110 protein-coding genes, 1 tRNA gene and 1 other RNA gene (2 of these 112 only partly in view) are annotated in these 113,076 nt (G+C 59.0%); 63 read left to right on the top strand and 49 right to left on the bottom strand.

Going from position 1 to position 113,076, the window contains the following annotated elements:
- From QE435_RS11670 to QE435_RS11620, 11 genes are all read left to right on the top strand, one after another.
- Positions 1–1,022: the end of a hypothetical protein gene (locus tag QE435_RS11670; RefSeq protein ID WP_349041473.1), read on the top strand. 1,441 nt of this gene lie to the left of the window's left edge; only the last 1,022 of its 2,463 coding nucleotides appear in the window; the start codon falls outside the window, past its left edge; it ends in the stop codon at positions 1,020–1,022.
- 17 nt (positions 1,023–1,039) lie between these two features.
- Positions 1,040–2,521, top strand: a complete 1,482-nt coding sequence (locus tag QE435_RS11665; protein WP_349041472.1) for a hypothetical protein — start codon at positions 1,040–1,042, stop codon at positions 2,519–2,521.
- Positions 2,511–4,712, top strand: a complete 2,202-nt coding sequence (locus tag QE435_RS11660; RefSeq protein WP_349041471.1) for a hypothetical protein — start codon at positions 2,511–2,513, stop codon at positions 4,710–4,712. Before QE435_RS11665 ends, QE435_RS11660 begins: the two co-directional genes overlap by 11 nt.
- 278 nt (positions 4,713–4,990) lie before the next feature.
- Positions 4,991–6,283, top strand: a complete 1,293-nt coding sequence (locus QE435_RS11655; protein ID WP_349041470.1) for a hypothetical protein — start codon at positions 4,991–4,993, stop codon at positions 6,281–6,283.
- Positions 6,284–6,293: 10 nt separating this feature from the next.
- Positions 6,294–6,719 (top strand): hypothetical protein, encoded by a 426-nt coding sequence (locus QE435_RS11650; RefSeq protein WP_349041469.1) that lies wholly within the window; start codon positions 6,294–6,296, stop codon positions 6,717–6,719.
- A 1,304-nt stretch (positions 6,720–8,023) separates the two neighbouring features.
- The gene (locus QE435_RS11645) at positions 8,024–8,176 is read left to right on the top strand and encodes a hypothetical protein (RefSeq protein ID WP_349041468.1); all 153 of its coding nucleotides are present in this window, start codon (positions 8,024–8,026) and stop codon (positions 8,174–8,176) included.
- 42 nt (positions 8,177–8,218) lie between these two features.
- Positions 8,219–8,464: a hypothetical protein gene (locus QE435_RS11640; protein WP_349041467.1), complete on the top strand. Its 246-nt coding sequence runs from the start codon at positions 8,219–8,221 to the stop codon at positions 8,462–8,464.
- The gene (locus QE435_RS11635; RefSeq protein WP_349041466.1) at positions 8,427–9,014 is read left to right on the top strand and encodes a lysozyme; all 588 of its coding nucleotides are present in this window, start codon (positions 8,427–8,429) and stop codon (positions 9,012–9,014) included. The genes QE435_RS11640 and QE435_RS11635 overlap by 38 nt, the downstream gene beginning before the upstream one ends.
- Positions 9,011–9,394 carry a hypothetical protein gene (locus tag QE435_RS11630; RefSeq protein ID WP_349041465.1) on the top strand — a complete coding sequence of 128 codons (384 nt, stop codon included), beginning with the start codon at positions 9,011–9,013 and terminating at the stop codon, positions 9,392–9,394. The genes QE435_RS11635 and QE435_RS11630 overlap by 4 nt, the downstream gene beginning before the upstream one ends.
- Positions 9,339–9,638, top strand: coding sequence for a hypothetical protein (locus QE435_RS11625; protein ID WP_349041464.1), 300 nt, complete (start codon positions 9,339–9,341; stop codon positions 9,636–9,638). Before QE435_RS11630 ends, QE435_RS11625 begins: the two co-directional genes overlap by 56 nt.
- A gap of 14 nt (positions 9,639–9,652) precedes the next feature.
- A complete protein-coding gene (locus QE435_RS11620) occupies positions 9,653–10,279 on the top strand; it encodes a hypothetical protein (RefSeq protein ID WP_349041463.1) in 627 nt (208 codons plus the stop codon).
- Between the two features lie 43 nt (positions 10,280–10,322).
- On the opposite strand, the gene QE435_RS11615 is transcribed toward QE435_RS11620, so the two are convergent.
- Positions 10,323–10,895: a DedA family protein gene (locus tag QE435_RS11615; protein ID WP_349041462.1), complete on the bottom strand. Its 573-nt coding sequence runs from the start codon at positions 10,893–10,895 to the stop codon at positions 10,323–10,325.
- A 166-nt stretch (positions 10,896–11,061) separates the two neighbouring features.
- Between QE435_RS11615 and QE435_RS11610 the strand changes: the two genes are divergently transcribed.
- From QE435_RS11610 to QE435_RS11595, 4 genes are all read left to right on the top strand, one after another.
- Entirely contained in the window at positions 11,062–11,202 is a 141-nt protein-coding gene (locus QE435_RS11610) for a DUF2256 domain-containing protein (RefSeq protein ID WP_111849432.1), read from the top strand.
- 141 nt (positions 11,203–11,343) lie between these two features.
- Positions 11,344–12,105, top strand: a complete 762-nt coding sequence (locus QE435_RS11605; RefSeq protein WP_349041461.1) for a TIGR04255 family protein — start codon at positions 11,344–11,346, stop codon at positions 12,103–12,105.
- Positions 12,080–12,787 (top strand): hypothetical protein, encoded by a 708-nt coding sequence (locus tag QE435_RS11600; RefSeq protein ID WP_349041460.1) that lies wholly within the window; start codon positions 12,080–12,082, stop codon positions 12,785–12,787. Before QE435_RS11605 ends, QE435_RS11600 begins: the two co-directional genes overlap by 26 nt.
- Positions 12,788–12,840: 53 nt before the next feature.
- Entirely contained in the window at positions 12,841–13,440 is a 600-nt protein-coding gene (locus tag QE435_RS11595; RefSeq protein ID WP_349041459.1) for a hypothetical protein, read from the top strand.
- A 27-nt stretch (positions 13,441–13,467) separates the two neighbouring features.
- Here the strand turns inward: QE435_RS11595 and QE435_RS11590 are convergent, their stop codons facing one another.
- The 9 genes from QE435_RS11590 to QE435_RS11550 all read right to left on the bottom strand — a co-directional run bounded on the left by QE435_RS11590 (position 13,468) and on the right by QE435_RS11550 (position 22,692).
- Entirely contained in the window at positions 13,468–14,775 is a 1,308-nt protein-coding gene (locus QE435_RS11590; protein ID WP_349041458.1) for an acetylglutamate kinase, read from the bottom strand.
- Between the two features lie 195 nt (positions 14,776–14,970).
- Entirely contained in the window at positions 14,971–16,290 is a 1,320-nt protein-coding gene (locus QE435_RS11585; RefSeq protein WP_349041457.1) for an extracellular solute-binding protein, read from the bottom strand.
- Between the two features lie 95 nt (positions 16,291–16,385).
- Entirely contained in the window at positions 16,386–17,234 is an 849-nt protein-coding gene (locus QE435_RS11580) for a carbohydrate ABC transporter permease (protein WP_349041456.1), read from the bottom strand.
- Positions 17,234–18,175 (bottom strand): sugar ABC transporter permease, encoded by a 942-nt coding sequence (locus QE435_RS11575; RefSeq protein WP_349041455.1) that lies wholly within the window; start codon positions 18,173–18,175, stop codon positions 17,234–17,236. Before QE435_RS11575 ends, QE435_RS11580 begins: the two co-directional genes overlap by 1 nt.
- A complete protein-coding gene (ugpC, locus tag QE435_RS11570; RefSeq protein ID WP_349041454.1) occupies positions 18,168–19,268 on the bottom strand; it encodes a sn-glycerol-3-phosphate ABC transporter ATP-binding protein UgpC in 1,101 nt (366 codons plus the stop codon). Before ugpC ends, QE435_RS11575 begins: the two co-directional genes overlap by 8 nt.
- Before the next feature lie 44 nt (positions 19,269–19,312).
- Positions 19,313–20,824: an alpha-N-arabinofuranosidase gene (locus tag QE435_RS11565; protein ID WP_349041453.1), complete on the bottom strand. Its 1,512-nt coding sequence runs from the start codon at positions 20,822–20,824 to the stop codon at positions 19,313–19,315.
- A 172-nt stretch (positions 20,825–20,996) separates the two neighbouring features.
- Positions 20,997–21,923 carry a metalloregulator ArsR/SmtB family transcription factor gene (locus QE435_RS11560; RefSeq protein ID WP_349041452.1) on the bottom strand — a complete coding sequence of 309 codons (927 nt, stop codon included), beginning with the start codon at positions 21,921–21,923 and terminating at the stop codon, positions 20,997–20,999.
- A gap of 249 nt (positions 21,924–22,172) precedes the next feature.
- Positions 22,173–22,247 (bottom strand) — tRNA-Val (locus QE435_RS11555).
- A gap of 82 nt (positions 22,248–22,329) precedes the next feature.
- Positions 22,330–22,692, bottom strand: coding sequence for a response regulator (locus QE435_RS11550; protein WP_027675545.1), 363 nt, complete (start codon positions 22,690–22,692; stop codon positions 22,330–22,332).
- Positions 22,693–22,872: 180 nt separating this feature from the next.
- Between QE435_RS11550 and QE435_RS11545 the strand changes: the two genes are divergently transcribed.
- Both QE435_RS11545 and hisN read left to right on the top strand, forming a co-directional pair.
- The gene (locus tag QE435_RS11545; RefSeq protein WP_349041451.1) at positions 22,873–23,757 is read left to right on the top strand and encodes an N-formylglutamate amidohydrolase; all 885 of its coding nucleotides are present in this window, start codon (positions 22,873–22,875) and stop codon (positions 23,755–23,757) included.
- A 343-nt stretch (positions 23,758–24,100) separates the two neighbouring features.
- Positions 24,101–24,871, top strand: coding sequence for a histidinol-phosphatase (hisN, locus tag QE435_RS11540; protein WP_349041450.1), 771 nt, complete (start codon positions 24,101–24,103; stop codon positions 24,869–24,871).
- 649 nt (positions 24,872–25,520) lie between these two features.
- Here hisN and QE435_RS11535 read toward each other — a convergent pair.
- Entirely contained in the window at positions 25,521–26,462 is a 942-nt protein-coding gene (locus QE435_RS11535) for an alpha/beta hydrolase (protein WP_349041449.1), read from the bottom strand.
- A gap of 523 nt (positions 26,463–26,985) precedes the next feature.
- On the opposite strand from QE435_RS11535, the gene QE435_RS11530 reads away from it, so the two are divergent.
- Entirely contained in the window at positions 26,986–27,468 is a 483-nt protein-coding gene (locus QE435_RS11530; protein WP_306934250.1) for an Hsp20 family protein, read from the top strand.
- Positions 27,469–27,611: 143 nt separating this feature from the next.
- Here the strand turns inward: QE435_RS11530 and QE435_RS11525 are convergent, their stop codons facing one another.
- Entirely contained in the window at positions 27,612–28,652 is a 1,041-nt protein-coding gene (locus tag QE435_RS11525; RefSeq protein WP_309771684.1) for a bile acid:sodium symporter family protein, read from the bottom strand.
- Between the two features lie 199 nt (positions 28,653–28,851).
- On the opposite strand from QE435_RS11525, the gene QE435_RS11520 reads away from it, so the two are divergent.
- On the top strand, positions 28,852–29,712 hold the full coding sequence (locus QE435_RS11520) for a LysR substrate-binding domain-containing protein (protein ID WP_349041448.1): 861 nt from the start codon (positions 28,852–28,854) through the stop codon (positions 29,710–29,712).
- A 12-nt stretch (positions 29,713–29,724) separates the two neighbouring features.
- Here QE435_RS11520 and QE435_RS11515 read toward each other — a convergent pair whose 3' ends face one another.
- Complete coding sequence (locus tag QE435_RS11515; protein WP_349041447.1) at positions 29,725–30,780, bottom strand: low specificity L-threonine aldolase; 1,056 nt, start codon at positions 30,778–30,780, stop codon at positions 29,725–29,727.
- A gap of 374 nt (positions 30,781–31,154) precedes the next feature.
- On the opposite strand from QE435_RS11515, the gene gltB reads away from it, so the two are divergent.
- From gltB to QE435_RS11500, 3 genes are read left to right on the top strand one after another with little or no spacing between them, the layout of a single operon-like run.
- Positions 31,155–35,894 carry a glutamate synthase large subunit gene (gltB, locus tag QE435_RS11510; protein ID WP_349041446.1) on the top strand — a complete coding sequence of 1,580 codons (4,740 nt, stop codon included), beginning with the start codon at positions 31,155–31,157 and terminating at the stop codon, positions 35,892–35,894.
- A gap of 9 nt (positions 35,895–35,903) precedes the next feature.
- The gene (locus tag QE435_RS11505; RefSeq protein ID WP_349041445.1) at positions 35,904–36,062 is read left to right on the top strand and encodes a hypothetical protein; all 159 of its coding nucleotides are present in this window, start codon (positions 35,904–35,906) and stop codon (positions 36,060–36,062) included.
- 15 nt (positions 36,063–36,077) lie between these two features.
- Entirely contained in the window at positions 36,078–37,535 is a 1,458-nt protein-coding gene (locus QE435_RS11500; protein WP_306934239.1) for a glutamate synthase subunit beta, read from the top strand.
- A gap of 57 nt (positions 37,536–37,592) precedes the next feature.
- On the opposite strand, the gene QE435_RS11495 is transcribed toward QE435_RS11500, so the two are convergent.
- Positions 37,593–38,555 (bottom strand): GlxA family transcriptional regulator, encoded by a 963-nt coding sequence (locus QE435_RS11495; protein WP_349041444.1) that lies wholly within the window; start codon positions 38,553–38,555, stop codon positions 37,593–37,595.
- Between the two features lie 80 nt (positions 38,556–38,635).
- Between QE435_RS11495 and QE435_RS11490 the strand changes: the two genes are divergently transcribed.
- Positions 38,636–39,307: a DJ-1/PfpI family protein gene (locus tag QE435_RS11490; RefSeq protein WP_349041443.1), complete on the top strand. Its 672-nt coding sequence runs from the start codon at positions 38,636–38,638 to the stop codon at positions 39,305–39,307.
- Between the two features lie 80 nt (positions 39,308–39,387).
- Here the strand turns inward: QE435_RS11490 and QE435_RS11485 are convergent, their stop codons facing one another.
- The 3 genes from QE435_RS11485 to QE435_RS11475 form a co-directional block, all read right to left on the bottom strand.
- Positions 39,388–39,579 carry a hypothetical protein gene (locus QE435_RS11485; protein ID WP_306934235.1) on the bottom strand — a complete coding sequence of 64 codons (192 nt, stop codon included), beginning with the start codon at positions 39,577–39,579 and terminating at the stop codon, positions 39,388–39,390.
- A 154-nt stretch (positions 39,580–39,733) separates the two neighbouring features.
- Positions 39,734–40,972, bottom strand: coding sequence for a DUF459 domain-containing protein (locus tag QE435_RS11480; RefSeq protein ID WP_349041442.1), 1,239 nt, complete (start codon positions 40,970–40,972; stop codon positions 39,734–39,736).
- 77 nt (positions 40,973–41,049) lie between these two features.
- Positions 41,050–42,273: a lytic murein transglycosylase gene (locus QE435_RS11475; protein ID WP_309771677.1), complete on the bottom strand. Its 1,224-nt coding sequence runs from the start codon at positions 42,271–42,273 to the stop codon at positions 41,050–41,052.
- A gap of 200 nt (positions 42,274–42,473) precedes the next feature.
- On the opposite strand from QE435_RS11475, the gene galU reads away from it, so the two are divergent.
- Positions 42,474–43,364, top strand: a complete 891-nt coding sequence (gene galU, locus QE435_RS11470; RefSeq protein WP_309771676.1) for a UTP--glucose-1-phosphate uridylyltransferase GalU — start codon at positions 42,474–42,476, stop codon at positions 43,362–43,364.
- Between the two features lie 386 nt (positions 43,365–43,750).
- Here the strand turns inward: galU and QE435_RS11465 are convergent, their stop codons facing one another.
- Entirely contained in the window at positions 43,751–45,295 is a 1,545-nt protein-coding gene (locus QE435_RS11465; RefSeq protein WP_349041441.1) for an outer membrane beta-barrel protein, read from the bottom strand.
- Positions 45,296–45,448: 153 nt separating this feature from the next.
- Here QE435_RS11465 and QE435_RS11460 point away from each other — a divergent pair, with 153 nt between their 5' ends.
- A complete protein-coding gene (locus QE435_RS11460) occupies positions 45,449–46,444 on the top strand; it encodes a KpsF/GutQ family sugar-phosphate isomerase (RefSeq protein WP_349041440.1) in 996 nt (331 codons plus the stop codon).
- Here QE435_RS11460 and QE435_RS11455 read toward each other — a convergent pair.
- The gene (locus tag QE435_RS11455) at positions 46,441–47,412 is read right to left on the bottom strand and encodes a DMT family transporter (protein WP_349041439.1); all 972 of its coding nucleotides are present in this window, start codon (positions 47,410–47,412) and stop codon (positions 46,441–46,443) included. The genes QE435_RS11460 and QE435_RS11455 overlap by 4 nt on opposite strands.
- 62 nt (positions 47,413–47,474) lie before the next feature.
- Here QE435_RS11455 and QE435_RS11450 point away from each other — a divergent pair, with 62 nt between their 5' ends.
- Positions 47,475–48,077 carry a TetR family transcriptional regulator C-terminal domain-containing protein gene (locus QE435_RS11450; protein WP_349041438.1) on the top strand — a complete coding sequence of 201 codons (603 nt, stop codon included), beginning with the start codon at positions 47,475–47,477 and terminating at the stop codon, positions 48,075–48,077.
- A gap of 188 nt (positions 48,078–48,265) precedes the next feature.
- Here the strand turns inward: QE435_RS11450 and QE435_RS11445 are convergent, their stop codons facing one another.
- From QE435_RS11445 to QE435_RS11420, 6 genes are all read right to left on the bottom strand, one after another.
- Complete coding sequence (locus QE435_RS11445) at positions 48,266–48,724, bottom strand: NfeD family protein (protein WP_349041437.1); 459 nt, start codon at positions 48,722–48,724, stop codon at positions 48,266–48,268.
- Position 48,725: 1 nt separating this feature from the next.
- Complete coding sequence (locus QE435_RS11440; RefSeq protein ID WP_349041436.1) at positions 48,726–49,781, bottom strand: SPFH domain-containing protein; 1,056 nt, start codon at positions 49,779–49,781, stop codon at positions 48,726–48,728.
- A gap of 46 nt (positions 49,782–49,827) precedes the next feature.
- A complete protein-coding gene (gene hemH / locus QE435_RS11435) occupies positions 49,828–50,877 on the bottom strand; it encodes a ferrochelatase (RefSeq protein WP_349041435.1) in 1,050 nt (349 codons plus the stop codon).
- A gap of 499 nt (positions 50,878–51,376) precedes the next feature.
- A complete protein-coding gene (locus QE435_RS11430) occupies positions 51,377–53,389 on the bottom strand; it encodes a 5'-nucleotidase C-terminal domain-containing protein (RefSeq protein WP_349041434.1) in 2,013 nt (670 codons plus the stop codon).
- 210 nt (positions 53,390–53,599) lie between these two features.
- Complete coding sequence (omp10, locus tag QE435_RS11425) at positions 53,600–53,968, bottom strand: outer membrane lipoprotein Omp10 (RefSeq protein WP_306934217.1); 369 nt, start codon at positions 53,966–53,968, stop codon at positions 53,600–53,602.
- Positions 53,969–54,170: 202 nt separating this feature from the next.
- Complete coding sequence (locus QE435_RS11420) at positions 54,171–55,613, bottom strand: homospermidine synthase (protein ID WP_349041433.1); 1,443 nt, start codon at positions 55,611–55,613, stop codon at positions 54,171–54,173.
- 241 nt (positions 55,614–55,854) lie between these two features.
- Between QE435_RS11420 and QE435_RS11415 the strand changes: the two genes are divergently transcribed.
- A complete protein-coding gene (locus QE435_RS11415) occupies positions 55,855–56,763 on the top strand; it encodes a diguanylate cyclase (protein ID WP_349042845.1) in 909 nt (302 codons plus the stop codon).
- Between the two features lie 109 nt (positions 56,764–56,872).
- Positions 56,873–57,130: a DUF333 domain-containing protein gene (locus QE435_RS11410; protein ID WP_349041432.1), complete on the top strand. Its 258-nt coding sequence runs from the start codon at positions 56,873–56,875 to the stop codon at positions 57,128–57,130.
- Positions 57,131–57,193: 63 nt separating this feature from the next.
- Here QE435_RS11410 and QE435_RS11405 read toward each other — a convergent pair whose 3' ends face one another.
- Both QE435_RS11405 and QE435_RS11400 read right to left on the bottom strand, forming a co-directional pair.
- Complete coding sequence (locus QE435_RS11405; RefSeq protein ID WP_349042844.1) at positions 57,194–57,829, bottom strand: aminotransferase class IV family protein; 636 nt, start codon at positions 57,827–57,829, stop codon at positions 57,194–57,196.
- A 96-nt stretch (positions 57,830–57,925) separates the two neighbouring features.
- Positions 57,926–59,776 carry a M3 family oligoendopeptidase gene (locus QE435_RS11400; RefSeq protein ID WP_349041431.1) on the bottom strand — a complete coding sequence of 617 codons (1,851 nt, stop codon included), beginning with the start codon at positions 59,774–59,776 and terminating at the stop codon, positions 57,926–57,928.
- A gap of 170 nt (positions 59,777–59,946) precedes the next feature.
- Here QE435_RS11400 and QE435_RS11395 point away from each other — a divergent pair, with 170 nt between their 5' ends.
- The 3 genes from QE435_RS11395 (at position 59,947) to QE435_RS11385 (ending at position 66,452) form a co-directional block, all read left to right on the top strand.
- Positions 59,947–61,494, top strand: a complete 1,548-nt coding sequence (locus QE435_RS11395) for a sigma-54 dependent transcriptional regulator (protein WP_349041430.1) — start codon at positions 59,947–59,949, stop codon at positions 61,492–61,494.
- A gap of 327 nt (positions 61,495–61,821) precedes the next feature.
- Positions 61,822–63,585 (top strand): DUF882 domain-containing protein, encoded by a 1,764-nt coding sequence (locus QE435_RS11390; RefSeq protein ID WP_349041429.1) that lies wholly within the window; start codon positions 61,822–61,824, stop codon positions 63,583–63,585.
- A gap of 662 nt (positions 63,586–64,247) precedes the next feature.
- On the top strand, positions 64,248–66,452 hold the full coding sequence (locus QE435_RS11385; RefSeq protein WP_349041428.1) for an ice nucleation-like protein: 2,205 nt from the start codon (positions 64,248–64,250) through the stop codon (positions 66,450–66,452).
- Positions 66,453–66,750: 298 nt separating this feature from the next.
- Here the strand turns inward: QE435_RS11385 and pyk are convergent, their stop codons facing one another.
- A complete protein-coding gene (gene pyk, locus QE435_RS11380; protein ID WP_306934201.1) occupies positions 66,751–68,190 on the bottom strand; it encodes a pyruvate kinase in 1,440 nt (479 codons plus the stop codon).
- Positions 68,190–68,672: a DUF1036 domain-containing protein gene (locus tag QE435_RS11375; protein WP_306934199.1), complete on the bottom strand. Its 483-nt coding sequence runs from the start codon at positions 68,670–68,672 to the stop codon at positions 68,190–68,192. Before QE435_RS11375 ends, pyk begins: the two co-directional genes overlap by 1 nt.
- A 194-nt stretch (positions 68,673–68,866) precedes the next feature.
- Between QE435_RS11375 and QE435_RS11370 the strand changes: the two genes are divergently transcribed.
- The 3 genes from QE435_RS11370 (at position 68,867) to QE435_RS11360 (ending at position 70,380) form a co-directional block, all read left to right on the top strand.
- A complete protein-coding gene (locus QE435_RS11370; RefSeq protein ID WP_349041427.1) occupies positions 68,867–69,655 on the top strand; it encodes an N-formylglutamate amidohydrolase in 789 nt (262 codons plus the stop codon).
- A 14-nt stretch (positions 69,656–69,669) separates the two neighbouring features.
- Positions 69,670–69,975, top strand: coding sequence for a DUF1244 domain-containing protein (locus tag QE435_RS11365; RefSeq protein ID WP_306934195.1), 306 nt, complete (start codon positions 69,670–69,672; stop codon positions 69,973–69,975).
- 150 nt (positions 69,976–70,125) lie between these two features.
- Complete coding sequence (locus QE435_RS11360; protein ID WP_062427909.1) at positions 70,126–70,380, top strand: DUF2312 domain-containing protein; 255 nt, start codon at positions 70,126–70,128, stop codon at positions 70,378–70,380.
- Between the two features lie 353 nt (positions 70,381–70,733).
- Here QE435_RS11360 and QE435_RS11355 read toward each other — a convergent pair whose 3' ends face one another.
- The 5 genes from QE435_RS11355 to QE435_RS11335 form a co-directional block, all read right to left on the bottom strand.
- On the bottom strand, positions 70,734–71,339 hold the full coding sequence (locus QE435_RS11355; protein WP_349041426.1) for a hypothetical protein: 606 nt from the start codon (positions 71,337–71,339) through the stop codon (positions 70,734–70,736).
- 100 nt (positions 71,340–71,439) lie between these two features.
- Positions 71,440–71,565, bottom strand: a complete 126-nt coding sequence (ykgO, locus tag QE435_RS11350) for a type B 50S ribosomal protein L36 (protein WP_003497670.1) — start codon at positions 71,563–71,565, stop codon at positions 71,440–71,442.
- A 122-nt stretch (positions 71,566–71,687) separates the two neighbouring features.
- The gene (locus tag QE435_RS11345; protein ID WP_349041425.1) at positions 71,688–72,779 is read right to left on the bottom strand and encodes a 5-(carboxyamino)imidazole ribonucleotide synthase; all 1,092 of its coding nucleotides are present in this window, start codon (positions 72,777–72,779) and stop codon (positions 71,688–71,690) included.
- Complete coding sequence (gene purE, locus QE435_RS11340; protein ID WP_062439755.1) at positions 72,776–73,276, bottom strand: 5-(carboxyamino)imidazole ribonucleotide mutase; 501 nt, start codon at positions 73,274–73,276, stop codon at positions 72,776–72,778. Before purE ends, QE435_RS11345 begins: the two co-directional genes overlap by 4 nt.
- A gap of 42 nt (positions 73,277–73,318) precedes the next feature.
- Positions 73,319–73,522 carry a DUF465 domain-containing protein gene (locus QE435_RS11335; RefSeq protein ID WP_306934186.1) on the bottom strand — a complete coding sequence of 68 codons (204 nt, stop codon included), beginning with the start codon at positions 73,520–73,522 and terminating at the stop codon, positions 73,319–73,321.
- Positions 73,523–73,757: 235 nt separating this feature from the next.
- Here QE435_RS11335 and QE435_RS11330 point away from each other — a divergent pair, with 235 nt between their 5' ends.
- Positions 73,758–73,934 (top strand): DUF465 domain-containing protein, encoded by a 177-nt coding sequence (locus QE435_RS11330; RefSeq protein WP_082447303.1) that lies wholly within the window; start codon positions 73,758–73,760, stop codon positions 73,932–73,934.
- A 143-nt stretch (positions 73,935–74,077) separates the two neighbouring features.
- Here QE435_RS11330 and QE435_RS11325 read toward each other — a convergent pair whose 3' ends face one another.
- Positions 74,078–74,842 (bottom strand): sulfite exporter TauE/SafE family protein, encoded by a 765-nt coding sequence (locus QE435_RS11325; protein WP_309771660.1) that lies wholly within the window; start codon positions 74,840–74,842, stop codon positions 74,078–74,080.
- A gap of 180 nt (positions 74,843–75,022) precedes the next feature.
- Between QE435_RS11325 and QE435_RS11320 the strand changes: the two genes are divergently transcribed.
- From QE435_RS11320 to QE435_RS11300, 5 genes are all read left to right on the top strand, one after another.
- The gene (locus QE435_RS11320; RefSeq protein ID WP_306934183.1) at positions 75,023–75,676 is read left to right on the top strand and encodes a thiamine phosphate synthase; all 654 of its coding nucleotides are present in this window, start codon (positions 75,023–75,025) and stop codon (positions 75,674–75,676) included.
- Between the two features lie 8 nt (positions 75,677–75,684).
- A complete protein-coding gene (locus tag QE435_RS11315; protein ID WP_349041424.1) occupies positions 75,685–76,920 on the top strand; it encodes a tetratricopeptide repeat protein in 1,236 nt (411 codons plus the stop codon).
- 212 nt (positions 76,921–77,132) lie between these two features.
- A complete protein-coding gene (locus QE435_RS11310) occupies positions 77,133–77,933 on the top strand; it encodes an inositol monophosphatase family protein (RefSeq protein ID WP_296016524.1) in 801 nt (266 codons plus the stop codon).
- 282 nt (positions 77,934–78,215) lie between these two features.
- Positions 78,216–79,241, top strand: a complete 1,026-nt coding sequence (locus QE435_RS11305) for a flagellar motor protein MotA (RefSeq protein ID WP_349041423.1) — start codon at positions 78,216–78,218, stop codon at positions 79,239–79,241.
- Positions 79,242–79,243: 2 nt separating this feature from the next.
- Positions 79,244–80,275 (top strand): peptidoglycan -binding protein, encoded by a 1,032-nt coding sequence (locus QE435_RS11300; protein WP_306934176.1) that lies wholly within the window; start codon positions 79,244–79,246, stop codon positions 80,273–80,275.
- 49 nt (positions 80,276–80,324) lie between these two features.
- Here QE435_RS11300 and QE435_RS11295 read toward each other — a convergent pair whose 3' ends face one another.
- Positions 80,325–82,115, bottom strand: coding sequence for an ABC transporter transmembrane domain-containing protein (locus QE435_RS11295; protein ID WP_349041422.1), 1,791 nt, complete (start codon positions 82,113–82,115; stop codon positions 80,325–80,327).
- Between the two features lie 239 nt (positions 82,116–82,354).
- On the opposite strand from QE435_RS11295, the gene rpmE reads away from it, so the two are divergent.
- The gene (gene rpmE, locus QE435_RS11290; protein ID WP_062427919.1) at positions 82,355–82,576 is read left to right on the top strand and encodes a 50S ribosomal protein L31; all 222 of its coding nucleotides are present in this window, start codon (positions 82,355–82,357) and stop codon (positions 82,574–82,576) included.
- 242 nt (positions 82,577–82,818) lie between these two features.
- Here the strand turns inward: rpmE and QE435_RS11285 are convergent, their stop codons facing one another.
- From QE435_RS11285 to QE435_RS11275, 3 genes are all read right to left on the bottom strand, one after another.
- Positions 82,819–83,331, bottom strand: coding sequence for a DUF1465 family protein (locus QE435_RS11285; RefSeq protein WP_306934171.1), 513 nt, complete (start codon positions 83,329–83,331; stop codon positions 82,819–82,821).
- 353 nt (positions 83,332–83,684) lie between these two features.
- Entirely contained in the window at positions 83,685–83,882 is a 198-nt protein-coding gene (locus QE435_RS11280) for a DUF1192 domain-containing protein (protein ID WP_349041421.1), read from the bottom strand.
- On the bottom strand, positions 83,879–85,162 hold the full coding sequence (locus QE435_RS11275; protein ID WP_306934167.1) for an MFS transporter: 1,284 nt from the start codon (positions 85,160–85,162) through the stop codon (positions 83,879–83,881). Before QE435_RS11275 ends, QE435_RS11280 begins: the two co-directional genes overlap by 4 nt.
- Before the next feature lie 249 nt (positions 85,163–85,411).
- Here QE435_RS11275 and QE435_RS11270 point away from each other — a divergent pair, with 249 nt between their 5' ends.
- A complete protein-coding gene (locus QE435_RS11270) occupies positions 85,412–85,567 on the top strand; it encodes a hypothetical protein (protein WP_165457088.1) in 156 nt (51 codons plus the stop codon).
- A 142-nt stretch (positions 85,568–85,709) separates the two neighbouring features.
- Here the strand turns inward: QE435_RS11270 and QE435_RS11265 are convergent, their stop codons facing one another.
- The 8 genes from QE435_RS11265 to tkt form a co-directional block, all read right to left on the bottom strand.
- Positions 85,710–86,189, bottom strand: a complete 480-nt coding sequence (locus tag QE435_RS11265; protein ID WP_349041420.1) for a 2TM domain-containing protein — start codon at positions 86,187–86,189, stop codon at positions 85,710–85,712.
- A 235-nt stretch (positions 86,190–86,424) separates the two neighbouring features.
- Positions 86,425–87,450, bottom strand: coding sequence for a class I fructose-bisphosphate aldolase (locus QE435_RS11260; RefSeq protein WP_349041419.1), 1,026 nt, complete (start codon positions 87,448–87,450; stop codon positions 86,425–86,427).
- A gap of 265 nt (positions 87,451–87,715) precedes the next feature.
- Positions 87,716–88,918 carry a phosphoglycerate kinase gene (locus QE435_RS11255; protein WP_349041418.1) on the bottom strand — a complete coding sequence of 401 codons (1,203 nt, stop codon included), beginning with the start codon at positions 88,916–88,918 and terminating at the stop codon, positions 87,716–87,718.
- Positions 88,919–89,033: 115 nt separating this feature from the next.
- Complete coding sequence (locus tag QE435_RS11250) at positions 89,034–90,851, bottom strand: potassium/proton antiporter (protein WP_306934159.1); 1,818 nt, start codon at positions 90,849–90,851, stop codon at positions 89,034–89,036.
- A 475-nt stretch (positions 90,852–91,326) separates the two neighbouring features.
- Complete coding sequence (locus QE435_RS11245; protein ID WP_349041417.1) at positions 91,327–92,511, bottom strand: YeeE/YedE family protein; 1,185 nt, start codon at positions 92,509–92,511, stop codon at positions 91,327–91,329.
- A 72-nt stretch (positions 92,512–92,583) separates the two neighbouring features.
- Positions 92,584–93,513: a sulfurtransferase gene (locus QE435_RS11240; protein WP_349041416.1), complete on the bottom strand. Its 930-nt coding sequence runs from the start codon at positions 93,511–93,513 to the stop codon at positions 92,584–92,586.
- A 293-nt stretch (positions 93,514–93,806) separates the two neighbouring features.
- On the bottom strand, positions 93,807–94,817 hold the full coding sequence (gene gap, locus QE435_RS11235; protein WP_306934154.1) for a type I glyceraldehyde-3-phosphate dehydrogenase: 1,011 nt from the start codon (positions 94,815–94,817) through the stop codon (positions 93,807–93,809).
- A gap of 140 nt (positions 94,818–94,957) precedes the next feature.
- Positions 94,958–96,940 carry a transketolase gene (tkt, locus tag QE435_RS11230; RefSeq protein WP_349041415.1) on the bottom strand — a complete coding sequence of 661 codons (1,983 nt, stop codon included), beginning with the start codon at positions 96,938–96,940 and terminating at the stop codon, positions 94,958–94,960.
- Positions 96,941–97,304: 364 nt separating this feature from the next.
- Between tkt and QE435_RS11225 the strand changes: the two genes are divergently transcribed.
- From QE435_RS11225 to QE435_RS11195, 7 genes are all read left to right on the top strand, one after another.
- A complete protein-coding gene (locus QE435_RS11225) occupies positions 97,305–97,577 on the top strand; it encodes a DUF4164 domain-containing protein (protein WP_062427932.1) in 273 nt (90 codons plus the stop codon).
- 12 nt (positions 97,578–97,589) lie between these two features.
- The gene (locus QE435_RS11220; RefSeq protein ID WP_062427933.1) at positions 97,590–97,967 is read left to right on the top strand and encodes a cell division protein ZapA; all 378 of its coding nucleotides are present in this window, start codon (positions 97,590–97,592) and stop codon (positions 97,965–97,967) included.
- A gap of 83 nt (positions 97,968–98,050) precedes the next feature.
- A non-coding RNA gene (gene ssrS, locus QE435_RS11215) (6S RNA) lies at positions 98,051–98,208 on the top strand.
- Positions 98,209–98,486: 278 nt separating this feature from the next.
- On the top strand, positions 98,487–99,749 hold the full coding sequence (locus tag QE435_RS11210) for a hemolysin family protein (RefSeq protein ID WP_349042843.1): 1,263 nt from the start codon (positions 98,487–98,489) through the stop codon (positions 99,747–99,749).
- Positions 99,749–100,345 (top strand): 5-formyltetrahydrofolate cyclo-ligase, encoded by a 597-nt coding sequence (locus tag QE435_RS11205; RefSeq protein ID WP_349041414.1) that lies wholly within the window; start codon positions 99,749–99,751, stop codon positions 100,343–100,345. Before QE435_RS11210 ends, QE435_RS11205 begins: the two co-directional genes overlap by 1 nt.
- On the top strand, positions 100,342–101,166 hold the full coding sequence (locus QE435_RS11200; RefSeq protein ID WP_306934145.1) for a TIGR00282 family metallophosphoesterase: 825 nt from the start codon (positions 100,342–100,344) through the stop codon (positions 101,164–101,166). The genes QE435_RS11205 and QE435_RS11200 overlap by 4 nt, the downstream gene beginning before the upstream one ends.
- Before the next feature lie 338 nt (positions 101,167–101,504).
- Positions 101,505–102,311 (top strand): MBL fold metallo-hydrolase, encoded by an 807-nt coding sequence (locus tag QE435_RS11195; RefSeq protein ID WP_349042842.1) that lies wholly within the window; start codon positions 101,505–101,507, stop codon positions 102,309–102,311.
- Between the two features lie 100 nt (positions 102,312–102,411).
- Here QE435_RS11195 and QE435_RS11190 read toward each other — a convergent pair whose 3' ends face one another.
- Entirely contained in the window at positions 102,412–102,915 is a 504-nt protein-coding gene (locus tag QE435_RS11190; RefSeq protein WP_306934141.1) for a pyridoxamine 5'-phosphate oxidase family protein, read from the bottom strand.
- Positions 102,916–103,223: 308 nt separating this feature from the next.
- Between QE435_RS11190 and QE435_RS11185 the strand changes: the two genes are divergently transcribed.
- Entirely contained in the window at positions 103,224–103,970 is a 747-nt protein-coding gene (locus QE435_RS11185; RefSeq protein WP_306934139.1) for a YebC/PmpR family DNA-binding transcriptional regulator, read from the top strand.
- A 204-nt stretch (positions 103,971–104,174) separates the two neighbouring features.
- On the opposite strand, the gene QE435_RS11180 is transcribed toward QE435_RS11185, so the two are convergent.
- Positions 104,175–105,176, bottom strand: a complete 1,002-nt coding sequence (locus QE435_RS11180) for an LLM class flavin-dependent oxidoreductase (protein WP_349041413.1) — start codon at positions 105,174–105,176, stop codon at positions 104,175–104,177.
- A 213-nt stretch (positions 105,177–105,389) separates the two neighbouring features.
- On the opposite strand from QE435_RS11180, the gene ruvC reads away from it, so the two are divergent.
- The 13 genes from ruvC to tolR all read left to right on the top strand — a co-directional run.
- On the top strand, positions 105,390–105,902 hold the full coding sequence (gene ruvC, locus QE435_RS11175) for a crossover junction endodeoxyribonuclease RuvC (protein ID WP_306934135.1): 513 nt from the start codon (positions 105,390–105,392) through the stop codon (positions 105,900–105,902).
- A gap of 51 nt (positions 105,903–105,953) precedes the next feature.
- Positions 105,954–106,571 (top strand): Holliday junction branch migration protein RuvA, encoded by a 618-nt coding sequence (ruvA, locus tag QE435_RS11170; protein ID WP_349041412.1) that lies wholly within the window; start codon positions 105,954–105,956, stop codon positions 106,569–106,571.
- 53 nt (positions 106,572–106,624) lie between these two features.
- The gene (locus QE435_RS11165) at positions 106,625–106,885 is read left to right on the top strand and encodes an AbrB/MazE/SpoVT family DNA-binding domain-containing protein (RefSeq protein ID WP_112358519.1); all 261 of its coding nucleotides are present in this window, start codon (positions 106,625–106,627) and stop codon (positions 106,883–106,885) included.
- Positions 106,882–107,280, top strand: coding sequence for a type II toxin-antitoxin system VapC family toxin (locus QE435_RS11160; RefSeq protein ID WP_349041411.1), 399 nt, complete (start codon positions 106,882–106,884; stop codon positions 107,278–107,280). Before QE435_RS11165 ends, QE435_RS11160 begins: the two co-directional genes overlap by 4 nt.
- Complete coding sequence (gene ruvB / locus QE435_RS11155; RefSeq protein WP_349041410.1) at positions 107,277–108,317, top strand: Holliday junction branch migration DNA helicase RuvB; 1,041 nt, start codon at positions 107,277–107,279, stop codon at positions 108,315–108,317. The genes QE435_RS11160 and ruvB overlap by 4 nt, the downstream gene beginning before the upstream one ends.
- Positions 108,318–108,319: 2 nt before the next feature.
- Positions 108,320–109,213, top strand: coding sequence for a metallophosphoesterase (locus tag QE435_RS11150; RefSeq protein WP_349041409.1), 894 nt, complete (start codon positions 108,320–108,322; stop codon positions 109,211–109,213).
- Between the two features lie 54 nt (positions 109,214–109,267).
- Positions 109,268–109,486, top strand: coding sequence for a DUF2945 domain-containing protein (locus QE435_RS11145; protein WP_306934124.1), 219 nt, complete (start codon positions 109,268–109,270; stop codon positions 109,484–109,486).
- Between the two features lie 88 nt (positions 109,487–109,574).
- Entirely contained in the window at positions 109,575–110,141 is a 567-nt protein-coding gene (locus tag QE435_RS11140; protein WP_349041408.1) for a DinB family protein, read from the top strand.
- Between the two features lie 15 nt (positions 110,142–110,156).
- A complete protein-coding gene (locus QE435_RS11135) occupies positions 110,157–110,669 on the top strand; it encodes an NUDIX hydrolase (protein WP_349041407.1) in 513 nt (170 codons plus the stop codon).
- The gene (locus QE435_RS11130; RefSeq protein WP_349041406.1) at positions 110,666–111,169 is read left to right on the top strand and encodes an NUDIX domain-containing protein; all 504 of its coding nucleotides are present in this window, start codon (positions 110,666–110,668) and stop codon (positions 111,167–111,169) included. The genes QE435_RS11135 and QE435_RS11130 overlap by 4 nt, the downstream gene beginning before the upstream one ends.
- Positions 111,170–111,180: 11 nt before the next feature.
- Positions 111,181–111,621, top strand: a complete 441-nt coding sequence (gene ybgC, locus QE435_RS11125; protein WP_349041405.1) for a tol-pal system-associated acyl-CoA thioesterase — start codon at positions 111,181–111,183, stop codon at positions 111,619–111,621.
- A 265-nt stretch (positions 111,622–111,886) separates the two neighbouring features.
- Entirely contained in the window at positions 111,887–112,606 is a 720-nt protein-coding gene (gene tolQ / locus QE435_RS11120; RefSeq protein WP_306934117.1) for a protein TolQ, read from the top strand.
- A gap of 34 nt (positions 112,607–112,640) precedes the next feature.
- Positions 112,641–113,076, top strand: partial view of a protein TolR gene (gene tolR / locus QE435_RS11115; RefSeq protein ID WP_062427953.1) — the 5' portion only. 26 nt of this gene lie beyond the right edge of the window; only the first 436 of its 462 coding nucleotides appear in the window; it begins with the start codon at positions 112,641–112,643; its stop codon lies off the right edge, out of view.

Here is a 113,076-nt window from a genome sequence, read left to right as displayed (position 1 = left end):
ACGCTATGGATCAGATGAGCGATGCTGCGGCAAACTCCGGCCTGCGCACGCAACACCCCGAAGCGTTTAGGGAGTTTGTTGCTAAGATGACGAAAGGGACGAACGTCCGACAGGTTTATATCCCGGTCGATAAGATCGACGAGATTGTTCAACGCCGTGGTGGAAACCCGGCAAAAGTTCTTGAAGCATGGCATGTCGACAAAGCCGATTGGGAGACAGCACATCAGACCCGCGGATCCGTAAAATTTTCAATCGAGGATTATGAAACCTACGTAGCAGGAGGCGAGTATGACTTAGACCTTCGTCCGCACATAAGCCTCGACCCAAGTGCCAAGACGCATGCCGAAGGGTTAGAGTTTAAGGGCAGGGAGTCTGATCTTATCGCTCAAGCGGAGAAGGACGCGAAGGCTGCGCTAGTAACACAAGAACAGAACAGGGCTGTTTCGCAAGCAGAATATCAGCGAGACGTTGAGAGTCGGCAGGCTTCTGGCGCTTCTCCGGAGCAGGCGCATTCTGGCGCTTTGGCCGTCACTACGATGCGAACCGTGAGAATTGGCAAGAGTGGTCGAACCCCCGATGACTTTGTGCGGGACAATACATCGTCAGCTGATGCGTCTTCAACGAACCAGGGTCAATCGCGTGCAGTGAGTGAAGGTGCAGGGCCAGCACAGCAGCCGCCTTCCCGTGTTGAGGATGGCGCTAACGGCAACATCGCTCCTGTTCGCGCCCCCGGCGATAAAGGTGCTAGTGTTTTCCCCGCGACAGGTGCTGCATCTAATGCCCGGGTACCTGGAGCGACTCTGGGCCAGAAGGGACCACGATTGGGCTCAGTTCCCGAGAGTATTGGTGGCAGCATGCCGACGGAACAGCTCAAGAGGATGCTACAGTCATCCACCGCGCCTGCTTCCCGGCTGGAACCGCCCGGCCCGTCACCCAAGATCCTCGATCAGCAAGGCCCCGCAGTTCCGACGGACACGCCCTGGTCTGCGCGCCGGGACAAGCTGGAACGTAACGGACGATAAATCCAAGGAGGGATTCGATGGACGCCGTTGAACCCGATGAAAACCTATCCCTCATTCGGCTTTTTGAAAGTGTTGAGCTTTCCGCCTTTCTTCGCGGAACGAGCCGGTATTTTCTGGAAACGCTTCCTGAAATTGGCCGGGCGGATGCCGATGTGCGGGAGATGGGTGAGACCCTGCGCGACTGGGGACGGAAGGTTTCTGGTGCTGACGAAAGCGCGATCCACGCGCATTTTGCCCAGGCCTTCGAGGTGTATCTGCTGGAGGGTGAGGCGCCTTCGGTGGCTCTTCGCACTGTTTTCGAGCATTTCGCCGAGTGGCTTCTGCATGTCTATGGAGCATTGCGCGGTCTTGACCTTTCGCTTTCGCCCGACATTCGCGATGTGCTTTTGCGCATGCTGGCAACCCATGCGGCAATTGAAGAGGCGCGCGACGACATGTCTGCGGGCATGTTGTTTACGGGTGGGAAGACGGCGGGGCTTTCCGCTGATGAGCACCGGCGCCTGCGTCGGCTTCATGAAGAGGCAGACGACGAGGCGCATCAAAAACTGCGGCGTCAGGTGATGAAGCCGATCTTTCTCGCGCGCCAGGACTGGTATCGCAAGGAGCGCGAGACGGTGAAGGAGATCTCGACGCGGACCTTGCAGGCTGTGCCGATTTACCAGGCCATTCAGGCATTGCGCTTCGGCATGGATTTTGAGGGCAAGCCGGTGGGGCGGATCAAGCTCGACAGGGGCATTCTGGAACGGGACTTTGGCTTGAGGCCTCTTTCTTCCAAGGCGGAGGGAGGTGAGGACGATCTGGACCACGCCAATGCCTTTGCCGGACGTGACGGTATTCACCCCGATATTGCAGCCGGCATGTATGGGTTTGACAGTGGTCGGGCGTTTCTGCAGGCGCTGGTGCGGGCGCGTCCTATCGAACTTGCCATCGAGCTTCTGACCGAGAGGACGATGGTTGAGCGTCATGGCGATCTTTTGCTTGACGGCCAGTTGGAAGAAGAGGCGCTGAAGGCGCTGCATGGGGACAAACGCCGGGCGTTTCTGCTGGCGGAGCTGAATGTGCTGAGCAAGCTTTCGGGCGGTGAGGCGACGACGCATCAGGAGGTGGAGGGGAATGTCCACCGGCTGTTCAGCGCGCTGAAAGTGTCCAGTGCGACGGATTCCGATCGCCACCTTGCGGCAGAGCGCAAGACGGCCGGTGAGGCGGCCAGCGCCTTTGCCAAGGACGATCTCAAAGAAGCGATGGAGGCGAAGCGGCGACAGCTGATGGCCTGCCATTTCTATATGGCGGCCTCTGCCAAGGCTGACGAACTTGAGGCCCTGATTGACCGCATGGCGACGCTGGATGCGACGGATGATGAGTGGGCAATGGATGCAGAGGCGGAAAACCGCGGGGCGGTGCGTGCGCTGGCCGCTGAATTTGGTTTGGCGAGCAAGCCTGCCCGTTTTGATATGGGCGGCTGGCTTGAGCAAATGAAGGAGGACGATCTTGTCCTATAATGTGCTTTCACAGGCAGCTGAGGTTTATACCCGCGCCGATTCAAAGGTATTTGGCGATCTGACGGTTGCGGAATTCGATGCCGTTCACGATGCGATTGACAATGTGACGGAAGTTGGCCGGAGCGCGAGGGGCATCCAGATCGATGGCGAGTGGCAGGATCTGGACGCTGTTCTTGGCTTGGTTCTGGCGGCTGTGGAGCAGCGTAGCGAGAGCCAGAACGCGGACTTGCGACGCCGGCTGACGGCGCTTGGCGCGGGGGCCGTTATGCCGCTTTCTCTTGAGGCGGCGCAGCGGCCGGTTGAGCTTTGGGCACAGGATATGGATGGGGGCGAGGCAGGGATTTGTTCTCGCCTTATCGTCGCGCCGGTGCGGCAGGCATTTGAGCATTATGAAGAAGAAAAGGCCGCTTATCTTCGTTCGCTTCACGCCATTATCGAGCCGCGCACTGCGGAACTGCTGGGGCCGGCGATCGGCGCTCCGGAGCTTGGATTTACATTCGAGAACAAGGGGCAGCTGTTCCATGCGCTTTTGCACACCGGCAATGACAGCAATCAACGCAAGCTTCTGGCCGGGCGCGGGTGGCAGGCCGGATGGGAGCGTTTTATCGCGCGGATGTGGCGCGAAGGCATTTTGACCAAAGCCGATTATGATGCGGCGCAGGCCATCTGGGATGTGATGGAGGGGTTGAAGCGAAGAGGGCAGGAGGCACACCGCAAGATCTGCGGCTTCTCCTTCAGAGAGATGATGCCTGCCGCCCTCAAGACGCCGTTTGGCACTTATGCCGGCGGCTTCGTGCCCGCTGTGTTTGAACGGGGCTTCGGCATTGCTAATCAGGAAGGGAGGAACCCGGCGGAGATGTTTCCGACGGTTGCCCCTGCCTTCACAGCGCAGGGGAAAGAGAATGACGCGCGGCCGCTGGTGCTGGAGTGTTCAATGCTTGCTGCGCATATGGATCAGCTTTTGCGGTTTATCCATATCGAGCCTGTCGTGCAGCAGATAGGGCGGATCGTGAACAGGCCGGAATTTTCGGTGGCGCTGGACGATGTCTCGCCCGCCATGATGGACACGGTGATTGTGCCTTGGCTGCGAATGGTGCGGCAACCGGTGGCTGAGGTGCAGCCGACGACGGCGGAGGGGCGGGCGCTGTCTTATGTCACGCGGGCGATCCGTGGACGTGCGGGCGTTCGCAATATGATGCTCGACATCGTTAGCGCTACGGCATCGACGTGGGAGACATCCTCTGTCTCGGCCCAGATTTCGACGGGGCGGTTGGAGGCCGCGTTGGTTCGTTTTGCCAATCAGGGCGAAGGGGCGGCCATGCGCGAGGATGTGGCAAGGCTATCCCTCGTGATGAACTCGCGGATGAAGCGGAGCAGCCGGGATATGGAGGCGTGTATTCGGCGCGCGATCGCCAAGCCGGGTGATCGTGGATTGATCGCTGAGAAAAGCGTTCTCTATGGGGAGATTTTGCTGAAGGGGACCGGGAATATCCTTGATCTGGTTATCTGGCACGCGGCGTATGACCAGGCAATCGCTGAGGGCATCCTGCATAGAGAGGCTGTGGCGAAGGCGGACGCTCTTCTTGTCATGCGCGATGATAAGCAGAACCACTGGGGAGAGAACGGCTCTACCTTTTCCCGCCTGTTCACGTTGCTCTACAGTTACTTCAACAGCCAGGCCCGTCTCTCGGGCGGAAATCTTCAGCCGATCATGCAGAGCTACGGTTATGGGGGCGCGCCGCGCCTGTTTGCCGTCTATCTGGCAGGGGTTGCTATTCCTGCGGTGGTCGCGAAGGTGATCACTACCGCTCCCGATCAGTTCTCGGATGGAAGCTCTATCGGCGAATTGGCAGGACTTTTCTTCGGCACGCACAGCGAACGAGGCGCCGGGATAGAGCCGATAGCCGAGCAGAATTTCAATGCCTTCACGGCGACGTGGAACGAGACGTCCGCAGCCCCCAGACGATCGGCTCGTGCAGATGGACCGGCAGGAGATGGATTGGCTGCCCTTGCCATGGTGCTGGGGATTTCTCTCGAAGGGTTGGTCCAGGCTGCGGGCCTTGGCGACGTCGACGTCGAGGCTGATCCGAACAGTGCTTTGGATACAGTTCCGACAGTTTCATCTGCTGCGGCATTCGGTGGGGCGGCACAAAGCCAGCCTGATCGACCTGAAGTGCCTCTTCGAGATTGATTTCGTAGAGCCGCTCGCTTGGTTTAGAATGCCAAGCGACGTTTAACTCATCGGATTTCCGAAAACCGATTCTGATTTTCTAGCCGATGCTGTCGCGGAGCGGCCGCCACGACTGGTTGCCCTGGCCTTGCCAGAACCACCAATCCCGACGTCCGAAACGATGGCGGAGATCCGGTACTCCCTACGCCGCAGCGATATTGGGCGAATCTATCCAATTTTATGCCCCACAAAACCCACACCGACAAGCGCCTTCAGGGCGCTTTTTTATGGAGTGAACAATGACGGTTTCAAGCGAAGTCAGCGTAGCCGGGCCGTTCTACGGCAACGGCACGACGAAGACTTTTCCTTATAGTTTCAAAATTCTCGATGCCAGGCATATCCGCGCCGTGCTGATTTCAGCATCGGGCGACGTATCCGATCTCTCTCTCGACAATGGCGACTACAGCGTGACGGGCGTCGGCAGCGAGACCGGCGGCGACGTCGTCAAGGCAACACCTCTTCTCACGGGCCAGACCCTGACGTTGGTCCGCCGGCTGCCGTTGACGCAGGAGACCTCGCTGGAAAACCAGGGAGCCTATTATCCCGAAGTGGTGGAGCGCCGTCTGGACCAGATGGTGATGCAGATCCAGTCGGTGAAGGAGGCGACGGAACGATCGCTGACTGTCGAACCCGGCCAGGAAAAGCCTTCGATGACGCAGATTGCGGCGGCGCAAGGGTTTGCGCAGGGCGCGAAACAGAGCCGCGATGAGTCTGCCGGGTTCGCTACCGCGGCGGCCAGTAGCGCATCGAATGCATCGGGATCGGCGGCGCTGGCAAGTCGCTGGGCAAGCGAGGCCGAAAACGTCCCTGTGGCGGGCGGGCTTTTCTCAGCGTTTCACTGGTACCGTAAAGCCTATGGGATTTATCAAACGGTCTCGCAGGGCTTTCTTGAAAAGGTCGGCGGCATACTCACGGGTGATGTGCTGTTTGGGCCAGGCACCGGTGGGAAATATTCCAAGATCCAAGCGAATGGGGACGTTCAGCTTAATCGCGGCGACAACACCGGGTACAACACATGGAATGCCCCAAATGCCTACTTCGGATGGGACGGTGCGCGTTATGTATTCGGCCCAGCGGGACCCACTCTCATTACACATTATTTGCAGTTGGAAAAGGATGGGGTGTGGTCGAGATACTACGAGACTGGCGACATCTCTTTTGGCGGGTCCATGGGTACTGAGTTCGGTGCTGGCCTTTCTGTCGCACTGCGAGCTGCAAAAGGCAGTTTGGGTATAGGTCAAAGTTGGCAAAATGTGTTGGCAAATCGATCTGCTGGGACTGTATACCAGAACACCTCTGGGAAGCCGATCATGGTCGCTCCTCAAGGATGGGCGCGCTACTCCTTTTGCGAAGGGCAGGTTTCTACGGATAACAGCAATTGGATCACCCCGCCACGACCGGAGAAGATCGTGAACTCGGACACGACTTACTACTTTGCCTATCCGATGTTTGTGGTTCCGCCAGGCCATTACTATCGTCTGACGCAAGGCAACAATTTCCTTGGCACACAGGCGTGGCTCGAACTGAGATAGGAAATCATCAATGAGCGAAGAACATGGATTTTACCATCCAAGTGTCGGTTACTGGCAAACTACGTCAGAGCCATCCGAGGCCATTCAAGACCTATATCCAGAGGGCACAATTCCATACCCGTTAAAGCCAAGCGACAATTACATTCCTAAGGATGGCGGCTGGGAATATGCAGAGCCGCCTGTAGAGCCGTTGCCGGAAATGGTCTCCGTCCTTCATCCCGTTCATCTTTGGGAGCGGATGACAAAGCCGGAAGCAGATGCTGTCGGCGCGGTGATGGAGCAGCAGGATTTCCGGACGCGACAGATATTCGCAACCGCTTCCTCGTACCGCTCGGATCATGAGCTTTGGCCGCTTCTTCAGCAGATCGCCACGCAGCTTTTCGGTGCAGAGCGCGCCGCGCAGATACTCGCACCCTCCGAGATGATCCCTGCTTGAGGCGACGATGCAAGTCTTAAAAAACCATGGCGACTATGATCTGTGTGTGCTCTGCGTGCGTGGCAACGGGATGCGGATCGATACCTGCGAGCAATTGAGCGGATTTCAGAACAATAACCATAGCCCCGGCAGAAACGGTGGGACGGTGGCGCTGATCGCCGCCGTCATCGGAAACGACGGCAACGGAGAGCGGCAAGAATGTTAGGGGTGAAATATGCCTACAAAGACTTTAACGCAAAACGGACAGAGGACATGGGCATCTAGGTGAAGAGTGATGCGGGCTATCGCGTCATGCCATACTCGGGCGATCTTGGCGGCGACATCTTGTTGGATCCACATGCAATGCGTGTATGTTGCGGCGATGGTGCCGGTACCAGACGCAAAACTTTCTGCGCTTAATGTGGGCGAAATGGTGATGCTATTCAGCTGGTTGTGTTTGCCAGCGCTGGCAATGTGTTCGTTTCGCTTTCTAATGTGACCGCTCCTAACCTGAAGGTCTCTTTCGAATGAGCACATCACTTACGCATCTGGCCAGTACTTCGCCTAAACCCCGGTAACTAAAAGATGCTGTAGCGCTGACAGTGCCGACCGTCGCCAACGGCAGATTTGAAGGCTTTTCAGTCAACTCCACACGGCTCAATTCCGCAACCGGGATTGGATTTATTTGCCGGGACGCGACGACCGGGGCGTCAGTCAGGGTGAGCCAGAATAACGCCGACTTCTTCGGACATGTGTCGGGTGTCTAACTACCGCAGCCTAAATGCCGTCGTTTCGACGGGTGCCGTTATAAGCGGCGGTAATGTCCAGCTTCACCCTATCATCGTAACAGAGCGCGTGACACTTTCGGAACTGGTGCTCGTGTAACCACGTCTGAGATCGGCAAGAGCTTCCAGCTGGGTGCATATGCAGCCGATCCCGCGAACAAGCTTCCCACCGCCAACCTTCTCGGCGCCACTGCCTGCTTGTCTGCCGTGACGACCGGCGTCATGACTGCGGTCTTTTCAGGCGGAAGCATTATACTTAATCCCGGGATGTATTTGGGGCTTTTAAGACCGATACATCGGACCGCTGTGTTTCAAGCTTATGGCGCAAATTCGACCGTCGGCCCCTCATTGCTCGGCGGCACTGCCGCCCCAATGTCATCTGGAACCTTGTATTCGGTTACATATCTGACCATCGCTCAAGCCTTCGGCACGTGTCCCGACTTGACCGGACAGAGCTTTAACCGATGAATTGCATCTTCCGCATATGCTGGCATCTTTTTCAGGGCAGCTTGATCGTGGAAAACGAAATCGATCTCTAGTTTGCGGTATGACGCTGCCGGAAACCTCACCGTGTTCGTCATCCTGGATGACGGCAACACGCTTTCCATTCCTGCCAGCATGCCGCCAGCCGAGCGCGACGATCTTATCACTGCCTTCAAGGCAGATCAGCAGGCATTGGCAAACGCCTCGTAGACCTTCGCCGGTAACGGCATCATCTAACAGTCAGGAAATCCCATGCTCATCACGAACTGGTGGCAGGTGCTGAAGCGCGCCTGGTCCATTCGATGGATCGTGCTCGCCGGTATGCTGTCCGGGCTTGAAGTCCTTCTCCCCATTATCGACGGCTATCTCGATATCCCTCGCGGCCTGTTCGCCGCCCTCTCCGGAGCCGCGACCTGCGCGGCCTTTATTTCCCGAATACTCGTCCAGAAAGGTATAATCGATGCCGATAAACAAGATCGTGCCGACGAGGCGCGGTAAGGCGGCCGTAGCTGGTGTCTTGGCCACGATCGCAGCCGGTGGATATGCCGCTTATGACCGTTACGCTGTTGCCGGGAGGATGGACCCTGCCGTCATTTTGGCCGTGGAGAAGGCCATCATTCCCTGGGAGGGGCTTGTGCTGACGTCCCATTGGGATCCCTTCGCGAAGATCTGGGATATTTGTTATGGCGAGACGCAGGGCATTGGCCCGGGCATGACGAAGACGAAGGCGCAGTGTCGCGATATGCTCTTGCGCCGCGTGCATGATGATTATTATCAGCCGATCATGCAGTGTTCGCCGAAGCTTGCGGCTGCACCTGTCAGCGTTCGCGCGTCGATGATTTCGGGATCCTATAATTTTGGTGTCGGGGCCTGGTGCCGGTCGACGGCGAAGGCTCGGATTGAGGCTGGGCAGTGGCGGGCGGCGTGTGAGGCGCAGACGGCGTTTAATCGGGCGGGTGGGCGGATTGTGCGCGGGCTCGTCAATCGCCGTGAGATGGGGGATGCGCGGCGTGTCGGTGAAGCCGAGCTTTGTGTGAGCGGCCTATGAGTATGCTTTTCCCGACTTCGCTTTTGGGGCGTATCGCAATGCTCATCATCGCCGTCTTGCTTGTCTTCGGCGGCTTTCGGCTTTGGCTTTCCTCGCATGATGCGGCACTGCTGAAAGGGTATGTGCTGCTTTCGGAAAAGACTGCTGCCGAAGCCAGGGCGGCGGAGCTTGAGCGGCAGCGCAATGCAGCGGCACAGGCGCTGGAGGATTACCGGAGGCGCGCGGTGGCCGATGCTCTCACGCAACAGAAACGCCAGGCTGAACTCGAAGAGGCAATCCGCAATGACAATAAGACAATGGATGATGGCGATTACCGCTGGAGCGATGCTGACCGTCTCTGGCTGTGCCAGCAAAGAGGCGCGGCTGATTGCCGCCGCTGATGCGAAGGGCAGTATGGCTGCCGGTGTGCACCTGCCGGATCTGCCTGAGGAATGCCGCCAGCCGATGGAGCGGGTGATCCCGAAATACGGGGTCGAGAAGCCGCGCAATACGCAGTTGCGTTGGGAGGTTGCCGCCGATCTCACCGACAGGCGCACAGGGCGCTGCGCTTCCTTTTATGACGGTGTGAAGACGCGCTTCGACGCGACGAAGCCGCAAGCTGCGCAACGAAGCATCAGGCAATGACAGGACTTGAAGAGATGAATGACCACGAAGCCCACCGCGCCTATAGCGATGCTGCCACGGCGCAGCTCGGCGAGCGCGTGACCAATCTCGGGCGCCGGCAAAGCGATCTTGAAACCGAGATGCGCTCCGGTTTCAAGCAGGTGGAAAACACCATGTCGGCGATCGCCAATGAGATGCGCACGTCGATCTCGGGCCTGTCCGCCAGCCTTGCGGAGCGCAGCCGCACGCAATGGCCGGTCGTCTGGTCGGCGGTCGGCGTATCCTTCACGATCTTGGCGGCGCTGAGCGCCTTCGTCTATGGCACGCTGAGCAAGGATCAGAGCCGACTCGATTCCGCGATTTTGAAGAACTCCGAGCTGGCGCAGACAGCAGTCGCGAAGCTGGCGGACACCACACAGCAGAGCATCATTGCGATGACGGAGCGGATGGTGACGCGGCAGGAGATGGAGTGGCGTCAGCAGCGAAGCTCTGAAGACAGGATCCGTATGGAAGCCGAGGTCAAGGACTTGCGCGATGCGCAGGTTCCCCGGCCCGAACTCGACCGCGCCTTTGCCGGATATGATCAACGCTTCCAAGACCAGCAGCGGCAGATTGACGACCAGCGTCGACAAATTGGCACTCTCGAGGCGCCTGTGCGCTGATGGTCCTTCACGCTGTTGCGATTCTTGCGCCGACGCGCGCCGCTTATGTCTTCTCCGAGGACCGCAAGTAATGATGGGCACCGAATGCGATGGCGGCGATGATGGCAAGGGCAGGAATGATGGCGACGGCCATGTGGTGGCCAAGCCCGAGCCTTCCGATCAGTGTCTCGATTGCCTGCCCCAGTCCATAGCCAACGGCGGTGATGAGGGCGCCCCAGGTGGCAGCGGAGACCAGGTTGATGGCAAAGAAGCGAAGAGGCGAAATGGAAGAGAGGCCGATCGCGACCGGGCTGATCGTGCGAATGCCGTAGACGAAGCGGAAAAAGAAGATGAAGGCGTTTGGGTGCTCTTCGAGCCATGACGTGACCCGCGTCATGGCGGGTTTTGCGGTCAGGCGTTTGACGGCGTTGACGCCGCTGGCATAGCGCCCGAGATAAAAAAGAATTTGGTCCGCCAGGAATGAGCCCAGCGCGGCGGCAACGGCCACCTGCCAGTATGGAAACATGCCTTTGTGGGCAAGCACGCCGCCCAGGAATGCCACGGTCTCTCCTTCGACCCCGGAGCCAATCAATACGGCCGCGATGCCGTAATCGGTGACGAATTGTTCAAAAGCCATGATGTCTTCCAGATGATCGACCGGTTGTAAGACTGTCATGAGGCATAATTGGTTGCCGTCAAGTATTGATCATACCGAAATTCTTATGTGGCCCGTGTGATTTGGTCGTCGCAAGATCTGGAACGCGGTCGTTGCCGTAAGCTGGAGAAAGATCAGAGGCGATTCAATGCCGAAACAACGCAAGAAATCCGAACTGCCGTCCAAGATATGCCCCGTCTGCGGGCGTCCCTTCGTCTGGCGGAAGAAATGGGCGAAAGACTGGGAGAATGTGAAATTCTGCTCCCAGCGGTGCCGCGAAGCGAAATGAGATAGGCGAGACAGTAGGATTTCCTCAAAACTGTCGTCGGACATCTTGTGTTAGCCATACAATGCACTTATCCCTAAGTTATCCGTTTTTCCCGGGGCGGCAACGACCGGTCCAAAAGATAAATTTTCACAGGGGCTTAGTGTGAAACTTCTCGAGAACTATGAGCGGGTGATCTATAAAAAAAACCCTCTAGTGGAAGTTGTGGCGCAACTGAAGTTTCCAACTTACCTGCTCATTGCATCCAATGCCCCGTCCGCATTTCAAGAAGAGTTAGTTGAATTGTATCCTGTGCTTGAGCCGCAGGGTGCGCTTCATTTTGATCTTGATGGATCAAGTCCTAACGCCGTTATGAGCAATCAATATCTGTTCAAATCAGCTGATGATCGCTGGAGCGTTACGCTTGGACCCGACTCTGTCGCCCTTTCAACGTTTGATTATATTCGTTGGGAGGAATTCTCCGAAAGATGGCGACCTATTTTAGCTGCGCTTTTAAAGTGTTACAAGATTAGTAATTTTTCTCGAATTGGTCTGAGATATCGAGATATAATAGACCCACAAGAGATAAACCTCGGAGAGTTTGCTTGGGGCGAACTCATAAAGCCAGTACTACTCGGAATCTATGACGACCCTGCACTTAGTGACACGGTTGTGGATCACACGGCGTCCGCCGCAACTTTTGCGGTCGATGATTTCCGGATTAACTTACAGACAAGCTTCTTAGTCAACCAAAACAAGCAAAAAGCGTTTCTTATAGATTCTGACTTCTATCAAACGGTCAGCAGCCCAGCAGGAGTTGATAATGCACTCGGCGTCCTCAGTCGCCTACACCAGTACTCGGGACCAGTCTTCAGGTTCTGTATCACTGAAAAACTACACCATGCCCTCGGGCCAGAGCCTGTCTGATAATCAGCGCGAAACTTGCATCGGTTGGCTGGTAGGTACTAGTGATCTTGCCGCAACGAATCCGTTTGAAAGTTTGCTTGAGCATCTGCTCGTAGGAGTACGTGGAACACAGCGAATTAGAAAGCACAATTTCGTCTACTCGTATAATCACCTGCTTGATCAGCGTTCATCGAGGGATTATGATTCTGCTTCTTTGAGGATGTTTCTAGAAAAGCTAGAAGATCAATTGGCAGGATTTGTTGTTCCCTTAACCATGTCAGCTAATGTTGCTACTAACCAACGAAAGAAAATAGCAATTTATTGTGGAGACGCCCCGCAATTCATTCTCGAAGTTGGTGATGCAGCTGAAGAAGATTCTTCCTCACAAGAAAGCGCTTGGGTTCGATCTACTCGGTCAAAATTGGAGATAGGCAATAATATAAAACGAGTGGAAGATATTGCTGATATCATAAGCTCAGTTGAATCTCAACTCATAGTTAGTAAGCATGACGAAGTAAGCGTCCTTTTCGCTAGTATAAACACGCAAAATATTCCCGTCGTTTACCTGATTGGCTTGCTCCGAATTACATTCCCATGTCGTGACTTGATAACATCTTGGTCGAAGCTTCTGATGGCTGCCAAAGGCATTATCGAACTGGAAGGCCGCGACAGTGAGAAAGTCCTGCGGGGGCTCTTTGATTAATGCTTTCGCACGGGGAACTGGTAAACCCTAATACAATGACTGGGTTTATAGGTGTGGCAATCAAGGCTATTACCTCTGACCAGAACCATGTCGGCCTTTTGTACAGAGATTCCATCGGTGTCCAATTTTGTCATTTGGCCTTCCACCATGATCTCAGATTCGAAGCAGCTAGGACTGACTACTATTGGGCCTCATCAAAGGTTTTTAACGAAGATGATGAAAACGAAATGGTTCTAGCCGCTAGGCTAATTGCCCTCCAGAAGCAGGGGGGAATGATAGCTTACGGATTTTGCTCTGGTGATAAGCCTTCATTTAGCTCGCAGGGGGAGTTCATAGGTTTTCCCTGCTCCGGCATGGGCCTAACTTGCGCGACATTTGTTCTGGAGATATTTCATTCAATGGGATTCTTTATTGCGGATATTGCATCTTGGGAAAACCGCGACAGCGATGCGGCTTGGAAAGATAGCATTCTATCTCATGTGCGCTTGATCGATGAAGAGCACTCTATAAGCGCTGAGACCTACAAGACCTCAGTGAGGATCAGACCTGAGGAAGCTGCTGCGTGCGTCCTGTCGCATGAACCGCCTACGCGATACAAGGAAGCAATCGAAATGGCGAAAGAAATTCTAGCCGACATGCATCAAGACATTTGATAACGGCGCCATTAGGCAATACCAAACTTAGTTGTTCCTACTATCAGTTTTCGTCTCAGTGTCGATCAAGGTCGTCGGGCGAACTGCGCAATGGGCGACGCATTTTTCGATCTGCGAGAAATCCGTCAGGCCGCACCAGAACACCTTCCACCGTTCCTGTTTGAAGCAGCCATCGGACTGGGCGTAGTAGAAGATGTTGACCTGATTGTTGTGGCGGGAGCGCCAGAAGAGTTGCGGTGTCTCCTCACGCATCACCTTCCAGACCGCACGGCCGAGGCCTTCTCCTTGCGCTTCGTCCAGCACGGCGAACTTGTCGAGATAGGGCACGCCGTCTTCTTCCGTCATGATGATGGCGGCGCGGTAGTGCTCGCTGATGTAAGCACGCAGCAGCCGGGTGCGCTCAAAATAATCATCGACGATGCGGCGTCCGAAGCTTGATTCAATCAATGCTCTGAGCCGGGTGAGGTCGAGCTCCTCCCAGGATGTGGCGCGCATCACGCGTTCGCCGCGACGGATCAGCGTGCCCGAGCCCTTATGGGTGAAAAGCTCTTGCGCCAGGTTGGCCGGGTTGGTGATCGAGATCGAGGATTCCATCGGCAGACCATCCAGCAACTCTTTCATCTGCTCGATTTTGAAGCTGAAGCCGCCATCCGCGTAAGCCTTGCCGACGAACTGGTCGTACTCGGTGGAGAGGTTGATCGAGTCGACCCGGCGGCCATTGTCATGGCGCAAGCCGCCCTGGCTTGTGAGGAATATGACTTTGAAAGGTTGTAGCGCCCGGACCATTTCGCTGGTCGCGTCATCGCTGCCGATTTCGACGATCTGGCCGGATGTCGTTTCGCCGACGCTGCTGATGACAGGGATCGATCCAGCTTCCAGGCTGGCTTCGATCGGAGTCAGTCTGACTGCGCCGACCGCTGCGAGGCCATTGGTGGCATCACCCTTTGAAGCTTCGGTCGCAAATACGCCTGCCGTAATCGAGGTGGCACGCGTGCCCTGTTGCTGAAGCAATTCGACAAGCTTCAGGTTCAGATCCCGGAACGCCGCGCTTGCCGCGTTTTCGTGCCGCTCGCTTGCGGCCTTGCCTCCCATCCCGGACGCAGCGCTGCTTCCCAACAGAACAATCGGCGTGAGACCGACTTGCTGTAGAAATGACAGCGATGAGGCGGTCGCCTCAGCCTCGTGGGTGTCGCGCAGAATAGCGCCGTCGATATTGACGATCGCGAAGCGCTTGGCGTCGAGTTGGGAGAAGCGTTTCAGATACTGGTCGATCTCCTTGGCGCTTGCCATGGTGGAGAGAAGACGCACGATGGTCTGGCGGGTATCGCTTTGCATTCTAGGCACGGTCGTTGACAGTCTCGGACGATGAAGTGGGCTTCACCCATAGGACCAAGATTGGTCTTTTCCAAATCATATCGACCACAAGGGTGAAAAAGAGGCCGCGCTTCCCCCAAACAAAATCTCGCGCCTCGCCCCCGGGAGGGCAGGCGAGACGCGAGAGGCCGCAGAAAAGGGGCTGCTGTCGACCGATTAGAGGTTGGCGAGAAGCTCGTTGACGCGGCTTTCCATGTCGGCAAGCGCGGAATCGACGTCCTTCTGGCCGGTGATGGCCGCGCTCATTTCCTCGCCGACAATGTCCTGAATGGCGAATTGACGCTGGACGGCAGAGGGCAGCGGCTTGCCAAGCGTGGCAATCGGCGCAATCGTGTCGCGATGCGGCAGCGCCTTGAACTCGGCGGAGTCGATGACCGCCTTGTAAGCCGGCAGGTGACCGGTGCGCGACCATTCGAAATCATTATCGGCAAAGAATTTCAGGAACTTGGCGATGGCCGCGTCCTGCTCCGGCGTGCGATCCTTCTTGGAAACCGCCCAGCTGTGGCCATCGGCATATTGCGCCTTGGCGCCAGGGAAGAGCTGCGGATAGGGATAGACCGCATAGCCGCCCTTGTTGAGCGCAGTGCCCGGCTTTTCGGATTGGGCATTGTAGTCGCCGACCATCCACGTGCCGTTCAGGTGTACGCCGCCTTCACCGCCGAGAAACGCGTTAATGGAGCCGCCGTAATCGAGGTCCTTCGTCGTGTCGTCCTTTTCGAAGATGGTCTTGTACATCTCCACGATCTTGCGTGCTTCCGGCGTGTTGAACTTCACCTTCTTCGGATCGGCGAAGAAATCGGAATTCTGCTGGAAGAGGTAGGTGTAGAGATTGCGGGCATAGAGCGCCGTCTCGTTGGCAAGGTTCTGGACGAAATAGGGCTTGCCGGTCTTCTGCTTGAACTGCTCGGCCTGGGCCAGCAACTCTTCCGGTGATTTCGGCAGGATCGGCGTGCCATCGGCATTGACGAGGCCTGCGGTTTTGAAGAGGTCCATGTTGATGTGGTAGAGCATGGTCCAGTTGTCTATCGGCAGGCCGTAGATCTTGCCGTTCTTGGTCACGCCTTCCTTGGCCGCGTCGGTGAATTTGTCCGGCGTCACGCCGACGGTCTTCAACATGTCGTCGAGCGGGACCAGCAGGTCCTTGGACTGATAGTCGGACAGGACCGATTCATGGATCGTGACGATGTCCGGTGCATCGCCCGAGGCGAACTGCGCCGTCAGCTGGTCGTAGCCCGGCCATTCCACCGTCGTGACATTGATCTTGATATCGGGATTGTCGGCCGCGAACTTGTTGATCATCGATGTGATGATGCCGCATTCGCCTACCGCCTTGCTGATATCGGTGTTCTTGCCGAAATCTGCGTCGCAGGCGCCGAAGAAGCGCTGCACCTGCAATTCGGTCTTGGCGAGGCTTGGTGATGCGACCAGCACCGCTGCTGCGGATATGGTGGCGAGAAACAGTGTCCTCAAAGTCATGATAGTCTCCTCCTCCTCAGGTTTCGCCGTCGCAATGCGAGCGGCGTCTTTTCCTCATTCGCGCGGGCCTTTCATCTTGGCCCGAATGCCATGCATCAGCGCACCGCCGCCCCAGATACGGCAGTGACGATATATTTCTGGAAAAACAGATAGATGATCAGGATCGGTGCACCGGCGAACACCGCCTGCGCCATCAGGAAGCCGATGCCCTGCGACTGGGCAAAATTCATCTGCGTCGAGGCGATGCCGACGGTGAGCGTGAACATCTCCTTCTTCGTGGCGGAGATCAGCGGCCAGAAGTAATCGTTCCAGGCGCCGAGAAAGGTGAAGATGCCAAGCGTCGCCTGGGCCGGGACGGTGAGTGGCAGAAGCACCTTCCAGAAGACGCGGAAGCGGCTGGCATTGTCGAGGATCGCGGCTTCATCCAGCTCCTTCGGAATGGCGCGGAAGTATTGCGTCATCAGGAACACGCCGAAGGCGGACGACAGACCGGGCAGGATCAGGCCCGGATAGGAATTGTGCAGGCCAAGCCAGCTGAAAATCTGATGGCGGGCAATCAGCACCGCCTGTTCCGGCACGGCAAGACCCAGAAGCACGAGGACGAAGAGGACGTCGCGACCGGGAAAGTTCAGCCGGGCGAAGCCATAACCCGCAAGTGATGACAGGATCAGCGTCATGATCGTCATGCCGCCCGCCACCACGATGCTGTTGAACACCCAGAGAAACACATTCGATGTGCCGATCGTGTCGATATAGTTCTTGATCGTATAGGGCAGCTGGAAGACCGAATGCGGATCGACCATCAGTGCGTTGTTGTCCTTCAAAGACAGCGCGATGACGTAAAGGACGGGGGCTGCCATGACGATCGCCAGAAGGATGACGAGGCCATAGAGCACGCGGTCGCCGAAGGATCTGCCGATGATGTTGGAGTTCTGCGAAGCCATCACACATCTGCCTTTCTGCGGGACACCAGGAATTGCACCATGGCCGCGACCAGGATCAGCACGAACAGGATTTCGGATGCGGCGGCACCGAGGCCGAGATCCCAGCGGCGGAAGGCCGTTTCGTAAATGTAGAAGACGATCGGCTTGGTGAGGTTGTTCGGCCCACCGCGCGTCATCAGCAATGCCTGGCCGAAAAGCTGGAACTGAAAGACGATCTGGATGATGACGACCAGCACGAAGGTGCGCTTGATCGAGGGCAGGGTGATGGACCGCAGCGTCTGCCAGCGATTGGCATTGTCGAGTGCGGCGGCCTCATAAATATCCTGCGGGATCTGTTGAAGTGCGGAGAGAAACAGCATCATCGGCAGGCCGATGCACCACCAGACGGTGGCGATCGCAATGCCGATCATCGCAAGGCTCGGGTCCGACAGGAAGGCCGGGGCGCGAGCACCGAAAAGGCCGAAGATCATCGACAGGAGGCCGATATCGGGAATGTAGACGATGCGCCAGATCAGCGTGACGATGGTCACTGACAAGACCGACGAGGAGAAGAACAGGCCACGAAGGGCGGCGGCGCTGCGTGTGCGCCGGTTGAGGCAAAGTGCCAGAAACAGGCCAAGCAGGGCGAGCGACGGAACCGTCAGCAGAACGAAGTAGAAGGTGTTCCAGATCGACTGCAGAAAGATCTTGTCATTGAACAGACGGACGTAATTGCCGAAGCCGATGAAGCGGCCTGAGGAGAAGGTATCCGCCTTGTGGAAGGACAGCCAGATACCCCAGAACAGCGGCACGACAAGCAGCGTGATGAAGAAGACGAGATAGGGCGCGACGAAGAGAAAGTTTCGCCATTGCGGCGCATAGATATCGACGCTCTTCGCATGCTTGACCGAGGCTGTGCCTGGACCTTGATGGGCGGTGGCGGCGGTCAGTGGTTCAGCCATGACCCACCTCCCGCGCGTGCCAGGCGCGGCCCGACGCATCGAAAAGATGCGCCTTGGTGCTGTCGAAGGACAGGCCGACGCGGTCCCTGACCGAGACACGGCTATCGCCGCTATCGGAGCCGACAAGCTGCTGACCATCGGCAAGGCGCACATAGACCAACGTGCGTTCACCCAGCCGCTCCACCACATCCACCACGCCTTCCGCGTTGCCGCTGCCGGGCGATGTGATGCGCAGGTCCTCCGAGCGCAGGCCAAGTTCGAATGCGCCGGGCGCGATGCCGGTGGCTGGAATGGCGGTGGCCATCTCGATGCCCGAAGCCGTCTCGACCGTGACAAGGCTGGCAGCCGTGCCGAGCGTGACGGGAAGGAAATTCATCGCCGGTGCACCGACGAAGCCCGCGACGAAGCGGCTTGCCGGGCGGTTATAGATCTCCATCGGCGTGCCGATCTGCTCGATCTGCCGATTGTTCATGACGACGATGCGATCGGCGAGCGTCATCGCCTCGATCTGGTCATGGGTGACGAAGATCATGGTGGACTTCAGCCGCTGATGCAGCTGTGCCAGTTCGATGCGCGTACGGGTCCGCAGCGCGGCATCGAGGTTGGACAACGGCTCGTCAAAGAGAAAGGCCTTCGGTTCCTTTACAACGGCGCGACCGATGGCGACACGCTGGCGTTGGCCGCCGGACAATTGCCCGGGCTTGCGCTCCAGCAGATGGCCGATTTCCAGCATGCGTGCGGCTTCGGCGATGCGCGCATCGATGACGGAGCGCTCGACGGCGATGTTCTTCAGCCCGAAGGCCATGTTGTCGCGCACCGTCATATGCGGATAGAGCGCATAGGACTGGAAGACCATGGCGACGCCGCGCTTGCCGGGTGGCTGGTCGTCGATGCGCTCGCCATTGATGCGGATTTCTCCGTCATCGACACTTTCGAGGCCCGCAATCATGCGCAGAAGCGTGGTCTTGCCGCAGCCCGAGGGGCCGAGGAACACGACGAATTCATGCGCCGGTATGGAGAGCGACAGTCCTTCAAAAACCGTCAGCCCGCCGAAGTGCTTGCTCACATTGTTGATATCGATACTTGCCGTCATAGTGTCTCCTCCCGTGACCCTTATGGCGATGTCGCAAGGCCTTGTCAGACCTTGATGCGCACCATCTGGTAGGAGTAGGGGGCGAATGTCGCCGACAGGCGACCGTTTGAAAGTGTGGCGCTCTCCACCTTTTTCGGCACGACATTGTCCATATGCGCTTGCGTGTTGACCGCCTTCAGATCGGCATGGGTCATGACCTGGTGATCGGCGATGTTGCTGGCGCTGCCGAAGGCTGCGACATCGAAATCGGCTTCGATCTCCTTGTCGGAGCGATTGACGACAAAGAAGCTGACGAAGCCGCCTTCCTCATCATGGACCGCGGACACGTCGAGGCAGGAGACGTCACCTGCCGTATCGCTCTTGTAGGTGGGGCTGTTGACCTTCAGGTCCAGCGCTTTGCCGCGGCCATAGCGCGAGGCAAAGAGGAAGGGATAGAAGATCGTCTGGCGCCAGGCTGGGCCATTCGGCGCGGTCATGATTGGCGCAATGACGTTGACGAGCTGCGCCAGGCAGGCAATGCGCACCACATGCGAGCGACGGATGAAGGTGTTGAGGATCAGGCCGACCTGCAGCACATCCTCGAAGTTGTAGATGTCTTCCAGAAGCGGTGGGGCGAAGGGCCAGCCATCGGCACCGGCAAGCGTCTTCTTGTCCTGTTCCTTCGAATGATACCAGACGTTCCATTCGTCGAACGATATATAGACCTGACGCGACGAGCGCTTCTTGGCCTTGATGTAATCAATGACGCCTGCGACCGACATGATGTAGTCGTCGAGCTTCTGGTTCATCGCCAGATAGTTTCCGACATCATTGGCGTGATTGTCGAAATACATATGCAGCGAGATGTAATCGACCTCGTTATAGGTGTGGTCGAGAACGGTTGCTTCCCACTCCGGATAGGTCGGCATCTTGGCATTGGAAGAGCCGCAGACGACGAGTTCGAGCGAGCTGTCGAAGGCGCGCATGGCCTTTGCGGTTTCGTGCGCCAAGCGGCCATATTCATCCGCCGTCTTGTGGCCGATCTGCCAGGGGCCGTCCATCTCGTTGCCAAGGCACCAGAGCTTGACGTCGAAGGGCTCCTTGCGGCCATTGGCGATGCGCTTGTCGCTCCACTCGCTGCCGCCGGGGTGGTTGGCATATTCCAGCAGATTGCGCGCTTCATCCAGTCCGCGCGAGCCGAGATTAACCGCCAGCATCATTTCGGTGTTGGCAGAGACGCACCAATCGGCAAATTCATGCAGGCCGACCTCGTTGCTTTCTGAGGTGTGCCACGCCAGATCGAGACGAACAGGCCGCTCTTCCTTCGGCCCCACGCCATCTTCCCAATTGTAGGCGGAGACGAAGTTGCCGCCGGGATAGCGCACGATCGGAACGTCCAGTTCCTTGACGAGATCAATGACGTCCTGACGCATGCCGCTCTGATCGGCTGTGCTGTGATCCGGCTCGTAGATACCGGTATAGACGGCGCGGCCGAGATGTTCGATGAAGGACCCGTAGAGCCTGGGATCAATATCCGCCACGACAAATTGCGGATGCGCCACAACCGATACCTTCATGCATTCCTCCCATTAGTATCATGAAAAGCGATATATATCGCTATTACGGATACTAAATCGGAAAATCCGGTAAGGGTCAACTGGAAGAGCTGTAACGTTGCGTGAAGAAGCTATCGGTAATTTCTAACAGCTTGATGTCACGCGCTTATTTTAAATATCGGAATTATTGATACTATTCGATTTTCAGGCGCAGCACGATGTCCTGATCGTAATTGCCGAAGCCCTTGCCGAAGATATTGATGCCGCCTGGATGCTTGGCGTCGTCTTCGATGCCGATGCGCACACGGATGGAGTGATGGCTGGCAAGATCGAGATCGGCCAGCGTGACATTCGAAATCTGCACGCCATCGACGAATGTGCCGTCAGGCCCTACGCGCCAGTTCTTCAGCTTGCCATATTGCGAGCCCTTCAGCTTCCACCAGTCCGGCGTATAGACGCCGCGCTTGTCGCCGAAGTCTCCAGGGGAGGTCCAGACGCCGACCTTCTTGCCGTTGATGGTCAAGGTAATGTCCGACGGCCAGTCGGCACTTGTGCCAGGCACTTCGGAGCTGAGCTCCACCGCCACTTCCAGCTCGCGGATGGCCGCGTTGGAGAGCTTGGCATTGTTGGGAAACTGATATTCCACATAGCCGCGGGTAAACCAGATCAATCCCGCCTTCATTCTATCAGGGTCGAGCAGCGCATTCGGCACATCGAGAAGCCCGATAATGCCGTCTGGCGAACAGAGACCGCAGGGGGCTGTGACATCGAAACCGGTGTAGAGGCCGACCGGCATAGACACCTCGATGACGTCCTTGCGCGGCTCACGCACCTCGCTCTTGAAGACGATAACGACCTCTTCCACCGTGGCGCGACAGATCTTCTGATTGCCCTTGCGCGCTTTCTGCGTCTCGCTTTGCAGCAGGCCGGCATCTTCGAGAATCTGGATATGGGTGGAGACCGTCGATTGCGGCAGTTCCAAAGCCGCCGCCATGTCGTTGACATTCATCGGTCCGCGATCATGCAGCATTTTCAGCATGGTCGCCCGCGTTGGCGAGGCAATTCCCTTCAACACGGCATGGTCGGTCTCAGGATCGATAATGAGGAATTTTTTCGTCATGGCGCTTTTACATTACAGAATTTCGGATTTGTATCGCGCTTTCTGATATTTGAAAAGGATGTTCGCGGCGCCGGTTTTCTGCGTCGGAAACCAACCCATCACGTCTCGCTGTCTGGAAAGATCTCACCTCAAGACATCGCCTTCGATAGGCGCGAGACTATGCCTCGACGTCTCCCTTCAGTCAGGGTATGGCCCAAAAGAAAAAGGCCTCGCGATATTTCGCAAGGCCTTGATTTCTTTGAATTCGGATGGTGGGCGTGACAGGGATTGAACCTGTGACCCCTACGATGTCAACGTAGTGCTCTCCCGCTGAGCTACACGCCCTCCGTTGCGGCGCATAAATCACATAACCGAATGAAGCGTCAACTGCCTTTTTCGATTTTGTGACAGGTTTTTTTTGAAACCCTTACGCCACAAGGAGTTTGTTGACTTCGTCGACGAGGTCGCGAAGGTGGAAAGGCTTGGAAAGCACCTTGGCATCCTTCGGCGCCTTCGAATCAGCGTTGAGCGCGACCGCTGCAAAACCGGTGATGAACATGACCTTGAGGTCCGGATCGAGTTCCGTCGCGCGGCGCGCCAGTTCGATGCCATCCATTTCCGGCATGACGATATCGGTCAAAAGCAGCGAGAAAGGCTCTTCGCGAAGTCGATCGTAAGCGCTGGCACCATTGTCGAAGGACGAGACCTTATATCCGGCCTTTTCGAGCGCCTTCACGAGGAAGCGGCGCATATCGTTGTCGTCTTCGGCGAGAAGAATTTTCTGAACCATATAAGTGACCGTAACTACAGAATTATTGGGATACCCTATCGCGATTGTACCATTGTCGGAGTAAATATCATGTGAATGGTAGAATCACGAGAGGGTGACTGCCTGCCAGTATGGACTTGCACTGGCGCAACTGGCAACATGATGCGTCTGGCAGAATTATGACATGGTAAACGGGACGGCATGGACTGGGTGACGGGCGAATATGAATTGTTCGAGGTGCGCGAACCCGCGGTGCACAGCATTCCCTTCGTCTATAATTCCCCCCATAGCGGGCGCTGTTACCCGATCTCTTTCCTCGAAGCCTCGCGGCTTGATTCCTATGAAATTCGCCGTTCCGAAGATTGCTTCGTCGATGAGCTCTTTGCAGGCGCTCCGGATATCGGCGCGCCGCTGCTGAAGGCGAATTTTCCGCGCGCCTATCTCGATGTCAATCGTGAGCCCTATGAGCTCGATCCGCGCATGTTCGATGGTGCGCTGCCCTCCTATGCCAATATCGGCTCCATGCGCGTTGCTGGCGGTCTCGGCACCGTGCCGCGCATCGTGGCGGAGAATATGGATATCTACGCCCACCGGCTTTCGGTGGACGAGGGGCTGTCGCGGATCGAAGGTATCTACAAGCCCTATCATGCGTGTCTGCGGCGGCTGGTCTCGCGCACCCATGCCAATCACGGGATGGCGGTGCTGATAGATTGCCATTCGATGCCCGGCAATATCCGTCTCGCGGGCTCGAATATCCGCCCCGATATCATTATCGGCGATCGTTACGGCACCAGCGCGTCGGCGGAGATTTCCCGTGCCGCGCTGCATTTCCTCGAAGAGCTTGGCTTCACCGCCGTTTGCAACAAGCCCTATGCTGGCGGTTTCATCACCGAGCATTATGGTCGGCCGATCCGCTCGCTGCATGCTTTGCAGATCGAGGTCAATCGCGCGCTCTATGTGGATGAGAAGACCTTTTTGAAAGCGGCGGGTTTTCCGGCGATGCAATCGGCCCTGGACATCTTCATGCGCCAGTTGGCGGCTTTCGTTTCCGAATATGCGATCGACATGGCGCTTGCCGCCGAATAACGCGCTCCCCACCCTCTGAACGTTCCACTGGTCCTTCCCTGCGGCTGTCGCATGGGCAAAAAAAACCGCGCCTGCGCGCGGTTAAGTCTAGGGAGGAAACACCCAAGGAGGGTATTTACAGTCAAAGACTGTGACCATCAGAGTAGAGAAATCTGCTTAATTGTCAATCATTTTTATTTTTGACTAAAAAATGCACAGTAAAGAGGCGTTTGCTTTTCTGCTGTGCCAATTCTTGGAAAATATGCCCGGCACGGGGCAATTTCTCCTTCTGTACGGGAGTGGACGAGACACGGGTCAGCGCGCTATGTCATCTTCTCCTCTACAAAAGATGCCGGGGTCGACCATGCTGCCAGATCGCAATTTCTTCTTCCGCCTTGCCGATGCCGCCAAGGCTGAGACGCTGCCCCGGTTTCGCACCGGCATCGCTGTCGATAACAAGCAGGCGGGCGGCTACGATCCGGTGACGGAAGGTGACCAGGCGGCGGAAGCGGCGATCCGCGCGCTGATCACCGAGCATTTTCCCGAGCACGGCATTCTTGGCGAAGAGCATGGCAGCATCGGCCTTGACCGTGAGCATGTCTGGGTGATCGACCCGATCGATGGCACCCGCGCCTTCATTTCCGGCGTGCCGGTTTGGGGAACGCTGATCGGCTTTCAGTCGGGCGGGCGCGCCAAGATGGGCCTGATGGATCAGCCCTTTACCGGCGAGCGCTATTTCGCCGATGGGAACAAGGCCTGGTACAAGGGGCCGGAGGGTGAGAAGCAGATCAAGACACGGGCGTGCCAGTCGCTATCCGACGCCGTGCTCTTCACCACTTCCCCGCATATCTTCACGGCTGAAGAGGCGAAGCTTTACGGCCAGATTCAGGACAAGGTGCGGCTCTTCCGATATGGTGTGGATTGCTATGCCTACGCGCTGCTGGCCGCTGGCCATGTGGATCTCGTCATCGAATCCGGCCTAAAGCCCTATGATGTCGGTGCGCTGATCCCGATCATCGAGCAGGCAGGCGGCATCATCACCACCTGGGATGGTGGGCGACCGGAAGGGGCGGGCAGGATCGTCGCTGCCGGCAGCAAGGCCGTGCATGAGGAGGCGCTGGCGCTGCTCTCTTAGGACGGCGCTTTGCGAGATTGAGTGAAAGCCGACGATAAGATTCTTTTGCGACGAATGCGGCGGCCGAATAGCTCCGGCGCCCTCTAATCGAATGCACCACGGCAGAGGCCAGATGACGATTTCAGTGGCGTAGCGGGGTTTCGAAAAAATACAGAAATGGAGTTGCGATGCCGAAGTTTGTGCTGGGTGAACGATACGCTCATTCGCTTGTCACTCTGGACTCAATATTCATTTACTCGGTGTTTTTTTATGTAATGAACACGGTCGCTTACTTCGCAGTCTTCAGCTTGCTATCATTTCTCTTTCGAGCATCCGATATCATCCAACTGCCTCTTGCCGCGTCCAATGCCGTCAGCTTGATATTGCTGAGTATCAAAATGCCAAAGTGGCGCTTTGGAGCAGAGATCGAAAATCTCTGTTTCAATGCGCGGGCAGCAAGAACGAGATGGTGTATAATCATTACGCTCCCAGCCGCGTTTGTGGTCACATCCGTATCATTTGCTGAATTGAGCTCTGGGTGCAGCTAATGATGTACTTGTTAATTCGTATCACCTTGATTGCATGTTAGTGTTTGCCAAGACCTCGAGAAAAAGCAATTAGTCTCGCGGTAGCTTGCGAGTTTGCTCAACAAAGCAAGCAAGCGAGCGCGTCATTCAGTTGGGGCAAAGAAGGCATCCAGCGCCGCAAGCGCCTGGGCGCGGTAGATATCGCGCTCCTGGAACAATTCATGGCGCGCGCCGATGACCGGGATCAGCTGCGCGGCCCGGAAATTGCGCGACAATTCCTCCTGCACCGCATAGGGCGTGATGGTGTCGAGAACCGGGGCCAGCAACAGGGTGGGAATGGTGATGCGGGTCAAATGATCCTGTCGCGTCACCTTGGGCATCAGCTTCATCACCTCGTAGAGCCAGCGCGCAGTCGGCCTGCCGATGAACAGCTCCGGATGGCTGTTGGCGATCGTCATGTTGCGGGCGAAGCGCTCAGGGTCGGAGGTCAGTGGGTTGCCGTCGAAATCCCGTTCGCGATTGTCCCTGCCCAGTTGCTTGCCGCCCAAACCCGTCCAGGTCAGGGTGGTGGCAACGGTCTTGATCCAGCGAGGCGAAACGGATTGGCCCCCAAGCCCGACGAAGGGCGAGCAGAGCGCCATGCGCTCGATGCGGTTGGAGAGTTCCGGCGCCATGGAGAGCGCGATCAGCCCACCAGTGGAGTGTGCGACCATGAAGAACGGCAGGCGCGTGTCGGGCAGCACCACCTGTTCCAGGAACAGCGATACATCCTTCTGGTAATCGGAAAAGCGGCGCACATAGCCGGCCTCCGCCTTCTTCAACAGCCGCGCCGAGCCGCCTTGGCCGCGCGTGTCGAAAGTGGCGACCCAGAAGCCTTTGGCCGTCAGATCGCGGATCGTCTCGAAGTATTTCTCGATCGTTTCATTGCGGCCGTGCAGCAGCACGATGGTGCCGCGTGCAACCGGTCTTTCGGAACGGAAGATTGCATAGCGCAGGCTCTTCTTGCCGTGGCCCTCAAAGGTTCCGACATGGTGGTTGTCGGGCACGGGGTTGCCTTTGGTCTCATGGAGAATGGCTTCGGTCATCGATATCCTGCTCGGCAAACAGTGTGTCTATACGACAGTCTAAAGCGTGTCGCGATCTTTCAGATTCGCTCATGCGCTTTAGGTCCTTGCTTTATCCGCATGTCGTTATCGCAAAACCGCTACACAGTTTTGCTTAGACCATGCTTCAGAAGGGGATAGGTTGAGCGACTGTGTGCGTCAAAGGAAAACATGCACAAACGGACGGGACGGGAAAAATTGCCGGAACCGTCGGTGTTAGCAGTCGCGGTTCCGGCTAATCGGCAAGGAAGAAGGGACGATGCTTCCTTGCCCCGGAGTTGCCTCCGATAGAGCCGTTTTAGCGGGGGCGAAATGAACGCATCCGGAACTTGTTATTCAGAAATCGTTCAGGTGAATCGAATGCATTTTTCCCTCTTGAACTGCCAAAACACCATTCCCACCTATTGCTCACGGTCGCCAGAACGGGGCCGTATCAAGGTTTCTTTCATCGCCAGAACGGGATGGAGAGCCGCACTCGCAAACAGTCGCTTCTAAGGAGGACACCATGCGTCACGTTGATTTTTCCCCCCTTTATCGCTCCACGGTCGGCTTCGACCGTCTGTTCTCGATGCTCGATAGCATCGGCCAGCCGGAGCAGGCCCAGGCTTATCCGCCCTATAATATCGAGCGCACCGGCGAGAACGCCTATCGCATCACCATGGCGGTTGCCGGCTTCGATGAGAATGAACTCAGCATCGAATCCCGCGCCAATGTGCTGACTGTCAAGGCCGAGAAGGCTGAAGACACCAAGGCATCCGAGGGCGACTTCCTCTATCGCGGCATTGCCACGCGCGCCTTCGAGCGCCGCTTCCAGCTTGCCGACCATGTGGAAGTACAGAATGCTTCGCTGAAGAACGGTCTTCTCCATATCGACCTTCTTCGCAACATTCCCGAAGCCATGAAGCCCCGCCGCATCGCGATTGCGACCGACGTATCGGACGCACCGAAGCAGATCGAGGCACAGGTAACGCCAACCCAGGTGAACTAAACCTCGAGGTTAGCGCGTGAATAAGAAGACGGCTCCCGCAAGGGGGCCGTCTTTTTTTTGCGTTTATAGTGGGGGAGGTCACTCTCATAGGATCCTCGTGATTGACCTGAGGACCCATTGTCTTGAGCGGACGATAAAGAGGCTTACGATGCCGTCTTGGCAGCGATCGCGGTAGCCTCCGGTGCATCGACCGCAGGAGCTGCGATCTTTGCGGCTTCCGCTTCCTTTGCCTTCTTCGCGTAGCGTTGTGCAATCACCGCACAGGCCATCAACTGGATCTGGTGGAAGAGCATGATGGGCAACACGATGGCGCCGATGCTTTGGCCGGCGAAGATGGCGCCTGCCATCGGCACGCCGCTGGCAAGGCTCTTCTTCGATCCGCAGAAGGTGATGGTGATCTCATCCTCCTTCTTGAAGCCGAGCAGACGGCTGCCAAACATGGTGAGACACAGGACGAGCGTCAGCAGAAGCATGTTGATGCCGATCACCACGGCGATATCGCGCAGCGTGAATTGATGCCAGATGCCTTCCACCACCGCATCGCTGAAGGCGAGATAGACGACCATCAGGATCGAGCCGCGATCGACAGGGGCCAGCAGCGTTTTGCGGGCGCGTATCCAGTGGCCGATCCAGGGCTGCAAGGCCTGGCCGGCGATGAAGGGCAGCAGAAGTTGGAGGAAAATCTGGCCGAACGCATCGAGCGAGAAACCGCCGCCATGGCCGCCAACGGTAAAAAGGAAGCCGACGAGGAGCGGCGTCAGGAACATGCCGAAAATGTTGGAGGCGGATGCGGCGCAGATCGCGGCGGGTACGTTGCCGCCGGCCATCGAAGTAAATGCAATGGACGACTGCACGGTGGAGGGAAGGACACAGAGAAAAAGCACGCCCATATAGAGCGGCTGCGGCAATATGCTGTCTGGAATATAGCCCGCCGCAAGTCCGAGAAGCGGGAAGATGCCAAAGGTGACGAGAAGGATGACAATGTGCAGGCGCCAATGCAGCATGCCCGCCACCACGACGTCCCGCGAGAGCCGCGCGCCATGCAGGAAGAAGAGCAGCGCGATGGCGCATTTCGTCGCGATGGAAAAGTAATGTGCCGGCTCTCCGCTGATCGGCAGCAGTGACGCGAGGATGACGGTGGCGACCAGCATCATGGTGAAGCGGTCTGGCAGGAAGCGGCTCATGATGCGGCCTTTCTAGAATGTGGTGCACAGAGGGTCTTGGCGCTCTGCAATTGCGAAATCCGTCGTAACCGACCTAAAGCGTCAAGACCGTGAAAGATCCCGCAGCCTCCCAGCCGGTTTGCGGATTGTAATCGGGCGCACTATCGCTCATCATGAAACCAGATGCAAAAACTAACAGTTATCATATTTTGAGATAGCCATGCTGAACCTGCAACATCTCGCCAGCTTCGTCACGCTGGAGCAGACGATGAGTTTCACCCTAGCCGCCGAGCGGTTGGGGATCGGTCAATCGACCGTCAGCCAGCATATTCAGAGGCTGGAAGCGTCGCTCGGTCAGCGGCTGATCGCCCGCGATACCCATCGGGTGCGCTTGACGCCGGAAGGTGAGGCGCTTCTTGGTTATGCCCGCAATATGCTGGATCTCAACAACAAGGTGGCGGCGCTTTTCGGTGAGAGCAGGCTGCGCGGTCGCCTGCGTCTCGGTGTCTCGGAGGATTTCGTCGCGAGCCGTCTCACCGTCATTCTGGAGGAGTTCACGAGGCTTTATCCGCTGGTCGATCTGGAGCTGACGGTATCGCTCTCCGGCATGCTCTATCAGATGCAGGACAATGGAGAGCTCGATGTCGTGCTAGCCAAGCGCCGGCTTGGCGATCAGCTCGGCCATTTCCTCTATCGCGAGCCGCTGGTGTGGCTCGCCAAGGACCCGGATGCGATCCTTGCCCGCAAGGAAGCGCTGCCGCTCATCGCCTTCCCGCCGCCGAGCATCACCCGCAAAGCCGCGCAAGAAGCGCTCGATCGGGCAGGCGTTGCCTGGCGCATCGTCTGCACCTGCGGAAGTCTCAGCGGGCTGACAGCCGCCGCCCGCGCCGGTATGGGTGTTCTCGTTCAGCCCCGCAGCATGGCGCCGTCGGGTTTGCGGGAGTTGCCGCAAGGCAGTTTGCCCTCGCTGGAAGACGTCGAATTCGTGCTTCAGCCGCGCAAGGGCGCGGATGCAGAGCTGGTGCGGGCGCTGTCGTCGCTCGTCACCGCCAAGGGCATGGTACCGGGAAGTTATGCGTGAGTTGGTAGCGCCCTACGCCCGACCGCAAATCCGCAAGAACGCGTCGACGTCGCTCTCTTCCGTCGCAAAGCTGGTCACGAGGCGGATCAGCTGTTCGTTCTCACCGACCGGCTGCTGCATGTCGTGCGGGACCGGCCAGTCGTAAAAACTGGCACCGGCATCGCGGGCGCTCTTGGCAGACTGCTTGTCCAAGACAACGAAGAGTTCGTTGGACTGTGTGGGCCAGGCGAGGCGGGCGCTGTTGGAGGCGGAGAGGCCGTCGCGCAGGCGGTTGGCCATGGCGTTGGCGTGGGCGGCGAGATCGAGCCACAGATCGTTCTGGAAATAGGCCTCGAACTGAGCGGCCATGAAGCGGGTCTTGGAGAAAAGCTGGGCCGAACGTTTGCGAATGAAGGGCAGGTCCTCTGCCATTTTCGGATCCATATAGACGATGGCTTCCGCGCACCAGCAGCCGTTTTTCGTCGCGCCGAAGGAGAGGATATCGACGCCGCGTTTCCAGGTCATTTCGGCGGGCGTGGTGTCGAGTGCGGTCAGCGCATTGGCAAAACGCGCACCATCCATATGCAGTGGCACGCCAGCACCCTTGGCGATGTCCGAGATCGCGGAAATTTCATCGAGATCGTAAATCGTGCCCTGCTCGGTCGCCTGGGTCATGGTTACCAGCATCGGCTGGCCCTGGTGGATGGAGCCCGGAGGGAAGCGATCGATAGCGGCCTTCAGGTTCTTCGGCGCCATCTTGCCGTTGGCTCCAGCCACCGGCATCAGCCGCGAGGCGTTGGAGAAGTAGATCGGCGCACCGCATTCGTCTTCGATCACGTGGGCTTCGGAGTGGCAGAAGGCGATGCCGCCGGGGCGGGCGACGCTGGCGAGTGCCAGCGAGTTCGCGGCTGTACCCGTGCCGACGAAGAAGACGGCGACCTCGCGCTCGAAGATTTCGTTGAACTTCTTCTCAATCGCCTGGTCCAATTCGCTGGTACCGTAAGCGGCGGCAAAGCGGGTGGATTCCTTCATCAGCCGCTCGTTGATGGCCGGATGGGCGCCAGCCCAGTTGTCAGAGGCAAAAATCATCGTCAGCACTTTCAAGCATGTTGCGGGCAGGAATGTCGCGCGGTCGGGATGGTGAGCAGGATTACGCCTGTGGTTTTACGAGCATATTTCAGCCAAGGCAAATCCGGTAATGAAAGCAATTATTTCGATGCCAGCGGAGAAGAAAATTACGCGTTGCTTTCTTCTGTTGAAATTTCACGTCACAATGGTTCTCTATAAATTAACGGCATCCCCTTGCGGAAGGTGGGTGTTTCTGTCATTGTTCAGACAGAATTAAGACAGCATTGCTGTCCTAAATTGAAATGCGGAGACGGGTTTGGCTTTCCAGATTGGGGCCGGATCGGCCTCCGCCTCTCTGCGTGACACCATGCAACACGATTGCAGGAGGGATGAAAATGACCATACGGCTGGAAGGCGAAAACGCCCAGGCGCTTCTAATGAATGACTGTCCGAGCGACGCGGCGGAGGCGACCGCGCCTCGCGCCACGATTGGCGGTCTTCCGGCCAAGCAGGGTCTGTACGATCCGCGCAATGAGCACGATGCCTGCGGCGTCGGCTTCGTCGCGCATATGAAGGGTCAGAAGTCGCACCAGATCGTCAAGGACGGTCTCTTCATCCTTGAGAACCTTACGCATCGCGGCGCCGTTGGCGCGGATCCGCTGATGGGCGATGGTGCTGGCATTCTCGTGCAGATCCCTGACCGCTTCTTCCGCGAGGAAATGGCAAAGCAGGGTGTGACGCTGCCGAAGGCTGGCGAATATGCTGTCGGCCACATCTTCTTCCCGCGCGATGCAGAGCGGATCGAGCACTATAAGAAGGTCATCGTCGATGTGATCGGCGAAGAGGGCCAGCAGTTCCTCGGCTTCCGCGATGTGCCCGTCGACAATGCTTCGCTCTCCAAGGCGCCGGATATTGCCGCGACCGAGCCGCACCACGTGCAGGTCTTCATCGGCGCGGGTCGGGAAGCTGCGACCAATGCCGAATTCGAACGCCGTCTGTTCTTGATCCGCAAGGTTCTGTCCAACCGCATCTATGATGCCGGCGGCGGCAAGGAAGCGCAGGATTTCTATCCCGTCTCGCTCTCCTCCTCGACCATCGTCTACAAGGGTATGTTCCTGGCCTATCAGGTCGGCGAATATTACAAGGACCTGTCCGATCCACGCTTCGAAAGTGCCGTGGCGCTCGTTCACCAGCGCTTCTCCACCAACACCTTCCCGTCCTGGAAGCTGGCCCACCCATACCGCATGGTTGCCCATAACGGCGAAATCAACACGCTGCGCGGCAACGTCAACTGGATGGCGGCGCGTCAGGCCTCGGTCTCGTCCGAGCTTTTCGGTGACGATATCTCCAAGCTCTGGCCGATCTCCTATGAGGGTCAGTCTGACACCGCCTGCTTCGACAACGCGCTGGAATTCCTGGTGCGTGGTGGCTACTCCATGGCGCATGCCGTCATGATGCTGATCCCGGAAGCATGGGCTGGCAACCAGTCCATGACCGCCGAACGCAAGGCGTTCTACGAGTATCACGCGGCCCTGATGGAGCCATGGGATGGCCCGGCAGCCGTTGCCTTCACCGATGGCAAGCAGATCGGTGCCACGCTCGACCGTAACGGTCTGCGTCCTGCCCGCTACCTCGTCACCGATGACGACCGCATCATCATGGCATCCGAAGCCGGCACGCTGCCGGTGCCGGAAGAGCGCATCGTCAAGAAGTGGCGTCTGCAGCCCGGCAAGATGCTGCTGATCGACATGGAAAAGGGCGAGATCATCTCGGATGAAGACGTCAAGCACGAGCTTGCCGCCAAGCATCCGTACCGCACGTGGCTCGACCGCACCCAGCTGATCCTGGAAGACCTGAAGCCTGTGGAGCCGCGCGCGCTGCGTCGCGACGTGTCGCTGCTCGATCGTCAGCAGGCCTTCGGTTACACCAGCGAAGACACCAAGCTTCTGATGTCTCCGATGGCGACCACCGGCCAGGAAGCCGTCGGCTCCATGGGCACCGATACGCCGATCTCGGCTATGTCGGAAAAGTCCAAGCTGCTTTACACCTATTTCAAGCAGAACTTCGCGCAGGTCACCAACCCTCCGATCGACCCGATCCGCGAAGAGCTGGTGATGAGCCTCGTCTCCTTCATCGGCCCGCGTCCGAACATTCTGGACCATCAGGGTGCGGCGCGTGCCAAGCGTCTGGAAGTGCGTCAGCCGATCCTGACCAATGGCGATCTCGAAAAGATCCGCTCCATTGGCCACACGGAAGACCGTTTCGACACCAAGACGCTCGACTTCACCTATGATGTGGAGCGTGGCGCCGAAGGCATGCCGGAAATGCTCGACCGTCTGTGCGAGCGGGCGGAATCGGCCGTGCGCGGCGGGTACAACATCATCGTGCTTTCCGACCGTCAGGTCGGTCCGGACCGCATCGCGATCCCGGCTCTGCTGGCAACGGCTGCCGTTCACCACCACCTGATCCGCAAGGGTCTGCGCACCTCGGTCGGTCTCGTTGTCGAAACCGGTGAGCCGCGCGAAATCCACCATTTCTGCCTGCTGGCCGGTTATGGTGCGGAAGCGATCAACCCCTATCTGGCTTTCGACACGCTGCTCGACATGCACAAGCATGGCGCGTTTCCGAAGGAAGTCTCCGACGATGAAGTGGTCTATCGCTACATCAAGGCGGTGGGTAAGGGCATTCTCAAGGTCATGTCCAAGATGGGCATCTCCACCTACCAGTCCTATTGCGGCGCGCAGATCTTCGACGCCATCGGCCTGTCGTCGGACTTCGTCGAGCAGTATTTCTTCGGCACCGCCACCACTATCGAAGGTGTCGGCCTGAAGGAAATTGCCGAAGAAACCGTCGCACGCCACACGGCCGCTTTCGGCAAGGACCCGATCCTTGCCAACACGCTCGATATCGGCGGCGAATATGCTTATCGCATGCGCGGCGAAAGCCACGCCTGGAGCCCGGATTCGGTTGCGACCCTGCAGCATGCCGTGCGCGGCAACAGCCAGGAGCGCTACCGTGAATTCGCCGAGATGGTGAATGACAGCAACCTGCGCATGAACACCATTCGTGGCCTGTTCAAGCTGAAGAGCGCCGAGCAGATCGGTCGCCAGCCGATCTCCGTCGATGAGGTGGAGCCGGCAGTCGAGATCGTCAAGCGCTTCTCGACCGGTGCCATGTCCTTCGGCTCGATCAGCCGCGAGGCGCACACCACGCTTGCAATCGCGATGAACCGCATCGGCGGTAAGTCCAACACGGGCGAGGGCGGCGAAGAGGCGGATCGTTACATGCCGCTTCTCAACGGCCAGCCGAACCCGGAACGCTCCGCCATCAAGCAGATCGCCTCCGGCCGCTTCGGCGTGACGACGGAATATCTCGTCAATGCCGACATGCTGCAGATCAAGGTCGCGCAGGGTGCCAAGCCCGGCGAAGGCGGTCAGCTGCCCGGCCACAAGGTGGATGCGACGGTTGCCAAGACCCGCCACTCCACGCCGGGTGTCGGCCTGATTTCGCCGCCGCCGCACCATGACATCTACTCGATCGAAGATCTGGCGCAGCTGATCTACGACCTGAAGAACGTCAACCCGGAAGCCGATGTTTCCGTCAAGCTCGTCTCCGAAGTGGGTGTGGGTACGGTTGCTGCCGGTGTCGCCAAGGCGCGCGCCGACCATATCACCGTGTCCGGCTTCGATGGCGGCACGGGTGCCTCGCCGCTCACCTCGCTGAAGCATGCCGGTAGCCCATGGGAAATCGGTCTTGCCGAAACCCAGCAGACGCTGGTGCTGAACGGTCTTCGTTCGCGCATCGCGCTGCAGGTGGATGGCGGTCTTAAGACCGGTCGCGACGTCATCATCGGTGCGCTTCTCGGTGCCGACGAGTTCGGCTTCGCCACCGCGCCGCTGATTGCGGCGGGCTGCATCATGATGCGCAAGTGTCACCTGAACACCTGCCCTGTCGGCGTTGCCACGCAGGACCCGGTTCTGCGCAAGCGCTTCAAGGGCACGCCGGAACATGTCATCAACTACTTCTTCTTCGTTGCCGAAGAAGTGCGTGAAATCCTCGCTTCGCTTGGCGTTTCCAGGCTGGACGAGATCATCGGCGCTTCGGAGCTTCTCGAGAAGGATGAGATGCTGGCGCATTGGAAGGCACGCGGGCTCGATTTCAGCCGCATCTTCCACAAGGTGGAAGCGCCGAAGGAAGCGACCTACTGGACCGAGCGCCAGAAGCACCCGATCGACGACATTCTCGACCGCAAGCTGATCGAGAAGTCCATGCCGTCGCTGGAAAACCGCGAGCCGGTGGTCTTCGAAGTGCCGATCAAGAACGTCGACCGTTCCGCTGGTGCGATGCTGTCCGGCGCGCTTGCCAAGCGTTGGGGCCATAAGGGCCTGAAGGACGACACGATCCACGTGACGTTGCGCGGCACTGCGGGTCAGTCCTTCGGTGCGTTCCTGGCACGCGGCATCACCTTCGATCTGGTGGGTGATGGCAACGACTATGTCGGCAAGGGTCTGTCTGGTGGTCGCATCATCGTGCGTCCGCCGGAAAATGCCCGCATCGTTGCGGAAAACTCGATCATCGTCGGCAATACCGTGCTTTACGGCGCGATCACCGGCGAATGCTACTTCCGCGGCGTGGCCGGCGAGCGTTTTGCCGTGCGCAACTCGGGTGCGATTGCCGTTGTCGAAGGCGTGGGTGACCATGGCTGCGAATATATGACGGGCGGCATCGTCGTGGTTCTGGGTGAAACCGGCCGCAACTTCGCAGCTGGCATGTCCGGTGGCGTGGCCTATGTTCTCGATGAGACCGGCGACTTCGCCAAGCGCTGCAACATGGCGATGGTCGAGCTGGAGCCGGTTCCGGAAGAAGACGACATGCTGGAAAAGCTGCACCATCACGGCGGCGACCTCATGCACAAGGGACGTGTGGACGTTTCCGAGGACATGACACGCCACGACGAGGAGCGCCTCTACCAGATGATCTCCAACCACTTCCACTACACCAACTCCACCCGCGCCAAGGATATCCTTGATCGCTGGAGCGAGTTCCGCCCGAAGTTCCGCAAGGTCATGCCGGTCGAGTACCGCCGTGCGCTGGAGGAAATGGAACGGCTGAAAATGGGTGTTGCGGCGGAGTAAATCCGCCGCGTGGCAACGGTTCATCGACTGATTTCGCTGCTCATCTCACTCGCCGCACCTGCGGCGACATGGGCAGCCAGCGGCGAAATCAGATTTGAGTTTATCGTGCTGGGGGCGATCTTGGGCATCGCTGACTGGTACTGGGGTCCGAGCGGGACCCTGCTTTGATGTGAGGAAAGTAACATGGGCAAGGTTACAGGTTTTCTGGAAATCGATCGTCAGGTTGGCAAGTATCAGCCGGCGTCGGATCGTATTCGCCATTTCCGGGAATTCACCATTCCCATGTCGGATGCCGAGGTGCAAAAGCAGGCGGCGCGCTGCATGGACTGTGGCATTCCCTATTGCCACGGCCCGACCGGCTGCCCGGTGCACAACCAGATCCCCGACTGGAACGATCTGATCTATAACAACAACTGGGAAGAGGCGATCCGCAACCTCCATTCCACCAACAACTTCCCGGAGTTTACCGGCCGTGTCTGTCCCGCACCGTGCGAGGAAGCCTGCACGCTGAACCTGGAAGATACGCCGGTTGCGATCAAGACGGTGGAACAGGCGATCGCCGACAAGGCCTACGAGCTTGGCTTCATCGTGCCGAAGCCTGCCACGGTTCACACCGGCAAGAAGGTTGCGATCATCGGTTCCGGCCCATCTGGACTTGCAGCTGCCCAGCAGCTTGGCCGCGCCGGTCATGAGGTGCATGTCTATGAGCGCGAGACAAAGGCCGGTGGCCTGCTGCGCTATGGCATTCCCGACTTCAAGATGGAGAAGAACTTCATCGATCGCCGCGTCGAGCAGATCAAGGGCGAAGGCGTCACCTTCCATTACGGCGTCAATGTCGGTGTCGACATGACGGTCGAACAGCTGATGGCCGAGCATGATGCCGTGCTTTATTGCGGCGGTTCGGAAACCCCGCGTCCTGCCGGTATTGGCGGCACCGAATTCCATGGCGTTCATGATGCCATGCCCTATCTGGTGCAGCAGAACCGTCGCGTTGGCCGCGAAAACATCGACAGCGTCGGCTGGCCTGCCGATCCGATCCTTGCTGGCGGCAAGCATGTCGTCGTCGTCGGCGGTGGCGATACGGCGTCCGACTGCGTCGGAACCGCCTTCCGTCAGGGTGCGGTCAAGGTCACCCAGCTCGACATCCGCCCGATGCCGCCGGAAAAGGAAGACAAGCTTGCCGTCTGGCCCTATTGGGCAACCAAGATGCGCACCTCGTCGTCTCAGGCTGAAGGTGCGGTGCGTGAGTTCCAGGTGGCAACGCTCGAATTCGTCGGTGACGAGGACGGCGTGCTGACCGGCGTGAAGTGCTGCCAGGTGGATGAGCGCCGCAAGCCGATTGCCGGCACGGAATTCATCATCAAGGCCGATCTCGCCTTCATCGCCATCGGCTTCTCCGGCCCCTTCACCGACAGCGTTCTGAAGGAACTGGACGGCAAGCTGACGCTCAATACCGACCGTCGTGGCTCGACCAACGTCGTTGCCAATGATCGCGACTACAAGACCTCGATTGACAAGCTGTGGGCCGCCGGCGACGTGCGCCGTGGCCAGTCGCTGGTCGTCTGGGCCATCCGCGAAGGCCGTCAGGCCGCCCGCGCCATCGACGAAGCGCTAATGGGAAGCTCGGTTCTGCCGCGCTAAGTGGCTGATCCTCTGTTTCATGAAGACACGCCCGGACATTGTTCCGGGCGTTTTGTTTTACTCCACCGCCATGAAGCGTTCGCGATAGGCTTGTGGGCTCACTCCGAAGCGGCGTTGGAAGAGGCGGCGTAGTGTCTCCTCGCTGCCGAAGCCGGCGCGTCGGGCGGCGCGGGAGACCGGCTGGGCCTGTTCCAGAAGACGCCTTGCGGTTTCGAGGCGCATTTCCTCCAGCGCCTTTGTGGGTGTCACGCCGGTCTGTTCGCGATAGTGGCGTGAAAAGCTGCGCAGGCTCATGCCAGCCTTGTCGGCGAGATCATTCAGGGAAAGATCCTGCGTGATGTTTTCCATCATCCAGGCATGCAGACCGTCGAAACGGCCACCTTCATCCTGAAGCGTCAGGGCGGCGCTGAATTGCGACTGGCCGCCGGGGCGCTTGAGGAAGACGACGAGCTGGCGGGCGACGGCAAGTGCGACATCGCGGCCAAGATCGTTTTCAACGAGGGCAAGCGCCAGGTCGATGCCAGCGGTAACGCCTGCCGATGTCCAGATACTGCCATCCTGAATGAAGATCGGGTCCGGCTCGAGCCGCACCTTGGGAAAGCGCTTTCGGAACTCGGCGCATCGCTGCCAGTGGGTGACTGCCCGCCTGCCATCCAGCAGGCCGGTGCTGGCCAAAAGAAAAGCGCCGCTGCATACCGACGCCGTTCGTCGCGCCACTTTGGAGCGTTCAGCAATCCAGCCAAGAAGCGCGCGATCCTCACAGGCTCGATAGACACCCCAGCCGCCCGGAACGATCAGCGTATCGACCGCTTCGCTGATCCTGGACAAAGGCGATGTGCCGATCGGCAGCGCTGAGGATGTGACGATCGGGTTCTGCGCGCCGACGACGAGAGGCCTGTAAGGGGCGGGCTTTCCGGACTGGACGAAAAAGTCGTTGGTTGAGGCAAAGACCTGCAAGGGACCTGCCACGTCGAGCAGCTGGATATCGGGGAAAGCGAGGATCTCGATAGGGCGGGTCATTTTGGCCTGAAGTGTGGGCTGATTGGCATTTGTGCCAAACCATGCGCGCCTATGATGAGAGCGTCAACAGGAGAGTTCACATGACCTACCGCTTCGGCTTTCTCGTCTTTCCCAATCTCCAGCAGCTTGATTTGACGGGTCCTTATGAGGTTTTCGCATCGGCGAAAGACAGTGCTGTGCATCTGGTGTGGAAGGACAAGAACCCGGTTCGCTCCGTGACCGGGATCAACTTCACGCCGGATGTCGATTTCGAAGAGAGCCCGCAATTCGACGTGCTGTGCATTCCAGGCGGCGCGGGCGTCAACGCGCTGCTTCGCGACGAGGAGGTTCTCGCCTTCATCCGTAACCAAGGGGAAAAAGCGCGCTTCATAACCTCGGTCTGCACGGGCTCGTTGGTGCTTGGGGCGGCCGGATTGCTGAAGGGCAAGCGGGCTGCTACGCATTGGAACGCCATGGATTTTCTGCCGCATTTTGGCGCGACGCCGGTTTATGAGCGTGTGGTCAAGGATGGCAATCTGATCACTGCCGGCGGCGTGACCTCCGGTATCGATTTCGGTCTTTCGCTTCTCTCAGAATTGATGGGCGAGGAGGAAGCGAAGATCGTGCAACTGTCGCTGGAATATGCACCGGCACCGCCATTCCGTTCGGGTACCCCGCAGGAAGCGCCTGCCGATGTTCTGCAACAGGCGAAAGGTCGGATCGCGCGCTCGCGCCAGGAGCGAGAACAGTTGGTCGGCCAGATCGCTCAATAGCGGTGGCTTACCAGCGCATTCCCACAAAAAAACGGCCCCCGTGCATCTGCGCGAGGGCCGTTTTCCCACGTGGGTAGAAATCAGTGCTTGTTCTTGTGGCTCTGCTGGCCGGCCTTCATGTGCTGCTCGGACGAGCCACCCTGCTTGCCGCTGCTCTTGCTGTCCGTGGAGGACTTGGAAGATGCGCTGCGAGTTGACTTGTCGTCGCTGTTCTTGTGCGACTGCTTGCCAGCTTTAACGTGCTGTTCGTGCGTGCCACCTTGGTTGGCCATGACGGTATACTCCTCATATCCATCTTTTTTAAGCAAGGCCTCATGCCTTGCCGGGCGTTAACACGAGCCCAGGGAGGATCGTTCCGGTTTTAATATTTCGTGATCAAAAATACCGTCGTCCGGGTAGCTGGCTACCCTTTTTCCCTCAAGGCGTTCAATTTGCAGCCGTTTCGCCTGTGGGCGGCATGCGATAGTCGTCCACTCGGCCAAGGGGTGCGTCTTCCATCAGCCCCCGCTTCGTCAGTCTTTCGCGCGGCGTTTCGACGACGGAGAACTTGGCAGGCGCCTGCTTGCCGCCCAACAGCGTGTCGCCGCCGTCAAGATCCGGATCGGTCAGGCTGATCGGTTGGGTACGGACCTGCTGCGCATCGATGCCGAGAGCGGGCAGCGAGGTGAGTGAGGGCAAGTTGCTGCCATCCAACGTGCCGAGACCGGGCTCGGCACCATCCAGATGACGGCGGACGAATTTCTCCACATAGAAAGCGAGCTTCTGCTTGCCGGCCTGGGTCATGCCGATGCCATCCGCTTCGCGCAGACGCGCCTGCTGGCCGTTCACATCATAGCCGGTGGTCACGTATTTGCCGCCCTCATCGACGAAGCCATCCCAAACGTCCACGAACTCGCCGCCGAGCTTTTCGATGTGGCTGCGGTAAAGCCTGTTGAAGCCGACAAAATCGGCGGTCAGCGATGGCGACTGGAAGGCGGGCAGGCCGACCCAAAGCACCGGCACCTGCTGGCGCTTGGCAAGCATGATCAGCGCGTCGATGCGCCGCTCATATTCCTTGAACCAGATCTCGGTACCGTATTTCTCCTTCGTGCCGCCAATGTCCATCGCCTGGCGGTCGTTGGAACCCATCATGATGACGATGGTGGCGGGTTTGGTGTCCTTGATGAATTGCGGAAGGTTGGCGAACCAGTCGTAATAATCCGAGCGCACGAGGCCGGAGGAGCCGTTGGCGCGCACATCGATGGCAATGCCTGCGGAACTCTCGAAAGTGGAGACCAGCGCTTCGCCCATGGCACCTGCAAGAAAATCGCCGACGACGAGGACGCGCCGGGCATTCTCCTGCTTCTCAACCGGTGCCGGCTTTGAGGTGCGCATCTGCACGACCGATGGTGTGCTGCGAGGCGCCGAAGGGCGCGTGACGGAGCGGCTGGGATTTTGCCGCTGCGGCGCTGCCTGCCTGCGCTGCTCGCGGCGTTCGGGCGCATAGAGACGATCATTATATTGGTTGGGGCCGCCGAAGAGCATTTCCATCAGCGTGCGGCGTTCGCGATATTCCTGCGCGATGGCAGGTACCGTCCAAGATGGCAAGCTGAGTGTGACGACAAGAAGCGCGACGCTGCCGCGCTTCATGGTCCTTGCAAAGGGTCCTGTTTCTCTGGTGGTCATGGCGTGATGTTCCCGAGACGGTCCCATTGACTATATGCTAATATTCGCGGCCCGTCAGGACTTATATCCGTTGCCCATCAGTTACGAAGCGCTCTCAGCAGGGTCTGCGATGGCTCGCCATCATTTTGCAGGCCCATGCGCTTTTGGATGGCGCTGATCGCCGCCTTCGAGCCGGAGCCGAAATTGCCGTCGATCTCACCGTCATAATAGCCGAGTTCCTTCATGCGCGTCTGAAGCTCGAACTTCTCCTTGATGTCGAGCGTGCCATTCGGGCGCGGCCACTTCTGCTGCATGCCGCCGTAACCGGCAATCTCGTCTGCCAGAAGGCCAACGGCCAGCGCATAGCTGTCCGAGGCGTTGTAACGCTTGATGGTGAAGAAGTTCTTGGTCATCAGGAAGCCTGGACCGTTCGAACCGCCTTCGAGCTTCAGCGTTGCGCGATCTGAACCGCGCGGGAAACCTTTGCCGTTCGGGCGCAAGAAGCCTAGCTTCTGCCACTCGGCCAGGCTCTTCGTCTGGTCCGCATAGCGCGCGCCGCCCGCAGGCACGGCCGTCTCGTAGCCCCAGGTGCGGCCAGGCTCCCAGCCGTTCTTGGCCAGAAGGTTGGCGGCCGTTGCCAGCGCGTCCGGCACGGAATGCCAGATGTCGCGCTTGCCGTTGCCGTCCGCGTCGACCGCATAAAGCAGGTAGCTTGTCGGAATGAACTGGGTGTGGCCCATGGCGCCTGCCCAGGATCCGGTCAGCTGCTTCGGCGTCACGTCACCGGACTGCAGGATCTTGAGTGCCGCAATCAGCTGCGTGCGCGCGAACTTGGCACGCTTGGGATCGGAATAGGCAAGCGTTGCCAGTGCCTGGGGAATATTGTGCAAGCGCTCGGGCTTTTCCAGCACCGCGCCGTAATTGGATTCCATCGACCAGATGGCGAGGATGACGTGCTTGTCGACGCCGAAATTGCGCTCGATCCAGTTGAGCGTCGTGGCGTGCTTCATCTTCATCTCGCGGCCGATCCGCACCGTGTAGGGGTTCACGCGGCTGTCGAGATAATCCCAGATCTGGGTGGTGAATTCTGGCTGGTAGGTTGCCTTGCGCAGTGCGTCCGGGTCTGGCTCAGTGACGCCTGCGAAGGCCTTTTGATAGGTCGCGCGCGAAATGCCTTCCTTGGCGGCTGTGGCATAGAACTGGTTGATCCATTGCTTGAAACCTGCATCTGCATTGGCAGTGACGGGCGTCAGAGCAATGGTCAGGCCTGCGAGTGCCACGCAGCCAAATTTACGGACGCCGGAAAGGATCATCTTTTTCATCGTCAGTCTTTCGTTTCTCTCGAATGTCAGTTCGATTGCGAGACACGCATCGGGCTTCACGATGGGGTACCAAATTAAAGTCAACAAATTCTTTACCATTAACGACAGGTAAGGTCACGCTTTGCAAAAACTTGCCACTTTTGTCATAACAGGTTCGTGTGCGTTACTTAAATGCCGTTGAAATCTCTGAGGAGGGATGTGTGGTAGAAAAAAAGAAAATTCGGAAAGCGGTCTTTCCGGTGGCTGGCCTTGGCACTCGGTTCCTTCCGGCAACCAAAGCTGTTCCGAAGGAAATGCTCACTGTCGTTGACAAGCCAGTCATCCAATATGTGGTGGACGAAGCGGCTGAGGCTGGTATCGAGCATTTTGTATTCGTGACCGGACGCGGCAAGGGTGTCATCGAAGACTATTTCGATATCCAGTTCGAACTGGAGCAGATGCTGCGCGAGCGCAACAAGAACGCCGAACTCACGCTACTGTCCAATATTCTGCCCAAGGCCGGCATGGCGAGCTTCACCCGCCAGCAGGTTCCGCTCGGTCTCGGCCATGCGGTCTGGTGCGCCCGTGACATCGTCGGCGACGAGCCTTTCGCGGTTCTTTTGCCCGACATGATCATGACCGGCGACAACAAGTCCTGCCTCAAGGGCATGGTCGAGCTCTACGATCAGAGCGGCGGCAACGTTCTTGCGGTTGAAGAATGCGCACCGGAACTCGCCCATCGTTATGGCATCGTCGCGCCTGGCGAAGAAATCGGCAACGGTTTCCGCATTACCGACATGGTGGAAAAGCCTGCCAAGGGCACGCAGCCGTCGAACTACTTCATCAACGGTCGCTACATTCTCCAGCCGGAAATCTTCCAGCTGCTGGAAACGCAGGAACGTGGTGCCGGCAACGAAATCCAGCTGACGGACAGCATGCTGAAGCTTCTCAAGCAGCAGGACTTCACAGCCTATCCGTTCCGCGGCGAGACCTACGACACCGGCGCCAAGGATGGCTTCATTCTTGCCAACCTCGCTTTCGCCCTGCAGCGCGAGGACATCCGTCCGCTGATCGAAGGTCCGCTGAAGGACATCATCGCCAAGATGGGCTGATGACCGGATCGCTCTCGCCCTGCCACGCCGGACTTGGTGTGGAGGGGGGTGATGCATCGGTTATGAAACTTCAATCCCGGCCTCGTGCCGGGATTTGTTTTTGTGGCAACGGCCCACAGCTGCCCGGTGCCATGGTCGGGCCCGATCTCACCATCCATAAGGCTTGAAAGCTTGAGACAGGAAACCTCGGCCTCGACCCACTCAGTCAGACCAAGTCTTTGGTATGAAGGGCTTTTCTCGCCGCTCAGATGCGCGTCGGCTAGATTCCTGGTGACAAGCCCAGGAATGAGGGTGGATGAGAAAGCGTCACAGACGAGCTATCTCCCTTTAAGCCGGACGCCAATGGGTCAAGCCCAAGGGTGACACAGGGCCACAGGATCAACGTCCTATCGCTTCAACGTCAGGCCAGCACCGATCCGCCAATTGTTGTTGTGGGTCACGGGCGTGGTCTCGTAGCTGACGTCGGTGGTGAAATCGAGGTAGCGGTTGATGTTCCAGGTCAGACCGGCGCCAAGCGTGTATTTCGTCTCGTCCCTGATGCTGGAGGTCTGGAAGTTGCGGCGCTCCAGGCCCGTGGTCAGCCTCGCCACGAGGTCGTAGCGCAATTGCTGGATCAGGCCGACGGTCAACTGGCGGGTGACCCAGCCGCCCTCTGGGCCGCCGGCGAAGTCCTCGATGTCCGTCTTCAGGCCGAAATTGACGTCCGTTCCGCGCATCGGCGACCAGGTGAGGGTGCCATCGGTGGTGAGCGCGTTGATGGATGCCAGGCGGCTATCGTCATAGTCGCGCCGCAGAAGCCCGACCGCGACTTCGCCACGCCACTTCTCGCCAAGATCGATCTGCGTTCCGACCTTCGCGCCATAGGAGGTGGAGGAGCGCTGGTAGCCGGTTCTGTCCGTTTTCTGGTCGTAGGAACTCAGCGCGCCGGTCGCTTCCAGGAAGGGAATAAGGGCGGGCGACACTTCATAGCCGACGCGGCCGCGGATGGCAGCACCTGAACGGTCGCGATCGGACAGGCTGATCGACTGGCCGTTCACCCCCTTGGCGTCGGTATAGACGGTCCGGGACAGATCGAGTGCGGCAAGCGTCTTGACGAGGGCGATATTATGCTCGACCGAGGCGCCTGTGGTGAAGAGGTGCTCGCCGCCCTGCACCGCAGCACCGGTGATGGCGTTGGGATCGGTGGTGTCCTCGCGGCTGAAGGTGTAGCCGGCCTTCAGCCTGGCGGTGGTCTGGTCGGCCAGATCGAGCCTCAATTCGGCCTGCACATTGGCGCTCGGATTTTCTCCTGCACTGCCACCGCTGATATTGCGCTCATAGATCCCTTCGCCGGTGACGGTCAGCGCGTGGCGCGACCAGTCGCTCGTCAAGGTGCCGCGAATGCCGGTGGCCAGATAGGTGCGGTTGGTCGACCCTGTGGAGAATGTCTTGTTCTCGTGGTTGATTGTCTGGCTGATGGACGGGCGAAGCGTCAGCGTGCCGATGCGTATGCCGGGCGCCGTGCCATCATCGATGGCCGCCTTCTCTCCGCCATCGACCGTCGTCTCATAGGTGTTTTCCCGCCGGTCAACCGGCTCAATCGCTCCATCGACAGGCTCCGCCACGGCGCTGCCAGGATCGACGCTTGTGCGCGGACCGTTCGTGGTCGTGGTGCCGGTGGTCGGCCGCGGCGTGGGAACGACGGTGACGGCAGGCGTCGGGTCCTGGCCGGAGGCCGGATCATTGGCATAGGGATCGGCGCTTTGCAGCCCGGCAGGCTGAACCGGCATATTCCGACCTGTGTTTTGTCCGGTATTCTGGCCTCTATTTTGTCCGGTCGTCTGGGCATGCGCGGGCGAAGACAGCGAAAGGCACAGCGACAGGCCGGCCGGCAGAGCGACGGCTGCTCTGCGCAACGTCTTCAGACGCGGCGCGGTGCTGTGACAGGTCATGCGTTTCACCCGGGTTCGGTATCTTGGTTACCCAAAGGTAAAATCGCATGGTTAATATCTGGTTGATTACGCGGTCTCTTTCGGCTCTCAGGCAGAGGCGAGAGCGGATTTCGGCAATGGACAGGCAAACTCGAAAAGAGTAACAGTCCCGCCATGACCACGAGATCTGCTGCCCTGACCGAAAACAACGCCATCGAGTCTGCGCTCAGAACCGTTTCGATCGAGCGGAACGGGCTGGCGGCGCTGGAGACTGCGCTTGCCGGTGAGCTCGGCGACGCCTTTGCCAAAGCCGTCGATGTGATCGGCAACATCACCGGGCGTCTGATCATCACGGGTGTTGGCAAGAGCGGCCATATCGGTGCTAAGCTTGCGGCCACCTTTGCCTCCACCGGCACGCCCGCCTTCTTCGTGCATGCGGCGGAGGCTAATCATGGCGATCTGGGCATGATCGGCGGCAATGATGCGGTGCTGGCGATTTCCAAGAGTGGAGAGAGTGCCGAGCTTCGCAGCATCATCAATTACACCCGCCGCTTCGCCATTCCGTTGATCGCGCTGACCTGCGCCAAGGGTGGATCCCTGGCCAAGGCCTCCGATATCGTCCTTCTGATTCCGGATGAGGAAGAAGCCTGCCCACACCGGCTGGCGCCCACCACGTCCACCTTGATGCAGCTTGCCGTTGGCGATGCGCTCGCGATTGCCCTGCTAGAAGCCCGCAAGTTTACCGCAGGCGATTTCCGCGTGTTCCATCCGGGTGGAAAACTCGGTGCCAGCCTGACCCTCGTCGGCGATATCATGCATACCGGCGAGCGTTTGCCCCTTGTCGCGCAGGGCACGCCGGTGGCGGATGCCATCCGGGTGCTGGCGCAGAAGCTTTTCGGCTGCGTTGCTGTGCTCGATGAGGACGGACGCCTTTGTGGTATCGTCACCGAGGGCGACATGGCGCGCAATCTCACGCGCAATCTCGCCGAGTTGAGGGTGGACGACATCATGACGCGGACGCCGAAGACCGTGACGAAAGAGGTCTTGGCGACAGCGGCTTTGGCGACGCTGGAAAAGCATCATATCGGCGCGCTGATCGTCATCGATGGAGAGAAGCGGCCGATCGGCCTCGTTCACTTCCACGATCTGCTTCGCATCGGCGTCGCCTAATTACACATTATCGCGGACTTACGTCTGTTGCCATACAGAGTGAGCAGAAGACCCGCCGCGACGCTCAGCGTCGCGCCTATCATGGTGTGGAGGGTGGGCACATCCCCAAACATCATGAAGCCGAGAATGCTGACCCAGACGAGGCTTTGATATTCCAAAGGTGCCAACACGGACGCCGGTGCAAAGCGATAGCCTTCGAAGAACAACATCTGCGCCAGCAATATCTCGATCCCGAGAACGGCGAACATGCCGATTTCGAACCAGCTTGCCGGCATGGTCCAGTCCATCAGCAGGCCGCTGACCAGACAAAAGACGCAACCCGTCGTCAGCAACTGCGCCTGCGTGCTTTCTCTCGTCACGGCCTTGCGGGTGTAGACAACTGCAAGAGCCCAGAAAATGCCGGACGCAAAGGCAAGCACGGTCGGAGCGAGGTTGAGGGAGCCAGCTGGATTGGCGGCTATCACCGTGCCGATCATGCCTATGACAACCGCTGCCCAGCTTGCCCTTCCCACCTTTTCGCCGAGGATCGGTATGGAGAGGACGACGATGATCAGTGGTGCTGCGGCGTAAATCGTCGTGACCTGGCCAAGCGGCATAAGCTTGGCTGCCGCAAAGAAACAGAAAGTGCAGGCGACTTGGAACAGCGCCCTTAACGCTGTCGCCCACTTATAGGGGCTCACGATGACCTCACGGCACGCGGCTGGCTTTACCACGACGGTGGCAAACACCGTCACGACGCTGCGGATGAAGATGAGTTGCCATATGCCGAACAGGTCTCCCATCCACTTCATGGTGGCATAGTGCAGGGAGTACATCATGTAGCAGCCGCAAACCAGAATGATGCCCAGTGCTGTTTTCTCGCGGCTGGTCACCGCTGGCGTCGCGGAGTTTTCTTCGCGCAAATGCAGACATGGAGGTGCGGCAGGACCCTCGCAGGAGGTGATGGGTATGATGGTTTCATTTGACATTGGCTGGCCACAAACCCCTTAATGCCTCAGTGTGAATCAGATAGTAGACCGGTCGTCTAGTAATGGCACGAGAAAATGCGACACGACACAAGCTTATTTGCGAAGGGCTGAAAGGCCTGATTGCGCATGGCTATGAGGGGGTGGGTATCGGGCCGATCCTTGCCAGTGTGGATGTGCCCAAGGGCTCCTTCTATCACTTCTTCAAAAGCAAGGACGATTTCGTCGGCGCAATCATCGGGTATTACGCCGAGATTTGGGATGGGCGCCGCAACGACATTTTTGCCGATGCGAGGCGAAGCCCGCTGGAGCGGCTCGATGCCTATCTTGAGGTGCTGGAAGAGAAGCTCCGCGAAGAGCATCCAGCAGGCGGTTGTCTGCTCGGCACGTTGGGACAGACCATTTCAGGCCGAAGCGCCATGCTGCGTGCGAAACTCGCTGAGGCTTACCGTGCCTGGGAAAGCAGCGTCGCGCGTCTCCTTCAGGAGGCGGAGAAGGCCGGAGAGTTGAGGGCGGGCGTCGATCCGCAAATGGCTGCGATTGAACTGATCGACGCTTATGAAGGTGCGATCATCCGCGTCAAGCTGAACGACGATCTGGAAGCCTTTGCTCGTTTTCGAAAACTTGCGCTTGCGAAATTGGGGCGTAGCGGCGGTGAGCAGGTCTGAAGCCTAAAGCGCCGCGCGTTCTATTGGACGCACACCGCTTTAGACTTTTGAATCTCCGCATCGTGCTTTGCGAAAATCGAGTGCGATTTTCGGGCCGATGCTTCAGACCCACCCAAGGGCGGTGGACCGACTGTCATCGATCTGGTTCATCGTCTTGATGGCTCAACTTCTTTGAGCGTTTCCGGCGCTTACGCCTTCTCGACAGTCAAAGTGCGGCCATGAGCCGAGGCGATGCGCACCCGCGTGCCGGCGGGCTGGTCGGCGCCTTGCACCGGCCACCAGGTGTCATCCAGGCGAATGCGACCGCGGCCTTCGGTGATCGGTTCCTGAAGGGTCGCCGTGCGGCCGACGAGGCTTGCTTCGCGTTGATTGAGGAAGGGCTCGTCGGTTGCCGCGCGCTTGCGGTCATAGTAGCGGCGACCGGCAATGGCGAAAACCACGGAGAGTGCTGCAAAGAGCAGAAGCTGGATCTGCCATCCCCAGACGCTCGCATCCCAAAGCGCCAGAGACAGCGCGCCGACCACAAGGGCCGCCGCACCGATCCAGATCAGGAAGACGCCGGGGGCCGCCAGTTCCGCCACCAGCAGGATGGCGGCCAGCAGCCACCAGCTCCAGGGACCGAGATCGGCGACGAGTGTCTGGATCATGTCACTTATCCGTCCGGGCAGCGAATGGGTTGGGCACGGTTACGTTGATCGCCTGGCCGCTTGGGCGGCTGGATGGCGGAACGGAGGAACGGCTTGCCGTGCTGCGTGGCGCGGAAGGCGGCGTGGTGCCGTCACTGTCCTTGCCGAAGACCTCGCGGGCAATCGCGCCAATGCCGCCGAGCGATCCGATCAGCGAGGAGGCTTCCATCGGCATCAGCACGATCTTGGAATTGGTCGCCTTGCCGATATCGGCCAGCGCCTCGGTGTATTTCTGGGCGATGAAGTAGTTGATGGCGTGGATGTCGCCAGCGGCAATTGCTTCGGAGACCATGCGGGTTGCATTGGCTTCGGCCTCTGCCAGACGCTCGCGTGCCTCGGCATCGCGGAAGGCCGCTTCGCGCTGGCCTTCGGCCTCGAGGATGGCCGATTGCTTGGCTCCTTCGGCACGCAGGATCTGTGCGTTACGCGAACCTTCGGCTTCCAGAACCTGGGCGCGCTTCTCGCGCTCGGCCTTCATCTGGCGGGCCATGGAGGCGACGAGATCCTTGGGCGGCGCGATATCCTTGATTTCGATGCGCGTCACCTTGATGCCCCAAGGGCCGACGGCTTCGTCGACGACGCGCAGCAGGCGATCATTGATCGCATCACGGTTGGAAAGAAGCTCGTCGAGATCCATCGAGCCCATGACGGAACGGATGTTGGTCATGGTCAGGTTCTGGATGGCGAATTCCAGATTGGCGATCTGATAAGCGGCCTGGGCGGCATTCAGCACCTGGTAGAAGGCCACCGCATCGGCTGAGACGCTGGCATTGTCCTTGGTGATGACTTCCTGCGTGGGGATATCGAGCACCTGCTCCATCACATTCATCCGCGCGCCGATGCGCTCGATGAAGGGCGTGATGATGTTGAGGCCGGGCTCCAGCGTGCGGGTGTAGCGCCCGAAGCGCTCCACCGTATAGCGGTAGCCCTGCGGCACGGTCTTGATACCGGCAACCAGCGTCAGGATAACAAGAATGACTGCCGCTATGACAAAAATATCGAAACCGCTCAAATCCATTCCTCATCTCTTCTGTTCGGCAAGCCTGGCAGAAAACACGGCCTTATCAGACCCAGCCCTGCAACTCCTTGCGCACAACTTTTTCGAGAACCCGCATACCATCCGCACTATCGTTGAGGCAAGGAATATGGGTGAACTTCTCGCCTCCGTGGTGCAGGAAGCTCTCGCCCGCTTCACCGGCAATTTCTTCCAGCGTCTCAAGACAATCCGAAACGAAGCCCGGGTTCATCACGGCAATGCGCTTCACGCCTTCGCTTGCCAGCTTTTCCACCGTCTTGTCGGTATAGGGCTGCAGCCATTCTTCCGGCCCGAAGCGCGACTGGAAGGCGATGATGAAGCGGTCCTTCTCAAGCCCGAGTTTCTCGCGCAGCAGGCGGCCGGTCTTCATGCATTGGCAGTGATAGGGATCGCCCTTCTTGAAGTAGGATTGCGGAATGCCGTGGAAGGACGCGATCAGCTTTTCCGGCTCCCAGTCCAGCGTCGCCAGATGGGCTTTCACCGAACTCGCCAGCGCATCGATATAGGTTTCGTCATCGTGATAGGGCGGCACGGTGCGAAGCGCGGGCTGCCAGCGCATCTTCATCAGATGCTCGAACGCCTTGTCGTTGACGGTGGCGGTGGTCGCGGCCGCATATTGCGGATAGAGCGGGAAGAGAAGGATCTTCTCGCAACCCTGTTCTTTCAGCGCATCGATCTTGGACGCGATCGAGGGCTGGCCATAGCGCATGCCCCAATCGACGACCACATTCGGCAGGTCGGTGAGGGCCTGCGCCATGAGGTCGGACTGGTTGCGCGTATAGGTGCGCAGATAGCTTTCGTTCTTCTCGTGGTTCCAGATTTCCTCATAAGCCTTGCCGACCTTCTGCGGGCGCTTGTTCAGCACGATGCCGTAGAGGATCGGATACCAGAAGAGGCGCGACCATTCGATCACGCGCTTGTCGCTCAAAAACTCCGCGAGGTAGCGGCGCATGGACTTGTAATCCGTGCCATCCGGCGTGCCGAGATTGACGAGAAGAACGCCGACCTTGCCGAAGGAGACCGTCGGATGGTCCTTGGGAAGGTGGCTTGCGGGGAAGGCGGTGATATCTGCGGCCATTAACTTGTCCTGAATTCTCATGAATCGCGGAAGACTACGTCCGCGCGCGCATCTTGGATCAATATGTAATGCATCACTGCCCTGATCTGAATTGATTTTTGACAAAGGCTACGCGGCATTTGAGCGCGTTAGGGGTGGTTGAAGGTCTTACGGATGGTTGCGGGGGCCAAGACGCGGGTCCTGCCATCGTCCGTCGCTCGCACGCCGTTGAAAAGATGGATCCTCGGGTCAAGCCCGAGGATGACGGCAGAGAGGTCTTTGCTGTTGGAGATCCACAAGCAGCCAATCGACGATTTAACGCTTCCAGGAAGGGTGCCTGCTTCGCCAACCTCGCTGACGGGTCTCCGACCTCTCCTCCGCGTCATCCTCGGGCTCGACCCGAGGATCCATCTTTTCAACGGCTTATGGGTGGTTGTGCCATCCTCAGACGGATCCTACGGAAGTCCGAAAGCCGGCCCGCAAGGCGAACCGGCTTCCTATTGTCATTCTCGCATCAATATCAGTTGGCCGGAATGGTCAGTTCTTCGCCGATCTCGATATGGTTCGGGCGACGCAGTTCGTTGGCTTCGGCGATCTTCTTCCACTCGATGCCGTTGCCATATTTCTCCTCGGCAATCTTCCACAGCGAGTCGCCCTTGGTGACGACATACTTGGCCGCCGCGGTGGCGGCTGCCGGTGCTGATGGCGTTGTGGTGGAGGGAGCAGCCGGAGTTGCAGGCGCCGGAGTGGCCGGTGCTGGCGCGGAAGGCGCTGGCGTGGCGGGAGCCGGTGTCGCAGGGGCTGGCGTTGCAGGTGCTGGAGCGGCAGGCGCCGGTGCAGCAGGAGCCTGAGCGGTGGTTGCCGGAGCGGGTGCTGCCGGTGCCGGTGCGGCGGGCTGCTTTGGCGGGGCGACGTAACCGGCAGGCGTTGCGTCTACGATACGGCCATCGGTGTAGGGCTTGTAAGGGCTGTGCGCGCCGATATAGGCGGCGACCGCATCTTCCAGGCTTGGTCCGAAGTCATAAGGGTTGATCGCCTTGGTGGCGAAGGTCTTGAAGCCGTCGCCGCCGGTGCGGGTGTAGTTGTTGGTCACGACGCCGTAGGTCTTTTCCGGGTCGAGCTTGACGAAGGTGTCGCCTTCCTTGACCTCGACGGAGACGATACGGCTTCCGGCTGGCTTGGAGCGGTCGAAGGTGTATTTCAGGCCGGACGCCTGGACGAAGCGGCCTGCACCTTCCTCGATCTGGCTTGCGCCGTTTTCGAGCGCGGCGAGAAGGTCGGAGCCCTTGATCTGGAAGGTGGCGATGGAGTTCTGGAAGGGCAGCACCGTCAGAACTTCACCCATGGTCACCGGGCCAGCATCGATGGAGGCGCGAAGACCGCCGCCGTTCTGGATGGCGATGGTGATGCCCTGATCCTTCACGCGGTCGAGCAGCGCGTCGGCAACGAGGTTGCCCATGGAGCATTCCTTGGCGCGGCAGACCTCGCGCGAGCCATCGATCGGGGCTTCGCTGACGCCGATTTCCTTCTTCTTCATTTCTTCCAGCGGTGCGGCAAGTTCCGCCACGCGCTTGTTGAAGCCTTCATCCTGCGCCACGGCGGAATCCAGCAGCTTCGGCGCGCCGGTTGCGGACTTCACCACGCCATTGTCGTCGAAAGTGACCGTCAGATCGCCGAGATATTTGGAGTAGGCATAAGCGGTCACGACCGGAACATCGACGCCGGACGGATTTTTGACCAGCGTCGGGTAGGGGCCAGCGGCCTTCGGGTCGGTACTGGAAAGCAGCGTGTGGCTATGGCCGCCGACGATCACGTCGATGCCATCCACTTCCCTTGCGATTTCCTGATCGCGCACATAGCCGACATGCGAGAGCAGCACGATCTTGTTGACGCCCTGGTCCTGAAGCTCCTTCACCGCGCCCTTGAGGTAGGCGACCTCATCTTCGAAGGACACCTTGTCGCCAGGAGAAGAGGTTTCCCCCGTATCGGTGGCAAGAACGGACACCACGCCGACCTTCTGGCCGCCGATCTCCTTGACGACATAGCCCTTGAACTTGTCTTTCAGCTCGGAGCCGTCGGCAATCTTGGTGTTTCCGGAAATGATCGGGAACTTGGCGGCGTTGATCAGCTTCAGAAGCTCGGCCGGGCCATCATCGAACTCATGGTTGCCGATTGCCATGGCATCGAAGCCGATACCGTTCATGAATTCGGCGACCGGGCCGCTCTTGTACTGCGTGTAGAAGAGCGAGCCCTGAAACTCGTCGCCGGCATCGAGAACGAGGATATTGGCGTTCGGCCCAAGCTCGGCGCGGCGCGCATCGATTGCGCCCTTCACGCGGGCGATACCGCCGAAGCATTCCTTCTTCTCCGTCTCGGCAGCCGAGCAGGTGGAATCATATTTGTTGATCGGCTCGATGCGGGAATGAAGATCGTTGATATGCAGGATGTTGAGTTGATAATCGGCAAGTGCGGCGCCTGCCGAAAGAGCGACCACGGATGCGGTCATCAGGCCAAATCTCAAAATCCTGTTCATCAGTCTCTCTCCTGTTGATGTCTTGCTTTTCGTTTCAGACCGTCAATAGCCATAGGTAATTCAAGACTGTGACAGCCATTCGAAGGCATGTTTCCATCTTGAGGCATCTGCCGCAAGTAGAATTGTTGTGGTGGAGACACAATAAAAAACGCGCGCTACACGCGCGCGTTGAATAAGAGATCGCTCTGCTTTCGGATCAAGCCCTACGGCTCAGCCCTGACGATTGAGCGTGAACTGGCTGTTGGTATCGGTCGTGCAGTTCAACTGACCGGGGGAGATCAAGGCGCAATTGACGCGCGACTGGGTGTTGCGCACCAGCGAGGTCATGTTGATCTCGTAAAGGGTGGGGGAGATCGCCACATAGGTTCCGGATGCCAACAGCGTGTTGGTGTCGGAGGAACGGGTGGAGAAGGAACCGTTCTGGAAGGTGGAGACGATGCCGTTACGATCGATCCAGCGGCCATCCACGGCGGGGCGCTGCGAAATCGACGGCATGGGCCGCACGGGGCTGGATGCTGGAGCACAAGAAGAAACGGCAACTGCAGCCAACAGCAAGGCAACACTTGTCTTGAAATGCATTATTCTTATCTCCTGCGATTCTTCAGCCAATGGTTCCAATGGTTAATGACCATGGCGCGAGTTCCGATTTATTGCAAGCGAACGACAGGCGATACACACCGGTTCCGACATCGCACCACAAAACCGCAAACGTGGCAAAACTGCATCAATGCGCGTGTCGCAAAGGGCTCAGATGAAAGCTGAGCCCTTGGTTTGACCCGGTTTAGCGCACCAGAATGTTGCGGAACTGCCAGGGGTCGTCCTTGTCGATATCGTCCGGGAAGAAGCCGGGACGACCTTGCAGCGGTGTCCAGTCGGTATAATGGCCTTCGACCGGGCCGAGATAGGGCGTCTGGATTTCCAGGCACCGGCGGTAATCCATCTCGTCGGCTTCGACGATGCCGGCCTGCGGGTTCTCCAGCGCCCAGACCATTCCGGCCAGAACCGCGGAGCTCACCTGAAGGCCGGTCGCATTCTGGTTGGGAGCAAGATTGCGGGCCTCTTCTAGCGTCAGGCGCGAGCCATACCAATAGGCGTTCTTGTCGTGGCCGTAGAGCAGGACGCCGAGTTCGTCCGCGCCATCCACCAGTTCTTCTTCCGTCAGCACATGCTGCACGCTTTGCGCCTGTCCGCCATTGCCGAACATTTCATAGAGCGACAGAACCGCGTCGTTGCAGGGGTGATAGGCATAGTGACAGGTGGGGCGGAAGGCGACCTTGTCATCCTCGTCCCGCACGGTGAAGTAATCGGCAATCGAAATCGCTTCGTTATGGGTGACGAGCAGACCATATTGCGCGCCATGCGTCGGACACCAAGTGCGCACGCGGGTATCGGCACCCGGCTGCTCCAGATAGATGGCGGCCTTTGAGCCCTTCTTGTGCTTCTTGGCGTTTTTTGGCTTCCACTTTTCATGGGTGCCCCAGCCAAGTTCGGCGGGCTGCAAGCCTTCGGCGATGAAGCCTTCCACCGACCATGTGTTCCAGAAGGTGCCGAAGGGCTTGGGTTCGCGGGCGCGTTGCGTGTCGCGTTCTGCCACATGCACGCCTTTGACGCCGAGGCTCTGCATCAGCTTCGCCCAGCCCTCGCGGTCGCCGGCCTTTGGCTCCTCGATCTTAACGCCCATATCACTCGCCAGATTGACCAGCGCCTGCTTGACGAACCAGGAGACCATGCCGGGATTGGCGCCGCAGGTGGAAACCGCCGTCGTGCCGCCGGGGTGTTTTTCCTTGGCTTTCAACATGGTCTGGCGCAGCCGGTAATTGGTGCGGGCGGCGTTGTCGGCCTTGTCGTCGAAGTAAAAGCCCAGCCATGGTTCGACGACGGTGTCGATATAGAGCACATCATGCTTGCGGCAGAGCTTCATCAGATCGACGGAGGACGCATCCACCGACAGGTTGACGCAGAAGCCGCCTTTTCCGCCTTCGATCAGCGGCGTCATCACGTCCTTATAATTATCCCTGGTCAGATGGGTGCGGATGTGGCGGATGTCTTTCTCAGCCAGATAATCGGCGATGTCCTCGCGCGGGTCGATGACCACAAGTTTGGCCCGGTCGAAGGTAAAGTGCCTTTCGATCAGCGGAAGCGTGCCACGGCCGATGGAGCCAAAACCGATCATGATGATGGGGCCGTTGATCTCCCCGTAGATCGGGTATGCTGCTTCCGTCATTTCAATTCCCTTCGTGAACCACGGTAAAAACCAGATTATCCATTCGTATCAATAAAGTACAACCACATGACGCGAATATGAAGCACATCTTCATTCTCTCCTTACTATGGAGAATGATGCATCCTTTCTCGCAATCGCAATTTTGACACCAGCCTATATAATCATCCGCTCAATAAGCGGCCATGAGGGACGCTGGCCGGATTTCAGGTGGCGAATGTTCCGTCATGATGAACAGTCTTACATGGGCAGTCTTCTGGAGCGGGTAGCGGCGTTGCAAGACATAACGCCCGTTCTGATCGCGCTCTACGATACGCAAGACCGCGTTCGTTATGCCAACCGCGCCTTTCGCGAAGCCTTCCATCTTTCCGAAGACAGCTTCCCCACATGGGCCGAAATCATCCGTTTGAATTATCAGAACCGTCAAGGCCTGATCATCAACACGCGGGATTTCGAGGCCTGGCTTCTCTCTGCCCAATCCCGGCGCGGCAAGCAGGCTTTTCGCGGGCTTGAACTCGACATGCATGATGGGCGCTGGATCTGGATGACGGAGACGGTGGAGACTGACGGCTGGATGCTGTGCGTCGGCACAGACATCACCGCCCTTCGTCAGAACGAGCGACGCCTGCGGCAGGATCGCGACCTTGCGCTGCGCGCTGCGCAGACCGATGAGTTGACCGGAACCTCCAATCGCCGCTTCGTTTTCGCCCGGCTCGCGGATCATGCCGAAAACGTCGACAAGGACATCGAAACGCCCTTCGGTATCTGCATCATCGATATCGATCTCTTCAAGGCGATCAACGACCGCTTCGGTCATCAGGGTGGCGATGCGGTGCTGCGTGACTTCGTCAAGCTTGCCCACTCGACCATTCGCCGGCCGGATTATTTTGGCCGTGTCGGCGGCGAAGAGTTCATGCTCGTGATGCCACGAACGGGGCTGGAGGAATGCGCCGCGATCGTCGGTCGCATTCTAGAAAAAGCGGCAGAGTCACGACCCTTCGCCGACCACCCCGAATTTTCCTATAGCTGTTCCGCCGGCATTGCGCTCTACAAGGCGGGTGAGGGCAGCAACGAACTTTACCACCGTGCCGACCGTGCGCTTTATCTGGCCAAGCAGAATGGCCGCGCCCGGCTGGAGTGGATTGTCAATTAGCTAGAAGAATTAAAGTCTTTTCTAAATCAGTGGCTTAGTCATAGATCGGTCCATATTGACGTGATATTCCCGAATGCCGCATCAGCGGTCATTCAAGAGGGAAAATGTAATGAAAACGATATTGGTCTCAATTTCCATCAGTGCAACGATTTTCGCCCTTGGTTCGAGCGCAATGGCTATGAGCAATCCTGCTTCAGATTTCTGCGCGAAGATGGGTGGCCGCTCCGTCAATGCCACATTGTCCTCCGGTGACGAAATCGGTTTGTGCTACCTGACGAAAAACAAGATCGTTGAGGAATGGACATTGTTCCGTATGTTCGACGGCAAGGTTCCGCCGAAGTCGAAGAACCCCTTCCGCGCCAAATGAGAGTGAGGGTTCAGGGATCGTCGACCGGGCCTTATTCAGATTCGGTCGATCATCCTGCTCGAATTAGACCAGTTCTGCCGGCACCAACCCGTGCAGCGAATTGCCGACAAAAATCTTTCGGCCTTTCAAGTCCTCCGGCTTCAGCGCCTGTCCGCGCGCCTTGCGTTTGCGGATGAGATCGGCACGAAGGACGCCGGGCAGAATGCCGCTGTCGAGCGGCGGCGTCAGCAACTGGCCATCGAGGCCTTCGACGAAGAGGCTGGTGACGGAGCCTTCGCAGATTTCGCCGCGCTCGTTGAGAAGCAAGACCTCGTCGGCCTCCTTGGGTGAAAACTCAGCGCGCGCGGCATCATAGGGTTCGCGCCGCGAGGATTTGTGCCGGTAGAATGTGTCGCTGGAATCGAGCCTGGTCTTTTCCGCGATCTTCAGCCGCCATACCGCATCCGGCGCGAGCGGCTTAAAGGGCTCGGCGGCTATCTCCAGATCGCCCTTGTAGTTCATCACCAAGGCGACCTTCATCGGGCCGTCGCCGTTCACGGTGGTCTTCAAGGCAGAGGCCGGGTCGTTTGGGGCCCGAAATCCCAGCGCATCGGCAGACCGCAGCAGACGGCGCAGATGCTGTTCCAACCGTTGGAAGCCGCTTTGCGGCTCCCATCGCAATGTTTCCCTCAAGGTAAGGTCTGCGGGCTTGCGCTTCATGCTCATGGTCCGTCTTCTGCATCTGTTCCGACGGGATATAAAAACCGGCGAAGCTTGTCCGAAATGGGAGCGTCGCCGATTTTTGTTGTCACCGCCTCATTTTGACGGCGCGTCGAGGGCTTCCAACTCGTCGATCAGACCTTCGATCATCGACAGGCCCTTGCTCCAGAAGGATGGATCGGTCGCATCGAGGCCGAAGGGTTTCAAAAGCTCCGAATGATGCTTGGTGCCGCCGGCTTTCAGCAGATCGAAGTACTTCTCCTGAAAGCCCTCGTCGGCATTCTGATAGACGGCATAGAGCGAGTTCACCAGGCAGTCGCCAAAGGCATAGGCATAGACATAGAAGGGCGAGTGGATGAAGTGGGGGATATAGGTCCACCACGTCTCATAGCCTTCCGAAATGCGGATCGCGGGCCCGAGGCTTTCCTCCTGCACCGAAAGCCACAATTCGCCGATCTGTTCGGATGTCAGTTCGCCGTCTTTGCGGGCGGTGTGAACCTTGCGCTCGAATTCGTAGAAGGCGATCTGGCGAACGACGGTGTTGATCATGTCTTCCACCTTGCGCGCCAGCATGGCCTTGCGCTCACGCGGATCGGTGGTGGCTTCCAGCAGTTTTCGGAAGGTCAGCATCTCGCCGAAGACCGAGGCCGTCTCGGCAAGGGTCAGCGGCGTGGCGCACATCAGCGCACCCTGCTCACCGGCCAGAACCTGGTGCACACCGTGACCAAGCTCATGGGCAAGCGTCATGACGTCGCGCGGCTTGCCGAGATAATTGACCAGAACATAAGGGTGCGCGGAGGGCACGGTCGGATGGGCGAAGGCGCCGGGTGCCTTGCCGGGGCGGGCTGGCGCATCGATCCACTCCTCATCGAAGAAGCGGCGAGCGATATCGGCCATTTCCGGGGCAAAGGCGCCATAGGCAGAGAGCACCATATCCTTTGCTTCACCCCAGGGGATGATGGCGTTGGACGTGTCCGGGAGCGGCGCGTTGCGATCCCAGTAGTTCATCTGCTCCATGCCAAGCCAGTTCGCCTTCATCTTGTAATAGCGATGCGACAAGCGCGGATAGGCCTCGCGCACGGCAGCGGCCAGCGCATCGACCACGTCTCGTTCAACGCGGTTCGCCAGATGCCGGCTGTCGGCAATGTCTTCGAACTTGCGCCAGCGGTCGGAGAGTTCCTTGTCCTTGGCGAGCGTGTTGGTGATGAGCGTGAAGACGCGTAAGTTTTCCTTAAAGGTTGCGCTGAGTGCGTCGGCTGCCTTGCGGCGCGTTTCCGGGTCCGGCTCCTGCAGCATGTTGAGCGTCGGTTCGAGGGCCAAGCTTTCGCCGTCGATCTCGAAGCGCAGCTCGGTCATCGTCTCGTCGAAGAGGCGGTTGAAGGCAGCCGCACTCGTCATGGATTTTTCGAGGAACAGCTGCTCCAGGCTGTCATCCAGCTGATGCGGCTTGTCCTTGCGCAGGTCCACGAGCCACGGCTTGTAATGGGCGGCAAGCGCATCCCTTTCAAACGCGGCGTCGATCAGCGCATCGTCGATGCGGTTCAGTTCCAGCGGGAAGAACAGCAGGTGCGACGCGATATCGGTGAGTTTGGCCTGCGCATCGCCGTAAAGCTTGCCGTTGGCGGGGTTGGAGGTATCGGAAAAATAGGTGAGGCCCGCAAAGGAGCCGATGCGGCCGAGAATATCGTCCAGCGCTTCATATTCCTTGAGTGCCGCACCGATGCCCTCGTCGCCCGAACGGCTGGCGGCAGCTTCGAGCTTGCCCTTCCATTTCGTCTCGAATGCCTTGGCGTCCGTCTCCGCTTTCTTCAGGTCGCCTTTGTATTCGGCGGAATCGACTGAGGGGTAAAGATCGGAGAGTTTCCAGACCGGCAGATCGCCAAGGGCAGCACTTGCGCCTTCGGCAGGAGAGAAAGCGGGCGTGGGGGTCGATGTCTTCAAGGTCATGAAACGCGTCCTTTTTGTCTTCGCATCGAAGCATATGGGTGCCTCTGTTTCCCGCGGCAATGCTTAAAATGCAAGCAATTCTCAAAACCCGATGTTGAAGTCTTGCGTGGCAAAGTCGAGCCAAGGAGCCTGCATGAGGCAGGTTCATATACCGGAAACCGGAGCTCGAAATGACCGTCCACGTTCTCATTGTCGAAGATGATCCCGTCCAGCGCCGTGTGCTGAAACAGACCGTCGAGCAGAATGGGCATGCGTGCCTGTTGGCCGAGAGCGGTAAGGCGGGCCTTGGGCTTTTGAAAACACGCGGGGCCGAGATCGGCGTCGTCATCATCGATCTGACGATGCGGGAACTCGACGGTCTCTCCTTCATTCAAGCGGTTCACGATCTCGGTCTGGATATTCCCGTTGTCGTTCAAACAGGGCAGGGCGGCATCGACGTCGTGGTCGAAGCCATGCGGGCGGGTGCTTTCGATTTCATCGTCAAGCCGGTTACGGCGGAGCGTCTTGGAACGGCGATTGCCGGAGCGCTGAAATCCGACGAGCCAAAGGGCCGCGCCCTTCGGCGCATGCGCCATCAGCCGGTTGGATTGGCCGATATCGTTTCGGCCAGTCCTGCCATGGCACGCGTACTGGATCTGGCAAAGCGCGCCAGCCACTCCACCATTCCCGTGGTGCTGGAAGGTGAGGCAGGTGTCGGCAAGGAGATGATCGCGCGCGCCATCCATGCGGGCAGCGACCGGGCGACAAAGCCCTTCGTCATCTTGAATTGCAGCGCGATTGCCCCCGAACTGATCGAGAGCACGCTGTTTGGCGGGAAGGCCGCAGACGGCGATGATGCTGGCGAGCGCCAGCAGGCCAAGGTCCTGGAGGCCGATGGCGGGACGCTCTTTATCGATGAGCTTGGCGACCTACCGCTTGAGGTGCAGGTGAGGCTTCTGCGCGCTGTCCAGAGCGGTGAGGTCGAGGCATCCGGATCGGCCAAAAGACGCAAGGTCAATGTGCGGCTGATTTCCGCTACCGCCAAGAACCTGATCGAAGAGGTGAAGGAAGGTCGCTTCCGCGAAGATCTCTATTACCGGCTCAACGTCTTCCCCATCACCATTCCGGCTTTGCGTCGCCGCAAGGAAGATATTCCTTTCCTCGCGCGCGCCTTTGTCGAGCGCTTCTTCATCGAGCAGAAATTGCCGTCGACGGTTGGTGTCAGTGCTGCCGCGCTTGCATTGCTGACTGCCTATGACTGGCCGGGGAATGTCCGTCAGCTGGAAAATGCTGTCTTCCGTGCAGCCGTTCTGGCGCAGGGCCGTGAGCTGGCGCCGAGCGACTTCGTCCAGATCGCGACACAGGTTCCGGGCTTCGAGGGCGATGCGCGAGACAGAGGTACCCATGGTTCAGATCGATCCGTGACCGCCGCCGCGCCTTCGCTTGTGGAGGTCAAGGCATCTGAGGCACCGGTGACGCATATGGCTGCGAGCGAGGAGGCAGACGTGGCAGGTGATGGCATTTTCCCCGGTGGCAGCCTGATTGCCAGCACGGATGAAACAGGCAATGTGCGCACCATTGCTGAGATCGAAGAAGAACTGATCCGGTTTGCGCTGCGATTCTACCGCGGGCAGATGAGCCAGGTTGCCCGAAAACTCGGTATTGGACGCTCCACGCTCTACCGGAAGTTGAAGGATTATGGCATTGATCCCGATAATCCGATGGAGGACGCGGCTTAAGCGTCGCTACGGAGGCCTATATTAGCCGTTGGCATTTTTGTTAACCCCTGAGCAAGGATATTCCCTTACGCTTCATAAACCTCTTGTTAGTTATCTGTTCACTATGTAGAGGAAGGTTGTATGTGTGTGGCAAATTTGCCATCGTGTCACCGTAATTGAGGTTCAAGTGGGACAATGTGACAAATTGTCTGCCAGGCGGGGATCGAATTGCCATATCTGAATCGGAATAACGCGCTTGCGGGCAAGTCTGCGCGCGGCTTGATCAAAGATATATGCACGAAGCTGTCGGCACGCGTTGTCACCGTTGCGTGCCTGATCCTAGCCGCAATGCCCATCTTCAGCGTTTCAGCGACGGAAGCCGCCGCCGAGACACGCAGTTTGAAGCTCTATTATATCCACACCAAAGAAAAAGCCGTCATCACATTCAAGAGAAACGGCAAGTACGATCAGAAGGGCTTGCAGGAACTCAATCGCTTCCTGCGCGACTGGCGCCGCAACCAGCCCACCAAGATGGATCCGCGCCTTTTCGATCTGGTCTGGGAAGTGTATCGCCGCTCCGGTGCCACCGAGTATATCAACGTCGTTTCCGCTTTCCGCTCGCCTGAGACCAATGGCATGCTGCGTTCGCGCACCAAGGGTGTTGCCAAGCACAGCCAGCACACGCTCGGCAAGGCGATGGACTTTTTCATTCCCGGCGTGAAGCTCGCCCGCTTGCGTGAAATCGGCATGCAGATGCAGATCGGCGGCGTCGGCTTCTACCCGACATCCGGCTCGCCCTTCGTCCATATGGATGTTGGCAATGTCCGTGCGTGGCCGCGCATGAGCCGCCAGGAACTCGTTCGCATCTTCCCGAATGGCAACACCATTCACCTGCCTGCCGACGGCAAGCCGCTGCCGGGTTACGACCAGGCTCTGGCCGATTACAAGAAGCGCGTCAGCTCCTCGTCCATTCAGGTTGCCAGCACGGCTGGTTCGGGACCTGCGACATCCTCCTCCGGTGGCAAGCGCAAGACGCTTCTTGCAGCCCTCTTTGGCGGTGGCGACGAGGACGAGGATTCCGAAGAAATCGCAACACCCGCCCCTGCCGGTCGTTCGCCAGCTCCTGCTCCTGTAGCGGAAGAGGCGGAAGAAGCCCCGGTCGCGGTGGCCTCTGCGGCGCCCGTGCCGAGTGCCGTCAATGCGCCGCTGCCGACCGCACGCCCGGCCTTCCGTGGCGAAGAAGCTTCGACTGGCCTTGCGACGGCGCTTTATTCGCCAGGTCGCAATGCTGCGCAGGATGCGCTCCAGGCTGCGACCACGCCGACACCGACAGCCGCACCGGCTGAACAGAAGTTTGCCGATCTGGCTGAAGTCTCCGTTCCCGTTCCGACCCTTCTCGGACCGCGCGGTATGCGTGGCGATGCTCAGGGCTCGGTCATGACGGCATCGCTCGATTCTGAAAACGCCCCAGCCGATGCGCTGCTCGCCCATGTGCCGGTTCCGGCCAACCGTCCTGCTGTTGCCGAAGCCCTGCTTGCCTCGGCCAATACCGATATCGAGGGCCAGGATGATGAAGCCGACAGCCAGGCATCGCTCTCTCCGACGGTGATTGCCGCGCTTGAGCAGAGTGGACAGGATGCACGCTCTGCCGTGACCGCCGCTGCGATGCCCTCGGCTGCGCCGTTCCCGTCTTCGGTTGCTGCCTATGCCGCACCGACACCGGTTGAAGCGCCGCGCCAAGTTGCCAAGCTTGATCCGATGGCGACGCCGAAGGCCGAGACCTTTGGTGACGAGTTCGATCCGAAGCCCGCAGCTTCCAGCACGAGTGGCCTCACTGCCGGCCTGCCGACCAAGGGCGGTCGCCCAAGCAAGCAGGATGCCGTCGTATCGCAGCAGGCCATGGTCAGCGGTGGACGCCTGACGCAGGAAGCGATTTCCGATTGGGCGCTCAGCCAGAACAAGGGTGCAACTGTCCGTGCGGTCAAGGCACCACGGGTCAGCAACCGCATGCTGAGCCATGATATGTCTGCCTCTGCGGCCAATGCCACCTTCCGCCAGGGTGCAAAGGCGATCGACTCCAGCCGATTCAGCTCGCCGATCAGAATGCCTTAATCAGCCTCTGCAGCGCATAAGATAAATGAACGGCCCGGAAATCGACATCGATTTTCGGGTCGTTTGTTTTTGCAGGCACTCTGAGATTTGGCATTTTGGCAGCGTTGCTCTTCAGGCGACCACGCTGTGTGTCACCAAAGCGCCGGGCGTCCTACTGGACGCACAAAGGACGCTCTCCCATTTTGAATTGACGCATCGTGCTTTGCGAAAATCGGGTCCGCCATGCGGGCCCCGATGCTGTAGAGAGTCGTCCACGGAGAGGGCGCCTCAGGCGATTGGGACAATGTCTGTTCCTTCCCGAAGCGTGCGCGGAGCTTTCGTCAGCCACGCTGTCACCTTGACGGGCTTTGACGGCGCTGTTAACGCTTTCTTCATTGCTTTGTTTGTCGCGGCGAAAGTTATGCGTGTATCGCCGCACGTCATTTGTTTTAGGTCGCGCAAAGGCAGTGGTCTTGAGAGACGCTGCACGCATGAAGCTCTTTCAATGCGCCGGTTCTGACGAACCATGTCCCTGATGAATTCCGTGTTCCTGTGTCGATAAAAGACGCGCCGTAAGGCCGTTTTCAATCTCGTCTCAACGCTCTTTCCTTCTGTCTCGGGCACGAAGCGCGTTGAGGCTGGTTCGTCGTCACATGGGCATGCCACTCGACGGTATACGCGCCATGACCACGATTTCCTTGCTCGCCACACGCCAGATCGCCATGCTCTCCACCGCCGTGATTGCCGGGTTGACGAGCGCCGATGTCGACGCGCTGAGCACCGCGCAGATCAAGGCGCTGACCAGCAGCCAGATCGGTGCGCTGAAGACCTCGGTGATTTCGTCGCTCTCCTCCGGTGATGTCGGCGCGATCGCACCGAAGTCGATTATCGGTCTGACCCTTTCGCAATTGCAAGCCATCGGCACGACGCAGGTATCGGGACTGACGACAGCGCAAGTCGCATCGCTCTACAGCAGCCAGATCGATGGACTGTCCAGCGCATTGATCGAAGCGCTGGACGCAAAGCAGGTGGGTGCCTTGAGCAGCGCGCAACTGGCAACGCTCTCTTCTGCCGAGATCAATAGTTTTACGAGTGATGAGCTTGCCGCCATCAAGAAAGCCAACATGGGCGGATTGTCGAGCGCTGCCATTGCCGGGCTCTCGACGACCAAGCTTGCCGCCTTGACGCCTGTACAGCTTGCGGCTTTCAGCTCGTCCCAAATGAGCGCCTTGAGTAGTGCACAGTTCGCGGCACTGACACCGGCTCAGATGGGTGCCTTGACACCGAAGCAGATCGCCGGGCTATCGACCGACGTCCTTCATAATCTCAGTTCCTCGCAGGTTTCCGGCCTGACAACGCGGCAGATGTCGGCGCTTACCCCCACGCAGTTCGATGCGCTGAGCAGTGCCGGATTGACCGCACTCGGCACGCAGCAGGTGGCCGGTTTGACGGCCGCACAGGCCGCAACGCTGACGGCCGCAGAACTCAACAGCTTCTCGGCAGATGAGATTGCGGCGATCAAGAAGAACGCGGTCGCGGGCATCAGCACGGCTGCAATTGCAGGCCTTGCCACGAGCCTGGTCCCGGCCATCACCACGGCGCAGATCGCTGCTCTTACCTCTACCCAGTTGAAGGCCCTGACCGCCGCGCAGCTTGCAACGCTTTCGACCGGACAGATCGCTGCCCTCAAACCGGAACAGATCGCCAGCCTGACGACCGACGCGATCGCCGCCTTGAATGATGCGACCCTTTCGGCGCTGACCACGCGCCAGATCTCCGCGCTGACCACTGCGCAGTTCGATGCGCTGAGCTCCGACGATATTGCGCAGCTTAACGAAAGTCAGGTCGCCGGACTGACCTCTGCCCAACTTGCCACGCTCTCCTCCGCGGAGATCAACCGCTTTACCGCGGCAGAAATCGCCGCGCTGAAGAAGGGTGCTTTGATAGGACTGTCGACGGCTGCAATGTCTAATCTCTCCACCACTTTGGTGGCGGCCATGACGACGGCTCAGATCTCAGCCTTGAGTTCTTCGCAGTTTCAGGCGCTGACGTCATCCCAGATTTCGTCTCTGACTGCCGCGCAGATCTCCGCACTCAAACCACAGCAGATCGCCAATCTGTCAACCGCGGTGATCGCTGGTCTGAGCGACGCAACCCTTTCGGCGCTGACCACACGCCAGATCGGCGCACTGACGACGGCACAGTTCCAGTCCCTCGACAGCGCTGATATCGCACTCCTCAATGCAACGCAGGTGGCGGGATTGACCTCGGCGCAGCTATCCACCCTTTCTGCCGATGAACTCAACAGCTTCACCACGACGGAGATCGCGAGCCTGAAGAAGAACGTGTTGAGCGGCCTGCCGACGGCGACGATTGCCGGTCTCTCGACGAACCTCTTGTCCGCGATGACCACGAGCCAGATCGCTGCTCTTTCGAGCGCACAGATCAATGCCTTGACCTCTACCCAGCTCTCAGCGCTGACGCCCAGCCAGTTTGGCGCGCTCTCCAGCAGCCAGATCGCCACGCTTTCCACTGCCACCATCGCCAATCTCGGCACGGCGACACTTGCCGGCATGAGCACCCGGCAGATTGCGTCCTTGACGACCGTACAGTCCGATGCGCTGAGCTCAGCCGGTATCGCAGCCCTGACCGAAACCCAGGTCGCGGCGCTCAACAGCAAGCAGTTGGCAACGCTCTCCGGTGCTGAACTCAACAGCTTCACCACCGCGGAAATCGCCGCTATCAAGAAGAGTGCAATCACCGGGCTCAGCACGAGTGCCCTCAGCGGCCTCGACGCCAGCCACCGCTCTGCCTTTTCGTCCAATCAGATGGACGGCATGAGCACCGCGCAAGTCAATATCGTGATTGCCGCCTACCAGAGTGTGTGATTGAGTGATGAGCAGAAGGGCTGGATTGCCGGGAAGCGGCACCAGCCCCACATCTTCAATGCGGCGTGTCGTCTAGAGCATTTCCAGCAGAAGCGTGATCGATTCTCCGACCACAGTAGACGTTTTCACTTGTATCGATGAGGCGGCTGGTCTTCGGTGCGGGGTCTTAAGCATGAAGCCCGGAGAGAGGTTTTCACCAAAAGCACTCTGAGTGGATTGGGTCGCATCACCGCGGATCAAGCGCGAGTGATGAAGCAAAAGAGGGCGGAGCTTTGCTCTCGCCCTCTCGCGATTGCGATCAAACGCCGCTCTGGCCGTCCTGGCCGATATAGGCGATGCGGACCATGTTGGTGGCGCCGGGCGTGCCGAGGGGGACGCCAGCGGAGATGATGATGCGGTCGCCGGGCTTGCCGAAGCCTTCGGCCACGACGATGCGACATGCGCGGTTGACCATGTCGTCCAGGTCGCTCGCATCGCTCGTGACCACGCAGTGCAGGCCCCAGACCACGGACAGACGGCGGGCTGTCTGGATGATCGGAGACAGGGCAATGATCGGAACCTGCGGACGTTCACGGGCGGCACGAAGACCGGTGGTGCCGGACGAGGTGTAGGTGACGATCGCGGCAAGGCGCAGCGTCTCGGCAATCTGGCGGGCAGCGAGTGAGATGGCGTCGGCGCCGGTCGCTTCCGGCTGGGCGCGCTGCGCGTAGATGATGTTGGAGTAGTGCGGATCCTGTTCCACGGTGCTGGCAATGGAGGCCATGGTGGAGACGGCTTCGACCGGATAGTCGCCGGAGGCGGATTCGGCAGACAGCATGATCGCGTCCGCACCTTCGAAGACGGCGGTTGCGACGTCGGAGACTTCGGCGCGTGTGGGAACAGGCGCGGAAATCATCGATTCCAGCATCTGCGTTGCAACGACGACCGGCTTGCCGGCGCGACGGCAGGCGCGGGTCAGCTGCTTCTGGATGCCGGGAACGGCTTCGAGTGGCATTTCTACGCCAAGGTCGCCACGGGCCACCATCAGGGCGTCGGAGAGTTCGATGATCTCTTCGATGCGTTCAAGCGCCTGCGGCTTTTCGATCTTCGACATCAGGCCGACGCGGTTACCGGCAATCTTGCGGACTTCCGCCAGGTCTTCCGGACGCTGAACGAAGGAAAGGGCGACCCAGTCGACTTCTTCAGTCGCGAGAACGGCGGCCAGGTCGGAGCGGTCCTTGTCGGTCAAAACGCCAACGCCGAGCAGCGTGTCCGGCAGGCTGATGCCCTTGCGGTCGGAAATCTTGGTGCCCGAAACGACGGTGGTGACGATGCTCTTGCCGTCGCACTTCTCGGCGCGCAGATGCAGCTTGCCGTCGTCGATCAGCAGGCGATCGCCCGGCTTGACGGATTCGAGGATTTCCGGATGGGGCAGGAACACGCGGTTCTTGTCGCCGGGGGCTTCGTTGTTGTCGAGCGTAAAGGTCTGGCCAGCGACGAGATCGACCTTGGTATCGGCAAACTTGCCGACGCGCAGCTTCGGTCCCTGCAAGTCCGCCAGAATGCCGATCGGGCGGCCGTTACGGCTTTCGACGGCGCGGATGCGCTGGATCAGCGTGCGCATCACGTCATGGCTGGCATGGCTCATATTGATGCGGAAGAGATCGGCACCGGCCTGATGAAGCTTCTCGATCATCGCCTCTTCTGCCGAAGCGGGGCCAAGAGTTGCAAGGATTTTGACTTTGCGGTTACGCTTCATCAGTTCTGACTTTCCTGTGTTCCTGGCGTGTCCGAAAGCTGGACCATCCAGCTTCCCTGCCTTCCAGTATCGTATTCTTTGAAGCCCATGCGCTGGAAGCTGCGGGCATAGCAATCATCGACGCCGGTGATCTTGAACTCGTTTTCGGCCACGCACATGTTGACGTCGCCTGTCCAACGGCCGCCACGAGCGGCGTCCTCGGCATAGAGATAATAATAGCGCGATTGCAGCTCACCCTCGATCAGCGTGGCGCAGGTGGAGGCGGGCACCTGCCACCAGCCTTCGCTGACCCAGCCTTCCTTTGCGCGATAGCCGATGGCAACGCCCACAAGGTTCTGCGTGCTGTTGCAGACGCGGAAATCCGCCCATGCCGGCTGCGCTACGAAAAGGGGAGAGGAGAGGACGGCGGCTGCGGTAAGAGTGCGGATCGCGTGCCGATGTTTCTCGAGGAGAGCGGAGAATGTGTATGTCACGGCGTCCATCCGGATTCCATGGTTATAGTGAAAACACTTCTAGGCGCGGAGGCCCAAGAATGTCAACGCGAGTTTAATCGATTATATTGTCAGGTCGGGTCTCTGCTGCGGTGCTGTCGATGGCCGTCTATCCGTGCAAACTTGCGCGTGGCGTCAAGCCATGCCATCAAGCGTCTCTCCCTTAGCTGCCCCAGAAATCAATTATGCCAGACTTTCAGCCATACGAAATCATAGAAGGCGATTATGACAAAGGCATGGTTTTGCTTGCAGACCACGCCATGAACCTTCTTCCACAAGCTTACGGTAATCTCGGTCTACCGCAAGCCGCTTTCGAGCGCCATATCGCTTATGACATTGGTGTGGAAGGCTTGACGAGAAGGCTTGCGAGCCGCCTCGGCGTGCCTGCCGTGCTCGGGCGTTTTTCGCGTCTGCTGATCGATCCCAATCGCGGCGAGGACGATCCGACGCTGATCATGAAGATTTCCGATGGCGCGATCGTGCCCGGCAACCACCCGATTACGGACGAGGAGTGGCAGAGGCGTCTTGAGACCTATCACCGGCCCTATCACAATGCCGTGGATGCTGTGCTAACCAAAGCCGCGGAGACGTCTGGCAAGGCGCCATTGGTGTTTTCGCTGCATTCCTACACGCCCTTCTGGAAGTCCGTTCCGCGTCCTTGGCACGCGGCGGTTCTGTGGGACACGGACCACCGTGCCGTTCACCCGCTGATTGAGCATCTCATGGCGAGCGGCGATATTCTGGTGGGAGATAACGAGCCCTATGATGGCGCGCTGAAGGGCGACACCATGTATCGCCACTGCATGGTGAAGGGCATCCCGCATGCGCTCCTCGAAGTGCGCCAGGACCTGATCGGCGACGAGGCCGGCATTGCCGCCTGGACGGAGCGCCTCGCTCCCATTTTTGCCGCAATGAATGACGATCCCAACCTCCACGGCTATCAGCAGTTCGCCTCGCGAACTGGTCCTTATTGAAAGGCGACATCGATATGAGCGAGCTTGACGAGAAGCAGAGAACCGAGTTCGAGGCCGCCGCCTTCCGCCGGCTGGTCAACCATCTGCGCAATCGCCCGGAGGTGCAGAATATCGACCTGATGAACCTTGCAGGCTTCTGCCGCAACTGCCTGTCCAACTGGTACCAGGATGCGGCAAAGGATGCCGGTGCCGATCTCAGCAAGGACGAGGCACGCGAGATCATCTACGGCATGCCCTACGAGGACTGGAAGCGCCTGCACCAGAGCGAAGCGAGCGATGGCCAGAAAGCCGCCTTCGAAGAAAACCGCCCGAAGGAATAGCTGCCTCCCACCCGATTAGGCTTGACGTGAGGCCTTTCCACGGGCAGTTCACCAGCCGGGAATTTTGGCTGCCTTTGATGAGCAGCAGGCGAAGATTTCGCCTTACGGAAAACGGGCTCGAAACGAGCCGAACTATTGAAGGACCATGGAATGGACGAAACAGCCACAACCGAAACCGTCGCCGCCGCCGAACTTCGCCAGTTCATCGAGCGCGTCGAACGCCTCGAAGAAGAGAAGGCGGCAATCCAGGGTGACATCAAGGATGTCATGGGTGAAGCCAAGGGTCGCGGATACGACACCAAGGCGATCCGCACCATCATCCGCCTGCGCAAGAAGGATGCGAACGAGCGCATCGAGGAAGAGACGATCCTGCAGACTTACATGGCTGCGCTCGGCATGGAATGAGCCTCTGGCTCGCTCGATGAGTGATCTGTTAAATCGCCGCTTCTGCGGCGATTTTGCTTTTGGAAGGCGCATGGATTGCTGCGGCGCCAACCTCTCCGTCGTCATGCTCGGGCTTGACCCGAGCATTCATCGCCCTTGCATCCACTTCGACGGGTTTGGATCCTCGGGTGAAGCCCAAGGATGACGGCAGAGCGTAGAGACGCCGCTGCGAGTATAGGGCCTATGTTAGCATTCGCACCCAAGCACTTATGCGTGTCTTGAAGGTGTCGGGCCGCTTCCAGCAACACCGTCACCACTGATGTGACAGTACGGAATGGGTCTCAACGACGGCCGATCTCGCAGGGCAAAAGGGATCAGCTCCGCGTCCCAGCCAGCTTCTCTGAAAGCTCGCTCATTTCCTTCTGCGCTTCCTTGTCCGCGGGATAGAGCGTCAGGTAGCGCTCCCACACCTTCATCGCGGTCTCATTGCGCTCGGAGCTTTCGAGAATATTGGCAAGGCCCGCAAGGGCGGGGAAGAAGCGGGGTTCTTTTTCGAGCGTGCTGTTGAGGTCGGCCATGGCCTTGCGGGGATCGCCATCGGCCAGATGCACCATGGCGCGGCGGTACCAGGCACCGGCGTAGTCGGGGTCGAGGAAGATGGCCTGGTCGAGGAAGTCATAGGCTGCGGCGCTGCGCTTTTCTTCGCTGGCTTCTTCGGCCCATTTCATCAGGAGATTGATGGTAGGGCTACCGGAATCGCTCCACTGGCCGACGATTTCGGTGGCAATGATGCGGGCCTTCTTGGCATCGCGCTCCTTCTTCAGATTGTTGAAGAGATCGCCCACCGGGTCCTTGGCGGAAGGTTGCGGGGGCTGCTGTGTTGCCGCTACGGGCTCTGCCGCATGGGCGATAAGGGCCGTGGCCGGGGCAAGCGGGCTGAGCGAGGCGAGGAGGAGGGCACAAAAAGGAAATTGGCGCATGCGGATCACGATAATCCGTATGCGCCAATTAGGAAATCGAATTCTGTCGGCTATCAACAAAGTGATCCGCTTTTTCAGACGGAACACTTGAGAAACGCAATCAGCCCTGACGAGCCTTGAAGCGTGGGTTCTGCTTGTTGATGATGTAGACGCGGCCCTTGCGGCGAACCAGACGGTTGTCGCGGTGACGAGCCTTAAGCGCTTTGAGCGAGTTCTTGATCTTCATTTTTCTGGTCCGCAGTTTGGCGGGCTTTCGCACGCATAATCTAAACAATCAAAAGCGCGCAACGGGGCGCGCCTTTTTCGGTTGGCAGGCAGATACCCTTTCGGCACCCACCTGTCAACACGCTACGCAAGCTTTTGCGGGGAAAAGCCCGGCTTTCCAGCGTTGGTGAGTTGCGTCACATGGCCCATCTTTCGGCCCGGACGGGCCTCTGTCTTGCCGTAAAGATGCACGAGGCAGTCTTTTTGTCGGAGCCAGTCCGGCACGCTGTCGATGTCGTCACCAATCAGATTGGTCATCACGCAATCGGAGTGACGCGCCGTGCTGCCGGGCGCCAGGCCCGCGACTGCGCGGATATGCTGCTCGAACTGCGAGACGACACAGGCCGCTTCCGTCCAGTGGCCGGTATTGTGGACGCGGGGCGCCATTTCATTGGCCACCAGCGAGCCGTCCGGCAGCACGAAGAACTCGATGCCGACGACGCCGACATAGTTCAGCGCGGCCAGCAGCTTCTCAGCCGATTCCACCGCGACGGCTCTCGCAGCGTCAGAGAGAGCGGCGGGAATGGTCGAGGTGTGGAGAATGCCGTTCAGGTGAACATTTTCGGCCGGATCGTAGCAGGTAACGGTGCCATCCTGAAAACGTGCGGCGATGATGGAAATCTCCCGCTCGAAGGGCACGAAGCTTTCCAGAATCAGGGGCACCTTGCCAAGCGCATCGAAAGCGCCCGTCAGATCCTCGCCACCCTTGAAGACGCGCTGCCCCTTGCCATCATAGCCCATGCGGCGGGTCTTGAGCACACCCTTGCCGCCGAATGCGGCGAGTGCTTCTTCCAGGCCCGCCTGATCGTCCACGGCGCGGAAATCGGCGGTCGGGATGCCGCAGCCATTGAGGAAACGCTTTTCCGTCAAGCGGTCCTGCGAGGCGCTCAGCGCCTCAGCCGGGGGATAGACCGGCACGGAAGCGGCCAGCGTTTCGGCGGCGACGACGGGCACGTTTTCGAATTCATAGGTCACGACATCGCAGAGGCTTGCGAGTTCGGCCAGAGCCGTCTCGTCATCGTAAGCCGCGACGATCTGGCGGTTGCAGACCTGGGCTGCGGGACAATCGGCCTGCGGTTCCAGCACCACGGTGCGGAAGTTGAGGCGGGCGGCTGCCATGGCCAGCATGCGGCCAAGCTGGCCGCCGCCGATGATACCGATAGTGGAGGATTTCATTGCGGCGCGTCCATGGGGTATTCGGCAACGATGGCCGTCTGGCGGGCGCGGTAATTATCCAGCCGGTCGGCCAGATCCTCATCGGAAAGCGCCAGCACGGCTGCGGCAAGAAGGGCGGCATTGATGGCGCCTGCCTTGCCGATGGCAAGCGTGCCGACCGGAATGCCCGCCGGCATCTGAACGATGGAATAGAGGCTGTCCTGGCCGGACATGGTTTTCGACTGAACCGGAACGCCGAAGACGGGGAGAGGGGTGAGCGCTGCCGTCATGCCCGGAAGATGGGCCGCACCGCCTGCACCGGCAATGATGACCTTGAAGCCTTCGTCCTTCGCATTTGTGGCGAAATCGAACATGCGCTCCGGCGTGCGGTGGGCGGAAACGATGCGCGCCTCATATTCGATATCGAGCGCATCCAGCGTATCGGCGGCGTTTTTCATGGTTTCCCAGTCCGACTGGCTTCCCATGATGATGGCGACGGGCGGAGTTTCGGTGGTCAAGCGGCCTCTCCTTGTCCAGAGGTTGTCACGGTCCAGAGGTTGTCAGGCAATGATATCCGGGATGATCTGATCTTCGATCTGGGTCATCTTGTCCTTGATGGCCAGCTTCTTCTTCTTCATCCGTTGAATTCTGAGCGCTTCGCAATTGGTCTGGATCATCGCGTTGATGGCCGCGTCGTAATCCTCGTGCTCCTGCCTCAGCCTTGCCAGCGTAAGCCGGACGTCCGCCTGTTCCTGGTCGGCCATCTCGTCATCCCCATTCTAATGAACCGGACCGCCATCCGGCATGTTTGTTATCGGTCTTGGTGCCTGTACCATCAAATGGCGGTAACGGGAAGTTTTCCTTAAGGCCATTTTTGCCGCACTATTGCCTCTATTTCGCCTTCGACAAACCTCGCTTTCCATGTCACATTGGTGTCGTAAACCTGAAACTCCAGCGATGGAGAGCTGGAGGTAGGTTCAACAAGGAAGGACGTGCCGCATGACCATTCAGGCTCATATTGCATCGCTCGAAAAGAAACACGGTGCTCTGGAGGAAGAGCTCGAGAGTATTCTTGCTTCCCCATCTTCCGATGACCGGGAGATTGCCAATATCAAACGCAGGAAGCTGCGCCTTAAGGACGAGTTGCAGAGACTGAAAGCGACCACGAAACATTGATTTTCAACGACTATTGAGACCGCAGGGCGAGACATCGCCTGAGAAGCGGTAAAAGTTCAGGGCCCTGGTTGCAAAGCGCGATCAGGGCCTTTTCATTGGGTCTGTGGAAGGGTGCGAAAAGGGTGCTTGTCAGCGGTTTGCCGTTACACCGGCAGGCCATCCCAGAGCAGTTTCAGCGCCGCAAGAAAGGCCATGCCGTACATCAGAGGATAGAAGACGGCGGGCTTCATGTACTTCACCACCTTGGCACCGGCAAATGTGGCAATCATCGCCACCGGCAGCAGTGTGGCGGAGGTTGTAAGGTTGGTGGAATCGAGCGCGCCCAACGCAAAATAGGGAATGAGCTTGATCGCATTCATAATGGCGAAGAAGCGCACGCTCATGCCCGTATAGGTCTTCGGGTCGAGTTTCAGCGGCAGCACATAGATCTGGAAGGGCGGGCCGCCCGCATGTGCCACAAAGCTTGCATAGCCCGAAAGTGACGACCAGAGGGTTGCGGCGGCCGGTCTTTGCGGTTTTGGCGCAATCTCCTGTCCACGGCGCGTGCGGAAGCTCTCATAGAAGTAGCGCAGCACGAAAATGATGGTGACGGTTGCGACGACAAGGCGCATGGCGTCAGGAGAAATCAGCGTCGATGTGGCCCAGCCGAGCGCGATGCCGGCAATGGCGCCCGGCAGCATCAAAAGCAGCGTTTCCCGGTGGTTGTGATGGCGCCATGCCCACAGCGCCACGAGATCCATGACGATCAGGATGGGGAGGAAGATGGCTGCGGCCTGCACCGGCGGCACGGCGAGCGCCATCAGCGGCACACCCATCAGGGCCAAGGCGCCCCCAAGCCCGCCTTTGGACAGGCCGACCAGAATGACTGCGGGAATGGCAACGAGAAAGAAATGGAGATCGAGCGACATGATCAGGACTTGATATGAGCGTGTGAGACGGCCGTTGGAACAGGCCGCGAAGGAAAAGGACGACAAAGAGTCCAGCTATGGACTGTTGATCCTTCGTGCAGTCCGGTTTATCGGAAACAGTATATGAAAACGAGTGCAGATTGGCGATGAAGCGTTCTTTCTGCGGGAAATGGAAAAATCATGGGTTCTCCTGAAGATCGCTGCCGTCTGGTTCTGATCGTGCCGCAAGCTGAAGATGCTAGCCTGCAAGCCAAGACGCTGGAGGATGCGCTAAGGGGCGGTGATGTCGCCTCCGTCATCATTCCCCAATATGCGCTCGATGATGACAGCTTCCAGAAACGTGCGGAGGTGCTGGTGCCGATCGTGCAGGCGGCAGGTGCCGCAGCACTCGTTGCTGGCGACAGCCGTGTTGCAGGCCGGGTCAAGGCTGACGGTCTGCACGTTGTCGGCGGCTTGGAGCCCTTGGCGGAAGCGGTGGAGAAATTCACGCCAAAGCTGATCGTCGGCGGCGGCAATGCCGATGACCGGCACAAGGCGCTGGAGCAGGGTGAAGCCAGCCCAGACTATATCTTCTTCGGCAAGCTGGAAGGCGATATCAAACCGGAGCCGCACCCGAAGAACGTCGCACTCGGCGAGTGGTGGGCCTCGATGATCGAAATTCCGGCCATTGTCATGGGTGGCTCGGATGTCGCCTCGGTGGTTCCCGTTGCCGAAAGCGGCGTGGAATTCGTCGCACTGCGTCAGGCCGTCTTTGCCCATGCGGGCGGCGCGGCTCAGGCCGTTGCCGAAGCCAATGCATTGCTTGACGAAAAAGCGCCACGGTTTGACGGTTGATACGGGCGATGATCCTTCGCTTTCTCCGCCTCTCCCCATCGGCCTCGCTTCTGGCCTTCGCTTCCGCCCTGATTGCGGCGCCCGCCTTGGCGCAAGGCCAGGCGCCAGCCGCTGGCCATCAGCCCGCGCCGCAGCAGGCTGAGCCGCAGGGGAACTCCGACCTTCTGCCGGGCCTTCAGCCGCAGGCGCAAGGTGCAGACGGCGCGGATGAGGAAGACACCGATTTCGGACCGGCGGTGAAACAGGGTCCTGACGTTCTGTCGCGACCGACCGATCAGGATGCCGATCCGCTGCGAAAAGGTCGGGTGACCGGCGGGGATCAGAAGGATTTGCAGCCTTCGGAGGGCGTGACCGTCTATCAGCGCATGGGGGCCGAGCTTCCGCCGCTGCCGAAGGAAAAGGAATTCAAGGGCAAGATCGACGAGGCCTACGGCCATTATCAGCGCGGCGAGTATGTCCAGGCGCTGGACAAGGCTTTGACCCGTGCGCAGGACGGCGATGCGGCGGCGCAGACACTTGTCGCCGAAATGATGAGCCGTGGCCTCGGCATTGCCCGCGACGATAAGACCGCCGCCTTCTGGTACGAGCAGGCCGCCAAGAATGGCGACCCGGTCGCCATGTTCAAATACGCACTGATCCTGATGGAAGGCCGGCTCGTCAAGCACGACAAGACGCTCGCCGACGACTACATGCGCCGCGCGGCAGAAGCAGGCAATCCGGAAGCGGAATTCAATTGGGCGCAGATCCTCGTTTCGCAAACGCCTGGGCCAAAGGGCCTGTTGGCGGCGCTGCCCTTCTATGAGAGATCGGCGGAAAAAGGGATTGCGGATGCCCAATATGCCGTGTCGCAGATCTATTTGAACGTGCCGGAGGTACCGAAGGAAAAGAAGGCCAAGGCGCGGGAATGGCTGACGCGGGCGGCGAAGGCGGGCTTCGATACCGCGCAGGTCGATCTCGGCATCTGGCTGGTCAATGGCACAGGCGGCGATCGCGATCTGGAAGAAGGCTTTCGCTGGCTGAACGGTGCGGCCCAGCGCGGCAATGTCGTGGCGCAGAACAAGGTCGCACATCTTTACATCCAGGCGCTGGGAACGCGGCCCGATCCGATCGAGGCGGCAAAGTGGTATGTGCTGTCGCGCCGCGCTGGCTTGAAGGACCCGGCACTGGAAGACTTCTATCTCGGCATCGAGGACGCCCAGCAGAAGCAAGCCATCGATGCGGCCAACAAATATCGGCCCAACTGACGGCAAAACCACTCCACACTTTTGCCCGACCGTGCGTCTTACGATCGCATGTCGTTATCGCAAAACCGCTGCACACTTTTGCGCGACTATGCTTTAGCCTTGAATTTCAGTGCGTTTTGTGGTCTTGAACCCGCAAACCTAAAATAGAAACCAATATGCCTGCCTGCCCGTGTCCTACGCGGCTGGTTCAGCCACCTTCCAGGAATGTTTTCATGGCCCGTTCAGCCCTTCTCAATGTCATGGTTCAGGCCGCCTTGAAGGCGGGAAAGTCTTTGGCGCGTGACTTCGGTGAAGTGCAGAACCTGCAGGTTTCGGTCAAGGGACCGAGCGACTTCGTGTCCCAGGCCGATCTGAAGGCCGAAAAGATCGTTCGAGACGAGTTGATGAAGGCCCGTCCGACCTATGGCTTCCTGGGTGAAGAGGGCGGCGAGGAAATCGGCACCGATGGCGCGCATCGCTGGATCGTCGATCCGCTGGACGGCACCACCAACTTCCTGCACGGCATTCCGCAATTTGCCGTTTCCATCGGCCTGGAGCGCAGTGGCGAAATCGTCGCTGGCGTCATCTTCAACCCGGCAACGGACGAACTCTACACCGCAGAGCGTGGCGGCGGCGCGTTTCTCAATGATCGCCGCATCCGCGTTGCGGCCCGCAAGCAGCTTTCCGACAGCGTCGTGTGCTGCGGCGTTCCGCATCTTGGCCGCGGCAACCACGGCAAGTTCCTCGTCGAGCTTCGCCATGTGATGGGCGAAACCGCAGGCGTGCGCCGCATGGGGGCTGCCGCTCTCGATCTCGCCTATGTCGCAGCCGGCCGCTTCGACGGCTTCTGGGAAGCGGAACTGTCCCCTTGGGATATTGCCGCAGGCATCGTGCTGATCCGGGAAGCCGGCGGCTTCGTCTCCGATATGGGCGGCGCCAACAGCATGTTTGAAAGCCGCAGCGTGGTTGCAGGTAACGAATATATCCAGAAGGCACTGCTGGAAGTGGTCAACCGTCCCGTTCCCGGCCGCTAACGCATCCCGGCACACGCGGTTTTGTCTTGGGGCCTACCGCGAGGTCCCCACGGCGTCGGGGTTCATCGATGGTCGGATCAAGTCCGACCATGACGCCCTAGAGGTTTTAAGCCTCTGTCGCCGGGTTCTGGCTTTTGCCTCCTTCGGCCCCTCGAAAAAGCTTTGTTCTCAAAAGGCTTTTCACTTCAATTCGTCGTAATTTTACTCTAGCTTCCGCTCCGAACCATGCTGATGTCCCAGTCTTGAGGGCAAGGTCATGGCAGCATTAGAGGAACGGGCCCTATGGCGGATACGGAACTGCTCGATGTCGGCGTCGAGAAACCGCTGACGAAAGAATATCACCACAAGCTATCCAGCCCGACGCCGTTCTTATGGACGATGATGATCTTTCTCATCATCGTCGCCTTCCTTGCCGCCATTCTGTTTCGGCAGGCGCAATCGGCCTTCATGACCAATCCGGGGCTGAATGGCTTCATTCTCGGCGTTCTCGCCATCGGTATCGTTCTGGTGTTTACGCAGATCTTGAGCCTGCGCCCGGAAGTGCGATGGTTCAATAATTTCCAGGCCGCCGGTAGCGTCGACAAGGCCGGACGCCCACCGAAGCTGTTGGCGCCCATGCGCGCATTGATCGGCAAGCGCGGCGAGGTGCGGGTCTCGACTGTCACGCAACGTTCGATTCTCGACTCCATTGCTACGCGTCTGGATGAATCGCGCGATACGTCACGCTATCTCATCGGCCTCCTGGTCTTTCTCGGCCTGCTCGGCACCTTCTGGGGTCTGATCGGCACGATCGGCGCCATCAGCGACGTTATCCAGGGCCTCGATCCGACATCGGGCGATAGCAGCGATATTCTTTCGTCGCTGAAATCCGGCCTGACCGCGCCGCTGTCGGGCATGGGAACGGCGTTCTCGTCCTCGCTGCTCGGTCTTTCCGGCTCACTGATCCTCGGCTTCCTCGATCTCCAGGCAGGGCGTGCGCAGAACCGCTTCTACACCCAGCTGGAAAACTGGCTGTCGTCCGTCACCGATCCCGGCGTCGATCTGTCCGTTGACGGCAAGCCTGTTGCGGCCGCCGGTGCCGTTGGCACGGAGCGCTCGCTTGCCGCCATGCATAATCTGGCGGAAGGCATTCAGGGGCTGGTGAAGAATATGCGCGGCGAGCAGCAGATGCTGCGTGACTGGATCGAAGCGCAACAGGAGGAGTCCAAGGCGTTGCGCCGTACACTCGATCGGCTGACCGCTCGCATCGATGCCGATCAGAAAGCGGCTGCCAAGCGTTCCGTGCCCCACGATAACGGGAGCGAGTAGCCATGGCGCTTGCGCGCAACCGTCGTCGCGACAGAGGCGTCGATTATTGGCCGGGCTTCGTCGATGCGCTGTCGACGCTGCTTATGGCGATCATGTTTCTGCTCACGGTCTTCGTGCTGGCGCAGTTCGTGCTGTCGCGGGAGATTTCCGGCAAGGATGAGGTCATGACACGCCTCAACAACCAGATCGCCGAGCTCACCGAATTGCTGGCGCTGGAAAAGGGCAGCAAGCAGGATATCGAAGATACGCTCGCCAATCTGCAATCGACCCTTGCGCAATCTGAAAACGAACGCTCGCGCCTGCAGGCACTGCTCGATTCCGGTGCGGGCAACAGTTCCGCCGCCAATGCGCGTGTCGGCCAGTTGACCAGTGAGCTTGATGATGCGCGCGAGGCCGGTGCCAGAGCCTCGACGCAGATCGAATTGCTGAATCAGCAGATCGCGGCACTCAGAGCCCAGATCGCTTCCGTCGAGGCGGCACTGCAGGCCTCGGAAGCCAAGGACGCATCGTCGCAGGTCAAGATCGCCGATCTCGGTCGCCGTCTGAACGTGGCGCTGGCGCAGCGTGTGCAGGAGTTGAACCGCTATCGCTCCGACTTCTTCGGACGTTTGCGCGAAATTCTCTCGGATCGCGAAAATATCCGCATTGTCGGCGACCGCTTCGTCTTCCAGTCGGAAGTTCTGTTTCCGTCCGGCGGCACGGATCTTAATCCCGAAGGGCAGGTGGAGATGGCCAAGCTTGCCACCGCGCTGATCGATCTTGCCAAGGAAATTCCACCGGAAATCAACTGGGTGCTGCGTGTGGACGGTCACACCGACAATGTGCCGCTGTCCGGCTCAGGCCGTTTCCGCGACAACTGGGAGCTATCGTCGGCTCGCGCCACCTCGGTCGTCAAATTCCTGATCTCCAAGGGAGTGCCCGCCAACCGTCTGGTGGCAGCCGGTTTTGGTGAATATCAGCCACTGGCGGAAGGCGATACCCCGGAAGCGCGCTCGCAAAACCGCCGTATCGAGTTGAAGCTGACGGAGCGCTGATGCGTGTAAGATGGGCGGAGCATTCGCCTCCCTTATCGACCAAACTCGTTTAGGCCGCGTCGTTGGCGTCCGTATTGAATTGCAGTCTCGCAAGCTTGGCATAGAGGCCGCCCTGGCGGATCAGGCTTTGATGCGTGCCTTCCTCGATGATCCGGCCTTCATCCATCACCAGAATACGGTCGGCCTTCAGAACGGTGGCGAGGCGATGGGCAATGACGATGGTGGTGCGCTTGGCGATCAGCTCGTCCAGCGCCTTCTGCACCAGCGTTTCGCTTTCGGCGTCCAGCGCTGAGGTTGCTTCATCCAGGAGCAGGATCGGCGCATCGCGTAGAATTGCGCGGGCAATGGCGATGCGCTGACGCTGGCCACCGGACAGCGTGACGCCTCGCTCGCCGACCACGGTGTCATACCCTTCCGGCAATCTTGCAATAAAGCCGTCAGCCTGCGCGGCCATCGCTGCGGCCTGAACCTGCTCGCGCGTAGCATCGGGTCTACCGAAGGCGATGTTGTCGTGGATGGAGGAGGCGAAGATCGCTACGTCCTGCGGGACGATAGCAAGCCTGGAGCGCAGCTCCTTCAGAGCGACGGAGCGGATATCGGTGCCGTCGATGGTGATACGGCCGGATTGCGGATCGTAAAAGCGCATCAGAAGCGAGAAGACGGTGCTTTTTCCGGCACCCGATGGGCCGACGATCGCCACCGTTTCGCCAGCGGCGACGTGGAAGGAGAGGTCGGAGAGGATCGGTTTTCCTGCACCCTTCGGATAATGGAAGGCCACATGCTCGAAGCTTGCCTCGCCCCGCGGCGGGACGGGAAGCAAAACAGGCGAGGCCGGTTCTTCGACGGGTGACTTTTCCGCCAGCAATTCGGAGAGGCGTTCGGCCGCGCCGCCAGCCTGAGACAACTCGCCCCAGACTTCGGAGAGTTGGCCGAGCGAGCTTGCGGCGATGACCGAGTAGAGAACGAACTGGCTGAGCGTGCCGCCGGAGATCGTGCCGCTCAGCACGCTATGTGCGCCGTACCAGAGGATGGCAACGACGCTGCCGAAGACCAGGCTGATGGCAACGGCGGTCAGAATGGCGCGAGCGCTGATGGCCGCGCGGGCGCCATGATAGGCTTTCTCGACTGCGGCGTCGTAGCGGCTGTTCGCCAGTGTTTCGGCATTGAAGGACTGGATGGTGCGGCTGGCGGAAATCGTTTCCGAGGCGAAGGCGGAAGAGGCGGCAAGCGTGTCCTGCGTGGTTCTGGAGCGGGAGCGCACCGACCGGCCGAAGGCGATCAGCGGAAAGACGATGAAGGGAATGGCGAGAAGCGCAAGGCCCGCAAGGCTTGGGCTGGTATAGACCATCATCGCCACCGCACCCAGACAGAGCAGTGTGTTGCGCAGCGCAACGGAAGCAGACGAGCCGAAGGCGGAGCGGATCTGCACCGTATCGGCGGTCAGCCGCGAGGTCAGTTCACCGGAATGGTTGGTATCGAAGAATGCTTGTGACAACGAGGTCAGATGCGCGAAGACATCGCGGCGCAGATCGGTCACCACACGCTCGCCGATGATCATCACATAATAATAGCGCATGGCGCTGGCGAGCGCGAGAACCACGGCAATGGCCAGCAGCATGGCGAAATAGTTGTTGATCATCGCGCCGTCGGTCGCTTCAAAGCCGTGATCGATGATGCGGCGCACGGCAAGCGGGAGCGCCAGCGTCGTGGCCGACGACAGCACGAGGGCGAAGAGGGCGGCGGCGACAAGGCCACGATAGCGCTTGAGATAGGGGAAGAGGCTCGCCAGAGGTTTCAATGTCCTGCGCTCGGCTGCCTTCTGTCCCTCAATGTCTGCCACGTGCATCACTCCTTCATACCGCGGGGCGTAAAAAGCTCCTTGCGGCGACGCATTTTTCGCGTCTTCATATGTGTCTTACCGTGAGCGGCAGGCACTTGTTATCTGGGCGCCCTTCATGTATAGGCTCCGCATCAAATTGGGAAGCCATGGCCTAAAGGGCTCAGGTTTCATTTATTGAATCGGCTCAGTTGACGCAATTGCGGCAAATGGTCCGCACCCACTTACGCAGGAAGATTGTCATGAAGGCTGAAATCCATCCCGACTATCACATGATCAAAGTTGTCATGACCGATGGTACCGAATACGAAACCCGTTCGACCTGGGGTTCCGAGGGCGCAGTTATGAACCTCGAAATCGATCCCAGATCCCATCCGGCCTGGACTGGTGGCAACCAGCAGCTGATGGACCGCGGCGGTCGCGTTTCCAAGTTCAACAAGCGTTTCGGCGGCCTCGGCCTCTAATTCGTTTGATCATGGACTGCAAAAGAACCTCGGAGCGATCCGGGGTTTTTTGTTGTCTGGATGGCGGAGCGGAGTTCGGCTTCATGTACGAAGGATCGGTGTCCGGCGTACCGTTGATGTGAAGCAGCGTTTGCTTTCCAAGTGCTTTCGGAACGTGCTGGCTTGATGACGCATCATACCCCAGAAACAAAAAAGCAGGCCTGAGCCTGCTTCTTCAAAATCATGCGTAGGGTAAAGCCAGATCAGTTGCTGTTGAAAGCCGTGCGCAGCAGGTTGAGCTGAGCCTGAACGCTGTTCTCGTTGTCGGGAACCTTTGCTTCCGACGGGCGGTAAATTTCGCGGTCGAGAAGGGCAACGCGGTTCTGGAGGCGGAGCGAGCGCTCGACGAGGTCACGGAAGGATTCCGGCAGGTCATTCCAGCCGGGAGCGTTGCGATCAACGTTGAAGTTGTCGAGGCGAACCTTGTTCTTTTCGCTGAGAACCTGATCGCGGGTCATCTCGCCATTGTTGACGGCGCGCTGCAGAAGCAGCCACGAGGCCATCTGCATCAGGCGCGTGGTGAGGCGCATGGATTCTGCGGCATACAGAACCGAGGCCATACGTGGCAGCACCTTCGATGCAGCGCGACCGGAGCCATCGAGGTAGCTTGCCGTTTCTTCCACAAGGCCCATGCCTTCGGCATAGAGAGTCTTGAACTGGTTCGAGGCTGCGGCGCGGCCGGCGAAGCTGATGGTATTCAAAACCTGTTCCGACATTTCTTTAATCCCTGCTTACGCATGATACGGTGAGGCAACGGAGTTAGCGGGTGAATTGTTCCGGCCTTTGTATTTTCAGGATGATACCAATACCGCAAATGCGCAAGCTGATTATTAAAGAAAGGTTAATACCCACAGTTTTACGGGTTTTCCAACAGAATAAAAAAAGAGCCGCAAAAGCGGCTCTCAAGGTAAAACAGGGAGAAAAATCAGACCAATTCGCCGATAGGAGAAACTGCCTGAGGTTCAGCAAAACTGAACATGTATAGTAATCTCTTAGAAAGCTTAATATTTGGTTAATGGTAAATGAAAAACTGTGCCGCGGGGGTAACGTTTGTTCGGCGCTGCCGAGCTCATCTCGTGCGAAACAGGTTTTCAGCCGCCTTGCGGCCCGCCAATTTCTTCTCCCTCTCGCCGTCCAGCCGCTCTATCTCGGCCGTCAGAATATTGATGCGAGCGGTCAGATCATCCACGGAAAGCAGCGTCAGATCGGCACCGATAATGTGGGTGATGTTCTGCTTTTGCGGAAGATCGTCGTCAAAGATACTCATATTCCTGCTCCCTTCTGCAAATCTGCTTCCTCTTCAGGATATTGCGGTGCTCTGGGGTCAAGCGAAGCACTCTCCGGTGTCAAGAGCGGCGCGGGGGCCGTCGGCATGGTGGAGAAGTTGTCCTTCTCCGCAGTGGTGAGTGCAGCGCGCTGCCTTGAGCGGAAGATAGAGTAGGCCGTAATCAGAAGATGCGAAACCGCCGTGACCAGAAACAATGCGTAAGGACCGAAGGATGTCATGATCGGTCCACCCAGCGTTGGGCCGATGATCGTGCCGATGCCGTAAAGCAGGAGCAGGCCGCCTGAGACTTTGACGAAATCTTCCGAGGAGGCGAAGTCGTTGGCATGTGCGACCGCAATCGGGTAGAGCGCATTGGCGGCGGCACCATAAACGCAGATCATTCCGATCAGCACATAGACATGTGTCGGGTGGATGATCGCGATCGCAAGGCCTGCAACGGCGGCGAGCGCCGAGAGGCCTGCCAGCACGAAACGACGGTCGATGCGGTCGGACAGCTTGCCCGCTGGAAACTGGGCGAGTGCGCCGACGAAGATGGTGGAGCTGACCATGATGGCGATGGTGGTGGGGTCAAGACCCGCACGCGCGCCGAAGACGGCAGCCAGCGTGCCATAGGCGCCATTGGCAATACCGACCAGCAGGATGCCGACGAAGGACACGGGTGAATTGCGGTAGAGCGCCGGCAGATCGAGCTTGACCTTCTTTAGCGGCTGCGGGCTTTCCGCCTTGGAAAGCATGGCAGGAAGGATCGCGACGCAATAGATGATGGCGCAGACCATGAAGAGCGATGTGTTGCCAACATGGCCGAAGGGGATGACGAGCTGGCCAGCCACGACGCCGAAAAGGGTGATGGCAATATAGAGCGAGAAGATTGCGCCGCGGCTTTCATTGGTGGCGCGTTCGTTCAGCCAGCTTTCGATGATCATCGATGTTCCGGCGGTGCAGAAGCCGGTCAGCGCGCGCAAGGCCACCCAGGACACGTCATCGATGAAGAGGCCGGTCAGGAGAACGGTAAGGCAGATTACGGCAACGAAGCTGCCAAAGGCGCGGATATGGCCGGCGCGACGCACGATGGCAGGGGCGACGAAACAGCCGATGACGAAGCCCGCCGCCCAGGAGGTGCCGAGAAAACCGAGCACTTCGTTGGAGTAACCTTCTTCCGAACCGCGCACCGGCAGAAGCAAGCCCTGCAGTCCGTTGCCAAGGAAGAGGAAAAGGGTGCTGGTGAGAAGAGCGAATACGGGTAGAATATTTCTGCTCATAAAGTCTCTCTCATGCTGATGCTATTGCCGGTATCATGTGGAAGATGGTGCGAATAAGACGCCGCCATGGTGAGCATAAAAATGTCCACCCTGTGACGATGTAGAATGAGTTTGACATTTGGCTCACGGATGCGGCAAGCCCCTAAATAGACATTTGCAGTTGAACCGGCGGCGGCTGCCAAGGGTTCCCGAAGAAGATGGCAGAAACGGTGGCACACAGCTTGCCCGATTGAGCCAAAAGGTTGCGTGATGACGAAGGCGATCGGCCTTTTGCTACTTCTGGCCATGGGGATACAGCTCATCCGCCCGCTCGGATTTCCGGGTTTCAGACGACGCGCCGATTTCTGGAAGATCGCCGTGGTGGCCTTCGTGCTGTGGACGCTGGTGTTGCTCCTGCGGCCATGAATTTTGGCGCTCCCATCGATGACGGAAGCGCCTACAGCATCGGCCCGAAAATCGGTCTCGATTTTCGGAAAGCACGATGCGTAGCTTCAAAAAGCTAAAGCGTCCTTTGTGCGTTTAACAAAACGCACGGCGCTTTAGACGATCAGAGCTTGCGCCCGAGATAATCCTCGACCTTCTTGCGCTCCCATGTGGCATTGAGGAAGGGCACGAGGTCGAAGGTGGTCATGCCGTTCATCGCTAGGGCGACACCCCAGCCGAGGGCTGGCCATATGGCCCAGAAGTAATGCGGGCTGGTAACGAGGTTGATGACGACCAGCATGGCGATGACCAAGACATATTGCGCGACATGCAGGTAGAACTTCTTGATCTTTCGCACGCGCTCGAACGCGATGGCTTCTTCGGCTTCTCTGGAGTCGACAGCAATGCTTTGCATATCCGTTTCCTTTTCTACGGTCAGTTGCGACACGTCGATCTCGAAGACGGATGCCAGGGTTGCGAGCGTTTCCAGGCTCGCGGATTGACCCCGCTCGATACGCTGAATGGTGCGCACGCTCAGCCCGCTGACGGTTGCCAACTGCTCCTGCGACCAGCCGCGCTGTAGCCTGAGTTTCTGTACCAGCATCATTCTCTCCAAGGTTCGACGCGACCGACATTTCCGCAAACCGCCATCGATCACCACGTCATCCGCCCGACTGTCGGGTTGCTGTCGGGAAGGTGACGGGCTTGTCATGGCGGCATACTGCGCCGGGCGAGTGGGAATTTGAAGAGTGGCGAGCCGCCGTGAAAAGAAAAAGCCGCTCGAGGAGAGCGGCTTTCCGGTACAGTCTCAGATAGGGCTTACGTAGAGAGAAGCGACGTCACGCCGCCTTCTCAAGCTCCTGCTTCCAGTTGCCGCGCGCTGCCAGAGAATTCATCTCGGCGCGGTGGCGGAAGGCGCGCTGGCCGGCGGCGACATTTTCCTGCTTGCCGCCCCAGGCATGGAGTGCCGTTTCCTGCAATGCGCGGCCATAGGAAAAGGTGACGGACCATGGCAGGTCATAGCTCGCATTGATGGCCGAGAGGTGGGCGGTGGCCTCTTCCGACGACTGGCCGCCGGAGAGGAAGGCGATGCCGGGTACAGCGGATGGCACGGTGGCCTTCAGCACCTTCACGGTCTTTTCGGCGACTTCTTCGACGCCTGCCTTGCGGGCATTCTTGCCGTCGATGACCATGTTGGGTTTCAGGATCATGCCTTCCAGATCGACGCGGGCATCGTAAAGATCGGTGAACACGGTGCGCAGCACCCATTCAGTCACCTCGGCGCAACGATCGATGCTGTGTGTGCCGGGTTTGCCGTCCATCAACACCTCCGGCTCGACGATCGGCACGATGCCGGCCTGCTGGCAAAGTGCCGCATAGCGGGCCAGCGCCTGGGCATTCGCCTTGATCGAGCCCCATGTCGGAAGTCCATCGCCGATCGCGATGACGCCGCGCCATTTGGCGAAGCGCGCACCGGCTTCGTAATAGGTCTTCAGTCGATCCGCCAGGCCGTCGAGGCCCTCGGTCACCGTCTCGCCGGGAAAGAAGGCCTGCGGCTTGGCGCCCTTGTCCACCTTGATGCCGGGAACGGCGCCCGCTGCCTTGATGATCTCGACGAAGGGCGTGCCATCAGCCGCCTTCTGGAACAGCGTCTCCTCATAGAGAATGACGCCGGAGATGCACTTCGTCATCGCCTCGTCGGTGCGGAACAGCATTTCGCGATAATCACGGCGGCTGGTTTCTGTCGATTCCAGACCGATCGTGTCGAAGCGCTTCTTGATGGTGCCGGTGGATTCATCCGCCGCCAGCAGTCCCTTGCCGTTCGACATCATTTTAAATGCAATATCTTGAAGACGTTCGGTCATTTCCAGTTCTCCCAATACATAATCATACTCAGATGCCAGACAGAGGCAGAAAGATGGCAGGTTAAGGCCTTGAATCGTTTGAAATAGTTTTAGTCAACGAATGTGTTTCCGAGTATGTGCGGCGCTTGAAATTGCCGAAGAAGAAGACGCTTTATGCGCTGTTTGGTTCCGAAGAGTGAGGCGCTTGCTCAAGAAATAAAACGACCGACGCCGGTTGTGGCGTCGGTCGTTCGTTTTTACTCGGATGTGTTTTGGCAGAGGTGAATTACTTCTGCTCTTGCAGAATAGCGACGCCCGGAAGCACCTTGCCTTCCATCCATTCGAGGAAGGCGCCGCCAGCGGTCGAGATGTAAGTGAAGTCTTCGGCCACACCTGCATGGTTCAGCGCGGCCACCGTATCACCGCCGCCTGCGACGGAGACGAGTTTGCCGGACTTGGTGCATTCGGCGGCATGGCGGGCGGCAGCGACGGTTGCGGTGTCGAATGGTTCGATTTCGAAGGCGCCGAGCGGGCCGTTCCAGACGAGCGTTTCAGCGCGCGAGATCCAGCCCTTGATCGCTTCGACCGACTTCGGGCCGACATCCAGCACCATGGCGTCTTCGGGGATGGCGTTGATATCGACCACCTCATTGGCGGCATTGGCCTTGAACTCGCGGGCCACAACGCCGTCATCCGGCAGGACGATGGCGCAGCCAGCCGTCGCAGCCTCGATCATGATCTGCTTTGCAGTTTCGGCAAGATCATGCTCGCAGAGCGACTTGCCGACCTGTGTGCCGCGTGCAGCAAGGAAGGTGTTGGCCATGCCGCCGCCGATCACCAGCGCATCGACCTTCTTGACGAGGTTCATCAGGAGATCGATCTTGGTGGAGACTTTCGCGCCGCCGACAATGGCAACGACCGGGCGGGCAGGGGCGCCGAGACCCTTTTCCAGCGCTTCCAGTTCTGCCTGCATGGTGCGGCCAGCATAGGCCGGCAGATGGCGGGCGAGACCTTCGGTGGAGGCGTGGGCGCGGTGGGCGGCGGAGAAGGCGTCGTTGACGAAGATATCGCCGTTCTTGGCAAGCTCCGTGACAAAAGCCGGATCGTTCTTTTCCTCGCCCTTGTGGAAGCGGGTGTTTTCCAGAAGCAGGATATCGCCATCACTCATCTTCGCAATGGCCTCGGCCGCAGCCGAGCCAATGCAATCGCTGGCAAAAAGCACGGCGTGGTCCAGAACCTCTTCGAGGGCGGGAGCGATGAGCGAGAGCGACATGTCGGCAACCGGCTCACCCTTCGGGCGGCCGAAATGTGCCAACAGAATGACCTTGGCACCCTTTTTCGAGAGTTCCAGAATGGTGGGTGCCACGCGCTCAAGGCGGGTCTTGTCCGTCACCTTGCCATCAGCAACCGGCACATTGAGATCGACACGAACGAGAACGCGCTTTCCGGAAATGTCGGTGAGGTCGTCAAGGGTCTTGAAGGCGGGCATAGATCGATCCTGTAAAACGTGTTTGAAACAATGTCTTCGGGCGCGACCATACTATGCCTGACCGACGGTGCAAGGCGTTTTCATCACGATGCGGTGACGCTTTCTCACTTCGCGCTCAAAGGCTCTGGCTGCGGGCGCGGCGCTTCTCTCTGCGATGCTCGCGGGCGCGGTGGATGATGTCTTTCAGGCTGATGAAGATCGGCAAGGTGGTGGCGGGCTCCACCGGTTCCAGCGAAATGCCGATGCTGGAGATTGCGTGATTTTCATCGAGATCGCGGACGATCAGGATCAGCGAACCGAGGCGGATACGGTCGGCATATTCCGCCTTTCCGCCAAGGCGGAATTCGATCAATTCGCCAACGGTCAGCGACTGCTCCTGCGCGGTGATCAGCCCCGGGCCATAGGATGCATCGAGCTCTTTGGCCGGGCGCTGTGGCGAAATGGCGAAGGTGCCGAAGATGTCCTCGTCATCGGTGGTCACCGGCTTGGCGCTGGCAAAGAGCCGGTCGAGCAGCTTCGCATTGCTGGGAATGACGAAGAGATAGACGAGATCGTTTTCCCGAAGCCTGCCGGCATATTGATAGCGGATGGATTTACCGTCGCGCACCACGAGAGACGGCATCGCCCAGCGGGGAATGCGCTCGCCCTGCAAAATCGCGCTGCCCTTGGCAACACGATAGGAGATCAGTTCATGGGTTGCTGTGCCGGGGAGGTCCACTTCCAGCTTGTCCACTTCACCCATCCGCGGTGGCACGACGAGGCCGAGGCGGGTTGCGACGGGCTTGATCGTCCAGCCCTGCACCAGAAGCGAGACCAGCACGATGATGAAGGCGGCGTTGAAGTAGATCTCGGCATTGTTGAGCCCGCCCAGTGCCGGCAGAATGGCAAGCAGAATCGAGACGGCGCCGCGCAGACCCACCCAAGCGACGAAGCTGGTTTCCTGCTGGGTGTAGTTGAAAGGCATGAGGCTGAGCCACACGGCAAGCGGCCTTGCGACGAAGATCAGGAAGAGCGCCAGCAGAACAGCGGGAATGATGATGGCCGGAAACTGCGAGGGCGTGGCCAGCAGGCCGAGCATGAGGAACATGATGATCTGCGCCAGCCACGTCATGCCCTCATGGAAGCGGCGGATCGCGCCCTTGGCGAAAATCTTGCGATTGCCCGCGACGATGCCGGCGACATAGACGGCGAGGAAGCCGCTGCCATGCAGCGCGCCGGTAAAGGAGAAGACGAGAAGCGCCAGCGCCAGAACGAGAATGGGGGCCAGGCCGCGATCCATGGTGAAGCGGTTGACGATGTTGACGATCATCAGGCCGCCAAGCAGGCCGAAGATCAGGCCAAGCCCCATCTCTTCAAGGAACATCAGGATGAAGCTGCTGTCGAAGCCTGCCAGCCCCTTGCCACGGCTGACGACTTCCACCAGCGCGATGGTCAAGAAGATTGCCATCGGATCGTTGGTGCCGGATTCGACTTCCAGCGTCGAGCGCACCTGATCGCGGATGTGAATGCCGCCGATGCGCAGCAGGAAGAACACGGCAGCCGCATCGGTGGAAGCAACGATGGAGCCAAGGAGCAGTCCTTCAAGCCAGGAGAAGCCGAGCAGAAGCGCTGCGGCGCCAGCGAAGAACACAGCCGTCAGGACGACACCGACTGTCGCGAGCGTGAGCGCGGGCCGGGAGGACAGCCGAAAAGTCTGCAAGGGCGTGCTGAAGCCGGAATCGAAGAGGATGACGGCGAGCACCAGCGAGCCGAGCATATAGGCGAGCGCGCTATTGGTGAATTCGATGCCGAGACCATCCTTGCCCGCGGCAAGCCCGATCATCAGGAAGAGAAGGAGCAGTGGCGCGCCGAAGCGGTAGGCAATCAGGCTGGAAAAGGCGGCTGCAAGAACAAGAACGTTGGCAACCAGCAGCAACAGATAAAATGATTCCAATGCTCTACCCTTTGCACCCGCGCCCGTGAATCCGGCGCGCAGTGCCACATCTGCCGGTGCCGAATCTTGTGAGCGATTGTTCTGTCGCAAAATGGACCAGAGCAAGGCGGATGTGAGGAAAGATGGAGGATGTGTGGATAGGAGGCTGAAGGAAGACTGCGTGGAATTGCTTGCGCCGATTGTGGTTTGTGACGCGGACCTGCAAACCTCTCCGTCGTCATCCTTGGGCGTGGCCCGCCGCTGACCGGTTTATGGGGCCGGAACTGTCACGACAGCCCTGAATGCGTGGCATCCCCCCTCTGCGCTGCGAGACAGAGGGGGGACCTCTTGGCAAGGTGACGGAAAGAGAAAACCTTTCGCCCAAACACCTCTCCCCAATTTAAACCTGACAGGAGTGGGTCTAGTCCGAGCATGAGCGCGGAGAGGTGGCTGGCCCGTGGTCTCCACTGCCCGGGCACTGTGTCGATAACGCACATCAGCCGCTGATCGCCTTCACCAGTCGCAGTCCAACGAGCGTTCCCAGCGCGCAGAACAGCAAAAACACCCAGCCAGACACAGCACCGGCATGGATGCCTGAGAGCAGCACGCCAACGGTGCAGCCAAGCGCGGTCATGCCGCCCCAGCCCATCAGGAGACCGCCAATGAAGCGCAGTGCAAGGCCTCGCCCGTTCGGCCAGACCGGTTTGAACTGACCGGCAAAGAGCGCCGAGGCGAAGCTTGCCAGAATGAGGCCGCTGACGAAGAGGCCGTTGGGCGAAAGAAGGGCTGTCTTGATGGCGCTGATGCAGCCGCGTGCGGTGTCGAGACCGGCCAGTGTCTCCGGCACCAGTCCAAGCCTGAGGCCGCCGGTGCGCACCACGCTTCCAAGTTCCTGGGTCACACCAAGTGGGGCAATACGAAAATAGGCAAAAGCGCTGATCAAGGCTATGAGGATGCCAGTGAGGACGGGCGGCCAGCGGTCGATGAAAAGAGCGCGAGAAATCTCTGGCAGGGTTGAGGGTGATCGTCGCTCGCGATCCGCCGCATGCAGTCGTCCCTTGCTCCACCAGAGGGCTGCGACCACGAGGAGAAAAAGAAGAGCAAGGCTGAGAAGCAGAGCGCCGGTATAGCCGAGGCTGTGAGGCAACCAGAGCGGCGCGTCATCGAAAACAGTGGCTGTGTAGAGGCTGTTCCAGCTGGCAAAACCGGCAATGAAGCCGAGGCCTGCACCGGCGAGCGCCACCAGCGAGCCAAAGGCGCCTTCTCCGAGCCGGTAGAAATGCGCCGAGAGGCAGGAGCCGGAAAGGGCGGCGCCGAGACCGAAGATGGCGGCGGCGAGCGCCAGCACCCAGCCGACCGGGCCGATATGCGCGCCGGGCGGCAGGCGCCCTGGCTGCGGTACCGGCGCCCATGCGGTCATAACGATCTGGTAGAAGACCGCACCGGCTGCAAGCGCCACCAGAATAGCGATCACGCCACCAGCCTCGCGCTTTTCCACCAGGTCGCGAAAATTGCAGAGAAAGCAGAAGCGGCCGCGCTGCAACACAATGCCGAAGGCGGCACCTGCCAGAAGCGAGAGGGCAAGGATCCGACCGCCGCTTTCCTGCGAGAGAAACCAACCCCAGATGCCGATCAGCAGGAGGAGGGCGACGGAGATGAGAGGGGCAATCCGGATTGTCATGTCGCGACCAAGTATGGGACATCCGGCAGGTGCCGAGGCACCCACCGGACGGGGAGGAACGTGAATTGGGGATTACTTGCCGTTCCAGACGGTGCCGGCGGGGTTCTTCACCGGCACGCCGACGGCATTGCCGTACTCGGTCCAGGAGCCGTCATAGTTCTTGACGTCGTAGTCGAGGATTTTCTTCAGCGCGAACCATGTGTGACTGGACCGCTCGCCTATGCGGCAATAGGTGATGATGGGTTTGGAGCCGTCGATGCCCTTCTCCGCATAGATAGCCTTGATCTCGTCCGCCGATTTGAAGGTGCCATCCTTATTGACGATGGTGCCCCAGGGCACGTTGACCGCGCCTGGTATGTGGCCAGCGCGCACCGAAAGCTCCTTCACGCCATCGGGCGCGAAGATCTTGCCGTTATATTCGTCGGCGGAGCGGATATCGATGAGCTTGATATCGTGCTTGCCTTCGGCCACGGCCACGACCTCTGAAAAGCGGGCACGGATGGCCGGATCGCGATCCGGCAACTCGATGTTGCTGCCCTTCGTCTCGATGGCTGCGGTGTCGAGCGGCAGCCCTTCCGCTTCCCATAATTTGCGCCCACCATCCAGAAGCTTCACACGGTCGCCGAGACCATAGGTTTCGAAGACCCAGGCGCCCCAGGCGGCGAACCAGTTGTTGTTGTCGCCGTAGAGAACAATGGTGCTGTCCTTGTCGACGCCCGCCTGGCGCAGAAGCTTCTCGAAAGCTTCGCGGCTGGCGATATCGCGTCGGGTCGGATCGACAAGATCAGTGTGCCAGTTGAGGTTCTGTGCGCCCGGTATATGGCCACGCTCGAAGACGCCCGGATCGACGCTGACTTCAAAGATCTTTACCTTGGGGTTCTTCAGATTGTCCTGGACCCATTGCGCGCTGACCAGCGCGTCCGATGCGCTCGCGCCCGTCGCTGCGGCGAGCGATAAAAGCGTTGCTGTGGCAATTGCGGAATACCCCTTCAAACCCGACATGATCTCTCCTTTGGCCTGTCGATTGCGGCGATGGCTGAAGATGATCCAGGCGGCGGCAAGAATGAAGAAATGGTATTCCATAAAATTAGTGGAAAATAGATTGCTCAACTTAAACGTATATATTCGCATCATAAAGACGGTAAAGAAGCGATGATTTCCAAATTTTGATTACTTATGGTTGCCGTCTCAAGCGAGCTGTTCATTGGAGCCAATGCCGGCCTTTCGCCGGGCGCAAAAACAAAAACCGGCGGGATCGCTCCCACCGGTTCTTTGGATCGGTACTGACTGCCGGATCAGATGGTCTTGGCGAAAGCCACGGCCGTGTCGGACATGCGGTTGGAGAAGCCCCATTCGTTGTCGTACCAGGAGAGAACGCGCACGAAGTTGCCTTCCATGACCTTGGTCTGGTCGGTGGCAAAGATCGAGGAGTGGCTGTCGTGGTTGAAGTCACGCGATACCAGCGGCTCGTCGGTGTAGCCGAGAACGCCCTTCAGCGCGCCATTCGAGGCAGCCTTGATGGCGTCGTTGATTTCGGCAACGGACGTGTTCTTCTTGGCGACGAACTTGAAATCGACGACCGAGACATTCGGCGTCGGAACGCGGATGGACGTGCCGTCGAGGCGACCCTTGAGGTGCGGCAGAACCAGGCCGACGGCCTTGGCAGCGCCCGTCGAGGTCGGGATCATCGAAAGTGCTGCGGCGCGGGCGCGGTACAGATCCTTGTGCATGGTGTCCAGCGTCGGCTGGTCGCCGGTGTAGGAGTGGATCGTCGTCATGAAGCCATGGTCGATGCCGATCAGGTCATCGAGAACCTTGACGACCGGCACGAGGCAGTTGGTGGTGCAGGATGCGTTGGAGATGACGAGGTGATCCTTCGTCAGCTGGTCGTGGTTGACGCCGAAAACAACGGTGAGATCAGCGCCGTCAGCCGGAGCCGAAACGATGACGCGCTTTGCGCCAGCCGTCAGGTGAGCGGCAGCCTTGTCGCGGGCGGTGAAGATGCCTGTGCATTCCAGCGCGATGTCGACGCCGAGTTCGCCATGCGGAAGCGTTGCCGGATCGCGAACGGCGGTCACCTTGATCGGCTTGCCGCCGCCGACGATGATCGAGTCACCTTCGACCTTCACATCGGCCGGGAACTTGCCGTGAATGGAGTCGTAACGCAGCAGGTGCGCATTGGTCTCAACAGGGCCGAGGTCGTTGATGGCAACGACTTCAATGTCGGTGCGGCCGGATTCAACGATGGCACGAAGGACGTTACGGCCGATACGGCCGAAGCCGTTAATGGCTACTTTTACAGTCATTTGCAGTCTCCCGATCAATAAGTCTGGTTCTCAATGGATAACATGAACGCGAAGCGGCGAAGGCTTGGGGCCTCCACCGCTTGCGGCGGTCGACAGCCGAAGGTGGGGCGCGGAAAGCACCTTTCCTCCGGCCAATGGGATCAGCCGAGCTTTTCTTCGGCTGCGGCGACAACCGCTTCTGCGGTGATGCCGAAGTGCGGGAAGAGGTCCTTGGCCGGTGCAGAAGCACCGAAGGACTGCATGCCGACAAAAGCGCCGTCATTGCCGATGAAGTAATCCCAGCCCTGGCGGATTGCCGCTTCGACGGCGATCTTGACCGGCGCGTTGCCGATGATGGCCTGACGATAGCTCTCCGGCTGCTCCTTGAAGAGTTCGAAGCAGGGCACGGAAACGACGCGGGCGGAAATGCCCTTGTCCTTCAGCGTGGCGGCGGCCTTCAGCGCAAGCTCCACTTCCGAGCCGGAGGCGAAGATCGAGACCTTCGCGTCGCTTGCCGAAACCAGTTCGTAGGCACCATAGGCAACGAGGTTCTTCTCCTCATAGTCTTTGCGAGCGGGCGTCAGGTTCTGGCGTGTGAGCGCCAGTGCAGACGGACGATGCTTTTCATGCAGGGCAAGCTGCCAGGCTTCTGCCGTTTCCGTCTCGTCTGCCGGGCGGAAGACCAGGAGGTTCGGAATGGCGCGCAGCGCTGCAATCTGCTCCACCGGCTGGTGGGTCGGGCCGTCTTCACCAACGCCGATCGAGTCATGCGTCAGGACGTGAACGACGCGGATGCCCATAAGTGCGGCAAGGCGGATCGACGGACGGCAATAGTCCGAGAAGATCAGGAAGCCGCCGGAGTAGGGGATCAGGCCGCCATGCAGCGAAATGCCGTTCATGGCTGCAGCCATGCCGTGTTCGCGAATGCCGTAATGCATATAGCGACCGGAGAAGTCCGTCGGCGTGATCGACACCATCTGGCTGGTCTTGGTGTTGTTGGAAGGCGTCAGGTCGGCGGAGCCGCCGAGCATTTCCGGCACCACGCCGTTGATGACTTCGAGCGTATCTTCGGATGCCTTGCGGGTGGCAACCGTCGGGTTGTTGGCCGCAACCTTCTTCTTGAAGGCGTCGATGGAGCTGTCGAAATTGCCGGGCAGATCGCCGGCGAAACGGCGCTTGAACTCGGCCTTCTTCTCACCTTCTACCGCTTCCAGACGGGCTTCCCACTCCTGGCGGGTCTTGGTGGAGCGCAGGCCTGCCAGACGCCATGCATCGAGCACGTCTTCGGGAATGACGAAGGGTTCGGCTTCCCAGTTCAGGTGCTTGCGGGTTGCGGCAATTTCTTCTGCGCCAAGCGGCGAGCCGTGAACCTTGTGGGTGCCAGCCTTGTTCGGTGCGCCGAAGCCGATGGTGGTCTTGGCGGCGATGAAGGTCGGGCGGTCGGACTTGTGGGCTTCTTCGATGGCTGCGGCAATCGCTTCCGGATCGTGGCCGTCGATCTCGATCGTGTGCCAGTGAACCGCCTTGAAGCGTTCGATCTGGTTGGTGGAATCGGACAGGCCGACTTCGCCGTCGATGGTGATGTTGTTGTTGTCCCAGAAGAGGACGAGTTTGTTCAGGCGCAGATGGCCTGCAAGCGCGATCGCCTCATGGCTGATGCCTTCCATCAGGCAACCGTCGCCGCACAGCGCATAGGTGTAATGGCTCTGCAGATCGGAGCCGAATTCTTCTTCCAGCTTGCGCTCGGCAATTGCCATGCCGACGGCATTGGCAATGCCCTGGCCGAGTGGGCCGGTGGTGGTCTCGATGCCGGTGGCATGGCCGTATTCCGGGTGGCCGGCGGTCTTGGAGCCGAGCTGACGGAAGCGCTTGATCTCGTCGATCGTCATGTCCTCGTAGCCGGTGAGGTACAGGCACGAGTAGAGCAGCATGGAGCCGTGGCCAGCGGACAGCACGAAACGGTCGCGGTCGGGCCAATGCGGCGCCTTGGGGTCGAATTTCAGATAGCGGGTAAAGAGGACCGTGGCGACATCCGCTGCACCCATCGGCAAGCCAGGGTGGCCGGAATTGGCCTTCTCCACAGCATCCATGGCAAGAAATCGGATTGCATTGGCCATCCGGTCGTGTTTGTCGCGAGAAATCATGGCTTTTCCGTCTGTTCCGGGTGAAAGGAGATAGTCGTTCTAACTATCCAAAAAGCGGGTTGATCCATAGCAGGTAGGGCGGCTCTGTCAACAAATGCGGCCTTTGTTGCGGTTCGTTCGGCAACAAAAATCGTTTCGCATCCGCCTGCCATGCATTCGACCAATCCTCCTCCCAAGCTGTGGCCATAATCGGGCAGGGCGACTTCACGGGATCGTTGGCAAGCTGCATTCATCCACAGCGCAAAGTGCTTGAATGTATTGGTTTGATTGACGCGGGCGCAAAACGGGTAATATCGTGTCTTGGCCTTGAGTGATATCGGGCGGCAACGATTCGGCTTGCCGCTGACGCGGTTTGGAAGAAACGATGACGGCGGAAAAAACAATACAAGTCGCGCTGTCGGAGCTCAGCTCCGCAATCACCAGCCTGGAAAACGCCCTCGACATGCGCCTCGAGCGCCAGCGGGAAAGTGCCGAGGTGGAGGGTGAGGTCAAGCGCGTGCACGTGGATCGTGCCCGTCTTGCCCAGGAGCTCGACCAGTCGCAGTTCCGCGCCAATCGCCTGGAAGAGGTGAACCGCGAGGTCTCGCGCCGTCTTGTCACGGCCATGGAAACCATCCGCGCCGTGCTGGACAGATAAGAGGAGGCCCCCATGGCTCAAGTCACCGTGATGATCGACGGCAAGGCCTACCGCATGGCCTGCGAAGCCGGGCAGGAAGACCACCTCACCGATCTCGCCGCCCGTTTCGACCGCTATGTCGGCCATCTGAAAAGCCAGTTCGGCGAGATCGGCGATTTGAGATTGACCGTCATGGCCGGCATCATGATCACCGACGAGATGTCCGAGCTGTCGCGCAAGATCGAAGCGCTGGAAAACCAGGTGGCGTCCTTGCAGCAGAACCGCGACGGCATGGCCGAAAGCAAGGCGAAGGCCGACGAGCAGATCGTGCTCGCCATCTCCGATCTCGCCATGCGGTTGAACGGCATTACCGAAAAGCTGGTTGAGAGGCCGAAGCCTTCGGTCAATTGAGCCTGCGCCTCACATAAGCGGTGCCATCAAGAATATCCTCGACAGCCTCTTTCGAAACGCGCCGATCCATCATATATAGAGAGTGCGTTCTGCGCTTCTCGACAGGAACCACAATCCCTGGGGCCATACTCGATCCAAAGGGAGCTGTCCCTGTCCGGCCTCGTGGGGCTGGACACACGGTGCCCACCTACTTTTGTAGGCACCCAGGATCGTAAATCTCCATCGGTCGTCGCGGACGCACTTTACTTTTTTAGCTTAGGCGATTTCGCCACCTTTGTGGCGTGGCAACAAACCATCGGTTTTAAATTGCGTCCTTTTGCCTCGCACGTGACGCCCACGATTATTTTATTCGGTTTACGATGAAAGCTCTGCCATGGCACGATCTTGTCATTGCATTGGTGGAACAATTCTTTATTATTCGGATTGGTATGTCCGTTCAGCCTGTCCTAAAGGCGAATGCGGTTGCAACCGCGACGTGCCGTTCAACAGCCCAAAGAGCTAAACTTGTTTACTGAAATTATGATCGTGGTCCTGCTCACCGTATTGAACGGGGTGCTCGCCATGTCCGAGCTTGCTGTCGTCTCTTCCAGACCGGCGAGACTTAAAGTGCTGGCCGCGCAAGGCAGCAAGGGCGCGAAGATGGCGCTCAATCTTTCTGAAAATCCCGGACGGTTTTTGTCCACTGTGCAGATCGGCATTACGCTGGTCGGCGTTCTCTCCGGTGCCTTTTCCGGCGCCACACTCGGTGCCCGCTTCACGCTTTGGCTTGCCGAACAGGGCGTGCCGGACCGTGCCGCCGATGCGATTGGCGTCGGTGTCGTGGTCGTGGCCATTACCTATCTTTCGCTGATCGTCGGCGAACTTGTGCCCAAGCAGATCGCGCTGCGCGACGCTGAGAAGGTTGCAGCCCGCGTGGCACCGGCCATGGTGTTCCTGTCGAAGATCGGTGCGCCGGTCGTCTGGCTTCTCGACAAGTCGGGCAAGATCGTGCTGGCCCTGCTTGGCCACAGCGGTGAATCGAGCGCTTCCGTCACCGATGACGAAATCCGCACGGTTCTGGCCGAAGCGCATAGTGCCGGCGTGATCGAAACCGAAGAATCGGCGATGATCACCGGCGTCATGCGCCTTGCCGACCGTAACGCCCGCGGCCTGATGACGCCGCGCCGTGACGTCGAGGTCGTGGATATCGAAGACACGGCTGAGGAAATCCGCGAGCAGCTTCGCGGCACCCAGCGTTCGCGCCTGCCGGTGCGCAACGGGGCTTCGGATGAGATCCTCGGCGTTCTCTTCGCCAAGGATGCCTTCGATGCGCTGGCGTCCGGTAAGGAGCTCAACATTCGCGAGTTGCTGCGTGAAGTGCCGGTTGTCTCCGACCTCACCAGCGCGGTCGACGTAATCCAGTCTCTGCGCCGTTCCACGGTGCATATGGTCCTCGTCTATGACGAATATGGCCATTTCGAAGGCATCATCAGCTCCGGCGACATTCTGGAGGCCATTACCGGCGCCTTTCAGGAGGACGATGGTGAAGAGCCTGCCATGGTGGAGCGCGAGGATGGCAGCTTCCTGGTGGCGGGCTGGATGGCGGCCGATGAGTTTGCCGATCGCATGGGCTTCCAGATTGATGAGGATGCCGAATTCGAAACCGTCGCCGGTCTGGTGCTGGATGAGTTCCGTCGCCTGCCGGAACTGGGCGAGCACATAACGCGCAACGGCTGGCGCTTCGAGGTCATCGATCTCGATGGCCATCGCATCGACAAGGTCCTGGTCAGCCGGGCTGCCTGATGAAGGAAGCCGGTTCTCTGACAAAAGCGCAATTGCGTATCGAGCGTCTCGCCCTGCGGGACGCTCTTTCCGTTGAAGAACGCCAGGCAAAAAGCCTTGCCATGGCTGAGAAGGGCGCGGACGCTTTGTCCTTCGCTTCCGGCACGGTGATTTCCGGCTTCATGCCGATCCGCTCCGAAGCCGATACCCGGCCGCTGATGGAAGCCCTTCGCGACAAGGGCGCCACGCTTTGCCTGCCGGTGATGCTCGACCGCGAGACCATCGTCTTTCGCGCATTCACCCGCGGCACGGGACTGGTTAAGACCGGTTTCGGCACCAAGGGGCCGGATGAGAACGCTGCCGTGCTCGACCCGCAAATCCTGCTCGTTCCGCTGTCTGCCTTCGATGGCAAAGGACAGAGGATCGGCTATGGGGCCGGGCATTATGACCGGGCTATCGCCCGCCTGCACGCAAAAGGGCTGGAACCCTTGCTGATAGGCATTGCATTCGACTGCCAGGAAGTGCCATCAGTGCCGGCGGAAGCGCATGACGTTGCGCTGGACGCAATTTTGACCGAAAGCGGCTTGCGGCATTTTTCTGGCAGGGCAGGGGCATGAGACTACTTTTTCTCGGAGATATGGTGGGCAAGACCGGACGCACGGCCGTCTGGGAAAAATTGCCGGGGCTGATCTCCGACCTGAAACTGGATTTCGTCATCGTCAATGGCGAGAACGCCGCTGGCGGCTTCGGAATTACCGAAGAAATCTATCTGGAAACGATCAATGCCGGCGCGGACGTCGTCACCACCGGCAACCATGTCTGGGACCAGAAAGAGGCCGTCTCCTTCTGCGAGCGCCACGACCAGTTCCTGCGTCCGGCCAATTACCCGAAGGGCACGCCCGGCAAGGGTTCCGGCCTGTTCTATGCCCGCAATGGCGCGCGTGTGCTGGTCGCCAACATCATGGGCCGCGTCTTCATGCATCCTGAGCTGGACGATCCCTTCAGCTCGGCGGAGAACATCTTGGCGGCCTGCCCGCTGAAGGAGCAGGCGGATGCGATCATCTTCGATTTTCATGCGGAAGCGACCAGCGAGAAGCAGTGCTTCGGCCATTTCGTCGATGGCCGCGCCAGCTTCGTCGTCGGCACCCATACGCATGTGCCGACTGCGGATGCACAGATCCTGAACGGCGGAACGGCCTATATGTCGGATGCGGGCATGTGCGGCGATTACGATTCCTCGCTCGGCATGGAAAAGGAAGAGCCGATCAATCGGTTTATCTCGAAAATGCCGAAGGGTCGCTTTGAGGCGGCCAGTGGCCCGGCGACGCTGTGCGGCGTTGGGGTTGAGATTTCCGATAGCACCGGCTTGGCGGAGAAGATCGCGCCTTTGCGGATCGGGCCGAGACTGGCGGAGACTGTTCCGGCGTTTTGGGCGTGATTTTTTGGTGGGGTTCGCGGTTGTGGTGCTAACCCCCCTCTGCCCTGCCGGACATCTCCCCTTCAAGGGGGAGATCGATTTGTGGCGCTCGCTCGTATATCTTCCATGTTGCGGATGAAGCGGGGAGCCCTCGTATAGCCAATCTCCCCCCTTGAGGGGGAGATGCCCGGCTGGGCAGAGGGGGTAAAGCCCCACCCACCAATGCCAGATGACAACAATGTGAGCGCCCCCCAGCGCTTACGCCTAGACGAACCCCTATCCTTGCCGCATCTTTTCCTCCATTCGCCTTTCCGGGGAGTGGTGCCATGCCTCGCATGTTCATGCCTGCATTGATCGCCATGCTGTTCAGCGCCGCTTCCGTAGCCGCGCAGGAGCCTCCCCATCGACCTCCCGTCAGCCAGTGCCAGGCGATTGCGCAGGCGCTTCCCCGCGTCACTTTCGCGAGCTTCAAGCCGTCAGACGTGAAAAAGGCGCAGCTCAGCGAACGGGAAGAGGTGAAGATCCAGTATATCGGGCATTCCACCTACACCATCGAGTCGCCCGGGGGCGTGGTGATTGCGACTGATTACAACGGGGTCTACCGCCCGCCTGTCATGCCCACCGTGGCGACGATGAACAATGCGCACACCACGCATTACACGCTCTCGCCGGAGCCTGAGATCAAATATGTGCTGCATGGCTGGAGCGATGTTCCGGGCGAAAAGGCCGTGCATAAGCTGGAAGTGGGCGACGTCTATATCCGCAATGTCACCTCGGATATCCGCAATCGCTGGGGTGGCGGTGGCCTGCTGACGAAGGACGGCAATTCGATCTTCATTTTCGAGGTCGCGGGCCTTTGCATCGGCCATCTCGGACACCTGCATTATGAGCTGACGGAAACGCAATATGCGGAGATTGGTAGGCTGGATGTGCTGATGGTGCCGGTGGATGGTGGGTTAACGATGGGCGCCGACAGCATGAGCCGGATCGTCAAACGGTTACGCTCCGCGCTCATCCTGCCCATGCACCAGCCGAGCGCCCTTGAGCGGTTTCTCGTCGCCTTCGGCCCGCAGTTCAAAATCGCCTATGCCAGCGATCCGGTCATCCGCGTTTCGATGCGCAATCTTCCCAAGCAGCCGCAGATCCTCGTGCCGCAAGGGATGTGACAATTGCGCGTGGGCAATTTTTGAGACCCTTCATTTTCAACGCGAAAGCGCCGCGCATCTCAGGGATGCGCGGCGCTCGCAGATCAATAAAAGACTAAGGTCAGGCAAAGGCCAGGTGCTGACGAACGCCGACATCCGGCATCTTTTCGTCGGACATGTTGGCCTTGGCGATTTCCCAGCCAAACTTCAGCGTGCTGTCGGTGGAGGCCCAGATATCGGCATCGTCCACATGGAGGGCCAGCATGACGAGCTGCGGGTCGCTCTTGCCGTGCTCGTACCAGGCGGCGGTCACGGAGTTCCAATATTCGTCGAGCTTGGCCTTGTCGTCGCGCACTTCGAGTTTGCCGGACAGGCAGGCGTGGTAATCATGATCCTTGCCGATAACGCAGAAATGCGCACGCGAGCCGGACTTCAGCGACTGAACAAGGTCGGTATCCTTCTTGGAGAAGAACCAGATGGTGTTGGTCTTCGGGTCCGCATGCGGTGCCATGGGCTGCATGTGGCTGTGTAGACCTTCCAGACCCAACATGCCTGCATGGACGGAGTTGATCTCGTCCCAAAGCTGACGGGCGGGTTGTTCGCGTGCTTCAGTCAGACTTACCATTCAGTGATCTCCTTCCGGTTCCTGTTCCTGTCGGCGACGATCTGATTGCGATCGCGCCATCTGTGATCAGAACGGCGGGAGAGGATTTCCGTTCCTTTGAACGCCACAGCATCGGCCCGAAAATCGGAATCGATTTTCGGAAAGCACGATGCGTAGATTGAAAGAAGATAGAGCGTCCTTTGTGCGTCTAAAAAGACGCACGGCGCTCTATGATCTGGATGTGAGAAGAAAGGCCTACGGGCTTGAACAGCCGCGCCATCGCACTTATAAGGCCCCCAATCCAAACAAACGATCCGATCAGGGGTGCCATGGCTGGCCATTCACAGTTCAAGAACATCATGCATCGCAAGGGGAAACAGGATTCGATCCGTTCGAAGATGTTCTCCAAGCTTGCTCGTGAAATCACCGTTGCAGCCAAGTCCGGTCTTCCGGACCCGACCATGAATGCTGCTCTTCGCCTGGCCGTGCAGAACGCCAAGGCGCAGTCCATGCCGAAGGACAATATCGACCGCGCCATCAAGAAGGCGTCGGGCGCGGATGCGGAAAACTATGATTCCGTTCGCTACGAAGGTTATGGCCCGGGCGGCACGGCGGTCATCGTCGAAGCGCTGACGGATAACCGCAACCGCACGGCTTCCAACATTCGCTCGATCTTCACCAAGGCTGGCGGTGCGCTGGGTGAAACCGGTTCGGTTTCCTTCTCCTTCGACCGGGTTGGCGAAATCACCTACAAGGCATCCGTTGGCGATGCCGACAAGGTCATGGAAGCGGCGATCGAAGCCGGTGCCGAAGACGTGGAAAGCGGTGAAGACGGCCACACGATCATCTGCGGTTTCGAAGATATCAACGAAGTGTCCAAGGCGCTCGAAGCTACGCTCGGCGAAGCCGACAGCGTCAAGGCCGTCTGGCGTCCGCAGAACACCGTTCCGGTGGACGAGGAAAAGGCCCAGTCGCTGATGAAGCTCATCGACAACCTCGAAGACGATGACGACGTGCAGAACGTCTATTCGAACTTCGAAGTGTCTGAAGAGGTTATGGCGAAGCTGTCTGCCTGATATCGGTTTCGACCATTCCGCGACGTCATCCTCGCCCTTGAGGCGAGGATCTAACCCGCTCGTGACGCGCCGAAAATATGGATCCTCGCCTCAAGGGCGAGGATGACGGTGGAGAGGGGCACGAGCCTGCTCCATCGACCTGATGATGAAGCAGAGACAAACGGTCGCTTCTATCAAGGCAAGGACGGGATTGTATCCTGGCCTCTACGCCGCCTTCCTCACGCCATTGCGCACGTCTGCAAAAATCTCGACCGAACGCAGCCGCTTGTTGATATCGTGGATCGGCATGGAGACGATCAATTCGTCTGCGCCGGTCTCGCCCAGGAACTGCTGGAGTTTGTTCTCGATAGTCGCGTGTGAGCCGACAGCGGCATAGCGCAGCGTGTGCTCGACGGTGATGCGCTCCATGTCGTTCCAGTAGCCGTCCATGCTCTCCACCGGACGCGGGAAGGGCGTGCGGACGTTCTTGCGCAGATTGACGAATTGCTGCTGGGCCGAGGTGAAGAGATGGCGTGCTTCTTCGTCCGTATCCGCGCCGACGCCCATGATGCCCACCATGACATGCGGTTCCGCTAGCGTCGCAGACGGCTGAAAGCGCTCGCGATAAATGGCGATCGCATCCATGAGCATGTCCGGGGCGAAGTGCGAGGCAAAGGAATAGGGCAGGCCAAGCGCTGCGGCCAGATGCGCGCTATAGATGCTGGAGCCCAAAAGCCAGATCGGCACGTTGGAATTGACACCCGGAACGGCGAGGATCGCCTGATCCGGTTCCGGCGCGCCGAGGTAGCGCTGAAGCTCGACAATGTCATGCGGGAAGTTTTCGGCACCGGCATCGAGATTGCGGCGGAGCGCACGCGCGGTGCGCATATCCGTACCTGGGGCGCGGCCAAGGCCAAGATCGACACGGCCCGGCAGAAGCGCTGCCAGCGTGCCGAACTGTTCGGCAATGACGAGCGGAGAATGGTTCGGCAGCATGATGCCGCCGGACCCGACGCGGATGCGCGAGGTCGCCGCACCTACATGGGCGATAACGATCGATGTGGCGGCGCTGGCAATACCCGGCATGCCGTGATGCTCGGCAAGCCAGAAACGCTCATAGCCGTGTTCTTCCGCCTTGATCGCCATCCGGCGGGAATTGTCGAGCGCCTGGCTTGCGTTCTCCCCATCGCCAATCGGCGACAGATCGAGAATGGAAAAGGGAATCATGGCATGCTCCTTACGGCATTTCTTTATAAGGGAATGTAATGTGCAGCGCGGCATTTGCGATAGTCGTCGCAGCGAATTGATTCATGGTTCAAAAAAACTGACGGCCCCCGAAGGGATGGCGATCCGCATACGGGACGTATTTTCCCGTTGAATGTTTTTGTTTTGTTCACTTATGGCTGGCAGGTTTCAAGGCCACAGGATAGGGTTTGAGACATGCAGAACGCGATTCGAATTATCGGCATTGATCCGGGGCTGAGGCGCACGGGCTGGGGCATCATCGAGACGATCGGCAACAGCCTGCGTTTCGTGGCGTCCGGCACCGTCACGTCGGATGGCGACATGGATCTCGCCTCCCGTCTTTGCCAATTGCACGACGGGCTGGCGGATGTCGTTCATTCCTATCAGCCGGATGAGGCGGCTGTGGAGCAGACCTTCGTCAACAAGGATGCGGTGGCGACCCTGAAACTTGGCCAGGCGCGCGGCATTGCCATGCTCGTTCCCGCCCGCGCCGGTCTCCACGTGTCCGAATACGCGCCGAATGCAGTGAAGAAGGCGGTCATCGGCGTCGGTCATGGCGAAAAGCAGCAGATCCACATGATGCTGAAGATCCTGATGCCGAAGGCCGAGTTCAAGGGCAACGACGCCGCCGATGCGCTGGCGATTGCCATCTGCCATGCCCATAACCGCGGGGGCGACCGCATGCGTCGGCTCCTTGCTGCGGGCTAAGCGGGTTAACTTCGGCTTCTCACCTCTCTCTCAAATGTTACGGACGCGACGATGATCGGCAAACTCAAAGGCACCATAGAGGAAATCGGCGACGACTATGTTCTCGTTGATGTTCATGGCGTTTGCTATGTGGCGCATTGTTCGGCGCGGACGCTGTCCAGGCTGGGTTCGGTCGGCGAGGCCGTGGTGCTGTTCATCGAGACCTATGTACGCGAGGATCAGTTGAAGCTCTTCGGCTTCATGAGTGCGCTGGAGCGCGAGTGGTTCAACCTGTTGCAGAGCGTGCAGGGTGTGGGCTCCAAAGTGGCGCTTGCGGTTCTCTCCACCCTCTCGCCGTCCGAACTCGCAAACGCCATCGCACTGCAGGACAAGGCTGTTGTCTCCCGCGCGCCGGGCGTTGGCCCGAAGGTTGCGATCCGCATCATCACCGAATTGCGCAACAAGGCCCCTGTTTTTGCCGGAGAGGCGGCAGGTGCCATCGGTCTCAAGCAGGAGATCGGCGAAGGCGCGGCACCCGCACCTGTGGCCGATGCCGTCTCGGCTTTGACCAATCTCGGTTACTCCCGCGACCAGGCCGCCAATGCGGTGGCTGCCGCTTTGAAGAATGGTGGTGAGGGTGGCGATAGCGCCAAGCTGATTAGGCTGGGTTTGAAGGAGCTTGCTCGGTAATCCTTGCCATCTACCTTATTCCTTACTATTATCAAAAAGTAAGGAGATGGCTTATGAACGTGTTCTATGGAACGATGACCTCAAAGGGGCAAACGACGGTGCCAGCGGAAGTTCGTGAGTTGCTGAACCTGAAATCCGGCGACAAGCTCCGCTATGTCGTCAAGAACGGTACTGTCATCCTCAAGGCCAAGAACAAGAAAGCTGCCGATCTGGCAGGTGTTCTCTTCAGGTCTGATATTGATCCTCTCGCAATCGAAGACATAGACGACATCGTCAGTGATGCTGTCGTCAATCAGTCAGCAGAGCGACAATGATCGGTATCGATACCAATGTTCTGCTGAGATTGGTGCTGAAGGATGACGAGGTTCAGTCAGGGCAGGCTGTGACACTGTTTGAGCGGCTGTCGTCCGAAAGTCCGGGCTTTATCAATACGACCGTTCTGATGGAGTTCATCTGGACAGCGCGTCGGCACGCGAAGATGACGAAGACTGAGCTCAAGATGATTTTGTCCGGCCTGCTCGATTCTGACAATATCGTCCTTCAGGACGAAGATGTCATCGAGCTCGTTCTGGATGAGATGGACAGATCATCCGAAGAGTTCACCGACATTTTCATTGCTTTTAAAAACCGCACGACTGGATGTAGCCAGACGATGACTTTCGATAGGGGCGCTGCAACCAAGGTACCCGGAATGGAACTTTTGACATGAGTGAGGCTGCACGGCTGATTTCTTCTGAGAAGCGCGGCGAGGATATCGACACCACGCTGCGCCCGCAGACGCTGGATGATTTTACCGGCCAGGCGGAGGCGCGCGCCAATCTGAAGATTTTCATCGAGGCGGCGAAGAACCGCGGCGAGGCGCTGGACCATGTGCTCTTCGTCGGTCCGCCCGGCCTCGGCAAGACGACGCTGGCGCAGATCATGGCCAAGGAGCTTGGGGTGAACTTCAAGTCCACCTCCGGTCCGGTCATCGCCAAGGCGGGCGATCTGGCGGCGTTGCTGACCAACCTCGAAGAGCGCGATGTGCTGTTCATCGATGAAATCCACCGCCTCAATCCGGCCGTCGAGGAAATCCTCTATCCGGCCATGGAAGATTTTCAGCTTGATCTGATTATCGGCGAGGGGCCCGCGGCGCGGTCTGTGAAGATCGATCTGTCGAAGTTTACCCTCGTTGCCGCCACCACGCGCCTTGGTCTCCTGACCACGCCGTTGCGCGATCGTTTCGGCATTCCGGTGCGGCTTTCCTTCTATACGGTGGATGAGCTGGAACTGATCGTGCGGCGTGGTGCGCGCCTGATGGGCCTGCCGATGACGGATGAGGGTGCGCGGGAAATCGCCCGTCGCGCCCGCGGGACGCCACGTATTGCCGGGCGCCTGTTGCGCCGCGTGCGCGACTTTGCTGAAGTTGCGCGTGCCGAGGCGGTGACGCGGGAGATTGCCGACGAAGCGCTGACCCGGCTTCTGGTCGACAATATGGGTCTCGACCAGTTGGACATGCGCTATCTGACGATGATCGCGATGAATTTCGGCGGCGGGCCTGTGGGTATCGAAACCATCGCAGCAGGTCTTTCAGAGCCCCGCGATGCCATCGAAGACATCATCGAGCCCTATATGATCCAGCAGGGATTTATCCAGAGAACGCCACGTGGCCGTATTTTGACCGCGACGGCGTGGAAGCATCTCGGTATGCAGCCGCCTAAGGATCTGGAAGCGGCGCAATTCCGCCTTTCTCTCGAGGACGAATAAATTTGATCACGCGCCGTGCGCTTCTTAAAATGGCTGCGACCGCAAGCGCGGCGTTCTTTTCTCTTGGCGCCTATGCAGGCGGGGTCGAGCCCATGCTGCGTCTTACCACGACGCGCTACCGGATCACCCCACCCAATTGGCCGGAAGGGCAAAACCTGCGCATCATCGTCCTCGCCGATGTCCATGCTTGCGAACCGTGGATGTCACCGGAGCGGATTGCGCGCATCTCCAACTACGCCAATACGCTTGGCGGCGATATTATGCTGCTCCTCGGTGACTACGTCACTGGCATGCAACACTTCATCACCGATATCGTCCCCCCACAGGAATGGGCGCAGGCGCTTTCGGGTTTGACGGCACCCTATGGCGTTCATGCCGTCTGCGGCAATCACGATTGGGCACAGGACCCTGAGGCGCAGAGGTTACGGCTGAAGGAAACGATATCTCACAGGGCGCTGCGTGCTGTCGGTATTACGGTTCATTCCAATACTGCGATCCGAACGGGAAGCGAGGAGCATCCCTTCTGGATTGCCGGACTTGAAGATCAGTGGGCCTATCGTGAGCGCGGCGAGACGGTCGGCCTTGACGATCTCCCTAGTGCGCTGGCGCAGATCACCGACAATGCGCCGATCATTATGATGGCGCATGAGCCGGACATTTTTCCAATGGTGCCGGATCGTGTGTCGCTGACCTTGTCGGGTCACACTCATGGTGGACAGGTCAACCTCTTCGGCTGGAGGCCTGTCGTTCCGTCCATCTTCGGCGAGCGCTATGCCTATGGTCACAAGGTGGAGAACAATCGCCACCTCGTTGTGTCGGGAGGGCTTGGCTGTTCGGGCGCGCCGATCCGCTTCATGTCGCCACCGGAAATCGTTGTGATCGATCTCGTCGGCTGACGGAACCAGACTACCGCTGCCGCGCTTTCCCGTTCTTTCAATGGGAGAAGCTGCATGACGACATATCGCAAAGGCACCAAGGTGAGCTGGAAGTGGGGCAACGGCAAGGGCGAGGGCAAGGTGGCCGAGAGCTTTACCGACGATGTCGAGCGCAAGATCGACGGCTCGACGATCAAGCGGAAGGCAAGCAAGGATGAGCCTGCCTATCTGATCGAGCAGGAAGATGGCGGCAAAGTTCTGAAGAGCCATTCGGAGCTTGATAAGGCGAGTTGAACCGGCAGGTCGCCGTCGCTCGTCAAATGGACGCTCGATAGGCTGATCGCGTCGGGCTTCATGACTTATGTGCGAGAGGAATGGCGAGATGACCTATGATCCGACGCGGGTGTTCAAAAAGCTGGCGCGTAACAACAGACTGGCTAATTTTCGTCTTCACCAGACCTGTCTTCAATTGACCGATGAGGAGTTGGTGGCACCACGCACCAGCTTCTTTCCGACGATCCGTGAAACGCTCAACCATATTTACCTGGTGGATGTGTTCTATCTCGATGCGATGAAGGGCGGATCCCTGGGGCATAGTGTTTTCGGTGAGAGCGAGCCCTATAGGGAGATGGCGGCGCTTGCAGAGGCGCAAGCAGCACTCGACATGGATTTGATTGCTTTCGTCGACGGTCTCGACGCGGCAGGACTTGCTGCTACGGTTCATGTTCATCGGGGTCATCGGGTGCAGGAAGATCGTTGCGACGATATTCTCTCGCATCTCCTCCAGCACCAGACGCATCATCGCGGCCAAGTCCATGCGATGCTGTCCGGCACGCGCCTCAAGCCGCCACAGCTTGATGAATTTATCGTCGGAGACGATGCGCCTGTTCGCAAAACGGAATTACAGGCATTAGGATGGACGGAAACTGATTTGATGTTTCCTGTTTAATCCTTTGGACGCCTGATGGTCGAAGACACCCGCATTCGTATGAAATTCAAGCCGAAGCGCATTTTCCAGATGCGCGTCGCCGGTATCGCCTTTCGCAACGGCCATGTGCTGGTGCATCGCGCCACCCATGAAAAATTCTGGACCTTTCCCGGCGGACGGGCGGAAATGGGCGAGCGATCGGAAGAGACGCTGGCGCGCGAAATGGTGGAAGAACTGGGGGCCGAGGTTTCGGTTGGGCGGCTGCTCTGGGTGGTCGAGAACTTCTTCCATTACGAGGGCAGGGACTGGCACGAGCTTGGCTTCTACTACCTGATGGAGCTACCCGAAAACTTTCCCTTCGATGAGCAAAAGATTGTCCATCGTGTTCAGGATGGAAAGAATGCGCTGGAATTTCGCTGGGCCAAGGCGACGACGGAGGCATTGACCGCGCTCGACATCCCGCCCTATTTCATCGCCGCAGAGATCGAAAATCTGCCCGCCTCCACGCGTCACGTGGTCTGGGACGACGGCAATCTGGACGACAAATGAGCACTTCTCAACCGCGCCACATGATCCGGCTGGACCACAAGCCGCAGCTCTTCAGCTTTCGCGTGGCAGCCCTGATCTTCCATGAAGCCTATCTTCTGGTGAACCGGAGTGTGGTCGATCGTTACTGGGCGCTGCCGGGTGGTCGCGCCGAAATCGGGGAAAGCACCGAAGAGACGATTCTGCGCGAAATTGAGGAAGAACTGCATGTGAAGGCGAGTATCGAGCGTCTTGTCTGGTCTGCGGAAAACTTCTTTGCTTACGGCGACTACCAGGCGCATGAGATGGCCTTCTATTATCAGGTCCGGTTGGAAGAAGCTTTTCCGTTTCATGAGAATGATATCATCCACCGCGTTGCCGACGGGGGCGAGGTGGAGTTCCGCTGGTTGCCTGCAACGGTCAAGGCCTTGCGCGAGAACGATCTGCGTCCGGCCTTCATTGCCGACAGTATCGAGACGCTGCCGCAGCGCCATGAGCATGTGATCGTGCGCGAAGGCAAATAATAGGACAGACAATGACTGACATCACCGTTTCCCTTTCCGGCGAGTTGATCGAGCACGGCCACAGGCTGGTGCAGCGGGTCTATTACGAGGACACGGATTTTTCCGGCCTTGTCTATCATGCGCGCTATCTGCACTTCCTCGAGCGCGGCCGCACAGATTATCTGCGCTGCCTTGGCTGCGAGCAGAGCGCGCTCCTGACGGCCGATGAGGAAGGGCTGGTCTTCGTGGTTCACCGCATGGAGATCGACTTCAAGACGCCAGCGCGGATGGACGATGTGCTGACCATCACCACCGTCACCGAGAAGGCGGGTGGGGCAAAGATGGTGCTGAACCAGGAGATCCGACGGGGCGAGACGCTGCTGGTTGCGGCCAAAGTGATCATTGCCGTGATCAACGGCAAGGGAAGACCAAGACGTCTGCCGGAGACCGTTGCCGAGAAGTTTTTGAAGTAAACCCGAAGGCGGGACAGAAAACCCGCCCGCGGCCCGATGTTTCGTAACACTCCCTTAACCATAATGTAGTCTTACTAAAACGCCCGGTATTTGTGGGCTATGCGCCTTCCTTTTACCAAATTTAGCGGCGAATAAGGCGTACTGGCACTTATCGGGGCAAAGGCGACGGGCTGGCGGAGTTTCAACCCCGAGGCTTAACGCATCAATGCGTGTTTGAATCGCCCGGTCATGCACCGGGCGTTTGGATTCGGGGATTGGAATATTTATGGAACAGGCAGGTTTGGCAGCGGCAACGCATGATGTGAGTCTTTGGGCACTGTTCATGCAGGCCGGATTCATCGTCAAGCTGGTGATGATCGGCCTCCTGGCCGCCTCGGTTTGGACATGGGCCATCGTCATCGACAAATATATGAGCTTCACCAAGGCGCGGCGCCAGTTCGACCAGTTCGAGCAGGTGTTCTGGTCGGGCCAGTCGCTTGAAGAGCTGTACCGCACACTGGCCGAACGCCAGAATGGCGGCCTTGCGGCGATCTTCGTGGCTGCCATGCGCGAATGGAAGAAGTCTTTCGAGCGTGGCGCGCGGTCTCCCATCGGTCTGCAGATGCGTATCGACCGGGCGATGGATGTGACGATGGCGCGCGAGAGCGAGCAGTTCGAAGCCCGCCTCGCTTCGCTGGCAACGATCGGCTCTGCCGGTCCGTTCATCGGTCTCTTCGGTACGGTCGTCGGCATCATGACCTCGTTCCAGGCGATTGCCGGCTCGAAGTCCACCAACCTTGCGGTCGTGGCGCCCGGTATTGCCGAAGCGCTTCTGGCAACGGCAATCGGCCTTGTGGCCGCTATTCCGGCCGTTATGGCCTACAACAAGTTCATGGGCGACGCGCACAAGCTTTCCTCGCGCATGGAAGGTTTTGCCGACGAGTTTTCCGCGATCCTGTCTCGCCAGATCGACGAGAAGCTGCAGACGCGTCAGGCCGCGCAGTAAAACGCAACGCCGAAAGCCAGTGGAGTAAAACGCGATGGGTATGTCAGCAGGCGGTAGCGGTGGTGGTTCGGGCGGTCGTCGCGGCCGTGGACGCGGTCGCCGTGGCGGCGGTGCGATCAGCGAGATCAACGTGACGCCACTCGTGGACGTCATGCTCGTGCTGCTCATCATCTTCATGGTGGCAGCACCGATGATGACGGTCGGCGTTCCGGTCGATCTGCCGCAGACCTCTGCCTCGGCGCTGAACTCGGAAACGCAGCCGATCACCATTTCGGTCAATGCCAATGGCCAGATCCATTTGCAGGAAACGCCGATCGAAGCGGCGGAAGTGGCGGACAAGCTGAAGGCGATCGCCACCACCGGATACAATGAACGCGTCTTCGTGCGCGCCGATTCCGTCGCCGCTTACGGTGTTGTCGCGGACGTCATGGCGCGTATACAGGGTGCAGGCTTCAAGAATATCGGCCTCG

The sequence above is a fragment of the Agrobacterium sp. SORGH_AS 787 genome (assembly GCF_030819035.1).
GTDB lineage: Bacteria > Pseudomonadota > Alphaproteobacteria > Rhizobiales > Rhizobiaceae > Agrobacterium > Agrobacterium larrymoorei_B.
Note: the sequence above shows the minus strand (reverse complement) of the source record. Positions and strands in the feature narration are given on the sequence as shown.

What these genes read in the sequence shown, in the direction of transcription:
- QE435_RS11665 (WP_349041472.1), top strand. Translation starts at nt 1,040, where the DNA reads ATGGACGCCGTTGAACCCGATGAAAACCTATCCCTCATTCGGCTTTTT.
- QE435_RS11655 (WP_349041470.1), top strand. Translation starts at nt 4,991, where the DNA reads ATGACGGTTTCAAGCGAAGTCAGCGTAGCCGGGCCGTTCTACGGCAAC.
- QE435_RS11650 (WP_349041469.1), top strand. Translation starts at nt 6,294, where the DNA reads ATGAGCGAAGAACATGGATTTTACCATCCAAGTGTCGGTTACTGGCAA.
- QE435_RS11640 (WP_349041467.1), top strand. Translation starts at nt 8,219, where the DNA reads ATGCTCATCACGAACTGGTGGCAGGTGCTGAAGCGCGCCTGGTCCATT.
- QE435_RS11635 (WP_349041466.1), top strand. Translation starts at nt 8,427, where the DNA reads ATGCCGATAAACAAGATCGTGCCGACGAGGCGCGGTAAGGCGGCCGTA.
- QE435_RS11630 (WP_349041465.1), top strand. Translation starts at nt 9,011, where the DNA reads ATGAGTATGCTTTTCCCGACTTCGCTTTTGGGGCGTATCGCAATGCTC.
- QE435_RS11625 (WP_349041464.1), top strand. Translation starts at nt 9,339, where the DNA reads ATGCTGACCGTCTCTGGCTGTGCCAGCAAAGAGGCGCGGCTGATTGCC.
- QE435_RS11620 (WP_349041463.1), top strand. Translation starts at nt 9,653, where the DNA reads ATGAATGACCACGAAGCCCACCGCGCCTATAGCGATGCTGCCACGGCG.
- QE435_RS11615 (WP_349041462.1), bottom strand. Translation starts at nt 10,895, where the DNA reads ATGGCTTTTGAACAATTCGTCACCGATTACGGCATCGCGGCCGTATTG.
- QE435_RS11610 (WP_111849432.1), top strand. Translation starts at nt 11,062, where the DNA reads ATGCCGAAACAACGCAAGAAATCCGAACTGCCGTCCAAGATATGCCCC.
- QE435_RS11600 (WP_349041460.1), top strand. Translation starts at nt 12,080, where the DNA reads ATGCCCTCGGGCCAGAGCCTGTCTGATAATCAGCGCGAAACTTGCATC.
- QE435_RS11590 (WP_349041458.1), bottom strand. Translation starts at nt 14,775, where the DNA reads ATGCAAAGCGATACCCGCCAGACCATCGTGCGTCTTCTCTCCACCATG.
- QE435_RS11585 (WP_349041457.1), bottom strand. Translation starts at nt 16,290, where the DNA reads ATGACTTTGAGGACACTGTTTCTCGCCACCATATCCGCAGCAGCGGTG.
- QE435_RS11580 (WP_349041456.1), bottom strand. Translation starts at nt 17,234, where the DNA reads ATGGCTTCGCAGAACTCCAACATCATCGGCAGATCCTTCGGCGACCGC.
- QE435_RS11575 (WP_349041455.1), bottom strand. Translation starts at nt 18,175, where the DNA reads ATGGCTGAACCACTGACCGCCGCCACCGCCCATCAAGGTCCAGGCACA.
- ugpC (WP_349041454.1), bottom strand. Translation starts at nt 19,268, where the DNA reads ATGACGGCAAGTATCGATATCAACAATGTGAGCAAGCACTTCGGCGGG.
- QE435_RS11565 (WP_349041453.1), bottom strand. Translation starts at nt 20,824, where the DNA reads ATGAAGGTATCGGTTGTGGCGCATCCGCAATTTGTCGTGGCGGATATT.
- QE435_RS11560 (WP_349041452.1), bottom strand. Translation starts at nt 21,923, where the DNA reads ATGACGAAAAAATTCCTCATTATCGATCCTGAGACCGACCATGCCGTG.
- QE435_RS11550 (WP_027675545.1), bottom strand. Translation starts at nt 22,692, where the DNA reads ATGGTTCAGAAAATTCTTCTCGCCGAAGACGACAACGATATGCGCCGC.
- QE435_RS11545 (WP_349041451.1), top strand. Translation starts at nt 22,873, where the DNA reads ATGGACTGGGTGACGGGCGAATATGAATTGTTCGAGGTGCGCGAACCC.
- hisN (WP_349041450.1), top strand. Translation starts at nt 24,101, where the DNA reads ATGCTGCCAGATCGCAATTTCTTCTTCCGCCTTGCCGATGCCGCCAAG.
- QE435_RS11535 (WP_349041449.1), bottom strand. Translation starts at nt 26,462, where the DNA reads ATGACCGAAGCCATTCTCCATGAGACCAAAGGCAACCCCGTGCCCGAC.
- QE435_RS11530 (WP_306934250.1), top strand. Translation starts at nt 26,986, where the DNA reads ATGCGTCACGTTGATTTTTCCCCCCTTTATCGCTCCACGGTCGGCTTC.
- QE435_RS11525 (WP_309771684.1), bottom strand. Translation starts at nt 28,652, where the DNA reads ATGAGCCGCTTCCTGCCAGACCGCTTCACCATGATGCTGGTCGCCACC.
- QE435_RS11520 (WP_349041448.1), top strand. Translation starts at nt 28,852, where the DNA reads ATGCTGAACCTGCAACATCTCGCCAGCTTCGTCACGCTGGAGCAGACG.
- QE435_RS11515 (WP_349041447.1), bottom strand. Translation starts at nt 30,780, where the DNA reads ATGATTTTTGCCTCTGACAACTGGGCTGGCGCCCATCCGGCCATCAAC.
- gltB (WP_349041446.1), top strand. Translation starts at nt 31,155, where the DNA reads ATGACCATACGGCTGGAAGGCGAAAACGCCCAGGCGCTTCTAATGAAT.
- QE435_RS11500 (WP_306934239.1), top strand. Translation starts at nt 36,078, where the DNA reads ATGGGCAAGGTTACAGGTTTTCTGGAAATCGATCGTCAGGTTGGCAAG.
- QE435_RS11495 (WP_349041444.1), bottom strand. Translation starts at nt 38,555, where the DNA reads ATGACCCGCCCTATCGAGATCCTCGCTTTCCCCGATATCCAGCTGCTC.
- QE435_RS11490 (WP_349041443.1), top strand. Translation starts at nt 38,636, where the DNA reads ATGACCTACCGCTTCGGCTTTCTCGTCTTTCCCAATCTCCAGCAGCTT.
- QE435_RS11485 (WP_306934235.1), bottom strand. Translation starts at nt 39,579, where the DNA reads ATGGCCAACCAAGGTGGCACGCACGAACAGCACGTTAAAGCTGGCAAG.
- QE435_RS11480 (WP_349041442.1), bottom strand. Translation starts at nt 40,972, where the DNA reads ATGACCACCAGAGAAACAGGACCCTTTGCAAGGACCATGAAGCGCGGC.
- QE435_RS11475 (WP_309771677.1), bottom strand. Translation starts at nt 42,273, where the DNA reads ATGAAAAAGATGATCCTTTCCGGCGTCCGTAAATTTGGCTGCGTGGCA.
- QE435_RS11465 (WP_349041441.1), bottom strand. Translation starts at nt 45,295, where the DNA reads ATGACCTGTCACAGCACCGCGCCGCGTCTGAAGACGTTGCGCAGAGCA.
- QE435_RS11460 (WP_349041440.1), top strand. Translation starts at nt 45,449, where the DNA reads ATGACCACGAGATCTGCTGCCCTGACCGAAAACAACGCCATCGAGTCT.
- QE435_RS11455 (WP_349041439.1), bottom strand. Translation starts at nt 47,412, where the DNA reads ATGTCAAATGAAACCATCATACCCATCACCTCCTGCGAGGGTCCTGCC.
- QE435_RS11450 (WP_349041438.1), top strand. Translation starts at nt 47,475, where the DNA reads ATGGCACGAGAAAATGCGACACGACACAAGCTTATTTGCGAAGGGCTG.
- QE435_RS11445 (WP_349041437.1), bottom strand. Translation starts at nt 48,724, where the DNA reads ATGATCCAGACACTCGTCGCCGATCTCGGTCCCTGGAGCTGGTGGCTG.
- QE435_RS11440 (WP_349041436.1), bottom strand. Translation starts at nt 49,781, where the DNA reads ATGGATTTGAGCGGTTTCGATATTTTTGTCATAGCGGCAGTCATTCTT.
- hemH (WP_349041435.1), bottom strand. Translation starts at nt 50,877, where the DNA reads ATGGCCGCAGATATCACCGCCTTCCCCGCAAGCCACCTTCCCAAGGAC.
- QE435_RS11430 (WP_349041434.1), bottom strand. Translation starts at nt 53,389, where the DNA reads ATGAACAGGATTTTGAGATTTGGCCTGATGACCGCATCCGTGGTCGCT.
- omp10 (WP_306934217.1), bottom strand. Translation starts at nt 53,968, where the DNA reads ATGCATTTCAAGACAAGTGTTGCCTTGCTGTTGGCTGCAGTTGCCGTT.
- QE435_RS11420 (WP_349041433.1), bottom strand. Translation starts at nt 55,613, where the DNA reads ATGACGGAAGCAGCATACCCGATCTACGGGGAGATCAACGGCCCCATC.
- QE435_RS11415 (WP_349042845.1), top strand. Translation starts at nt 55,855, where the DNA reads ATGGGCAGTCTTCTGGAGCGGGTAGCGGCGTTGCAAGACATAACGCCC.
- QE435_RS11410 (WP_349041432.1), top strand. Translation starts at nt 56,873, where the DNA reads ATGAAAACGATATTGGTCTCAATTTCCATCAGTGCAACGATTTTCGCC.
- QE435_RS11405 (WP_349042844.1), bottom strand. Translation starts at nt 57,829, where the DNA reads ATGAAGCGCAAGCCCGCAGACCTTACCTTGAGGGAAACATTGCGATGG.
- QE435_RS11400 (WP_349041431.1), bottom strand. Translation starts at nt 59,776, where the DNA reads ATGACCTTGAAGACATCGACCCCCACGCCCGCTTTCTCTCCTGCCGAA.
- QE435_RS11395 (WP_349041430.1), top strand. Translation starts at nt 59,947, where the DNA reads ATGACCGTCCACGTTCTCATTGTCGAAGATGATCCCGTCCAGCGCCGT.
- QE435_RS11390 (WP_349041429.1), top strand. Translation starts at nt 61,822, where the DNA reads ATGCCCATCTTCAGCGTTTCAGCGACGGAAGCCGCCGCCGAGACACGC.
- QE435_RS11385 (WP_349041428.1), top strand. Translation starts at nt 64,248, where the DNA reads ATGACCACGATTTCCTTGCTCGCCACACGCCAGATCGCCATGCTCTCC.
- pyk (WP_306934201.1), bottom strand. Translation starts at nt 68,190, where the DNA reads ATGAAGCGTAACCGCAAAGTCAAAATCCTTGCAACTCTTGGCCCCGCT.
- QE435_RS11375 (WP_306934199.1), bottom strand. Translation starts at nt 68,672, where the DNA reads ATGGACGCCGTGACATACACATTCTCCGCTCTCCTCGAGAAACATCGG.
- QE435_RS11370 (WP_349041427.1), top strand. Translation starts at nt 68,867, where the DNA reads ATGCCAGACTTTCAGCCATACGAAATCATAGAAGGCGATTATGACAAA.
- QE435_RS11365 (WP_306934195.1), top strand. Translation starts at nt 69,670, where the DNA reads ATGAGCGAGCTTGACGAGAAGCAGAGAACCGAGTTCGAGGCCGCCGCC.
- QE435_RS11360 (WP_062427909.1), top strand. Translation starts at nt 70,126, where the DNA reads ATGGACGAAACAGCCACAACCGAAACCGTCGCCGCCGCCGAACTTCGC.
- QE435_RS11355 (WP_349041426.1), bottom strand. Translation starts at nt 71,339, where the DNA reads ATGCGCCAATTTCCTTTTTGTGCCCTCCTCCTCGCCTCGCTCAGCCCG.
- ykgO (WP_003497670.1), bottom strand. Translation starts at nt 71,565, where the DNA reads ATGAAGATCAAGAACTCGCTCAAAGCGCTTAAGGCTCGTCACCGCGAC.
- QE435_RS11345 (WP_349041425.1), bottom strand. Translation starts at nt 72,779, where the DNA reads ATGAAATCCTCCACTATCGGTATCATCGGCGGCGGCCAGCTTGGCCGC.
- QE435_RS11335 (WP_306934186.1), bottom strand. Translation starts at nt 73,522, where the DNA reads ATGGCCGACCAGGAACAGGCGGACGTCCGGCTTACGCTGGCAAGGCTG.
- QE435_RS11330 (WP_082447303.1), top strand. Translation starts at nt 73,758, where the DNA reads ATGACCATTCAGGCTCATATTGCATCGCTCGAAAAGAAACACGGTGCT.
- QE435_RS11325 (WP_309771660.1), bottom strand. Translation starts at nt 74,842, where the DNA reads ATGTCGCTCGATCTCCATTTCTTTCTCGTTGCCATTCCCGCAGTCATT.
- QE435_RS11320 (WP_306934183.1), top strand. Translation starts at nt 75,023, where the DNA reads ATGGGTTCTCCTGAAGATCGCTGCCGTCTGGTTCTGATCGTGCCGCAA.
- QE435_RS11315 (WP_349041424.1), top strand. Translation starts at nt 75,685, where the DNA reads ATGATCCTTCGCTTTCTCCGCCTCTCCCCATCGGCCTCGCTTCTGGCC.
- QE435_RS11310 (WP_296016524.1), top strand. Translation starts at nt 77,133, where the DNA reads ATGGCCCGTTCAGCCCTTCTCAATGTCATGGTTCAGGCCGCCTTGAAG.
- QE435_RS11305 (WP_349041423.1), top strand. Translation starts at nt 78,216, where the DNA reads ATGGCGGATACGGAACTGCTCGATGTCGGCGTCGAGAAACCGCTGACG.
- QE435_RS11300 (WP_306934176.1), top strand. Translation starts at nt 79,244, where the DNA reads ATGGCGCTTGCGCGCAACCGTCGTCGCGACAGAGGCGTCGATTATTGG.
- rpmE (WP_062427919.1), top strand. Translation starts at nt 82,355, where the DNA reads ATGAAGGCTGAAATCCATCCCGACTATCACATGATCAAAGTTGTCATG.
- QE435_RS11285 (WP_306934171.1), bottom strand. Translation starts at nt 83,331, where the DNA reads ATGTCGGAACAGGTTTTGAATACCATCAGCTTCGCCGGCCGCGCCGCA.
- QE435_RS11280 (WP_349041421.1), bottom strand. Translation starts at nt 83,882, where the DNA reads ATGAGTATCTTTGACGACGATCTTCCGCAAAAGCAGAACATCACCCAC.
- QE435_RS11275 (WP_306934167.1), bottom strand. Translation starts at nt 85,162, where the DNA reads ATGAGCAGAAATATTCTACCCGTATTCGCTCTTCTCACCAGCACCCTT.
- QE435_RS11270 (WP_165457088.1), top strand. Translation starts at nt 85,412, where the DNA reads ATGACGAAGGCGATCGGCCTTTTGCTACTTCTGGCCATGGGGATACAG.
- QE435_RS11265 (WP_349041420.1), bottom strand. Translation starts at nt 86,189, where the DNA reads ATGCTGGTACAGAAACTCAGGCTACAGCGCGGCTGGTCGCAGGAGCAG.
- QE435_RS11260 (WP_349041419.1), bottom strand. Translation starts at nt 87,450, where the DNA reads ATGACCGAACGTCTTCAAGATATTGCATTTAAAATGATGTCGAACGGC.
- QE435_RS11255 (WP_349041418.1), bottom strand. Translation starts at nt 88,918, where the DNA reads ATGCCCGCCTTCAAGACCCTTGACGACCTCACCGACATTTCCGGAAAG.
- QE435_RS11245 (WP_349041417.1), bottom strand. Translation starts at nt 92,511, where the DNA reads ATGACAATCCGGATTGCCCCTCTCATCTCCGTCGCCCTCCTCCTGCTG.
- QE435_RS11240 (WP_349041416.1), bottom strand. Translation starts at nt 93,513, where the DNA reads ATGTCGGGTTTGAAGGGGTATTCCGCAATTGCCACAGCAACGCTTTTA.
- gap (WP_306934154.1), bottom strand. Translation starts at nt 94,817, where the DNA reads ATGACTGTAAAAGTAGCCATTAACGGCTTCGGCCGTATCGGCCGTAAC.
- tkt (WP_349041415.1), bottom strand. Translation starts at nt 96,940, where the DNA reads ATGATTTCTCGCGACAAACACGACCGGATGGCCAATGCAATCCGATTT.
- QE435_RS11225 (WP_062427932.1), top strand. Translation starts at nt 97,305, where the DNA reads ATGACGGCGGAAAAAACAATACAAGTCGCGCTGTCGGAGCTCAGCTCC.
- QE435_RS11220 (WP_062427933.1), top strand. Translation starts at nt 97,590, where the DNA reads ATGGCTCAAGTCACCGTGATGATCGACGGCAAGGCCTACCGCATGGCC.
- QE435_RS11210 (WP_349042843.1), top strand. Translation starts at nt 98,487, where the DNA reads ATGATCGTGGTCCTGCTCACCGTATTGAACGGGGTGCTCGCCATGTCC.
- QE435_RS11205 (WP_349041414.1), top strand. Translation starts at nt 99,749, where the DNA reads ATGAAGGAAGCCGGTTCTCTGACAAAAGCGCAATTGCGTATCGAGCGT.
- QE435_RS11200 (WP_306934145.1), top strand. Translation starts at nt 100,342, where the DNA reads ATGAGACTACTTTTTCTCGGAGATATGGTGGGCAAGACCGGACGCACG.
- QE435_RS11195 (WP_349042842.1), top strand. Translation starts at nt 101,505, where the DNA reads ATGCTGTTCAGCGCCGCTTCCGTAGCCGCGCAGGAGCCTCCCCATCGA.
- QE435_RS11190 (WP_306934141.1), bottom strand. Translation starts at nt 102,915, where the DNA reads ATGGTAAGTCTGACTGAAGCACGCGAACAACCCGCCCGTCAGCTTTGG.
- QE435_RS11185 (WP_306934139.1), top strand. Translation starts at nt 103,224, where the DNA reads ATGGCTGGCCATTCACAGTTCAAGAACATCATGCATCGCAAGGGGAAA.
- QE435_RS11180 (WP_349041413.1), bottom strand. Translation starts at nt 105,176, where the DNA reads ATGATTCCCTTTTCCATTCTCGATCTGTCGCCGATTGGCGATGGGGAG.
- ruvC (WP_306934135.1), top strand. Translation starts at nt 105,390, where the DNA reads ATGCAGAACGCGATTCGAATTATCGGCATTGATCCGGGGCTGAGGCGC.
- ruvA (WP_349041412.1), top strand. Translation starts at nt 105,954, where the DNA reads ATGATCGGCAAACTCAAAGGCACCATAGAGGAAATCGGCGACGACTAT.
- QE435_RS11165 (WP_112358519.1), top strand. Translation starts at nt 106,625, where the DNA reads ATGAACGTGTTCTATGGAACGATGACCTCAAAGGGGCAAACGACGGTG.
- QE435_RS11160 (WP_349041411.1), top strand. Translation starts at nt 106,882, where the DNA reads ATGATCGGTATCGATACCAATGTTCTGCTGAGATTGGTGCTGAAGGAT.
- ruvB (WP_349041410.1), top strand. Translation starts at nt 107,277, where the DNA reads ATGAGTGAGGCTGCACGGCTGATTTCTTCTGAGAAGCGCGGCGAGGAT.
- QE435_RS11145 (WP_306934124.1), top strand. Translation starts at nt 109,268, where the DNA reads ATGACGACATATCGCAAAGGCACCAAGGTGAGCTGGAAGTGGGGCAAC.
- QE435_RS11140 (WP_349041408.1), top strand. Translation starts at nt 109,575, where the DNA reads ATGACCTATGATCCGACGCGGGTGTTCAAAAAGCTGGCGCGTAACAAC.
- QE435_RS11135 (WP_349041407.1), top strand. Translation starts at nt 110,157, where the DNA reads ATGGTCGAAGACACCCGCATTCGTATGAAATTCAAGCCGAAGCGCATT.
- QE435_RS11130 (WP_349041406.1), top strand. Translation starts at nt 110,666, where the DNA reads ATGAGCACTTCTCAACCGCGCCACATGATCCGGCTGGACCACAAGCCG.
- ybgC (WP_349041405.1), top strand. Translation starts at nt 111,181, where the DNA reads ATGACTGACATCACCGTTTCCCTTTCCGGCGAGTTGATCGAGCACGGC.
- tolQ (WP_306934117.1), top strand. Translation starts at nt 111,887, where the DNA reads ATGGAACAGGCAGGTTTGGCAGCGGCAACGCATGATGTGAGTCTTTGG.